The organism is Mesorhizobium sp. NBSH29 (assembly GCF_015500055.1).
Classification (GTDB): Bacteria; Pseudomonadota; Alphaproteobacteria; order Rhizobiales; family Rhizobiaceae; genus Neomesorhizobium.
In genome coordinates this window covers 493,992-608,561 of sequence record NZ_CP045492.1, presented here as the reverse complement: position 1 = coordinate 608,561, position 114,570 = coordinate 493,992, and the positions used below count along the sequence as shown (strand labels likewise).

Annotated in this window: 111 protein-coding genes and 1 tRNA gene (2 of these 112 running past the window's edge); 71 read left to right on the top strand and 41 right to left on the bottom strand. The window is 58.0% G+C overall.

What is annotated here, in order from left to right; genetic code table 11:
* A protein-coding gene (locus tag GA830_RS02950; protein WP_195163630.1) for an ABC transporter transmembrane domain-containing protein crosses the window boundary here: on the top strand, positions 1-1,353 show its 3' portion. It extends 447 nt beyond the left edge of the window; the window shows 1,353 of its 1,800 coding nt (coding positions 448-1,800); the start codon falls outside the window, past its left edge; its stop codon occupies positions 1,351-1,353.
* Between the two features lie 218 nt (positions 1,354-1,571).
* Here GA830_RS02950 and GA830_RS02945 read toward each other — a convergent pair whose 3' ends face one another.
* The 13 genes from GA830_RS02945 to GA830_RS02885 all read right to left on the bottom strand — a co-directional run bounded on the left by GA830_RS02945 (position 1,572) and on the right by GA830_RS02885 (position 13,282).
* Positions 1,572-2,342 carry an IclR family transcriptional regulator gene (locus GA830_RS02945; RefSeq protein WP_195163629.1) on the bottom strand — a complete coding sequence of 257 codons (771 nt, stop codon included), beginning with the start codon at positions 2,340-2,342 and terminating at the stop codon, positions 1,572-1,574.
* A gap of 49 nt (positions 2,343-2,391) precedes the next feature.
* Positions 2,392-2,781 (bottom strand): RidA family protein, encoded by a 390-nt coding sequence (locus GA830_RS02940; protein WP_195163628.1) that lies wholly within the window; start codon positions 2,779-2,781, stop codon positions 2,392-2,394.
* Between the two features lie 15 nt (positions 2,782-2,796).
* Positions 2,797-3,561, bottom strand: coding sequence for an amino acid ABC transporter ATP-binding protein (locus GA830_RS02935; protein ID WP_210330845.1), 765 nt, complete (start codon positions 3,559-3,561; stop codon positions 2,797-2,799).
* Positions 3,561-4,220: an amino acid ABC transporter permease gene (locus GA830_RS02930; protein WP_195163627.1), complete on the bottom strand. Its 660-nt coding sequence runs from the start codon at positions 4,218-4,220 to the stop codon at positions 3,561-3,563. The genes GA830_RS02935 and GA830_RS02930 overlap by 1 nt, the downstream gene beginning before the upstream one ends.
* A 2-nt stretch (positions 4,221-4,222) precedes the next feature.
* Complete coding sequence (locus GA830_RS02925; protein ID WP_195163626.1) at positions 4,223-4,882, bottom strand: amino acid ABC transporter permease; 660 nt, start codon at positions 4,880-4,882, stop codon at positions 4,223-4,225.
* Positions 4,883-4,927: 45 nt separating this feature from the next.
* On the bottom strand, positions 4,928-5,770 hold the full coding sequence (locus GA830_RS02920; protein WP_195164736.1) for a transporter substrate-binding domain-containing protein: 843 nt from the start codon (positions 5,768-5,770) through the stop codon (positions 4,928-4,930).
* Between the two features lie 679 nt (positions 5,771-6,449).
* Positions 6,450-7,934 (bottom strand): carboxypeptidase M32, encoded by a 1,485-nt coding sequence (locus GA830_RS02915; protein WP_195163625.1) that lies wholly within the window; start codon positions 7,932-7,934, stop codon positions 6,450-6,452.
* A gap of 33 nt (positions 7,935-7,967) precedes the next feature.
* Positions 7,968-8,999, bottom strand: coding sequence for a peptidoglycan -binding protein (locus GA830_RS02910; protein WP_195163624.1), 1,032 nt, complete (start codon positions 8,997-8,999; stop codon positions 7,968-7,970).
* A complete protein-coding gene (locus GA830_RS02905; protein ID WP_195163623.1) occupies positions 8,999-10,018 on the bottom strand; it encodes a MotA/TolQ/ExbB proton channel family protein in 1,020 nt (339 codons plus the stop codon). The genes GA830_RS02910 and GA830_RS02905 overlap by 1 nt, the downstream gene beginning before the upstream one ends.
* A 111-nt stretch (positions 10,019-10,129) precedes the next feature.
* Positions 10,130-10,930: an inositol monophosphatase family protein gene (locus tag GA830_RS02900; protein WP_195163622.1), complete on the bottom strand. Its 801-nt coding sequence runs from the start codon at positions 10,928-10,930 to the stop codon at positions 10,130-10,132.
* Between the two features lie 58 nt (positions 10,931-10,988).
* Positions 10,989-11,555 carry an elongation factor P gene (efp, locus tag GA830_RS02895; protein WP_195163621.1) on the bottom strand — a complete coding sequence of 189 codons (567 nt, stop codon included), beginning with the start codon at positions 11,553-11,555 and terminating at the stop codon, positions 10,989-10,991.
* Positions 11,556-11,647: 92 nt separating this feature from the next.
* Positions 11,648-12,616: a tetratricopeptide repeat protein gene (locus GA830_RS02890; protein ID WP_374939304.1), complete on the bottom strand. Its 969-nt coding sequence runs from the start codon at positions 12,614-12,616 to the stop codon at positions 11,648-11,650.
* A 6-nt stretch (positions 12,617-12,622) separates the two neighbouring features.
* On the bottom strand, positions 12,623-13,282 hold the full coding sequence (locus GA830_RS02885; protein ID WP_195163620.1) for a thiamine phosphate synthase: 660 nt from the start codon (positions 13,280-13,282) through the stop codon (positions 12,623-12,625).
* Positions 13,283-13,429: 147 nt separating this feature from the next.
* Here GA830_RS02885 and GA830_RS02880 point away from each other — a divergent pair, with 147 nt between their 5' ends.
* From GA830_RS02880 to ruvB, 7 genes are all read left to right on the top strand, one after another.
* Positions 13,430-14,203 carry a sulfite exporter TauE/SafE family protein gene (locus tag GA830_RS02880; protein ID WP_195163619.1) on the top strand — a complete coding sequence of 258 codons (774 nt, stop codon included), beginning with the start codon at positions 13,430-13,432 and terminating at the stop codon, positions 14,201-14,203.
* A gap of 100 nt (positions 14,204-14,303) precedes the next feature.
* A complete protein-coding gene (locus GA830_RS02875) occupies positions 14,304-15,473 on the top strand; it encodes an OpgC family protein (RefSeq protein WP_374939287.1) in 1,170 nt (389 codons plus the stop codon).
* A 90-nt stretch (positions 15,474-15,563) separates the two neighbouring features.
* The gene (locus tag GA830_RS02870) at positions 15,564-17,195 is read left to right on the top strand and encodes an acyl-CoA synthetase (protein WP_374939303.1); all 1,632 of its coding nucleotides are present in this window, start codon (positions 15,564-15,566) and stop codon (positions 17,193-17,195) included.
* A gap of 509 nt (positions 17,196-17,704) precedes the next feature.
* On the top strand, positions 17,705-18,235 hold the full coding sequence (gene rcdA, locus GA830_RS02865) for a protease adaptor protein RcdA (protein ID WP_195163617.1): 531 nt from the start codon (positions 17,705-17,707) through the stop codon (positions 18,233-18,235).
* A gap of 71 nt (positions 18,236-18,306) precedes the next feature.
* Positions 18,307-18,819, top strand: a complete 513-nt coding sequence (ruvC, locus tag GA830_RS02860) for a crossover junction endodeoxyribonuclease RuvC (RefSeq protein ID WP_195163616.1) — start codon at positions 18,307-18,309, stop codon at positions 18,817-18,819.
* 20 nt (positions 18,820-18,839) lie between these two features.
* Positions 18,840-19,460 (top strand): Holliday junction branch migration protein RuvA, encoded by a 621-nt coding sequence (gene ruvA / locus GA830_RS02855; protein ID WP_195163615.1) that lies wholly within the window; start codon positions 18,840-18,842, stop codon positions 19,458-19,460.
* 74 nt (positions 19,461-19,534) lie between these two features.
* Positions 19,535-20,572 (top strand): Holliday junction branch migration DNA helicase RuvB, encoded by a 1,038-nt coding sequence (gene ruvB, locus GA830_RS02850; RefSeq protein WP_195163614.1) that lies wholly within the window; start codon positions 19,535-19,537, stop codon positions 20,570-20,572.
* Positions 20,573-20,614: 42 nt separating this feature from the next.
* Here the strand turns inward: ruvB and GA830_RS02845 are convergent, their stop codons facing one another.
* On the bottom strand, positions 20,615-21,874 hold the full coding sequence (locus tag GA830_RS02845; protein WP_195164733.1) for a glycoside hydrolase family 5 protein: 1,260 nt from the start codon (positions 21,872-21,874) through the stop codon (positions 20,615-20,617).
* Between the two features lie 60 nt (positions 21,875-21,934).
* Here GA830_RS02845 and ybgC point away from each other — a divergent pair, with 60 nt between their 5' ends.
* The 9 genes from ybgC (at position 21,935) to ftsH (ending at position 31,635) form a co-directional block, all read left to right on the top strand.
* Positions 21,935-22,408: a tol-pal system-associated acyl-CoA thioesterase gene (gene ybgC, locus GA830_RS02840; RefSeq protein ID WP_195163613.1), complete on the top strand. Its 474-nt coding sequence runs from the start codon at positions 21,935-21,937 to the stop codon at positions 22,406-22,408.
* 258 nt (positions 22,409-22,666) lie between these two features.
* Positions 22,667-23,377: a protein TolQ gene (tolQ, locus tag GA830_RS02835; protein ID WP_195163612.1), complete on the top strand. Its 711-nt coding sequence runs from the start codon at positions 22,667-22,669 to the stop codon at positions 23,375-23,377.
* A gap of 9 nt (positions 23,378-23,386) precedes the next feature.
* On the top strand, positions 23,387-23,842 hold the full coding sequence (tolR, locus tag GA830_RS02830; protein WP_195163611.1) for a protein TolR: 456 nt from the start codon (positions 23,387-23,389) through the stop codon (positions 23,840-23,842).
* Between the two features lie 4 nt (positions 23,843-23,846).
* Positions 23,847-24,908 (top strand): hypothetical protein, encoded by a 1,062-nt coding sequence (locus GA830_RS02825; protein ID WP_195163610.1) that lies wholly within the window; start codon positions 23,847-23,849, stop codon positions 24,906-24,908.
* Positions 24,909-24,965: 57 nt separating this feature from the next.
* Entirely contained in the window at positions 24,966-26,252 is a 1,287-nt protein-coding gene (tolB, locus tag GA830_RS02820; protein ID WP_258045632.1) for a Tol-Pal system beta propeller repeat protein TolB, read from the top strand.
* A gap of 246 nt (positions 26,253-26,498) precedes the next feature.
* On the top strand, positions 26,499-27,011 hold the full coding sequence (gene pal, locus GA830_RS02815) for a peptidoglycan-associated lipoprotein Pal (protein ID WP_195163608.1): 513 nt from the start codon (positions 26,499-26,501) through the stop codon (positions 27,009-27,011).
* A 159-nt stretch (positions 27,012-27,170) separates the two neighbouring features.
* On the top strand, positions 27,171-28,211 hold the full coding sequence (gene ybgF, locus GA830_RS02810) for a tol-pal system protein YbgF (RefSeq protein ID WP_195163607.1): 1,041 nt from the start codon (positions 27,171-27,173) through the stop codon (positions 28,209-28,211).
* Positions 28,198-29,586, top strand: a complete 1,389-nt coding sequence (gene tilS, locus GA830_RS02805; protein ID WP_258045540.1) for a tRNA lysidine(34) synthetase TilS — start codon at positions 28,198-28,200, stop codon at positions 29,584-29,586. Before ybgF ends, tilS begins: the two co-directional genes overlap by 14 nt.
* Before the next feature lie 108 nt (positions 29,587-29,694).
* Positions 29,695-31,635 (top strand): ATP-dependent zinc metalloprotease FtsH, encoded by a 1,941-nt coding sequence (gene ftsH / locus GA830_RS02800; protein WP_195163605.1) that lies wholly within the window; start codon positions 29,695-29,697, stop codon positions 31,633-31,635.
* 56 nt (positions 31,636-31,691) lie between these two features.
* On the opposite strand, the gene GA830_RS02795 is transcribed toward ftsH, so the two are convergent.
* On the bottom strand, positions 31,692-32,036 hold the full coding sequence (locus GA830_RS02795; protein WP_195163604.1) for a cupin domain-containing protein: 345 nt from the start codon (positions 32,034-32,036) through the stop codon (positions 31,692-31,694).
* An 86-nt stretch (positions 32,037-32,122) separates the two neighbouring features.
* On the opposite strand from GA830_RS02795, the gene GA830_RS02790 reads away from it, so the two are divergent.
* The 4 genes from GA830_RS02790 (at position 32,123) to GA830_RS02775 (ending at position 36,191) form a co-directional block, all read left to right on the top strand.
* Entirely contained in the window at positions 32,123-32,674 is a 552-nt protein-coding gene (locus GA830_RS02790) for a MarR family winged helix-turn-helix transcriptional regulator (protein WP_258045539.1), read from the top strand.
* Positions 32,675-32,879: 205 nt separating this feature from the next.
* Positions 32,880-34,235 (top strand): phosphoglucosamine mutase, encoded by a 1,356-nt coding sequence (gene glmM / locus GA830_RS02785; protein WP_195163602.1) that lies wholly within the window; start codon positions 32,880-32,882, stop codon positions 34,233-34,235.
* Positions 34,236-34,423: 188 nt separating this feature from the next.
* Positions 34,424-35,260, top strand: a complete 837-nt coding sequence (locus tag GA830_RS02780) for an outer membrane protein (RefSeq protein ID WP_195163601.1) — start codon at positions 34,424-34,426, stop codon at positions 35,258-35,260.
* 190 nt (positions 35,261-35,450) lie between these two features.
* Complete coding sequence (locus GA830_RS02775) at positions 35,451-36,191, top strand: outer membrane protein (RefSeq protein WP_195163600.1); 741 nt, start codon at positions 35,451-35,453, stop codon at positions 36,189-36,191.
* Positions 36,192-36,327: 136 nt separating this feature from the next.
* Here GA830_RS02775 and GA830_RS02770 read toward each other — a convergent pair whose 3' ends face one another.
* Complete coding sequence (locus GA830_RS02770) at positions 36,328-37,221, bottom strand: LysR family transcriptional regulator (protein ID WP_195163599.1); 894 nt, start codon at positions 37,219-37,221, stop codon at positions 36,328-36,330.
* A 126-nt stretch (positions 37,222-37,347) separates the two neighbouring features.
* Here GA830_RS02770 and GA830_RS02765 point away from each other — a divergent pair, with 126 nt between their 5' ends.
* A complete protein-coding gene (locus GA830_RS02765; RefSeq protein WP_195163598.1) occupies positions 37,348-38,571 on the top strand; it encodes an aminopeptidase P family protein in 1,224 nt (407 codons plus the stop codon).
* A 164-nt stretch (positions 38,572-38,735) separates the two neighbouring features.
* On the opposite strand, the gene GA830_RS02760 is transcribed toward GA830_RS02765, so the two are convergent.
* The 6 genes from GA830_RS02760 to GA830_RS02735 form a co-directional block, all read right to left on the bottom strand.
* Positions 38,736-40,139 (bottom strand): L-serine ammonia-lyase, encoded by a 1,404-nt coding sequence (locus GA830_RS02760; RefSeq protein WP_195164732.1) that lies wholly within the window; start codon positions 40,137-40,139, stop codon positions 38,736-38,738.
* A 4-nt stretch (positions 40,140-40,143) separates the two neighbouring features.
* Positions 40,144-41,418, bottom strand: coding sequence for a serine hydroxymethyltransferase (glyA, locus tag GA830_RS02755; protein ID WP_195163597.1), 1,275 nt, complete (start codon positions 41,416-41,418; stop codon positions 40,144-40,146).
* 79 nt (positions 41,419-41,497) lie between these two features.
* The gene (locus GA830_RS02750) at positions 41,498-42,028 is read right to left on the bottom strand and encodes a sarcosine oxidase subunit gamma (protein WP_195163596.1); all 531 of its coding nucleotides are present in this window, start codon (positions 42,026-42,028) and stop codon (positions 41,498-41,500) included.
* 13 nt (positions 42,029-42,041) lie between these two features.
* Positions 42,042-44,117, bottom strand: coding sequence for a 2Fe-2S iron-sulfur cluster-binding protein (locus tag GA830_RS02745; RefSeq protein WP_441338660.1), 2,076 nt, complete (start codon positions 44,115-44,117; stop codon positions 42,042-42,044).
* Between the two features lie 77 nt (positions 44,118-44,194).
* Positions 44,195-44,497 carry a sarcosine oxidase subunit delta gene (locus tag GA830_RS02740; RefSeq protein ID WP_195163595.1) on the bottom strand — a complete coding sequence of 101 codons (303 nt, stop codon included), beginning with the start codon at positions 44,495-44,497 and terminating at the stop codon, positions 44,195-44,197.
* 10 nt (positions 44,498-44,507) lie between these two features.
* Entirely contained in the window at positions 44,508-45,761 is a 1,254-nt protein-coding gene (locus GA830_RS02735; RefSeq protein ID WP_195163594.1) for a sarcosine oxidase subunit beta family protein, read from the bottom strand.
* Between the two features lie 74 nt (positions 45,762-45,835).
* Here GA830_RS02735 and GA830_RS02730 point away from each other — a divergent pair, with 74 nt between their 5' ends.
* Both GA830_RS02730 and GA830_RS02725 read left to right on the top strand, forming a co-directional pair.
* Complete coding sequence (locus tag GA830_RS02730; RefSeq protein WP_308460465.1) at positions 45,836-46,912, top strand: GlxA family transcriptional regulator; 1,077 nt, start codon at positions 45,836-45,838, stop codon at positions 46,910-46,912.
* A gap of 126 nt (positions 46,913-47,038) precedes the next feature.
* Positions 47,039-48,298, top strand: a complete 1,260-nt coding sequence (locus GA830_RS02725; protein ID WP_195163592.1) for an aminopeptidase P family protein — start codon at positions 47,039-47,041, stop codon at positions 48,296-48,298.
* Between the two features lie 33 nt (positions 48,299-48,331).
* Here GA830_RS02725 and GA830_RS02720 read toward each other — a convergent pair whose 3' ends face one another.
* On the bottom strand, positions 48,332-49,129 hold the full coding sequence (locus GA830_RS02720) for a creatininase (protein ID WP_195163591.1): 798 nt from the start codon (positions 49,127-49,129) through the stop codon (positions 48,332-48,334).
* A gap of 147 nt (positions 49,130-49,276) precedes the next feature.
* On the opposite strand from GA830_RS02720, the gene GA830_RS02715 reads away from it, so the two are divergent.
* The 7 genes from GA830_RS02715 to serA all read left to right on the top strand — a co-directional run bounded on the left by GA830_RS02715 (position 49,277) and on the right by serA (position 57,482).
* Positions 49,277-50,140, top strand: coding sequence for a LysR substrate-binding domain-containing protein (locus tag GA830_RS02715; protein WP_258045538.1), 864 nt, complete (start codon positions 49,277-49,279; stop codon positions 50,138-50,140).
* Between the two features lie 124 nt (positions 50,141-50,264).
* Entirely contained in the window at positions 50,265-51,389 is a 1,125-nt protein-coding gene (locus GA830_RS02710) for a polyamine ABC transporter substrate-binding protein (protein WP_195163589.1), read from the top strand.
* A 155-nt stretch (positions 51,390-51,544) separates the two neighbouring features.
* Entirely contained in the window at positions 51,545-52,327 is a 783-nt protein-coding gene (locus GA830_RS02705; RefSeq protein WP_258045537.1) for an ABC transporter permease, read from the top strand.
* Positions 52,324-53,139: an ABC transporter permease gene (locus GA830_RS02700; RefSeq protein ID WP_195163587.1), complete on the top strand. Its 816-nt coding sequence runs from the start codon at positions 52,324-52,326 to the stop codon at positions 53,137-53,139. The genes GA830_RS02705 and GA830_RS02700 overlap by 4 nt, the downstream gene beginning before the upstream one ends.
* 12 nt (positions 53,140-53,151) lie before the next feature.
* Entirely contained in the window at positions 53,152-54,231 is a 1,080-nt protein-coding gene (locus GA830_RS02695; RefSeq protein WP_195163586.1) for an ABC transporter ATP-binding protein, read from the top strand.
* A 363-nt stretch (positions 54,232-54,594) separates the two neighbouring features.
* On the top strand, positions 54,595-55,770 hold the full coding sequence (locus GA830_RS02690) for a phosphoserine transaminase (RefSeq protein ID WP_195163585.1): 1,176 nt from the start codon (positions 54,595-54,597) through the stop codon (positions 55,768-55,770).
* A 113-nt stretch (positions 55,771-55,883) separates the two neighbouring features.
* Positions 55,884-57,482, top strand: a complete 1,599-nt coding sequence (gene serA, locus GA830_RS02685) for a phosphoglycerate dehydrogenase (protein ID WP_195163584.1) — start codon at positions 55,884-55,886, stop codon at positions 57,480-57,482.
* Positions 57,483-57,539: 57 nt separating this feature from the next.
* On the opposite strand, the gene GA830_RS02680 is transcribed toward serA, so the two are convergent.
* The 5 genes from GA830_RS02680 to GA830_RS02660 all read right to left on the bottom strand — a co-directional run bounded on the left by GA830_RS02680 (position 57,540) and on the right by GA830_RS02660 (position 62,759).
* Positions 57,540-58,610 carry a sn-glycerol-3-phosphate import ATP-binding protein UgpC gene (locus GA830_RS02680; RefSeq protein WP_195163583.1) on the bottom strand — a complete coding sequence of 357 codons (1,071 nt, stop codon included), beginning with the start codon at positions 58,608-58,610 and terminating at the stop codon, positions 57,540-57,542.
* Complete coding sequence (ugpE, locus tag GA830_RS02675) at positions 58,610-59,458, bottom strand: sn-glycerol-3-phosphate ABC transporter permease UgpE (RefSeq protein ID WP_195163582.1); 849 nt, start codon at positions 59,456-59,458, stop codon at positions 58,610-58,612. The genes GA830_RS02680 and ugpE overlap by 1 nt, the downstream gene beginning before the upstream one ends.
* A 6-nt stretch (positions 59,459-59,464) precedes the next feature.
* Positions 59,465-60,361, bottom strand: coding sequence for a sn-glycerol-3-phosphate ABC transporter permease UgpA (gene ugpA, locus GA830_RS02670; protein ID WP_195163581.1), 897 nt, complete (start codon positions 60,359-60,361; stop codon positions 59,465-59,467).
* Positions 60,362-60,421: 60 nt separating this feature from the next.
* Positions 60,422-61,732 (bottom strand): sn-glycerol-3-phosphate ABC transporter substrate-binding protein UgpB, encoded by a 1,311-nt coding sequence (gene ugpB, locus GA830_RS02665; RefSeq protein WP_195163580.1) that lies wholly within the window; start codon positions 61,730-61,732, stop codon positions 60,422-60,424.
* 148 nt (positions 61,733-61,880) lie between these two features.
* The gene (locus GA830_RS02660) at positions 61,881-62,759 is read right to left on the bottom strand and encodes a DMT family transporter (protein WP_195163579.1); all 879 of its coding nucleotides are present in this window, start codon (positions 62,757-62,759) and stop codon (positions 61,881-61,883) included.
* A gap of 199 nt (positions 62,760-62,958) precedes the next feature.
* Between GA830_RS02660 and GA830_RS02655 the strand changes: the two genes are divergently transcribed.
* Together GA830_RS02655 and GA830_RS02650 are read left to right on the top strand one after the other, a co-directional pair.
* Positions 62,959-64,257: an adenylosuccinate synthase gene (locus GA830_RS02655; RefSeq protein ID WP_195163578.1), complete on the top strand. Its 1,299-nt coding sequence runs from the start codon at positions 62,959-62,961 to the stop codon at positions 64,255-64,257.
* Positions 64,258-64,361: 104 nt separating this feature from the next.
* A complete protein-coding gene (locus GA830_RS02650; RefSeq protein WP_195163577.1) occupies positions 64,362-65,825 on the top strand; it encodes a hypothetical protein in 1,464 nt (487 codons plus the stop codon).
* Between the two features lie 73 nt (positions 65,826-65,898).
* Here GA830_RS02650 and rpoH read toward each other — a convergent pair whose 3' ends face one another.
* Both rpoH and GA830_RS02640 read right to left on the bottom strand, forming a co-directional pair.
* Positions 65,899-66,804: an RNA polymerase sigma factor RpoH gene (rpoH, locus tag GA830_RS02645; protein WP_195163576.1), complete on the bottom strand. Its 906-nt coding sequence runs from the start codon at positions 66,802-66,804 to the stop codon at positions 65,899-65,901.
* Between the two features lie 185 nt (positions 66,805-66,989).
* Complete coding sequence (locus GA830_RS02640; RefSeq protein WP_195163575.1) at positions 66,990-68,018, bottom strand: RluA family pseudouridine synthase; 1,029 nt, start codon at positions 68,016-68,018, stop codon at positions 66,990-66,992.
* A gap of 25 nt (positions 68,019-68,043) precedes the next feature.
* Here GA830_RS02640 and GA830_RS02635 point away from each other — a divergent pair, with 25 nt between their 5' ends.
* From GA830_RS02635 to GA830_RS02625, 3 genes are all read left to right on the top strand, one after another.
* On the top strand, positions 68,044-68,427 hold the full coding sequence (locus tag GA830_RS02635; RefSeq protein WP_195163574.1) for a fimbrial protein: 384 nt from the start codon (positions 68,044-68,046) through the stop codon (positions 68,425-68,427).
* Entirely contained in the window at positions 68,424-68,822 is a 399-nt protein-coding gene (locus GA830_RS02630; protein ID WP_195163573.1) for a VOC family protein, read from the top strand. Before GA830_RS02635 ends, GA830_RS02630 begins: the two co-directional genes overlap by 4 nt.
* Before the next feature lie 68 nt (positions 68,823-68,890).
* Positions 68,891-68,965 (top strand) — tRNA-Glu (locus tag GA830_RS02625).
* 197 nt (positions 68,966-69,162) lie between these two features.
* Here the strand turns inward: GA830_RS02625 and GA830_RS02620 are convergent.
* Positions 69,163-70,290, bottom strand: coding sequence for an aminotransferase class I/II-fold pyridoxal phosphate-dependent enzyme (locus GA830_RS02620; RefSeq protein ID WP_195163572.1), 1,128 nt, complete (start codon positions 70,288-70,290; stop codon positions 69,163-69,165).
* Positions 70,291-70,325: 35 nt separating this feature from the next.
* Between GA830_RS02620 and GA830_RS02615 the strand changes: the two genes are divergently transcribed.
* Complete coding sequence (locus GA830_RS02615; protein WP_258045631.1) at positions 70,326-71,084, top strand: N-acyl homoserine lactonase family protein; 759 nt, start codon at positions 70,326-70,328, stop codon at positions 71,082-71,084.
* A 15-nt stretch (positions 71,085-71,099) separates the two neighbouring features.
* Here GA830_RS02615 and GA830_RS02610 read toward each other — a convergent pair whose 3' ends face one another.
* Entirely contained in the window at positions 71,100-71,840 is a 741-nt protein-coding gene (locus GA830_RS02610; protein WP_195163571.1) for an SDR family NAD(P)-dependent oxidoreductase, read from the bottom strand.
* 102 nt (positions 71,841-71,942) lie between these two features.
* On the opposite strand from GA830_RS02610, the gene GA830_RS02605 reads away from it, so the two are divergent.
* The 3 genes from GA830_RS02605 (at position 71,943) to GA830_RS02595 (ending at position 74,267) form a co-directional block, all read left to right on the top strand.
* Entirely contained in the window at positions 71,943-72,716 is a 774-nt protein-coding gene (locus GA830_RS02605) for a GntR family transcriptional regulator (protein WP_195163570.1), read from the top strand.
* Positions 72,717-72,744: 28 nt separating this feature from the next.
* Positions 72,745-73,530, top strand: a complete 786-nt coding sequence (locus GA830_RS02600; protein WP_258045536.1) for an ABC transporter substrate-binding protein — start codon at positions 72,745-72,747, stop codon at positions 73,528-73,530.
* Positions 73,531-73,592: 62 nt separating this feature from the next.
* Positions 73,593-74,267 (top strand): amino acid ABC transporter permease, encoded by a 675-nt coding sequence (locus GA830_RS02595; RefSeq protein ID WP_195163568.1) that lies wholly within the window; start codon positions 73,593-73,595, stop codon positions 74,265-74,267.
* A gap of 43 nt (positions 74,268-74,310) precedes the next feature.
* On the opposite strand, the gene GA830_RS02590 is transcribed toward GA830_RS02595, so the two are convergent.
* Complete coding sequence (locus GA830_RS02590) at positions 74,311-75,153, bottom strand: alpha/beta hydrolase (RefSeq protein ID WP_195163567.1); 843 nt, start codon at positions 75,151-75,153, stop codon at positions 74,311-74,313.
* Between the two features lie 152 nt (positions 75,154-75,305).
* Between GA830_RS02590 and GA830_RS02585 the strand changes: the two genes are divergently transcribed.
* From GA830_RS02585 to phoB, 21 genes are all read left to right on the top strand, one after another.
* Complete coding sequence (locus GA830_RS02585; protein ID WP_195163566.1) at positions 75,306-77,597, top strand: bifunctional salicylyl-CoA 5-hydroxylase/oxidoreductase; 2,292 nt, start codon at positions 75,306-75,308, stop codon at positions 77,595-77,597.
* Positions 77,597-78,355, top strand: coding sequence for an SDR family NAD(P)-dependent oxidoreductase (locus GA830_RS02580; protein WP_195163565.1), 759 nt, complete (start codon positions 77,597-77,599; stop codon positions 78,353-78,355). Before GA830_RS02585 ends, GA830_RS02580 begins: the two co-directional genes overlap by 1 nt.
* On the top strand, positions 78,349-78,825 hold the full coding sequence (locus tag GA830_RS02575; RefSeq protein ID WP_195163564.1) for a MarR family winged helix-turn-helix transcriptional regulator: 477 nt from the start codon (positions 78,349-78,351) through the stop codon (positions 78,823-78,825). The genes GA830_RS02580 and GA830_RS02575 overlap by 7 nt, the downstream gene beginning before the upstream one ends.
* 11 nt (positions 78,826-78,836) lie before the next feature.
* A complete protein-coding gene (locus tag GA830_RS02570; RefSeq protein WP_195164729.1) occupies positions 78,837-79,640 on the top strand; it encodes an enoyl-CoA hydratase family protein in 804 nt (267 codons plus the stop codon).
* Positions 79,640-80,788, top strand: a complete 1,149-nt coding sequence (locus tag GA830_RS02565) for an acyl-CoA dehydrogenase family protein (protein ID WP_195163563.1) — start codon at positions 79,640-79,642, stop codon at positions 80,786-80,788. The genes GA830_RS02570 and GA830_RS02565 overlap by 1 nt, the downstream gene beginning before the upstream one ends.
* Positions 80,789-80,790: 2 nt before the next feature.
* Complete coding sequence (locus tag GA830_RS02560) at positions 80,791-82,413, top strand: AMP-binding protein (protein WP_195163562.1); 1,623 nt, start codon at positions 80,791-80,793, stop codon at positions 82,411-82,413.
* The gene (gene kynU, locus GA830_RS02555; RefSeq protein ID WP_195163561.1) at positions 82,413-83,606 is read left to right on the top strand and encodes a kynureninase; all 1,194 of its coding nucleotides are present in this window, start codon (positions 82,413-82,415) and stop codon (positions 83,604-83,606) included. Before GA830_RS02560 ends, kynU begins: the two co-directional genes overlap by 1 nt.
* Positions 83,607-83,644: 38 nt before the next feature.
* Positions 83,645-84,436 carry a tryptophan 2,3-dioxygenase gene (gene kynA, locus GA830_RS02550; protein ID WP_195164728.1) on the top strand — a complete coding sequence of 264 codons (792 nt, stop codon included), beginning with the start codon at positions 83,645-83,647 and terminating at the stop codon, positions 84,434-84,436.
* A gap of 66 nt (positions 84,437-84,502) precedes the next feature.
* Positions 84,503-85,642 carry an ABC transporter substrate-binding protein gene (locus GA830_RS02545; RefSeq protein WP_195163560.1) on the top strand — a complete coding sequence of 380 codons (1,140 nt, stop codon included), beginning with the start codon at positions 84,503-84,505 and terminating at the stop codon, positions 85,640-85,642.
* Positions 85,643-85,756: 114 nt separating this feature from the next.
* The gene (locus GA830_RS02540; RefSeq protein ID WP_195163559.1) at positions 85,757-86,677 is read left to right on the top strand and encodes a branched-chain amino acid ABC transporter permease; all 921 of its coding nucleotides are present in this window, start codon (positions 85,757-85,759) and stop codon (positions 86,675-86,677) included.
* Positions 86,674-87,663, top strand: coding sequence for a branched-chain amino acid ABC transporter permease (locus GA830_RS02535; protein WP_258045534.1), 990 nt, complete (start codon positions 86,674-86,676; stop codon positions 87,661-87,663). The genes GA830_RS02540 and GA830_RS02535 overlap by 4 nt, the downstream gene beginning before the upstream one ends.
* The gene (locus tag GA830_RS02530) at positions 87,656-88,405 is read left to right on the top strand and encodes an ABC transporter ATP-binding protein (RefSeq protein WP_195163558.1); all 750 of its coding nucleotides are present in this window, start codon (positions 87,656-87,658) and stop codon (positions 88,403-88,405) included. Before GA830_RS02535 ends, GA830_RS02530 begins: the two co-directional genes overlap by 8 nt.
* Positions 88,406-89,089, top strand: coding sequence for an ABC transporter ATP-binding protein (locus tag GA830_RS02525; protein WP_195163557.1), 684 nt, complete (start codon positions 88,406-88,408; stop codon positions 89,087-89,089).
* 32 nt (positions 89,090-89,121) lie between these two features.
* A complete protein-coding gene (locus GA830_RS02520) occupies positions 89,122-89,529 on the top strand; it encodes a RidA family protein (RefSeq protein ID WP_195163556.1) in 408 nt (135 codons plus the stop codon).
* Positions 89,530-89,862: 333 nt separating this feature from the next.
* Positions 89,863-94,386, top strand: coding sequence for a PAS domain-containing hybrid sensor histidine kinase/response regulator (locus GA830_RS02515; RefSeq protein ID WP_258045533.1), 4,524 nt, complete (start codon positions 89,863-89,865; stop codon positions 94,384-94,386).
* A gap of 252 nt (positions 94,387-94,638) precedes the next feature.
* On the top strand, positions 94,639-95,667 hold the full coding sequence (locus GA830_RS02510; RefSeq protein WP_195163555.1) for a substrate-binding domain-containing protein: 1,029 nt from the start codon (positions 94,639-94,641) through the stop codon (positions 95,665-95,667).
* Between the two features lie 90 nt (positions 95,668-95,757).
* Entirely contained in the window at positions 95,758-97,224 is a 1,467-nt protein-coding gene (gene pstC / locus GA830_RS02505) for a phosphate ABC transporter permease subunit PstC (RefSeq protein WP_195163554.1), read from the top strand.
* Positions 97,221-98,537 (top strand): phosphate ABC transporter permease PstA, encoded by a 1,317-nt coding sequence (pstA, locus tag GA830_RS02500; RefSeq protein ID WP_195163553.1) that lies wholly within the window; start codon positions 97,221-97,223, stop codon positions 98,535-98,537. The genes pstC and pstA overlap by 4 nt, the downstream gene beginning before the upstream one ends.
* A gap of 21 nt (positions 98,538-98,558) precedes the next feature.
* A complete protein-coding gene (gene pstB / locus GA830_RS02495) occupies positions 98,559-99,383 on the top strand; it encodes a phosphate ABC transporter ATP-binding protein PstB (protein WP_195163552.1) in 825 nt (274 codons plus the stop codon).
* A 37-nt stretch (positions 99,384-99,420) separates the two neighbouring features.
* A complete protein-coding gene (phoU, locus tag GA830_RS02490; RefSeq protein ID WP_195164725.1) occupies positions 99,421-100,125 on the top strand; it encodes a phosphate signaling complex protein PhoU in 705 nt (234 codons plus the stop codon).
* Positions 100,126-100,147: 22 nt separating this feature from the next.
* Positions 100,148-100,837: a phosphate regulon transcriptional regulator PhoB gene (gene phoB, locus GA830_RS02485; RefSeq protein ID WP_195163551.1), complete on the top strand. Its 690-nt coding sequence runs from the start codon at positions 100,148-100,150 to the stop codon at positions 100,835-100,837.
* Between the two features lie 75 nt (positions 100,838-100,912).
* Here phoB and GA830_RS02480 read toward each other — a convergent pair whose 3' ends face one another.
* Positions 100,913-102,151: an ROK family protein gene (locus GA830_RS02480; RefSeq protein WP_195163550.1), complete on the bottom strand. Its 1,239-nt coding sequence runs from the start codon at positions 102,149-102,151 to the stop codon at positions 100,913-100,915.
* Positions 102,152-102,335: 184 nt separating this feature from the next.
* Here GA830_RS02480 and xylF point away from each other — a divergent pair, with 184 nt between their 5' ends.
* The 4 genes from xylF to GA830_RS02460 all read left to right on the top strand — a co-directional run bounded on the left by xylF (position 102,336) and on the right by GA830_RS02460 (position 107,289).
* Positions 102,336-103,376 (top strand): D-xylose ABC transporter substrate-binding protein, encoded by a 1,041-nt coding sequence (xylF, locus tag GA830_RS02475; protein WP_195163549.1) that lies wholly within the window; start codon positions 102,336-102,338, stop codon positions 103,374-103,376.
* A gap of 91 nt (positions 103,377-103,467) precedes the next feature.
* On the top strand, positions 103,468-104,790 hold the full coding sequence (locus GA830_RS02470; protein ID WP_195163548.1) for a sugar ABC transporter permease: 1,323 nt from the start codon (positions 103,468-103,470) through the stop codon (positions 104,788-104,790).
* 12 nt (positions 104,791-104,802) lie between these two features.
* A complete protein-coding gene (locus GA830_RS02465; protein WP_195163547.1) occupies positions 104,803-105,579 on the top strand; it encodes an ATP-binding cassette domain-containing protein in 777 nt (258 codons plus the stop codon).
* A gap of 81 nt (positions 105,580-105,660) precedes the next feature.
* The gene (locus GA830_RS02460; protein WP_195163546.1) at positions 105,661-107,289 is read left to right on the top strand and encodes a CHASE domain-containing protein; all 1,629 of its coding nucleotides are present in this window, start codon (positions 105,661-105,663) and stop codon (positions 107,287-107,289) included.
* A gap of 61 nt (positions 107,290-107,350) precedes the next feature.
* Here the strand turns inward: GA830_RS02460 and GA830_RS02455 are convergent, their stop codons facing one another.
* The 5 genes from GA830_RS02455 to GA830_RS02435 all read right to left on the bottom strand — a co-directional run bounded on the left by GA830_RS02455 (position 107,351) and on the right by GA830_RS02435 (position 110,506).
* Positions 107,351-107,605 (bottom strand): glycine zipper domain-containing protein, encoded by a 255-nt coding sequence (locus tag GA830_RS02455; protein ID WP_195163545.1) that lies wholly within the window; start codon positions 107,603-107,605, stop codon positions 107,351-107,353.
* An 81-nt stretch (positions 107,606-107,686) separates the two neighbouring features.
* Positions 107,687-108,001: a hypothetical protein gene (locus GA830_RS02450; RefSeq protein WP_195163544.1), complete on the bottom strand. Its 315-nt coding sequence runs from the start codon at positions 107,999-108,001 to the stop codon at positions 107,687-107,689.
* A 268-nt stretch (positions 108,002-108,269) separates the two neighbouring features.
* Positions 108,270-109,229 carry a sensor histidine kinase gene (locus tag GA830_RS02445; protein ID WP_195163543.1) on the bottom strand — a complete coding sequence of 320 codons (960 nt, stop codon included), beginning with the start codon at positions 109,227-109,229 and terminating at the stop codon, positions 108,270-108,272.
* A gap of 194 nt (positions 109,230-109,423) precedes the next feature.
* Positions 109,424-109,591: a DUF1328 domain-containing protein gene (locus tag GA830_RS02440; RefSeq protein ID WP_195163542.1), complete on the bottom strand. Its 168-nt coding sequence runs from the start codon at positions 109,589-109,591 to the stop codon at positions 109,424-109,426.
* Positions 109,592-109,711: 120 nt separating this feature from the next.
* Positions 109,712-110,506, bottom strand: a complete 795-nt coding sequence (locus GA830_RS02435) for a response regulator (RefSeq protein WP_195163541.1) — start codon at positions 110,504-110,506, stop codon at positions 109,712-109,714.
* 217 nt (positions 110,507-110,723) lie between these two features.
* Here GA830_RS02435 and GA830_RS02430 point away from each other — a divergent pair, with 217 nt between their 5' ends.
* Both GA830_RS02430 and GA830_RS02425 read left to right on the top strand, forming a co-directional pair.
* A complete protein-coding gene (locus GA830_RS02430; RefSeq protein WP_195163540.1) occupies positions 110,724-110,918 on the top strand; it encodes a NepR family anti-sigma factor in 195 nt (64 codons plus the stop codon).
* 5 nt (positions 110,919-110,923) lie between these two features.
* Positions 110,924-111,472, top strand: coding sequence for a sigma-70 family RNA polymerase sigma factor (locus GA830_RS02425; RefSeq protein ID WP_195163539.1), 549 nt, complete (start codon positions 110,924-110,926; stop codon positions 111,470-111,472).
* Here GA830_RS02425 and GA830_RS02420 read toward each other — a convergent pair.
* Entirely contained in the window at positions 111,461-111,871 is a 411-nt protein-coding gene (locus GA830_RS02420) for a response regulator (protein WP_195163538.1), read from the bottom strand. The two genes, GA830_RS02425 and GA830_RS02420, sit on opposite strands and share 12 nt — an antisense overlap.
* Before the next feature lie 168 nt (positions 111,872-112,039).
* Here GA830_RS02420 and GA830_RS02415 point away from each other — a divergent pair, with 168 nt between their 5' ends.
* The 4 genes from GA830_RS02415 (at position 112,040) to GA830_RS02400 (ending at position 113,857) form a co-directional block, all read left to right on the top strand.
* On the top strand, positions 112,040-112,750 hold the full coding sequence (locus GA830_RS02415) for a Crp/Fnr family transcriptional regulator (RefSeq protein WP_195164724.1): 711 nt from the start codon (positions 112,040-112,042) through the stop codon (positions 112,748-112,750).
* An 84-nt stretch (positions 112,751-112,834) separates the two neighbouring features.
* A complete protein-coding gene (locus GA830_RS02410) occupies positions 112,835-113,185 on the top strand; it encodes a DUF883 family protein (RefSeq protein WP_195163537.1) in 351 nt (116 codons plus the stop codon).
* A 9-nt stretch (positions 113,186-113,194) separates the two neighbouring features.
* Positions 113,195-113,635 (top strand): phage holin family protein, encoded by a 441-nt coding sequence (locus GA830_RS02405; RefSeq protein ID WP_195163536.1) that lies wholly within the window; start codon positions 113,195-113,197, stop codon positions 113,633-113,635.
* A 27-nt stretch (positions 113,636-113,662) separates the two neighbouring features.
* Positions 113,663-113,857, top strand: a complete 195-nt coding sequence (locus GA830_RS02400; RefSeq protein ID WP_195163535.1) for a hypothetical protein — start codon at positions 113,663-113,665, stop codon at positions 113,855-113,857.
* A 74-nt stretch (positions 113,858-113,931) separates the two neighbouring features.
* Here GA830_RS02400 and GA830_RS02395 read toward each other — a convergent pair whose 3' ends face one another.
* Positions 113,932-114,570, bottom strand: the 3' portion of a protein-coding gene (locus GA830_RS02395) for a diacylglycerol/lipid kinase family protein (protein WP_195163534.1). It continues 270 nt past the right edge of the window; 639 of the gene's 909 nt are visible here — the last part of the coding sequence; the start codon falls outside the window, past its right edge — the gene reads right to left on this strand; its stop codon occupies positions 113,932-113,934.

The window sequence follows — 114,570 nt, the reverse complement described above, 5'->3', positions numbered from 1 at the left end:
GCGCTGCGCAATATCATTCTGGGGTTTGGCGCCGTTGGCATGATGGTGGTGACCAGCCCTAAACTGTCAGGTCTGGTGATTGCTGCCATTCCGGTCATCATCCTGCCACTGGTGGCTTTCGGGCGCTCGGTGCGCAAGCGCTCGCGGGCCGCGCAGGATACTCTAGCGCAAGCAGCTGCCTATGCCAGCGAGCAGATCGGTTCGGTGCGCACGCTACAGGCCTTTACCAACGAAAAGATGGTGACTGCCCGCTTTGGCGCTGCTGTTGACGATGCCTTTGAGGCGGCGCGCCAGTCGGTTTTCGCTCGGTCCTTTCTTACTTTCTTTGCAATCTTCACCATTTTTTCCTCAGTCGTGGCGGTGCTCTGGTTCGGGTCGCGGGATGTGCTGGCTGGTACGCTGTCGCCGGGAACACTGGGCCAGTTCCTGCTCTATTCGGTGTTTGCGGCCGGGGCGCTCGGCGCGCTGTCCGAGGTTTGGGGTGAGCTTAGCCAGGCGGCGGGTGCCGCCGAGCGGCTGAGTGAATTGCTGCAGGAGGAACCGGCGATTGCCGCTCCGGTCCATCCCGTTGCGCTGCCCGAGCCCGCCCGCGGTGCGGTCGCGTTTGAAAACGTCTCATTCTCCTATCCAGTCAGGCCGGACCGGGCGGCGGTCGAGGGGCTGAGTTTTTCAGTCAATCCGGGCGAAACGGTTGCCATCGTCGGACCCTCGGGTGCCGGCAAGAGCACGATCTTCTCGCTTCTTCTGCGCTACTACGATCCAGAGTCGGGCAAGGTCATGCTCGATGGCGTGGATATTCGAAAAGCCGACCCGGAAGCGGTGCGCGGACGGATCGCGATCGTGCCGCAGGATGTCACCATCTTTGCCGCCACCGCTGCCGAAAATATCGGCTTCGGTCGTCCGGGCGCGACGCAGGCCGAGATCGAGACGGCGGCGAGGGACGCGCTCGCCGACGAGTTCATTCTGCGACTGAGCGACGGCTACGCCACTCAGGTCGGCGAGAAGGGGGTTACCCTCTCCGGCGGCCAGCGCCAGCGCGTTGCCATTGCGCGGGCTATCCTGCGCAATGCGCCACTGCTGCTTCTGGATGAGGCGACTTCCGCGCTCGACGCCGAAAGCGAGACACTGGTGCAAAAGGCGCTCGAACGGCTGATGGGCGCGCGCACTACCATCGTCATCGCCCACAGGCTTGCGACGGTGCTTAAGGCTGACCGGATACTGGTGCTGGACGATGGCCGCATTGTCGAGGAAGGCACGCATGCGAGCCTCGTCAAAAAGGGTGGCACCTACGCGCGCCTCGCCAAGCTGCAATTTCATTCCGGTGCTGAAGCGTTTCGCGGCGCAGCCGAGTAGTCAGGCGACTTGTCTTGAAATCTCACTGAGGCACTTCAAAGCTCCGATGTCATTTCGATCGTTTTTCCTTCGCGAAAAACATAGCTGGAGAGTGAGCGTTCGTAAGTCGAGCCAAGTATCTCGAACCTAGCCATATCAATCAGGGCTCTGACCGGCGCGATAGGAAGGCCCAATCGGCCCAGATCGCGGCACGGTGTCAAACCTTTGTGAAAGTGGCGCTAGAGTATATCGGCATGCCGCGAAAGCGTTGCTGCAGCGCTGACCAAGGCAGAAACGTAGGCCGCGTGGTTTTTGACCCCGTCCCCTTCGGGTGCAACGAGGCAGAGCGTCGCAAAGCAGCGTCCATCGGGTCGCCGCACCGGCGCTGCGAAACAATGGGTGAAGGTATCGGTGACGCTTGGCTGGGAAAAGTAGCCACTTTTCGCGCTTGCATGCACCTGGTTCAGAAACGTCGTGGTATCCAGAAGCGTTCCGTCGGGCATGATGAAGTCATCGGCCGGTATGAAGTCGATGATTTCATCATTGCTCATGTGCTCCACAAGCAGGCGGCCAGAGGCGGTCCACGGAATTGGCAGTCGTTCCCTGATGTTTGAGGAGATACGAAACGGTCTCGCGCCTTCAACCATTTGCGCAACCGTATATTTATTGCCATCGAGCATACACAGCTGTGCAGTCTCACGCGTTTCGGTGGCCAGCGCGTTGAGCAGCTTTTTAGCTTCGCTTCCGATGTCGAAATGCTCGGCATAGGCGTTGCCGAGAAAGTAGAGTCGGCGCCCAAGGTAAACCTCGCCTGCTGTGGCCCGTTCGAGCAAGCCGTTTTCCAGCAGTATGCTGACCAACTCATAAACGGTCGAACGAGGAGCACCGATCGCCACGGCTATTTCGTTGGGGTTGGCCGGTCGGAGCGACAACCTGAGGAACTCAAGAATGTCGACAGCGCGATCAAGACCACGCGCGCGACTTCCCTTTTCTGTATTCTTAGTGAGCATTGGTCCACCCTACACAGCAGGGGTGAATATTACACCTGCCAAAACGGCATCATCCCTCGGCGCGCTTATAGGCCACGCAATCGATCTCAACTTTACAGTCGATCATCATATGCGACTGGACACACGCGCGGGCCGGGGGGGCGGCGCCGAAGTACTCAGCGTAAATCTTGTTAAACGTCCAGAAGTCGCGTGGGTCGTCGAGCCAGACGCCGCAACGTACGACATGCTCGAGGCCGTAGCCCGCTTCCTCAAGAATGGCGATCACGTTCTGGATGGTCTTGTGGATCTCGGGAATCAATCCGCCGGATATGACCTCGCCGTTCTCCATCCCCACCTGTCCGGACACGAACAGCCAGCCGTCAGCTGCAACCGCGCGTGCGAAGGGAAGCGGTTGCCCGCCTGCGCCTTTGCCACCAGTGCCATATCTTATAATGCTCATGATGTTCCTACCGTCTTAGCGGAATGTGGATGATTTCAAAAATTCGGCGAGTCGCTCGGTCTTCGGGTTGTTAAACATTTCGCGGGGATTGCCCTGTTCGCCGATCCGTCCACCATTCATAAAGATTACCCGGCCTGCCACCTCATATGCAAAGCGCATTTCGTGCGTGACGAGCAGCATTGTCATGCCTTCGTTCGCCAAATCCTTGATGACCTGGAGCACCTCGTTGACCAGTTCGGGATCGAGCGCCGATGTCACCTCGTCGAACAGCATCAAGCGCGGCTGCATGGCGATAGCGCGGGCGATGGCGACGCGCTGCTGCTGGCCACCCGAAAGCTGCGCCGGATAGTGACCCTTACGGTCGAGCATACCGACGCGATCGAGCCATTTCTCAGCGATCGCCACCGCATCAGCGCGCGCAAGCCTTTTTACCTTGATTAATCCCAGCGTCACGTTGTCAAGCGCGGTCAAATGAGGGAACAGGTTGAACTGCTGGAACACCATGCCGGTGAGCGCGCGCTGCCGCGATATCTCCCGCTCTGACCGCCTCCGCCGTTGGCCAGCTACTTCATTGTAGCCGATGAACTCTCCGCCGAGTTCAATGGTGCCAGAGTGGAACTCCTCCAACATATTGATGCACCGCAGCAAGGTGGTCTTGCCGGACCCCGACGACCCGACGATGCAAACGACGTCGCCCTGCTCCATCTCAACATCGACACCCTTTAGTACCTCGGTATTGCCGTAGCTTTTGTGGAGGGCCGCAATCGAAAGCAAGGACATTAACGCACACCCATGGCGAGGCGCTTCTCGGCGAGTTTTCCAACTCGTTCGATAGCGAAATTGACAAGGAAATAGATAAAGCCGGCAAGGAAATAGAACGGCAGGCCCATCTGGCTGCGCGCTATGACCTCCTGCGTCGACAGAAGCAATTCGGCGACGCCGATGATGGAAAGCAACGTCGAGGCCTTGACGATCTCGACCGCAGTGTTAACCCACGCAGGGAGCGCTATACGCGCGGCCTGCGGCAAGAGCACATAAGTAAAGCTCTGACCGAACGTCAAACCAACAGCCTTGGCTGCTTCCGTCTGGCCGCGCGGGATCGCCGAGAGCGCGCCGCGAATGATCTCTCCCACATGGCTCGAGCAAAACACAGCAAGCGCGAGTATGCCCGCCTGGAAAGCGTCGAGCTTCCAGCCCAGCGAACCCAGGATATAAAAACTCGCTAGGATCAGGACGAGCACCGGCGTGCCGCGGACAAAGTCTACGTACATACGAACCAGCCAGTTGAGCGGCCCGCGCGCATAACTCAGCACGAGCCCAACAAAAACTCCTATGACCGATCCAGCTAGCACTGCCAGCGCCGAAATAAACACGGTCATAGCGAGGCCGCCGAGCAAGGCGTAACGTGCGGTCCAGAGGATGGTGAGGAAAGTATCCATGGCTATTTCGGTATCGCCAGTCGTTTCTCAGCCAGCCGCAACAGCGAGACGAGCAGAACACAGGTCGCGACATAGAAGATGCTCGCGATCAACCAAGTCTCGATGACGCGGAAGCTCTCATTGTTGATTTTTCTCGCGTAGTAGGTCAGCTCCGGCACCGCGATCGCCGCAGCGAGCGAGGTGTCCTTGAACAGAGAGATGAAGGTACTCGAAAGCGACGGGAGAGCCGTTCTGAGCATAACAGGGATAACGATGTTGAGCCGGATCTGAGATCGCGTCAGACCAATGGCCAATCCGGCTTCGCTCAATCCCGGCGGCACAGCCGACAACGCGCCACGAAAAACTTCGGCGAGATAAGCGCCAGCATAAAGCGACAATGCCGCGATGAAGCTTTCAAGCTTGCCAAGGCGGATGCCGAGCTGGGGCATCGCGAAATAGGTGAAAAGGATCAACACAAGGAGCGGCGTGTTGCGAAAGATGCTTACATAACTTGCTGCAAGCGGCCGTGCCGGCGATCTCGACGTCAACACAAAGGCCATCACGAGGCCTATGGCGACGCCGATAAGGATCGATGCGAGGGCCAGCAGCAGGCCCATACCCAATCCCGCCCAGAGCAGGTCGATGTCACGCCAGACAGCTGCGAAATTGAGTGTGTAGCCCAAGGCCCGCCCCCAGTTGTCAGAGCATCGCTCCGACAAATGCTCTAATTATTGAAATTCGACCGGGAAACCGATCTTCGGCGGCGCAACGTCGACACCAAACCACTTTTTGAACGAAGCTGCATAAGTGTTGAACTCGACGCCGGTCATGGCTTCATGAAGTGCGGTGTTCACAAAGTTCAGCCACTCTTGGTCTCCGCGCTTGACCGCGCAGGCATAGGTCTGAGGGCTCCAGCCATGACCGCCATCCTTGTATTTGCCCTGCTGCTGCAGCAGCAGCCAAGCAATTGAGGACTGGTCGGTGGCAACGGCATCGGCCCGGCCGGCATCGAGCGCTTGGTAGAGCAGGTCCTGCGCATCATATTGGTCAACCTTGGCTTCGGGCAGTGCCTGATGGACGAGGTCCTCGGCATAAACATTCTGCAACACGGCGATGGTGACCGCCGATCCGGCAGCCTTCAATGCAGCATAATCGGCATAAGATGAACCTGCTTGCAGCATGAGACCAACCCCTTCGCGATAGTAGGGGATGCTCACGGCGACCTGCTGTGCGCGGGCGGCAGTAACCGTCATAAACTGGCAGGTGATGTCGACTTTGTCGGTCAACACGTTCGGGATACGGGCGTCTGACGCCTGCAGCACAAATTCAATTTTCTCAGCGTCATCGAAGAGGCCTTTGGCGACGATCTTAGCGATGTCGATGTCAAAGCCTTGAAGGACATCCGCCTCGGATTTGAAGTGCCACGGCGCGTTTGTGGACCCGGTACCTACGATCAGATGGCCGCGCGCCAGAACCTCATCCAGCTTACTTTGCGCGTGTGCGATAGCCGGTATGGCGGACAGCAGCAGCGCCACCCCTAAAGATCTCGAGATGATTGATGAAAATTTCATTCCTCTAAACCCCCTAAAAAGTGATGTCCGGTATTTGGTACATGTGTATAATATACCGGATTGCCTGGCCATAGACTGTCATCGCTGCAATGTTGTCAAGACCGAAAACAACTTCGCCTTGTTGCGCCGATAAAGGTTTCCGCCCGGCGGCATGATCGCCATCTACTTGGTATTGGCCGGGAAAATGCTGAGGAAATTGAGCGAATTCAATCGGTTGCGAGAGCCCATTTCGGGCGACATGAGAGCAACCGGTCACAATGGCTGCGGCATGATTTGAGTTCGCTTCGATATTTTTTCGGCCCATCGGGGTAGCCTGAATAGGTGCCCCGCAGGCCAATTCATCGCCACCCCCGCTGCGGACCGTCGATCCGTCAGTTGATTTACAGGCGGAATTTGCCGTGCTGCGCCCTGCGAACCCAACGGTAATTTACTCGCAAATTCCAGGCAGATTGGATGCGACCAATTGGCAATTTAGCTTCCAGATCCTATCATTCAAGCAGTGCCGGCGCGGAATCAGCTGTCGCTGAAATCAGCAAGGCTGGCGGAAAAGCTTCGCCCTCCAGGGTGGCCTGGCAAATCCTGCTGATGGCAAAGCGCTGGTCGCCGAAACGGTTCGCCGCGTATGCTGTTCACGCAAGCTTGCGGAGCGGCTCGCCCGCGTTGTAGCAGGTGACGAAGGTTAAGCGCCGTAGCGGGCTCTTAGATGGTTGGTGAAGTAGATCGCGTTCAGGCTTTCGCCGGTGGCGCTTTCAAGTAATGCCGGTGTTGAGGCAGATGAGCCCTTGGCCCAGATGTTTTGCCGGCGCCAAGTGTTGATAGGTTCGAAATTTCCGGCGGCGAGATCGGTGTTGGCAGTCGGGTGCTGGCGTTCAAAAGCTGCCCATTGCTGGGCTGCCATCATGGCGCCGAGCGTGTAGGACGGAAAATAGCCGAACGCTCCGCTTGGCCAGTGCACGTCTTGCATCGGCCCGTCAGCCGGGTTGTCGATGGTCGACAGGCCAAAATAGTCGCGCATCCTGGCATCCCATGCTTCAGGAATGTCGGAGACTGAAAGCGTTCCCGCAATCAGTTCGCGTTCGAGTTCGAAGCGCAGGATGACGTGAAGTGGATAGGTGACCTCATCAGCATCGACGCGGATAAGCCCGGGCTCGACCTGATGAAGATGCGGCAGAAGTTCGGCCATCGACCATGTCTGGCCGAGATATTGGCCAAGGTGCGGAAGCGCGAATTCCCAGAAGGAAGGGTTGCGGCCGATCTGCTTTTCCACGAACAGGCTCTGGCTCTCATGCATGGACATGCCGCGCGCTTTGCCCAGCGGCCAGTGAGACCATTCCTTGGGCAGATTCTGCTCATAAAGCGCATGGCCGGTTTCGTGCAGCACGCCCATCAGCGATGAAAGGAAATCGTTGGTCTTGTAGCGCGTGGTGATGCGCACGTCGCTCGGCACGCCCCCGCAGAAGGGGTGATGCGAAACCGACAGGCTGCCATGGGTGATGTCAAAACCCACCGCAGTCATCAATGCAAGTCCAAGCTCGCGCTGCTTCTCGATCGCATAGGGGCCAGAAAGCGGGCGGGGCGGCGTCTTTGCGCGACGCTCCTCCTGCACCGCAAGCGCTTCGGGGACAAAGTCCCTGAGGAAAGATTTGAGGTCGTCAAATACCGGCGCCACCATATCGGCGCGGTTGCCGGGATCATACTGCTCCATCATCGCGTCATAGGGCGACAGGCCCAGAACCGAGGCGCGCATGGCCGCTTCCTCGCGCACCAGGGAGATGACGTTTTCCAGCGCCGGCACGAAATTCGTCCAGTCGTTCTTGGCGCGCAGGTCCCGCCAGAGCTGTTCGCAGCGCATACGCGCGCCGGTCTGGCGTTCGACGAACTCGCTCGGCAGGCAGGTCAGGTTGGTGTAGTCGCGCTTCAACTCGATCAGCGCGATCTTTTTCGTCTCGTCCAGATCCTCGTTTTCTGCATCGGCGATCCAGTCGGCGATCTCGGGCGTAGAAGCCTGGCGATGGTGCAGGCCGGCGAGCGAAGCCATGGCCTCGGCGCGCTTTTCGCCACCGCCGATTGCCATATGGGTTGCCTCGTCAGCTCCGAGGATAGCCAGCGCATGTTCCAGCGCTTCCAGTTTATGCAAATGCACATCGAGCTTGGCAAAGGACATGGTTGCTCCGTCAGGCAATCTTGTATCGGGGAGTTAGCGTTCGGTGAGCTTCAGTTCGATGCGGCGGTTCTTGTCGCGCGCTTCGGGTGTGTCGGCTTCGTCCAGCGGCTGGAACTCGCCAAAGCCAGCCGCCACCAACCGGTTGGCAGGTACGCCATTGGCGATCAGGAATTTGACCACTGCCGTGGCGCGGGCACTCGACAGCTCCCAATTGTCACGGAAGCGGCCTGTGCCCGAGAGTGGCACGTTGTCCGTATGACCATCGACGCGCAGAACCCAGTTGATCTCCGGCGGAATTTCCTTTTGCAACTCGACAATGGCGCCGGCGAGCTTTTTCATCTCTTCCTGGCCGACCGGGTTGATGTCTTCGGCGCCCACCGGAAACAGCACTTCCGACTGGAACACAAAACGGTCGCCAACGATGCGGATGTTTTCGCGATCCGATAATATCTCGCGCAGGCGACCGAAGAAATCGGAACGGTAGCGGTTCAATTCCTGCACTCGTTGCGCCAGCGCGACATTCAGCCGGCGTCCCAGATCGGCAATCTTGGTATTGGATTCACGGTCGCGCGATTCCGAAGCGTCAAGTGCCTGTTCAAGCGCGCCGATCTGGTTGCGCAGGGCGGCGATCTGCTGGTTCAACAGTTCGACCTGTGACATGGCGCGCTGGCTGAGCTGCTTTTGCTGATCCAGTTCGCCGGAAAGCGCGCCTATCTGATTTTTGGCCTGCTCGTCTGCGCCGCTGCCCTGCGACAGCAATTGCTCCAGCCGGGATCGTTCCGACTGCGCCGCCGACAGCGATGCCTGCAGATTGGCCAGCGAGTCTTCCATGTCCTGGCTGTTGGATTGTTCCAGCGACAGCAGTTGGGTCAGTTCATTGATCTGGGCATTCAGGCGAGTCAGAACGGCATCCTTGCCGCTGATCTCGCGGCTCAGCAGAAACTGGGCCAGCACAAACACGGAGAGCAGGAACATGATGGCCAGAAGCAAGGTCGACAAAGCGTCGACGAAGCCCGGCCAGTAGTCGATCCGGCGGTCAGTGCGCCGGCTGCGGGCGAGGCCCATCAGCGGGCGTCCTTGCTTTTCAGCGCGGTCGCGATTTTTTCGAGTGTTACGCGCATGGCCTTCTGCTCCTCGGATTGAGCCTCCACCCAGTCGCGCATCATCTGCTGCTCGCTGCGCATGTTCTTCACCAGTCCGGAAATGCCATCGGCCAGATTGGCCATGGAGTTCGCCACGCGCTGGTTGGAGCCGCCATTTTCCTGCAGGCCGCGCAAGCGTTCAGAGAGCTGCCGGATCTCGTCTGCGGTGCCCTGCTTGGCGCCTTCGGCCACCGGCATGTCAGATGAGAGGTCGGTGACGGAAGAGAGCCAGTTTTCAAGTTCTGTATAAAACCGCGTCTGGGCGCGGCCGGCCTGGAGGTCGAGGAAGCCCAGAACCAGCGAGCCGGCGAGGCCGAACAGCGAGGACGAAAATGCCGTGCCCATCCCGGCCAGGGGAGCGGCAAGGCCGGCCTTGAGCGATTCCAGCACATCATTTGTGTCGCCCGAACCGGGGTCAAGCGTGCGAATCGTATCGCCGATCGAGCCAATGGTGCCCAACAGACCCCAGAAGGTGCCGAGCAGTCCGAGAAAGACCAGCAAGCCTATGAGGTAGCGAGAAATGTCGCGACTTTCATCAAGGCGTGTAGCGATTGAGTCGAGGATCGTGCGCATGGAAAGCGTCGATAGCGCGGTGGTGGAAGAGCGGCTCAGAAGCGCTTTCATCGGCGCCAGCAGAACGGGATCGGTTTCGTCAGTCCCAGCACGGAACGAATTGATCCACCGCACTTCTCGAAACAGCCGCACTACCTGCATGAAGGCCAGCAGCACGCCGATGGCCAGAACGCCGACGATCAGGCCGTTCAACCCGGGATTGGTGACGAATGCAGACGATATCTGGCGATAGAGAATAGCGGCGATAAAGCCAACAATGGCGAGAAATACCAGCATCGACAGCAGAAAGATCTGCGGGCTGGACAGCTTGTGCGGATCATAGTCGCCACGGCCGAGAACGTCCGACCCGAAATTTTTGAACAATGCCATCCGAATCCGCCCTGTATGCGCCGCTCAACCCTCGCAGCGGACTCTAAGCGGAATTGTGACGAAATTGGAAGGCTTTGACCAGATTTGCAGTGAGAAAGACCTCTGCCGTGCTCAGCGTTTTGCCAGTGGCGTCTTCAAGGTCTTGAGCAGCGCGCGATGGATGGTCTCATTGCCGGCGACAACGCTGCCGCTTTCCAGCATGGTCTGGCCGCCGTCCATGTCGCTGATAAAGCCTCCAGCTTCACGGATGAGCAGGACGCCCGCCGCAATGTCCCATGGCGACAGCCCGATTTCCCAAAAGCCGTCGAGCCTTCCGGCTGCCACATAAGCCAAATCGAGTGCAGCCGAGCCCATCCGGCGCACGCCCGCGGTCTCGGCCATCACATTGCGCAGTTCGACCAGATAGTTGCCGTGGTGGCCGCGACCCATATGCGGGATGCCGGTGCCGATAACTGTGTCGGACAGCTTGCTGCGGCCCGCCACGCGCAGGCGACGGTCATTCTGGAAGGCACCGCCTCCGCGTTCGGCGGTGTAAAGCTCGTCCATCGCGGGATTGTAGATCACCGCCGCGACGATCTGGCCCTGACGTTCAAGGGCAATCGAGATCGAGAAGATTGGAAGGCCGTGCAAGAAGTTGGTGGTGCCATCGAGCGGATCAACGATCCAGCGATGCTGGTCATCCTCACCATCGACCACGCCACGCTCTTCCATCAGGAAGGCATAGCCGGGCCGCGCCTTGGACAGCTCGGCGAAAATAATTTCCTCAGCCTTGCGGTCAGCCTGGCTTACATAGTCGCCAGGGCCCTTCAGCGAAACCTGAAGGTTCTGTACTTCGCCAAAATCGCGTGACAGCGAGCGGCCGGCTTTCATGGCGGCTTGCACCATGACATTGATGATCGCGGAACGCGCCATGTCTTATCGGACTCCCGTCAGTGCGAATTCAGCAGCCCTCGGCGGGCCGGGTATGAAATCAATCCGCGCGGCGGACGTAGGTGATCTCGTTGGTGTCGACGATAATGCGTTCACCCGAGGAGATGAAAGGCGGCACCAAAACGCGAATGCCGTTTTCCAGCATTGCCGGCTTGTAGGATGAAGCGGCCGTCTGGCCCTTTACGACCGGATCAGCCTCGGTGATGGTAAGGGTCACCGTATCAGGCAGCGAAATGCCGATGGGGCGTTCGTCGTAAAGCTCCACCGTCACCATCATGCCGTCCTGCAGGAAGGCAGCGCGATCGCCGACAAATTCCTTGTTGAGCTCAAGCTGCTCGTAGCTCTGGGTATCCATGAAAACCAGCGCTTCTCCCTGTTCGTACAGAAAGGAAAAATCCTTCTGTTCGAGACGCACTTTTTCCACCGTTTCGGCGGCGCGGAAGCGTTCATTGAGCTTGGTACCGTTGATCAGGTTTTTCAGCTCGACCTGGTTGTAGGCGCCGCCCTTGCCTGGCTTCACCGCGTTGGTCTTGACTGCAACCCAGAGGCCGCCATCATGCTCGATGACATTGCCGGGCCGAATTTCATTGCCGTTGATCTTGGCCATTATGTGCAATTCCGGAAGTGTGGTCCGCCGCAGCGGCGGGCTTTCGCGGTTTCCATGACCACAAAATACCCCGGGTGGCAAGACTTGGACGCTCAGCGCAGTCGGTTTGCCCGGCCAAGCGCGGTTTTGATTTCGTCGGCGGTCAGGCCGTTCATGAAATCTTCCATGACCGGGTCGGACAGGCCTGCGCGGCGGGCGAGGATGTACCATGCAGCAGCGAAAATAGAATCTGGCTCGGTGCCTATGCCCTGCCAATAGAGCTTGGCCAGACGGTTCTGGGCGGCGACGTTGCCGCCTTCAGCGGCGCGTTTCAGCCAGGAGAAGCCGGTCTTCAGGTCACGCTCGCCACCTCGGCCGGAAATCATCCAGCTACCGAGATCAAGCTGGGCGGTATCGAAATTTTTGCGGGCCGCACGAGCCAGCCATTTGCGTGCCTCAGTTTCATCGGGCTTGGCGGCTGCGATGCCACGCGCCAATAATTGCGACAGGGCATATTGCGCATCCGGCAAGTCTGCCTTGGCAGCGCGCTCGTAATAGGGAAATGCCAGTTGCAGACCCTTGTCACCGGGGTGCTGATCGATCAGCATTTGCGCCAGATTGAACTGCGCCAGAACGTTGCCGGCTTCTGCTGACGCCTGCATCAGCGCGAAGGCAGCCTTCTTGTCCTGGCTCACGAACTTGCCGTCGATCAACATCAAGGCGTATTGAAACTGCGCCTCCGGGACGCCCTGTTCGGCGGCTTTCTCATACCATTTGGCGGCCTCAGCCGGGTCGCGCTTGACGCCGAGGCCGCGCGACAGGATTTCGGCCACGAGGGTCTGTGCCGCCGGTTCGCCGGCATTGGCGCGTGGCAGCGCCAGGTTCAACGCCGTCTTGTAGAGACCGCGCTGGAATGCGCCATAGGCTTCGTCGGGCTTTTTTGCGCCAAACCGCATCGGGTCGACGGATTGCGTCGGCGCCTGCGGGACGGGCGCGACTTCGCCTGCGGCGCGCGCCGTGCCGGCAATTGCGGCAAGGGCGACCACAAGGCCGGCAAAGATGAGCGTTCGACTGGACACGATCTGTGTTTAACTTTCGAAACGCGGCGCTTTTTGGTCAAGCAACTCATTGACGCGCGAAACCTGCTCGCGCGGGTCTAAGCCTTCACTGAAGACAGCGGCAGAAAGCGCTACGTACTCTGCTCCCGTTTCAGCTGCCGTCACCACCGAATCGACCTGCGAGCCGCCGAGAAGGATACAGGGGATTTCAATCATTTCCGCCCACCATTCAGCAAGCCCAAGATTGCGCGGATGTGGTTCCGGTGTGTTGTCATAGTTGAACCGGCCAAAGAAAATGTAGTCGGGCCGAGCTTCGCCAAGATCAAGCGCTTCGTCGCGGGTCTTGATGCCGCCCGCGCCGACATTCATCTTGTCTTGCAACCTGTCGATAGCGTCCGCCAGGGCAGCCTTGCCGGCTTCCATGTGAACGCCGTCTGCCTTTACCCTTGCGGCGATGCGGGTGTCGCCGGAGATGATGACAGCCACGCCTTTTGCGTGGGCGATTGCCACAATGCGTCCGCACAGCGACTGGAATTCGGCCTCATGAAGGTCGAAAATCGGTACGATAAGGGATGCGACATCTCCGCCTTCCAGTGCGGCGCCAATCTTCTGTTCCAGATCATCGGCGCTATGGTTTGCCGGCGTGATCAGAACGAGGCGGCAGCGCTTCGGAGGTTTTTGGTCGGCCATGGTGCCTATCCAGCTTTTGCAGGTTGTCGCTCAGGGCGAAGGCCTTGCGCTTAGAACAAAGCGGGCGCGTTGAACAGATGCAAGTGCATGGGAGGGCCCTCGCCAACGCGGTGTAACCCGGTTAAGCGAAGGCGCGAGGGAGCCTTCATGAACACGTTGCTGAGTGATCCGGTATTCTACGCGGCAGCCCTGCCAGCGGTGTTTCTGGTCGGCTTGTCGAAGGGTGGCTTTGGCGGCGCGATGGGCTTTGTCGGCGTACCTTTGATGGCGCTGGTCATGTCGCCGGTGCAAGCGGCGGCGATCCTTCTGCCGATCCTCATCCTCATGGATGCGGCGGCCTTGTGGAGCTGGCGTGGCGTCTACGACCGCAGCATTCTTGTGCAGATGTTGCCGGGGTCTTTGCTCGGCATCGGCTTGGGCTGGCTTCTAGCGGCTGTGGTCACGGCCGACATGGTGCGCTTTATTGTCGGTGCGGTGGCGATTATTTTCGTTGGTCGCTGGATTTATCTGCAATACCGTCATGGTTCGGATCACGCGACGAGGCCCAACCGGATTGCCGCCGCATTCTGGGGCACGGTGGCTGGCTTCACCAGCTTTATTGCTCATGTCGGCGGGCCGCCCTTCCAGGTCTATGCGCTGCCGCTGAAGCTCGATCCAAAGGTCATCACGGGGACGAGCGCGATCTTTTTTGCTATCACCAATGCGGTAAAGCTGGTGCCCTATTTCGCGCTGGGCCAATTCGACGCCACCAATCTTATGGCCTCTGCCGTGCTGATGCCGCTGGCGCCGGTTGCCACGCTTGCCGGCGCATGGCTGGTGCGGCGGATGCGGCCAGAAGTGTTTTATCCATTCACGTATCTCACCGTCGCCATCGTGGCGTTGAAGCTTGTGTGGGATGGGGCAACGGAGCTGCTGTATTAAGAATCTGATTTAATTTGTGACGGGATTGGATGGTTGTCCGACCATCTTTTGCCTTGGGTTGCGCGTTATGGGCCATGCCGGTTCACATCAGAATCAGCACATGTTCCCTGAAATGCACGGCCTTGAAATGAAAAGCATACCCTCCCAGCGCGATACCCGTATTGATGTTTTTCGTGCCCTTGCCCTTCTGACGATCTTTATCAACCATGTACCCGGCACTGTGTTTGAAAACTTCACGCACAAGAATTTCGGCTTTTCTGATGCGGCCGAGGCATTTGTCATGATCTCGGGCATCGCCATGGGCTTGGCCTATGGCATGAAGTTCCAGCCTGGAGGCCAGTTGCTGGTGGCGGTGAAGTTGTGGCGGCGTGCCGGTGTGTTATACGTCACGCACATCATGACGACGCTGGCCACGCTTGGTATTTTTTCGGCGGCGGCACTCTATCTCGCGCGACCCGACCTGTTAAAGCTGATCAACATCGACAGCATCATCAACGACACGCCGGCTGCTGCGGTCGGCATTGTCACGCTGGGCCACCAGGTCGGTTACAATAACATTTTGTCGATGTATGCGGCCGTGCTGGTGCTGATGCCGCTGTTCCTGTTGCTTGGTCGTCACAGCCTGAAGCTGATGGTTGCGGCATCTTGCCTGCTGTGGCTCGTCGCGGGCATCTGGCAGATCGCGCCACGAAATTTTCCAACGAGTGGTGTCTGGTTTCTCAATCCGCTGTCGTGGCAGTTCCTGTTCGTGATCGGTATGGCTGGCATGATGCATGTGCGGCGCGGCGGCCAAATCCTGTTCAAGTGGCCGATGGCGCTGGGAGCCGCCTTCTACCTGATCGGCGCGTTGCTCTGGGTTAAAATTCCACTCTGGGGTATTGAGACGGCGTCGGGCCTGCCAACTGTGCTGACCGGATTTGACAAGACATTTCTGTCGGCATCGCGGCTGCTGCATATTCTGGCGATCACCTATCTTGTCGTATCGATCCCGGCGCTTTCCAACCTTGCGCGGACCGGTGCCGAGCATCCTCTGGCGCTCATGGGCAGGCATGCGCTGCCGGTCTTTATCGCTGGCACACTGCTTGCGATGGCAGCGCAGGTCATCAAGACGGTCAGCTCAGGCGGGTTTGCGATGGACAGCGTGATAATCGCGACCGGCATCGCACTGCAATTTGCGCTCGCCTACTATCTGGAATGGCTGTCGGTGCTCAAATCGGGACGCGGCTCGGCGCACCCTGCCTCATCGGTCGGCGTCCTGAAGCCAGCCTGATTGCAGGTGTCGAAGACCGGGTGCTTTTCCAGCGCCTGGCTTCGTGCTTAAACTTGTTCCCGACTGGAGTGGGGGACGCGGTTGACCAGCATGTATGAGACGGGCCTGGATCGAAATCCGGCCAATCATCAGCCTTTGACGCCGATCACGCTTCTGGAGCGGGCGGCAAAGACCTATCCCGATCATGTAGCAATCCTTCATGGTCCGCAGCGCGTCAGCTACCGGGAATTCTGGCAGCGTTCGCGGCAATTGGCATCAGCACTTTCGGAGTGCGGTGTAGGCAAGGGCGATACGGTCAGCGTGATGCTCTCCAACACGCCACCGATGCTGGAGGCACATTTCGGCGTGCCGATGGTGCGGGCGGTGCTGCACTCACTGAACACCCGCCTGGATGCGGCGGTGATCGCCTTTCAGCTTGATCATGCTGAATGCAAAGTCGTGATCGTCGACCGCGAGTTTTCTGGCGTGATGAAGGAAGCGCTGTCGCTGGCGCAGGTTTCGCCGCTGGTGATTGATTTTGATGATCCCCATTATGGCGGTGACGCACCCTATCCAAAGGGCGAGCGGATTGGCACGCAGGACTACGAGGCTTTTGTCGCCGGCGGTTCAGCAGATTTCGCCTGGTCGATGCCTGACGATGAATGGGATGCGATCTCGCTGAATTATACATCGGGCACTACGGGCAACCCGAAAGGCGTTGTCTACCACCATCGCGGTGCTGCGCTGATGGCGTATGCCAATACCGTTCATGCGGGACTGGGCAAGCATGCCGTCTATCTTTGGACGCTGCCAATGTTTCACTGCAATGGCTGGTGTTTCCCGTGGACGCTTGCCTTGCAAGTGGGAACGCATGTGTGCTTGCGCTGGGTGCGGGCGGGGGCGATGTATGATGCGATTGCCGACCATGGCGTGACGCATCTGTGCGGTGCGCCGGTAGTGATGGGCGCACTGATCAATGCGCGGGTAGAACAGAAGCGCGATTTTGATCACACAGTCACGTTTAACACCGCCGCTGCCCCGCCACCTGAATCGGTGCTGACAGACATGGCTGATGCAGGCTTTGCCGTCACCCATCTCTATGGGCTGACCGAAACCTATGGTCCGGCAGTCGTCAATGAATGGCATTGCGACTGGGACCAGCTCGACGCCGGCGGACGGGCGGCTAGGAAAGCGCGTCAGGGGGTGAGGTATGCAGCACTGGAAGGCCTGTGTGTCCTTGACCCTGAAACGATGTCAGAGACGCCAGCCGATGGCAGCACCATTGGCGAAGTGATGTTTCGCGGAAATATCGTGATGAAAGGCTATCTGAAGAACCCGAACGCGACCAACGAGGCCTTTGCCGGTGGCTGGTTTCATTCCGGTGATCTCGGCGTCATGCATCCTGACGGGTATATCCAGCTGAAAGACCGCTCCAAGGACATCATCATTTCGGGTGGCGAGAACATTTCCTCGATCGAGGTCGAGGAGGCGCTCTACAAACACAATGCCATCGCTTCCTGCGGGGTGGTGGCGCGGGCCGACGAAAAATGGGGCGAGGTACCTGTCGCCTTTGTGGAACTCAAACCTGGCCAGAGCGCGAGCGCGGACGAGATCATCACGCATTGCCGGCAGCTTCTGGCGCGCTTCAAATGCCCCAAACAGATTATCTTCGCCGAAGTGCCCAAAACCTCGACCGGCAAGATCCAGAAATTTGTCCTGAGACAAATGGCGGGAGCGCTTTGATCGCTGCCCGTCGGGCGGTTTCGCGCTGAACAATTGCTGATGCGGCTGTTGCCAAGTGACATACCCGGCGCGCCAGGGGTGCGCTGGAATGGCCAGAGGAGGCCCGATTATGCACCGCGTTGCACCGACAGGTCGCCCTGCCTGTGGTCTGGGGCACGGCCTGAGATTGACCCCTTGGGTCGAGTTTGAGTTAAAGAAATCAGATGCGTTAACGCTTCGTTAAGCTTTACGGGCGTTTACTGTGTGTATCCAGTTATCTGGATTCTTACCGAGTGGTTGGAGCCACTTCGTTTGACGCCTCCCTGTTAAACTCTCTGAGAGCCGCTTTTGCGGCTCTTTTTTTACTTGGCTCAGCCACCGGTGGTTTCATTTTTCGCGGGTTTCGCTCATTAACCCTCCGTTAAACATATGCTTGCCTTGCGCGTTGAGACGGAGCATTTTCTTATCTCTGTCGTTTAGGGTCTTCGCAGGCTGCCGGGTGACATTGATCAGGGTGAGCAGGGGTATTTATGAGTGAGCCAGAAAAAGAGGTCGGGAAGACGATAAAGCTTGCCGAGAGGCGGGTGTTTTCCCAATCCTTCAAGCCACTCTACAATGATGGCATGCAGCTTGTTGAAGAAGCTGCCGAGTACCTGGATGGTCCCGGACGGACTGAAGCCAAGAAGCTGACGCGCGCCGCGGCAACGCTCTATGCGGCGGAATCAATGCGACTGACGACCCGCCTCATGCAGGTGGCATCGTGGCTGCTGCTGCAGCGCGCCGCCAATTCCGGAGAGATGACCCGCGATCAGGTTGCCTCGGAAAAATCCAAGGTTCGTCTCGATACCAATTCGGCACAGGACAACGGCACGGGTTGGAGTGAACTGCCCGACGCATTCCGCAGTCTGGTGCTGCGCTCACTCAGCCTGCAGGGCGTGGTGCGTCGCATGGACGACCAGATCTATGGCAAGGAGAGCAGTCCGGCGCAGGCTTCAAGCGCGGCAGGCAGCCCGGTTTTTGACCAAATCACGCTCCTGAATACTGCTTTCGCGCGCGGATAATCATCTCAACGTTTCTGTTTTGTTCACGATTCTTCTGGCATCAAAGGCCAGTGTGATGGAGAGTGGGCACAATGAGAGAAGCGATTCGCATTGTTGGCATCGATCCGGGGCTTCGGCGCACCGGCTGGGGCATCGTCGAGAGCCTTGGCAATGCGCTGCGCTTTGTCGCGTCGGGCACGGTGCGCTCCGATGACAAGGCGGATCTGGCGTCGCGGCTTTGCCAATTGCATGAGGGGCTAACCTCCATCCTCCATGTTCACATGCCTGCCGAGGCCGCTGTCGAGCAGACCTTCGTCAACAAGGATGCTGGCGCTACGCTCAAGCTTGGCCAGGCACGCGGTATTGCCATGCTGGTGCCGGCTCAAGCGGGGCTCAAGGTTGCCGAGTATGCGCCCAACGCGGTCAAGAAGGCGGTGATCGGCGTGGGGCATGGCGACAAGAAGCAGATCCACATGATGGTGAAAGTGCTGATGCCCAAAGCGACATTCGACAGCGACGATGCGGCCGATGCGCTGGCTATTGCCATCTGTCATGCCCATCACCGTCAGAGCGTCGCCTACCGCATCGCGGCCATGGCCGGCTAAGCGCAGGGACGAGCAAACAGATGATCGGCAAGCTGAAGGGCACGCTGGACGAAGTCGACGAGGACTTTTGCATCGTTGATGTGCATGGCGTTGGCTATGTTGCCTATTGCTCGGCGCGGACGCTGGCCAATTTGCCGGGGCAGGGCGAAGCGGTGACGCTTTTGATCGAAACCTATGTCCGCGAGGACATGATCCGGCTGTACGGGTTCCAGAGTGCACTGGAGCGGGAGTGGTTCCGGCTGCTTTTGCACAATGTGCAAGGGGTCGGTGCCAAGGTGGCGCTGGCGATCCTGTCGACGCTGTCCCCGTCTGATCTTGCCAGCGCAATTGCGCTGCGCGATATCGCCATGGTCAGCCGCGCACCCGGCGTCGGCAAGAAGGTGGCGGAGCGCATTGTTACCGAACTGCGCAACAAGGCGCCTGCCTATGCCGGTGAGGCGACGGGCACCATCGGGTTGAAGCAGGAGTTGGGAGAAGGCGTCGCGCCGGCGCCGATTTCCGATGCCGTTTCAGCGCTGACCAATCTCGGTTATTCACGCGACGTCGCGGCCAATGCCGTTTCCGCTGCGATGAGAACAGCCGGCGAGGGCGCGGATTCTGCACTTCTGATCCGTCTCGGCCTCAAGGAACTGGCACGATAGCGCTTTGTCCACGATCGCTTTAGCTGCTATCGGTAGGCGGATTTTTCTGCCCTGCCGTTCAGGATGTTTTGTTGATGAATCTTCCGACCCGTCTGGTCACGCCTGAAAAACGCGGTGAGGACACCGAGCAGAACCTGCGCCCGCAGGTGCTGGACGAGTTTGTCGGCCAGGCGGCTGCGCGCGCCAACCTGAAGGTCTTCATCGAGGCGGCCAAAGGGCGCGGCGAAGCGCTTGACCATGTGCTTTTCGTCGGGCCGCCGGGATTGGGTAAAACCACGCTGGCGCAGATCATGGCACGCGAACTGGGCGTCAATTTTCGTTCCACCTCCGGACCGGTCATCGCCAAGGCTGGGGATCTTGCTGCCCTGCTTACCAATCTTGAAGACCGGGACGTGTTGTTCATCGACGAGATTCACCGGCTTAACCCGGCGGTGGAGGAGATCCTCTATCCGGCGATGGAGGACTATCAGCTCGACCTGATCATCGGCGAGGGGCCGGCTGCGCGCTCGGTCAAGATTGATCTGGCCAAATTCACGCTGGTGGCGGCGACGACACGGCTGGGATTGCTGACCAATCCGCTGCGCGACCGGTTCGGCATTCCGGTCAGGCTCAATTTCTACTCGGTCGCGGAACTGGAGCTGATCGTGCGCCGTGGCGCGCGTATTCTGGGCATGCCGCTTGGTGATGATGGCGCTCTGGAGATCGCCAAGCGTGCCCGTGGCACTCCGCGCATCGCCGGACGGTTGTTGCGGCGCGTGCGCGATTTCGCCAGCGTCGCAGGTGCGGAGCATGTTGACCGTCGCATTGCCGACGAGGCTTTGTCTCGGCTGGAGGTTGATGCGCTCGGCCTCGATTCACTGGACCGGCGCTATCTGTCGATGATCGCGAATAATTTTGGCGGCGGGCCGGTGGGAATTGAAACCATCGCGGCGGGCCTGTCGGAACCGCGTGATGCGATCGAGGATATCATCGAGCCCTATCTCATCCAGCAGGGCTTTATCCAGCGCACGCCACGTGGACGCGTTCTGACTGCCAACGCGTGGAAACATCTTGGCCTCGATGCGCCCCAGGATCTGGCGCAGCAACAGATCAATTTGTTTCAGGAGGAATAGGGTGGTGAATGGTGAATGGTAGTGATTGACGGAAACCGGAACTCATTCCCCATTCCCCAGCCCCTTGATCACCTCCAGCACATCCGGCTCGGCCTTCTCACCGCCAAACGCTTCGACGACGCCGAATGCGCCGCCATAGGACCAAACCGACCACGCATAGCCGCGGTTTTCGGCACGGGCGATCATGTCTTTCACATAGGCCGCGCGTGAAGCTGCCGGCAGAATATAGTCATTGCCATATTCCTGGCGGATCATGCCGAACTCGCCGAGGTAGATCTCACTTGCCGACACCTCGTGCTTTTGCGCCCACGCCTCGACCAGCCGGAACGGCTCGCTTTCCAGTGCATCGAGTTTTTCTTCGGTGTCCATGGTGGCGATCTGCTCGTCCAGATAGGCCAGCATGCCATCGCGTCGGCTCCAGGAGGCGTCGGCCCTGATTTTGTCGCGGATGACGTCCAGCGCACGATCAAGTTCGGCGGGTGGCGCAGCGTGCGGCGGGTAGGGTAGGCCGGTCACATGCTGGATGAAATCGCCTGTCCATGTCGCGCCCTGATGCGTTAGCAGGAATGGCGCGTAGGAATGGAAGGTCCAGATGATGTTGTCGTCCGGATAATCGCGTGGGTTGATCTTTTCCAGCGCCTCGGCACCCGAATAGCAACCGCCGGTCAGGACCAGCGTCAGCTTCGTGGCTGAGGCGCGGGCCGCGGCAAAGAGCTTTTGCTGGCGTTCTGACCACAGGTTTGTGCCACTGTCGTCGCAATCGACCACCGGCTCGTTCATCGGTTCGAAAGCGACCTTTTGAGGATCTTCCTTCGCCAGCAAGCCGGCCATTTTGCGGACCAGTTCGACATAGCGCTCGAACATCGCCGGATCGTCCATCACCTCCGTCATGCCTATCGAGCGGTTGCCGCCGGCGGGGAAGAGGTGCAGGTCGACCACCGCCTTCAAACCGGCTTTATTGATCATGCGCACAGAGTCCAGCACCGAGGCAAAGAGCCGGTCGCGAAATCCTTCGGTCTTGGCGGACAGGAAGGGTGAGGGATCGACCGGCATCCGGACGAAATCAAAACCGTACTGCTTCAGCGCCTCAAGGTCCGCCCGGTCGATGTGCTGGCGCCATTCGGGGAATGGCAGCAGAACGTCCGGCTCGTTCCAGCGCGCCTCGTCCGGCCACGCCACCCAGATGTCGAGATTGATGCCCCGCTTCATCGAGAATGTCGCGGCTGCTACAGGTGTAGACCACGCCAGAGCCAAAGCCAGGGCCAGCAGACAATTCTTGATCCATGCCGTCATTAATGCCATCCGGTTCAGCCAAGGAACGCCGCTTCTGCCTGTCAGGTCGGCCGAGAAAAGGAAAGTCCGATGGCCGATCATGGTGAATCCGAGACATTGATGGCAGGCCTTTCGGGCATGCTCACATCCTTTGGTCACCGCATCATGGCACGGGTCTATTTTGCCGATACCGATTTTTCCGGGGTCGTCTACCATGCCCGCTATCTGGAATTTTTCGAGCGTGGCCGATCGGATTTTCTGCGTCTCGCAGGGGTTCACCACACTGAACTTGCCGAAGGCAAGCATGGCGGCGAGCGCCTGGTTTGGGTGGTACGGCGCATGGAGATCGATTTTCGCGCGCCGGCGCGCATCGACGATATTTTAACGGTAGACACGCGGACCATAAGCATTTCCGGCGCGCGGATATTCATGGCCCAGCAGCTTAAACGTGGCGATGACCTTCTGGTCGAGGCCAAGATCGAGGCGGCCATCATTGGCGACAATGGTCGGCCAAGGCGTTTTCCGACGGAATGGGTGGCGGCATTCCTTCCCAAGACAGGCTGAACTTGAGGAGAATTTCGACCTGCGGTGCACCGCGGCATCCTAACTGATCCTTAACCTTAACGGCCCATGAAGAAACCGGTGAAAGCTGGTGCGATTCAACGCGCCTTCGTTTCACCAAAATTGGCCCCGACAAGGCCCGCCAAGGCGCCTTTTCTGGGTTTCGCCAGCTTTCGAGCAGACAGACGAACCTTTTGAACACATGCGCATGGGCCAGCCAGAAGCCAAAGCCCGTATTTTTCCCTAAGGACGGTTACAACGATGGAAAATATTGCACTTGCCGAACCGGGAGCCCAGCTGTCGGTGTGGGCACTTTTCTGGCAGGCGGGCTGGGTGGTGAAGCTGGTCATGCTGGGGCTGCTTGGTGCCTCGGTCTGGACCTGGGCGATCATCGTCGACAAAATCATCGCCTATGGTCGCATGCGTGGCGCGCTCGACCGCTTCGAGCAGGTGTTCTGGTCCGGGCAATCGCTGGAAGAACTCTACCGCACGCTCGTCGACCGCAAGAATGCGGGCATGGGCGCCATCTTTGTCGCCGCCATGCGCGAATGGAAGAAGAGCTTTGAGAAAGGCGCCAAATCTCCGCTGGCCCTGCAGACCCGCATCGACAAGGCAATGGATCTGGCGCTGACGCGCGAGATGGAGCGGCTGGAGGGCAAGCTCGGTTTTCTCGCTACCATTGGATCGGCCGCACCTTTCATTGGGCTGTTCGGTACCGTTGTCGGTATCATGACCTCGTTCCAGGCTATAGCCGGATCGAAATCTACCAATCTCGCGGTGGTGGCGCCGGGCATCGCCGAGGCGCTTCTGGCGACCGCGATCGGTCTGCTGGCCGCTATTCCAGCCGTTATCGCCTACAACAAGCTGTCATCGGACGCGGGCAAGATCGCGATGCGCATGGAAGGGTTTGCGGATGAGTTCTCCGCCATACTCTCGCGCCAAATCGATGAAAAAGTCGCGCAGAAGGCGTGAGGTAGCAACATGGGAATGTCAGCAGGACAATCCGGCGGGCGCGGTGGTCGAGGCCACAGGCGGCGTGGTCGACATCATGGGTTGATTGCCGAGATCAACGTGACGCCGTTCGTCGACGTCATGCTGGTGCTGTTGATCATCTTCATGGTCGCCGCACCCCTGATGACGGTCGGCGTGCCGATCGATCTGCCGGAGACGCAGGCCAAGGCACTGAACTCGGATACCCAGCCGATTACCATTTCGATCAACGAGGCGGGCCAGATCCATCTGCAAGAAACCGAGATCCCGCTTGAGGAACTGGTGGCCAAGCTCGGCGCCATTGCCAAGGCAGGCTACGAGGAGCGCATCTATGTGCGCGGCGACAAGACTGCCGATTACGGCACGGTGATGCGCGTGATGGCGCGCATCCAGGCGGCTGGCTACAGCAAGATCGGCCTAGTCACTCTGCAGGATCAGGACGGCTGATCCGATGAGGGCAGGCATCACAACATCGGTCATTCTGCACGCTGCGGTGCTGGGCTTCGGCCTTGTCACCCTGTCGGCGCCGAAGGCGTTTGAGGTGATGGATGTTGAATCGCTGCCTGTCGATATCGTGCCGATTGAATCGCTGACGCAGATCCAGAAGGGCGACAAGAAGTCGCCGATGAAGGAAAAGCCGGCTCCCAAGCCGACGCAAAAGCCGGATGTGGTGCCTGACGCGCAGCAGATCGGTGAAAACAAGATCGATACCGAAAAGCCAGAGACACCAGAACCGACGCCACGCCCGGTTGAGGCGGCGGCGGCACCTGCTCCTTCACCGGAGCCGACACCAAAGCCTGTCGAACAGCCCAAGCCCGAGCCGGTCAAGCAGGCAGAGCCCAAGCCGACACCGGTGCCGGCTACCGAAGTGACGCCGCAGCCGCAGCCCAAGCAGGAGGTCAAGCCCGATCCCGTCGCAGAGACGATCGTGGCTGATAATGCCGAAGCCGAAAGCGTAAAGCTTCCGGAAAACGCGCCTTCACCGGATGCGCGCCCGCAACCGCCGAAGGCTGAAACGGCCAAGACGCCGGATCGCAAGGAAAGCGAGCAGGTGGCACAGAAGCAGGCATCAAAGCCGAAATCCGACGAGAAGGACTTTAACGCCGACGAGGTGGCAGCGCTTCTCAACAAGGACAAGGCTTCCGGCGGTGGCGCCAAGCGCTCGACGCAGGAGGCCTCGCTCGGCGGCCAGAAGACGAACAGCGCGGGTAAGCTGTCGCAAAGCGAGATGGACGCACTTCGCGGCCAAGTCCAGCGCTGCTGGAACATTCCCGCAGGGGCTGCCGATGGTGGCAATTTGAGGGTCTCGGTACAGTTCAAGCTCGATCGTTCGGGCGAACTCGACGGTAGCCCACAAATTATCTCTGGTGGTGGTTCAAGCGGCGTCGAGCGGGCAGCCGCAGAAGCCGCGCGCCGTGCCGTGGCACGCTGCGCGCCCTATAATTTGCCCGCGGAAAAATACGAATCCTGGGCAGACGTTATTGTCAATTTCGATCCAAGCGAGATGTTCTGACGGAAACCCGGACAGAAAAACGAGGCTGAACGCATGAAGAAATTTCTCACGACGCTTATGCTGGTGGCCGCTACGGCCCTCGGGCTGAGCGCCATGACCACACTGCCGGCGCGCGCGCTGGTGGAGATCGACGTCAACAAAGGCAATATCGAGCCGCTGCCGATTGCCATCACCGATTTTTTAGCAGCCGATGACATTGGTGCAAAAATTGCCGGCGTCGTGGCAGCTGATCTAAAGCGCTCAGGTCTTTTTGCACCGATCGACAAAGCCGCCTTCATCGAAAAAATTTCCAATCCCGATGTCGCGCCGCGCTTTGAGGACTGGAAGGTTATCAATGCACAGGCGCTGGTGACTGGCCGTGTGACAAAGGAAGCGGACGGCCGTCTGCGCGCCGAGTTCCGACTGTGGGACAGCTTCGCTGGGCAGCAGCTCTCGGGCGAGCAGTTCTTTGCGTCGAAAGACAACTGGCGTCGCGTCGCTCATATCATTGCTGACGCAATCTATGAGCGACTGACCGGCGAAAAGGGGTATTTTGATACCCGCATCGTTTATGTAGACGAGTCGGGTCCCAAGAATGCCCGGAAAAAGCGTCTCGCTATCATGGATCAGGACGGTGCCGGTCAGCGCTATCTGTCCGATGGCAAGTCGATTGTGCTGACGCCGCGCTTTTCTCCGAGCCGTCAGGAAATTACCTACATGTCCTACGAGGGTGGCCAGCCGAAGGTATACCTGCTGCAGATCGAGACCGGGCAGCGCGAAGTTGTTGGCGATTTTCCCGGCATGACCTTTGCACCACGGTTCTCACCGGACGGACAACGGGTGATTATGAGCCTGTTGCGCGATGACGGAAACTCCAACATCTTTGCGATGGATCTGCGCAGCCGCACCACGACGCGACTGACGAATTCCAGCGCCATCGATACCTCTCCATCCTATTCACCGGATGGCAGCAAGGTGGTGTTCACCTCGGATCGTGGCGGTCGCGCGCAGATTTATTCCATGGGAGCAGATGGTTCGGGGCAGGCCCGCATTTCGTTCGGAGACGGCACCTATTCGACGCCTGTCTGGTCACCACGCGGTGATCTGATTGCCTTTACCAAGCAGTCGGGGGGTGAGTTCCAGATCGGCGTGATGCGAACCGATGGCTCCGGCGAGCGTATCCTTTCCAGCGGCTTCCAGCAGGAAGGTCCCACCTGGGCGCCCAATGGTCGCGTACTGATGTTCTTCCGTGACAGTGCGGGCGGGCCGCGGCTGCACTCTATCGATCTCACCGGCCGCAACGAACAAGCTATTCCGACGCAGAATTTCGCGTCCGATCCCGCTTGGTCGCCGCTGCTGGAATAGTTCGCGTCCTTTGGGACACGATGAAGCGAAATCCGCTAGAAAAGGGGCCGTTTGCGCCCCTTTTTGATGGCAGAGCCGCGTTTCTGCCTCAATTCACCCTACGGTGCCGAGCAATCAGACGCGGGGCACCCTTTGCCGACTTTGATCCGGAAACGAATTATTAACCCTGTTTGTTGAGCGCCGGTTAACTGCGACGTGGTTACTAGTTGATCAACGAAATTACTCGAATGCGAAGGAGAGGCGGGCATGCGCCGCATCGCTAAACTTACAACGAACCCAATCGTCATTGCGCTTGTCGCAACACTTGCCATTGCCGGCTGTGCGTCGAAGAAGACGCCAAACAATGCTGCTGATTTGGGCCTCGGCTCGGGTGCAGGCGCGGCTACCCCGGGCTCGGCTCAGGACTTCACCGTTAATGTCGGTGACCGAATCTTCTTTGATACCGATTCAACTTCCATACGTGCTGACGCCCAGTCCACGCTTTCCAAGCAGGCGCAGTGGCTGAACCAGTATGGCAATTACAAGATTACCGTCGAAGGCCATGCCGATGAACGCGGCACGCGCGAATACAACCTCGCACTTGGTGCACGTCGCGCCGCGGCCACCCGCGACTATCTCGTGTCACGCGGTGTTGCTGGCAACCGGCTGAAGACGATCACCTATGGCAAGGAACGTCCAGTGGCCGTGTGTGATGATATTTCGTGCTGGAGTCAGAACCGTCGCGCTGTGACGGTGTTGAACGGTGCTGCCGGAAGCTAAGGTGCTTTAGCCAAACTTCGTGAAAAGGCGGCCGGTTTGGTCGCCTTTTTCGTTTTCTGGCTGGTAAACAAAATTTGGCCGAAGTCTCGGGCCCTGATAAACGACAGGAGCCCGCGTGTTTAAAGCGGATAAGATCAACCCATCCAGAGCAGGAAACCGATGAAATTTCGATCAGTTTTAGGCGGCATGATTGCGTTGCCGCTTCTTTACGGCGTCGCGTTCGCGAGCCCAAACGCATCCAACCAGCAAAATGGCATTCAGTTGCCGGGCGTGTTTTTGCCATTGCCGAAGGCGTGGACAGCAGAAAGAAAACCTGCAGGTGCGCCGGTGCAATTGGCGCAAGCGGGCGATCCACGCGTCCTCGAGCTAGAAGAGCAAATCCGCAACCTTACCGGCACTGTCGAGGAATTGAACTTCCAGGTTCTGCAGATGCAGGAACAAATCCGCAAAATTCAGGCAGACAACGAGTTCCGTTTCCAGGAGCTTGAGGGCAAGCGGACGGACGCCGGCGGTAAAACTCCACGCAAGGCGGCAGAAGCGCCGGCCACGGAAACCGCCGCGCCGGAATTGGGCGCGGTGGCGGCTGTCGAACCTGGCGCCGGTGCACCGCAACCCACGACGGGCGCGACGCTTGGGACACCGGAACAGACTTTTGGCACGATCGTCTTTGACGAGAGTGGCAATGTGACGGGCGGAAGCGTGGGAGACCAGGCAACGGTGGGATCTGCACCTATGGATGACCATGGGCCCGTTGCCGGAGGCGACGGGGTGATAACGCCGAGCGGTGATCTGCAGGTTGCGGCACTCCCTTCAACCAACGACCCGAAGGAGATTTACCGAAACTCCTATCAATTCATCATGTCGGGAGACTACGGAACTGCGGAAACCGGTTTTCGCGATCATATTGCCCGCTTCCCTTCTGACCCACAGGCGGCGGATGCGCATTTCTGGCTGGGCGAATCCTTGCTGGCACAGAAGAAATATCGCGATGCCGCCGAAATTTTCCTGGCTGCAAGCAAGCAGTATCCGAAAGCTAAAAAAGCTCCGGACATGATGTTCAAGCTTGGTGTTTCGCTGGCCGGACTGAATCAGAAAGATGTTGCCTGCGCCACCTTCAGCGAAGTGGGCAAGCGTTACCCTGGTATTTCTGCGGCTTTCAAAGAAAGCGTCAAGCAGGAGCAGGTGCGTGCGGCTTGCTGACGCTCAACACCCTGTGACGAATGCCGGAAGCAGGCTCGATTTCCCGGCACCTGAAGAACTGCTCCATTTTTTCCGATCGATTGACCTGACCGGACGCAGCGCGCTTGTCGCAGCCGTATCCGGAGGCAGCGATTCGGTTGCGTTGCTTATGCTGGCGCGTGCATGGTTGAAAACGGCGGCTCCTGAGGTCCGCCTTATCGCGGTAACCGTGGACCATGGGCTCAGGCCCGGATCGGCGCACGAGGCGCAGACGGTGCGTGAGCTTTGCGCACGACATGGCATTGTCCATCAGGTCCAGCACTGGCACGGCGACAAACCATCGACCGGCATTGCGGCTGCTGCGCGTGATGCGCGATACGGTCTGCTCGCCCAATCGGCCCGCACCGCAGGAACGGATATCGTACTCGCTGGCCATACTCTGGACGACCAGGTGGAAACTATTTCCATGCGCGGCACGCGGGGCGATGGCCGCGGGTTAGCCGGCATGGCGTCTGCTACGCTTTACGATCAAACCGTCTGGATAGTGCGGCCGTTGCTCCAGGTGCGCCGCACTGCACTGCGAAGCTGGCTCACTGAAGCTGGTATCGGCTGGGTTGACGATCCTACCAACAGCGATGTGCGCTATGAGCGCCCTCGCATGCGGCTAGCGTTGAACGAGAGCGCAGCGCCGATACCTGTTGAAGCTGCGCAAAGAGCGCGCATCAGCCTCGGTAAGCGCGCGGCCTGGCTCATCTCGCACCATGCGCAGCAGGTGGCGCCGGGCCTTATCTGCCTGGAGCCTGATTTTTTGTCTCATAGCGATGCGGATGCGGGAACCTATGCGCTGAGGATCATGCTTGCTGCGGTAGGCGGGGTGGAACATCTGCCCGAGGAGGCTCGGTCTGGCGCTCTTCACCACAAATTGCGCACGGGTGCTGCTCGCGCCACATTGTCGCGGTGCGTGGTGGAACGGCGACGCGGCGGCGTCTTCTTGCGACGTGAATTGCGAGGTTTGCCGGCTGCAGCTCCGGTGGTTCATGGCGCAGTTTGGGACGGACGTTTTATCGTCGACGCGAACCATGCGTCTACTGACCTGCGCGTCGCGCCGATGGGGGAGGGTGCACCCATCGCCCATCAGCGCCATGACTGTTCGATTGCGCAAAGCCTTGTGCGCGCGTCTCTTGCGGCGCAGCCTGCATTCTTTATCAACGACATTTTAGCCGGGCCGACGGTTGATGCTGGCAAGGCGCGCGCTCTGGCACGGTTTTCTCCGATGCTCACACCTTGGGCGCGATTTCTGCCCGCCTTTGATCTGGCGCCAGCGCGTTCGCTTGCGCGCTTGCTCGGGCATCCCGTTCCACCATCGTCGCCATTTACGGGCCACATTGAGGGATAAGCTTTAACCGACACACCGGGATTTGCTTGGCAAGCCGAAGCAGCGTCCCTATGTTACCTGCAACACCTCACACGGACTGTCCTAAGCAGGACGCCAACGGGAACTTCAATGAACCCTAATTATCGCAACCTCGCGCTCTGGGCGATTATCGCCGTCCTCCTGATCGCATTGTTCAATCTTTTCCAGGCACCGCAGCAGCGCGGCGCTACGCGGGATGTGGCCTATTCCGAGTTCCTTCAGGAACTTTCGGGTGGCCGCGTCAAAACTGTTACGATCGCGGGCAGCCGGATCTCCGGGACCTATGTCGACAGCGCCAGTGGCTTCCAGACCTATTCGCCGGGCGACCCGACGCTTGTGCAGCGTCTGGAAGACAAGGGCGTGACAATCACTGCCCGGCCTGAAAATGACGGCTCCGGATCGATCATTGGGATCCTGCTCTCGTGGCTTCCGATGATCCTCATCTTGGGTGTGTGGATATTCTTCATGCGTCAGATGCAGTCGGGTTCTGGGCGGGCGATGGGCTTTGGTAAATCGAAGGCCAAATTGCTCACGGAAGCACAGGGCCGCATCACGTTTGCCGACGTAGCTGGCGTCGACGAGGCCAAGGAAGACCTTGAGGAGATTGTGGAGTTCCTACGCGATCCGCAGAAATTCCAGCGCCTCGGCGGTAAGATTCCACGTGGTGTGCTGCTCGTTGGGCCTCCCGGCACGGGTAAGACGCTTCTCGCGCGCTCCGTCGCTGGTGAAGCCAATGTGCCGTTCTTCACAATTTCGGGTTCGGATTTCGTTGAAATGTTTGTCGGCGTCGGCGCGAGCCGCGTTCGTGACATGTTCGAACAGGCGAAGAAAAACTCGCCCTGCATCATCTTTATCGACGAAATTGATGCTGTTGGTCGTCATCGCGGTGCCGGTCTTGGCGGTGGCAATGATGAGCGCGAGCAGACACTTAACCAGCTGCTGGTCGAGATGGACGGCTTTGAAGCCAATGAAGGTGTTATCCTGATTGCAGCGACCAACCGTCCTGACGTTCTGGATCCCGCACTGCTGCGTCCGGGCCGTTTTGACCGTCAGGTGGTTGTGCCCAACCCAGACATTAATGGCCGTGAAAAGATCCTCAAGGTGCATGTGCGCAACGTACCACTGGCGCCCAATGTCGATCTCAAAGTCATTGCGCGTGGCACGCCGGGCTTTTCGGGTGCCGATCTTGCCAACCTCGTCAACGAATCAGCGCTGATGGCTGCACGTCGCAACAAGCGTCTGGTCACCATGGCAGAGTTCGAAGATGCCAAGGACAAGGTGATGATGGGCGCGGAACGTCGCTCGACAGCCATGACCCAGGCCGAAAAAGAACTGACCGCCTATCACGAAGCTGGCCATGCGATCATGGCGCTGAACGTTGCTTCGGCCGATCCTCTGCACAAGGCGACAATCATTCCGCGCGGTCGTGCGCTTGGCATGGTCATGCAGTTGCCTGAGGGTGACCGCTATTCGATGAGTTACAAATACATGATCTCGCGTCTGGGCATCATGATGGGTGGCCGCGTTGCCGAAGAGTTCAAGTTCGGCAAGGAAAACATTACCTCGGGCGCATCTTCTGACATTGAGCAGGCCACGAAGCTGGCTCGTGCCATGGTCACGCGATGGGGCTTTTCCGATAAGCTCGGTCATGTTGCCTATGGCGACAATCAGGAAGAAGTGTTCCTCGGCCATTCGGTTGCTCGTACGCAAAATGTGTCGGAAGAGACCGCACAGATCATCGACGCTGAGGTGCGCCGTCTGATTGATGAGGCCTATTCCAGTGCAAGGACGATCCTAACCAAAAAGAAGAAAGAATGGATCGCGATTGCCGAAGGGCTGTTGGAATATGAAACACTGTCTGGCGATGAAATCCGCCAGATCATTGCCGGGAAGAAACCTTCGCGGGATTTGGGCGATGATGCGCCTCCATCTCGTGGTTCGGCAGTGCCCAAGGCTGGCGCGGCCGGCAAGGGTCGCAAAAAACCGGGCGGTGAACCCGAGGGCGGTATGGAACCGCAGCCACAGGGCTGAGCCTTCGCTAGTTAAAGGAAAGCCGCTGGAGAAATCCGGCGGCTTTTTTGCGTTGTTTATCCCTCGTCCAGATTGGTCTGGATGATGCGGTCGCTGGCATGGATGCACATGGCTTCCAGTCGGCCTTTCCCGACATTTACAAATTTGTGGGGCACTCCAGGTGGTCCGACCACTACATCCCCTTTCCTGGCGCGCACCTTATTGGCGCCGACAGTGAACTCCGCCTCACCGCGGCGTACCGTCCAGGTCTCGCTATAGGGGTGGGCATGAAGGGGCGGCCCCTTGCCTGGATCGTAATCGACTAGAAAGAAGGAGATCGCCGATCCGTGCGTGGCACCCTCGAACCGAATGGTGCGGCTGCCCGGAGCCACTGGCGCAGGGTGGTGCAGAAAACTTTCCATTGAGGGTGCTCCAAGCCTAAGGTATCTTTATGTCGAGATAATTGGCTGAAACTATCTTTATGTCAAGATATTTTAAGGAGAACCGCTTGTCGCTGAAACGAGATCATGTCGAACTGCTTCGGCAGCAATGGGCTGCGGAACTGCCCGACCTCGACACGTCGCCGATGGCGGTACTCGGTCGCGCTTATCGGCTTGCCAACCTGGTGCGCCCTTCGATCGAACAGACCTTTGCCGGGTTTGGGTTGGATCGGGGCGAGTTTGATGTCATCTCGACGCTGCGCCGCTCCGGCCCACCATACCGGCTTACGCCAACGGAGCTCTACACGTCGCTTATGATCTCATCGGGCGGGCTCACCCACCGTCTGGGTCGGCTAGAGAAATCAGGTCTTATACGGCGCGAGAAAACCTCAAGCGATGGCCGTAGCCTGGCCGTGGCGCTTACGAGCGCCGGCATGGAGCGAGCCGAGGCCGCTTTCCGCGCCGACATGGCGAGCGAGAACCAGTTTCTATCTGGTTTGGACCCGGCCAAGCGCGGCCAGTTGGCCAGCCTTATGGAAGAGTTGCTGTTGCAAGTAGAGGCCAAGTCGGAGGAACTCCAATCTGACCACGAAACAATTTTCCCGGTTGGCGGGCGTTAGGAGCCGCTGCCGCGAACGATGTAGCCAGAGGCCATCTGCCAGTTCGCCAGTGTGCTACAGGTTCAGGATATTGGGGCTGATATGCCGCAGAAACGGTTTTCTAAGCTTTCATGACGGATAATCACCAAAAGTGATGTCCAGTTGTATCCAGCTTGTGGCAAAGCATTGCCGGAAGCGAAAAGCTTAAGACAGGTCAGAAAAAACCATGGCAGGACGCTATTTCGGCACCGACGGCATTCGCGGGCGCGCCAATACATTTCCGATGACCGCAGAAGTTGCGATGAAGGTCGGCATGGCCGCTGGCATGTCGTTCCAACGCGGCAGCCACCGCCACCGCGTGGTTTTGGGCAAGGATACCCGGCTTTCGGGCTACATGATCGAGAATGCCATGGTAGCGGGCTTTTGTGCCGCGGGCATGGATGTGCTGTTGCTTGGGCCTATCCCCACGCCGGCTGTCGCGATGCTGGCGCGCTCTCTGCGCGCTGATATCGGGGTGATGATCTCGGCGTCGCACAACGCCTATCATGACAACGGGATCAAGCTGTTCGGGCCGGATGGCTACAAGCTGTCGGATGAGATCGAGGGCCGCATCGAGGCGATGCTCGACGGCGAAATCGATGTGCGCCTGGCTGACCAGAATACGCTTGGACGCGCCAAGCGTATCGATGGGGCCAACGACCGCTACATTGAGTTTGCCAAGCGCACGCTCCCGCAAGGGTCGATGTCGCTGGCAGGGCTGCGGATCGTGATCGATTGCGCCAATGGCGCTGGCTATAAGGTAGCGCCTGCTGCCCTTTGGGAACTCGGCGCAGAAGTCATCACTATCCACAACGAGCCGAACGGCTTCAACATCAATGAGGATTGCGGCTCCACGCAGCCCATGAGCCTAGCCAAGAAGGTGCATGAGGTGCGCGCCGACATCGGCATTGCGCTCGATGGCGATGCGGACCGAATGCTCATCGTGGACGAAAACGGCACTGTGATTGATGGCGATCAGATCATGGCGCTGATCGCGGAGTCGTGGAACGAAAGTGGCAGGCTGGCGGGTGGCGGTGTGGTTGCGACGGTCATGTCCAATCTCGGGCTCGAACGGTTTCTCGCCGATGCCGGCATGCAGCTTCACCGAACCAAGGTGGGTGACCGCTACGTGGTAGAGCATATGCGCGCGCATGGTCTCAATGTCGGTGGCGAGCAATCCGGCCATATCGTGCTCTCGGATTTTTCCACAACGGGAGACGGGTTGGTCGCAGCACTGCAGGTTCTGGCCTGCGTGAAACGTGCGGATCGTCCGGTCAGCGAAGTCTGCAAAAAATTTGAAGCTGTGCCGCAACTTTTGAAGAATGTCCGTTTTTCAGGTGGCAAGCCGCTGGAGAATGCTGCCGTGAAAGCGGCGATAGACGATGCCCGCAGCCAGCTCGGCAAGACAGGTAGGCTTGTCATCCGCCCCTCCGGCACCGAGCCGCTAATCCGGGTGATGGCTGAAAGCGATGATTCCAGCTTGGTGGAAAAAGTCGTCAACGGTCTTGTCGATGTCATCGCGGATGCGCGCAACGCCGCTTAAGTTATCATTTATATTTTTGAAGGCCAGTCACCAATCGGCTGGTCTTTTGCTTTAAAACTGTTTGTTAACCAAGGTAAAACGTAGTTAAGGAGTAGGGTTAATCAGCCTTTAACCTTTAAGCTGCATGATCACCCCGAGTTCAATTATTGGGCCGGCTGTGATGCCGGTATGCGCAGGGGTGAAGGATTATGCTGAGAACCGCCAAGCGGACTTTATTTGCCGCATTGCTTGCCGGCGTCGCCATGCCGGCGATTGCGGCTGATATCATGGAGCCGCAGATCATCGAGGCACCGCTGCCTCAGCAGGTGAGCTATGCCGAGCCATCCTATGGCAGCTGGTACATTCGCGGCGATGTCGACTACCATTCGCCAAAAATGCGCGGCGCTGACTACACGCTCTACAATCCGCCCTTCGTCTCCAATTCCTTCGACTTCACCGATTTGCGTGGCGCGATGTCGCTCGGTGCCGGTATCGGCTACCAAGCCAACAAATATTTCCGCACCGACCTGACCGCTGATTACTGGTTCAAGTCGAAATTCGAGGGTCAGACTACGGGCTTCTGTGGAAACGGCCCTTGCCAGTCGGTTGATGAAAGCTCGATGACAGCGATGCTGCTGCTGGCCAATGCCTATGCCGATCTGGGTACCTATGGTGGCATTACGCCATACGTCGGTGCGGGTATCGGTGGCGCACATGTCAAGTGGGACAATCTGCGTAATACGATTGGCGGCACCACGACCGAGCACGAAGGCTCCAAGAACTGGCGCTTTGCCTATGCGGTCATGGCCGGTGCATCCTACTGCCTGACCAGCAATCTGCAGCTCGACGCCGGATACCGCTTCTCGCATATCAATGGCGGCAAGATGTTCGAATACGCCAACGGTGGCGGCCCCGGCTACGACAAGGGCTTCAACACCCACGAGGTCCGCGGTGGTCTGCGCTATTCATTTGGCGGTGCCAACCCGAACTGCTCCGAGTCTGTGGCGGCCTACGAGCCACCGGCAATCGAGCCAGTCTACAAATAATTCAAGACCCTCCGAACCATTTCGAAAACCGCCCGGTCCAGTGCCGGGCGGTTTTATTTTGGCCTGAATGCAAAAGGTGGGTAACCCTCCGTTAGCCTTAACCGCCACTTAACCACTATAGTTAACAATGCTTCTGGAGAGGGTGATCATGCTGAGCTGAGCAAGACACCGCATGTCAGGGGTTAGGGTCATGAAAGTGTTTTTACGTTTGGTCCTTCCGGTAGCGCTGTGTGCGGCGGCTCCGGTTCAGGCTGCGGATTACGATCCGCCTATCGTCGTTGACCAGGCACCCGAATATGTGCCGGTGGAGATCGGCTCTGGCTGGTACCTGCGCGGTGATGTTGGCTACAGCGTCAACAAGCCGTTTCGCGATGCCAGCTACGCGGTCGAGCCGATTGTCTATGAAGATGAAAAGTACAGCCCGATCTCCGGCACGATCGGCATGGGCTATCATTTTAACGATGTGTTCCGCAGTGAGCTGAACGTCGGGATTTTGCCAGGCAGCAAACAATCACTCGGCTATCTCACTCCGGACTCCAGTGTAACTCTCGAGGCCGAAAACGAGTTTTGGACCGGCATGGTCAATGCCTATGCTGACCTGGGTACAGTCGTAGGTATCACTCCCTATATCGGCGGCGGCGTCGGGTTTGTGTATAACAAACACATGTTCACCGGGTCGCAAAACTTCGCAGATCCGGCTTATGTCGATATCGCGTTTTCCGACGAGGCGAGGCGGTATGATTTTGCCTATTCGCTCGGCGCCGGCGTGAGCTACGCAGTCGCCAAAAACCTCTCTGTCAATCTTGGCTATGAATATCTGTCAGCGCCCAAAGCGCGGGTGGCCGAAATCACCGAGGCTGGCAATCCGGTCCTTAAGGAAGGACTCGATGTTCACCAGATCAAGCTCGGCCTGCGTTACGATCTCTGGTAGGCGTCAGCCGATCCAATTTGAAGAAGGCGGGCAAAGAGCCCGCCTTTTTGCTTTTCGCGTCCTTGACCGTTGGCTCGAGCAAACGTGGGGGCAAGAACCCATACGCTTGGCGATTGGAACATGCCGACAAGATCGGTCAAGCTTCGTCCCGTTCTGCCATTGCCCAATCACGAAACACCTGCGCATGACGGCTGATGCACGGTGGTGCAGCGGTGGAGCACAACAAATAATAATTGTAACCATCGTCCTGTATTCGCTGCGAAATCTGAACCAAGCCACCTGATTCGATATCTGGCTGGATCATCGCCTTAGGGCAGAGCGCCACACCCTGGCCCGACAGGGCGGCTGCCCGAAGCAGATTGAAATCTTCAAAAGTCGTGCCGTCCAAGGAAGCCGTGGCGGCCGGATCTGTTACCCCTGACAGCCAAGTTTTCCAGCCTGTCGGTGTACCATCATGCAGAAGACCCAAGGCCAAAAAATCGGCCACTGTTTCAGGCGTGTGCCCAAGATGAGCCAAACGTGAGGGGCTGCATACAGGGACGCTTTGCCCCGCCAGATAAAAATGCGTCTCGATTATCGGCCCAGACGGGGGCTGTTTCGCAAAGACAAAGGCCAGATGAACATCGTGGAAGTTTATCTCACGGCCATGCATGGCATAGACGATCCGGATTTCGATTTCCGGATGGGCGGTGAGAAAGCGGCTCAGGCGGGGGATTAACCAGCACATTGCGACTGAAGGAATTGCCGCGATAACAAGAGCCTGGCTGATATTACGCGCCCGATTGCAGGCGGCTTCGATCTCGGTCAGCGATCCTGCTAAACTGCGTGCCAGATCGGCGCCATGTGGCAATAATCTGGTTCGATTGCCCTCACGCTCAAACAACGGCCTGCCCAGCCACTCCTCAACATTTCGGATCTGATGGCTTACAGCGGATTGCGTGACGTACAGCGCCTCGGCGGCAGCGCGGAACGAGCCCAGGCGGGCGACTGCTTCAAAGGCGCGCAAAGCATTAAGCGGCGGTGTCGTCATGACTTACCATAGCATGAGAAAATTGATTGCTATCGTGAAAAATGGTCTTTTGACAAGATGCTTGGACGCAGGCCTGATCGGTACCAATCGGGTCAATATCGGCCCGCCGTGTCGTTGGAGGATTCGATGGAACGTGAGCGTTTGCAAGATTATGTAGACAATGGCGAAAAGGCCGTGCCTACCTTTTCAGATTCCGAGATGCAGCGGCGTCTCGACGCGATCCGGGGCCATATGGCACAAGCCGGAATCGACGCCGCGTTGTTCACCAGCTATCATTGCATCAACTACTACGCTGATTTCATGTACTGCTATTTCGGTCGCCGTTACGGCTTTTTGGTTGACCATGACATCGCCACCTCGATCAGCGCAGGTATCGACGGCGGCCAGCCTTGGCGCCGGACCTTTGGTGGCAAGAACGTGACCTACACTGATTGGCAGAAAGATAATTATTTTCATGCCATTCGTGGCCTGACGGGGGGCGTCAAGCGGCTGGGGATCGAATTTGACCATATCAATATCGACACGCTGAACCTGTTGAAATCCGAATTCCCGAACATGGAATTCGTAGATATCGGCGCGGCTTCCATGCGTCTGCGGATGATCAAATCGTCCGAGGAAATTGCCCATATCACGAAGATGACGCGCATTGCTGACATCGGCGGGGCCGCGTGTGTGGAGGCGATTGGCGTTGGGGTGCCCGAACATGAAGTGGCGCTTCATTCAACAGCAACCATGGTGCGCGAGATCGCCAAGGTCTGGCCGCATGGCGAACTGTTGGACACCTGGACATGGTTCCAATCGGGCATCAACACTGACGGCGCGCACAATCCGGTGACCAGCCGTAAGATCGAAAAGGGCGATATCCTTTCGTTAAACTGCTTCCCGATGGTGGCAGGTTATTATGTGGCGCTGGAACGGACGCTGTTTTCGGAAGAGGCATCGGAAGAGCATATCCGCCTGTGGAACATCAACTGTGCTGTGCATGATCGCGGCAAAGAACTGTTGGTTCCCGGTGCCAAGTGCAGCGATATCGCCAAGGAGTTGAACGAGATGTACGCGGCGGAAGACCTGCTGCAATATCGCAGCTTCGGCTATGGCCATTCGTTCGGCGTGCTGTGCCACTATTATGGCCGTGAAGCCGGTTTGGAACTGCGCGAAGATTGCGACACGGTTCTGGAAGAAGGCATGGTTGTTTCGATGGAGCCGATGATCACCGTTCCTAATCATCTGCCTGGTGCTGGTGGCTACCGTGAGCATGACATTCTGGTCATCACCAAGGAAAACAACAGTGGCAATGTCAACATCACTGGTTTTGCGTACGGCCCGGAACATCTGATCGTCAAGAACTGATGCTACAATCGATTTCCCCCCCCCTCGAGGGGGGGGATACCTGAAAGAACAATCAAGGTGCGCTGTAAAATGGTGCGCTTGGCGCCTTTTCTCATCGGGGACGCTTGTCTCAAGCAGTTGCGCTGGCACATAATGCCAACCCCAGTGGCGGATGCCACCAAGGCTCAGCACTCTGGCAAGTTAACGGCAAGGCCCCCGGTGGAGGTTTCCTTATACTTGACGTTCATGTCGATGCCGGTCTGGCGCATAGTCTCGATGCAATTGTCCAGTGGCATGAAATGCGTGCCGTCGCCGCGTAGGGCAAGGCTGGCGGCAGAGACAGCCTTGATTGCGCCCAGACCGTTGCGCTCGATGCAGGGGACCTGAACCAGGCCAGCTGCCGGGTCGCAGGTCATCCCCAAGTGATGCTCCAGCGCGATCTCGGCAGCGTTTTCTACTTGCTCGTTTGTGCCGCCAAGCGCCGCACACAACCCGGCCGCCGCCATCGCCGCCGCGCTGCCTACCTCACCCTGACAGCCGACTTCTGCCCCCGAGATACTAGCGTTGTGCTTGATCAGCCCGCCGATCGCGGCAGCGGTTAGCAGGAATGTTTGGATGCCGGCATGCGTGGCGCCGATGCAATGGTCGCGGTAATAGCGGATCACGGCAGGGACAACTCCCGCTGCTCCGTTGGTAGGTGAGGTGACAACCCGGCCCCCAGCAGCGTTTTCCTCATTCACCGCCATCGCATAGATCGACAACCAGTCGTTGATGACATGTGGGTGGTTTTGGTTGTTTCCGCGTTCGCCCAAAAGCTGTTCGTGGATCGCCTTGGCGCGGCGTTTGACCTTCAGGCCACCGGGCAAGATCCCCTCCTTGCACAGCCCGCGCGTGATGCAGGCATCCATCGCCTGCCACAACGTATCGAGGCGATCATCGAGTCCAGGGCCGGAATGCACCACCTCATTGGCCCTCTTCATCGCGGCGATGCTATGACCGGTGGTCTGGCCCATGGCGAGCATTTCCTTCGCCGTGCTAAAAGGGTGAGGATAGACGGTTGTCGCCTTCTGAGCGTGCGGAGTGCCAGATTTTGACTCCTCCAATTCCGCTGCTGTCAAAACAAACCCGCCGCCGACCGAGTAATAGGTTTGTGTCAGGTAGGGATTGCCGCTTTCGTCATAGGCGCGCAAGACCAGTCCATTGGGATGACCGGGCAGGGGAGGGCCGTAGTCGAACACCAGATCGCTGTCGGGATCAAAGGCCAGATCACCCAGACCGGGCGGCGCGATGCGTCCGCTACTGCGTACTCTGGCCTCCAGCGCCTCGGCGGCGTCGGGGTCTAGCGTATCAGGGCGGAACCCCAACAGGCCGAGCACCACCGCACGGTCTGTGGCGTGGCCCTTGCCGGTAAAGGCAAGGCTACCGTGCAGGCTGGCCCCAAGGCGTGACAATCGTCCCGCGCCGGGGATTTTTTCGGCCGCGCCGCGCAGATCATCCAGAAAGCGCGCCGCTGCCGTCATCGGCCCCATCGTATGCGACGATGACGGGCCGATGCCGAGTTTGAAGATATCAAATACCGACAGGAACATCGGATCACGCACCCATGTCATAGATCGGGTGCGCGGCACATAGCGCACGCACCTCGGCAAGGACGGCCGCTTCAACACCCGCGTCGCACTCGGCGTTCGATGACAGGGCGTCGATCACCCGTAAAACAAGACCTCCGACCTTACGGAATTCGGCCAGGCCAAAGCCGCGGGTTGTGCCTGCCGAGGTGCCGAGCCGGACACCCGAAGTGACAAATGGCTTTTCAGGATCGAACGGGATGGAGTTCTTATTGCAGGTCAACCCAGCCCGTTCCAGCGCTGCCTCCGCGGCCTTGCCGGTCACGCCCTTGGGACGCAGATCAACCAGAACCATGTGGCAGTCGGTGCCGCCTGATACGATGCCAAGGCCACCTTCTACCAGAACTGCAGACAGCGCCTGCGCATTGGCGATTACAGCCTTTGCATAGTCCATGAACGACGGTTCAAGCGCCTCGCCAAAGGCCACTGCCTTTGCGGCGATCACATGCATCAGAGGGCCTCCCTGATTGCCAGGGAAAACGGCCGAGTTGAACTTCTTGCCTAACGCCTCGTCATTGGTCAGAATCATGCCGCCACGCGGGCCTCGCAGGGTTTTGTGCGTGGTTGTCGTCACGACGTGGGCATGTGGCATGGGGTCGGGATACTGGCCCGCCGCGATCAGGCCTGCGTAATGGGCCATGTCCACCATGAGATAGGCACCCACCTCATCAGCAATTGCACGGAAGGCGGCAAAGTCGATGTGCCGCGGATAGGCTGATGCGCCAGCGATGATCAGCTTGGGCTTCTTCGCCAGCGCCACTTCGCGCACGTTGTCCATGTCGATCAGTTGGTTGTCAGCGCGCACTTCGTAGCTGACTACATCGAACCACTTGCCGGACATGGTGACTGGTGAGCCGTGGGTCAAATGTCCACCATGGGCAAGGTTCAGTCCCATGATCCGGTCGCCGGGCTGCAACAGTGCCAGAAATACCGCCTGATTTGCCTGCGCGCCAGAGTGCGGCTGCACGTTGACAAAGCCTGCGCCGAACAATTGCTTTGCCCGGTCGATAGCGATTTGTTCCACCACATCGACATGCTCGCAACCGCCATAGTAACGTTTCCCCGGATAACCCTCAGCATATTTGTTGGTGAGGACGGAGCCCTGGGCGCGCAGCACATCAAGGCTGACGATGTTTTCCGATGCGATCAATTCGATCTGGTTCATCTGGCGCGCAAGTTCATGACCGATGGCTTCTGCGACGTCGGTATCCTTGATCTGGTTGGCGTTCGGGGCTTTCAACATGATATGGGGCCTTTCAGGCAACAGGGTGGGAGCGGGCGCCGGAAAGGCGCCTCATAACTTCTGCCAAGCCGCGGCGCCGTCAGAGGCCGCAGGCAAACTCGCGCAGAGCAATGTCCAAAAGCTCTGACACATGCGGGAAGAACGACCGCCAAACTTCGAGCCTAAACGCATCATCGGCGTCGCGGATCAGCACCACCTGCGCGCTGTCAAACAGCGTACGCTTAGCGGTTCCTGGCGCCATGCGCGACAGATCCAGAGGGCAGCCGACAGAAAGCAGCTCTTGCGCGCGGGGCCCGGTGATGGCGATGGTACGCTCACGGTCCGAGATAACCGTCAGACTGTGGGGTGCCGTGGCGCGCGCTTCGGCAAAATCGGCCACTATGACTGCCTGTTCGGTCTCGGGAGCATGCAGCAACCACTCGTCTGGGCCAAGGCACCACGCAGCGCGGTCGCCTTTGAACACACCTTGCCCGATATCGCGCGGCAGGGGCAGTCCAAAAGCACTCGAGGCGGTGGCCAAATCGGCAGGCTCAATGCGCAGGTTCAACCGTGCCACCGGGGGCAAAACGGCAACCGATACGGCGGCAAAAGATGTCACGGGGGCGTTCATTCTGGCATCCTCCTCAATCAACTTTCAACCGGTCACCCGCGGGGTCGTAGAAAACGCACCCCGTGACCTTTGCCGCTTGCGATCCGCCATCCGCGGTGGGAATATGAAGCGTGTCGCCCATGCGGTCGAAGCCGCCTTCAACCACAGCCATGGCGATCGAGCGCCCCAGGGCCTCGGACCAATAGGAACTGGTCACGTGGCCGATCATCTTCATCGGTTTGGGCTGCTTTGGGTCGGCAACGATCTGTGCGCCTTCGACGAGCACATTGTTGGGGTTGTCGGTTAGCAAGCCGACCAGTTGTTTGCGCCCTTTGGCAACGATATCAGGCCGCGCCAAAGACCTCTTGCCGACAAAATCCGCTTTTGCCTTGCCAATCGCCCAGCCGATGCCCGCATCTTCGGGTGTCACAGTTCCATCGGTGTCTTGCCCGATGATGATATAGCCCTTTTCCGCACGCAACACGTGCATGGTTTCAGTGCCATAAGGGCATATATCGTACTGATTGCCTTCGGCCATCAGCTTTTCCCACAGCGCGCGACCATGACGGGCGGGGACGTTCACCTCAAACCCCAACTCGCCGGTAAAGCTGATGCGGAACAGGCGAGATGGAAAGCTCGCGACCGTGCATTCGGCCACCGACATATGGGGGAATGCCGCATCAGATATATCCTGTCCTACGACAAGCGGCGCAAGCAGCTTGCGCGCATTTGGGCCGTTGATCGCGATGGTTGCCCATTCTTCGGTAGTCGAGGTCAGCCAGACCTGGAGGTCGGGCCATTCGGTTTGCAGGTAATCTTCCATCATGTTCAGCACACGGGCTGCGCCGCCTGTGGTAGTGGTTACATGGAACAGATCATCGCGCATCCGGCCGATCACGCCATCGTCACGGATGAACCCGTCCTCGCCCAACAGCAGACCATAGCGGCATTTGCCGGGGGCCAGTTTGGCCCATGGATTGGTGTACATGCGGTTCATGAATTCCACCGCATCGGGACCGGACACCTCGATCTTGCCCAAGGTGGAGGCGTCGAAGATGCCAAGGCTGGCCCGTGTGGCACGGCATTCACGCGCCACTGCCTTGTGCATATCTTCGCCCGCCTGGGGGAAATACCACGCGCGCCGCCATAGAGCGACAGGCTCGAAAGCAGCGCCGTTCTCTGCGGCCCAGCTGTCAATCGGCGTTTTGCGCGTTAGCTCGAAATGGCTGCCTTTGTGATAGCCTGCCAGCGCGCCGAAGGTGGTGGGTGTGTAAGGTGGGCGAAAAGTCGTAAGACCAACCTGCGGGATTTCCTTGCCCAAAGCGTCCGACGCGATGGTAAGCCCGTTCATGTTGGACATCTTGCCCTGATCGGTGGCCATACCATTGGTGGTATAGCGTTTGACATGTTCAATTGACCGCATGCCTTCGCGCACCGCCAGCCTAATATCCTTGGCCGTCACGTCATTCTGGAAATCGACAAAGGCCCTTGCGCTGCCGGGGCTGCGGTCGGTCGGCAGTTCCTTTTGGGTTATGCCGGTGCCGGTGCGGTCGTCCGCCACGGCAGCAGCAGCAAGCCCCGCCGGTCCAGAGCCTACGATCAATACATCACAGTGCAGATAGCGGCTGGCATAGTGATCGGGGTCAAGTTCAGTTGGTGAGCGGCCAAGGCCTGCGGCACGGCGGATGAAGGGCTCATAGACCTTGTCCCAGAACGACTTGGGCCACATGAAAGTCTTGTAATAAAAACCTGCTGAAAACAGCATGTAGAGCCGGTCGTTGATCGCTCCCAAATCAAACTTCAGGCTCGGCCACTTGTTCTGGCTTTCGGTCGTCAGCCCCGACCAGATTTCCTGCATGGTGGCACGGGTATTGGGCTCAAATTGCCCGGGCCCGCGGCTGGTGCCGAGCAAGGCATTGGGTTCCTCCGATCCGGCAGTCACGACGCCGCGCGGGCGATGGTATTTGAACGACCTACCGACCAGATGCACCCCATTGGCCAAAAGTGCAGAAGCAACGGTATCACCTTGGAGACCCTCATAAGTTTTGCCGTCAAAGGTGAAGCGGACGGTACGAGCATAGTTCACCCGGCCGCGACCAGAAATGCGCATGTCGTCCATATCATCACCCAGCTGAATGTGTTGAAACTGATCTGTGGAGAGCGCCCCGGCCAGCACGCGACCCGAGTTCATTTTGACACCTTCACAGCTTTGATCAGATCGCTACGGGCTTCGCCTGCCTTGTAGGTCTGCATGAACTTGTCGCTTACTGTGTCTCGCACCGCGTTGAAGAATCGACCGCACCCGTGAAGGTGGCGCCAGCGTTCAGCGTGCATCCCGCGCGCGTTTGACCGGATGAACAAGAAGTCGCGCCATTCCTCATCGCTTAGCTTTGAAGGATCGGCGGGGCGGGTGATGTGGGCTTCACCCGCATAGGAGAATTCCAGCTCGGGCAATGTGTCATCGCAATAGGGGCAGTGGATCAAGAGCATGATTCTCTCCTTAGTGCGCAACGGCGGCGGCGGCGGCTTCATCAATCAGCCGTCCCGTGGTGAAACGCTCAAGCGTGAACGGCGCGTTGAGCTTGTGTGGCTCATCCTTGGCCACCGTCCAGGCAAGCAGATGCGCCGCGCCCGGTGTCGCCTTGAAGCCGCCTGTGCCCCAGCCGCAGTTAACGTACAGACCCTGGACGGGGGTCTTGCCCAAAATGGCGGACCGGTCGGGCGTTACATCTACAATGCCGCCCCATTTGCGCAGCATCCGCATGCGGTTGAAGATAGGGAACACTTCACAGATCGCGGCTACGGTGTGCTCGATGAGTGGCAGCCCGCCGCGTTGGGAATAGCTCACATACTGGTCTGTGCCGGACCCGATCACCAACTCGCCCTTGTCGGACTGGCTGATATAAGCGTGGACGGTGTTAGACATGACGACGCAGGGGAAGATCGGCTTGATCGGTTCGGAAACCAGCGCCTGTAGCGGGTAGCTTTCGAGCGGCATCTTCACGCCGGCCGACTGCATGATGACCGATGTATGTCCCGCCGCCGACACTGCGACCTTTTTTGCGCGGATGAAACCCTTGGCGGTTTCCACCCCTTCAACGGCTCCATCGGCGCCGCGGCGTATCGAGATCACCGGGCAGTTCTGGATGATATCGACGCCGCGCTTGGCCGCTGCCCGCGCATAACCCCAGGCGACCGCATCGTGCCGCGCGGTGCCTGCTCGCATCTGTAACGCCGCTCCCATCACCGGATAACGGGCATCGGCGGACACGTTCAACGGCGGGCAAAACGCCTTGGCCTCGGCTGTGGAAAGCCAGCGGTTGTCGACGCCGTTCAACCTGTTGGAATGGATGTGACGCTGGAACGACTGAACGTCGTGAACGTTATGGGCCAGCATCATCACGCCGCGTTTGGAATACATGATATTGTAGTTCAATTCGGTCGACAGGTTGTCCCACAGATCCAGCGCGTGATCGTAAAGCTTGGCGCTTTCGTCGTAGAGGTAATTGCTGCGGATGATCGTGGTATTGCGCCCGGTATTACCGCCGCCCAGCCAGCCCTTTTCGATCACAGCGACATTGGTGATGCCATGTTCCCTAGCCAGATAGTAGGCCGCGCCCAACCCATGCCCACCGGCGCCTACGATGATGACGTCATATTCTTTCTTGGGCTGCGCGTCAGGCCATTGCTCCGTCCAGTTCTTGTTGCCCGTCAGGGCATTTTTCAGCAACGACAGCGCGGAGAAATGGGTCATCGCGGGTCCTTTCGGAGAGATGATTTACGCAGGATGAAGCATCATGGCAGACAAGACGATTTTTCACTGTATGGATGCGTCAAAATGACGTTATAATTGCGCCACACCCGGAGATCCAAACTATGCAGGCTCCCTCCACCATCCCGTTGGCACCACGTTTGCGGGTCGGGTTCATCGTAACCCGGCGGTTTACACTGTGCGCGTTTGCAAATTTTGTTGATGTGCTGCGTCTTGCGGCAGATGAGGGGGATCGATCGCGCCCTATTTTGTGCGGCTGGCGGGTCCTTTCCACCACGAGTGAGCCTTTGGTCTCGAGCAGCGGTATTGCGGTTCAACCCGAGGAAAGGTTGGGTGACCCCGCCCGCTTTGATTACATAGTTGTCGTGGGGGGGCTGATGCAGGAGCTTGAATATCTCGACCCCGACCATGCCGGCTTTTTGCACCGGGCAGCGCAGGCAGGGGTGCCGTTGGTTGGCGTGTGTACGGGCGCGTTCGTTCTACATCGCGCCGGCTTGATGAACGGCTATCGCTGCTGCGTAAGCTGGTTCCACCACAATGATTTTCTGGAACAATTTGACGGCTTAACTCCGGTTTCGGATCAGATATTTGTTGTGGACCGTGATCGATTGACCTGTTCCGGGGGCACCAGTTCGGCGCATTTGGCTGCGCATCTGGTGGATCGGCATATCGGACGGGCGGCATCAAAGAAAAGCCTGGCGATCATGATGATCGACGAGGCAATGGCGGCTGAACGGCCGCAGCCTGGTCTGCCGCTGGAATTGACTACCTCTGACGCGCTGGTCAGAAAGGCTTTGCTGACCATTCAGCAGCGGCTGGAGACGCCGTTGACTGTCACAGCCTTGGCCGTCCATCTGAAAACGAGCCGCCGCAAACTGGAGCGACATTTTGCCGATGCTCTGAAGATGACGCCGTCGCGGGCGGGCATGGCTATCCGCATCGCCCATGCCGAACTTCTGCTCTCGCGCAGTGAGCGCACGGTGACGCAGGTGGCGCAAGACTGTGGTTTCGTCGACGTTTCGCATCTGATCCGGGTGTTCAAATCCCTGCATGGCACGACACCAGAGGTCTGGCGCCGAGCGCAGAGCAAAGCCATTTTGGGGACCAACACGCCGAAACGCTCACAGGACTAATACGAGGGAGCTGTACGACCAAATAATCAGCGCAAATAGAACCATTGGTTCATCAAATTTCCCTGGCCGCTTCAGCCCGCCTATCTTTGCAGCAATGTTAGATATTGCAGTAGGAGCAGCGGCCAAATGACCCATGACATGTTGCACGTCATGGAATGGCACAATGGCGAAAAGCCCCCTTCGCCATTCTCGGATCTAGAGATGTGGAGGCGGCACGATGATGTGCGGCAGTGGATGGCGGCGAATGATGTCGATGCCGGGCTGTTCACCTCGAGCCAGGCCATAGCGTATTATTCCGGGTGGTTCTGCGGTGGCTCCGGGCGCAAGTGCGGGATGGTCGTAAGCTCCACTGCGGCGACGACGATTTCACCCGCCATAGACGGTGGACAGCCGTGGCGGCAGGGTTTTCATGACAACATCAGCTACACGGACTGGCGGCGCGACAACTTTTTTTATGCGCTTCGGCAGTTAACCCAAAGGGTGGGGAGACTGGCGATCGAAATGGACCATGTGACGGTGAAGTTCCTCCAGCAGCTAGAATCTGCGCTGCCTGGGGTAGACTTCGTTGACGTAGGCCAGGCGTCGATGTGGATGCGGTCGATAAAATCTGTTGAGGAACATGACCTCTTGCGCGCGGGAGCCCGGATTGCCGCGCAGTCGGCGACGGCAGCGCTGGAACTGATAGTGCCGGGGGTTCTGGAATATGAGGTTGGATTGGCCGCCTCCGCCTCGATGTATAGGGCTATTGCTGCGACCTTTCCCGGGATCGCCTTGATGGGATGCAATGTCCTTTTCCAATCAGGCATTCACACCGATGGTTCGCACAACCCGACTACTGACAAGCGAGTACAGCCGGACGATGTGCTGTCATTGACATGCGCGCCGATGCTCTTTGGATATTCAAGTACATTACAGCGTACCTTGTTTTGCGAGCATGCCGACAATGCGAGCCTCGTCATCTGGCAAAAGAACCTGACGGTGCATCAGCGTGCACTGGATCTGATACGGCCAGGCGTCCTGTGCAGCGACATTGCGCGCGAGCTCAGCGATCTGGACCGGCAATGTGATTTGTTGAAATGTCGGCTTGGGGGCTATGGCCAGACTATCGGCCTGCAGTCAAACAGCCTTGGGGGTGAGCTGGAAGTGGCAATACGCGAAGATTGTTTCGCTGAGCTGCGGCCCGGAATGGTTATTTCCGTCGATCCGATGCTGATGGTGCCTGATGGCACGCCGGGTGCGGGAGGCTACCGTGACACCGACATCATGATTGTCACCGAGACCGGTGCAGAACGCATTACTGTTTTTTCGCAGGGGCCCAATGACAACATCATCTGCGCGCACACTGACCGAGAGAACGGGCGACAACAATTAAAAATGGGCCGGTGACCCTGGCCCATTTCCCTTGTCCACTCTTGATCATCACGCAGGCGGTGGTTCCGCGCTGTTGAATTCGCGCTGCAGCGCCGCCTTGATTCCTGCACTGCATACCTGCAGCAAAATTTCGCCCTTTTCGGCCGATGCCTCCTTGGGCGAGGACAGCGTGCCGCTCGCGGGGGTCCACTCAGGTTTGACCGGATAAACGTCATAGGGTGGAAAGACCGCCGGAGCGTGGTGTACGGCACAATCCATGCTGACGAGCTCGGGGAAAAGGGCGAGCATGAGCGACGTTTCAAGGACGCCACCATGTTCCATATCCCAGCCGGGGAATCCGGTTGGATAGAGTCGGGTGATCGTGTCCTTGTCGACAAAATCCCAATAAGACAGCACCACAATCTTTACGTCTTCGATCCGATCCCAACGCAATTCTCGCAAGGCAAGATCGATCGCTTCAATGATGAACCACGAGTTTTCAAAATGCCCGTTTACCAGGCAGATTTGCCGCGCGCCATGGCGGACAAACTCCTTGATCACATCGCGCAGTGCCGCGACTAAAGTTGCGCCGTCAAGACTGGCTGTGCCGGGCATATGATTGCCGCCGCCAGACTTCTGGTGCGACTTGTAACCATAGGTGAAGGCCGGTGCAACGAGACCGCCGATTTCAAGAGCAACCCGACGGGCAAATTCTGTGGGCAGCAAAACATCGACATGCATCGGCATGTGGTGACCGTGCTGCTCCATAGACCCCAATGGGATCAGAATGGGTGTGGTGCCGGATCGAACCACGGCATCATAGACCGGCCAGGTGAGCTCTGAGGCAAAGGCAGACTTCGGGGGCATTTTGGGCTCGCCTCTGTTGGATTCCGGGAAAACACCGGGCTGCCCTCAAATAGATTGGTATGCTACTATAAGGAAAATATATTCTCCTGATGCTTCTATTTGTAAGGCAAATACATGGCCGGAATAACCAATCTCCAGACGGACCTGTTGCGCACCTTCGTGTCGGTGGTGGAACTGGGCGGCCATTCCAAGGCCGGGGCCATGCTGGGGCGGAGCCAGCCTGCGGTCTCATTGCAGTTGGGTCGGTTGGAGGAGTTGGTTGGGGCACCCCTGTTGATCAAGAAGGGCAGGGCGATCCAGCCGACCGCAGATGGTGAAGTGCTGTTGACCTATGCCCGAGAGGTTGTGCGGATCAACGATGAAGCGATGAGTTACTTCCGGCGCCGAGTGATAACAGGAGTGTTGCGCATCGGGTTGCCCAGCGATTATGCCGTAGCCTTCCTGCAAAACGCCTTGGCTGACTTCACCCGCAATCACCCAGAGGTCAACCTTGAAGTACACTGCGATCTAAGTCGCGAGATCCTGCGTCGGCTTAGAGGGGACGAATTGGATATCATCGTCGCGATGATGCCTGCGGCGCGCATGCCCTATCTGTCGCGCTCCTGGATCGAACGCCCGATCTGGGTCGCGGCAGACTCCTTCGTTATTGATCCTGATCGCCCGATACCGCTTGTGGCGCATCCCGAGGGCTGCGACTACCGTGCACGGATGATCCAATCATTGGAAACCACAGGCCGGCGTTGGAGGTTTGTCTATACGGGTCCTGGTATATCGGGGCTGCAAAATGCTGTGTTGAATGGGCTTGGCGTCAGCGCACTGACTCGACCTACCTTATTGAAAGGAATGCGTATCCTTAATCAATCAGATGGGATGGCTCCTCTGGAGCCGCTGCGGGTAGGGCTGTTTTACAAACATCCGCGCCAGACCGAGGCGGGGATCAAACTAATCGGCGAACTGGTAGCCAATCTTGACACCATCAACGCCGGATATCAGCCTGCGGCGAGCGGCTAGCGCGGGGCGGGTATTTGCCAGGCAAATCGAAGTATTTTAAAAACCGATTTTGCAAATCCGCGGCTCTCACCTAGCGTCAACGGACACGTCACCAACAAGGTGCGATAAAACAGGGGAGAGTCTGATGACAGAAATTATCCGCCCGGGTGCAGGCTTCACACGCCGCACTTTGCTTGCTACCGGTGCCGCAGCGCTGGCAATGCCAATGCTTGGTCGGCGTGCCAATGCAGCAGCGACAGAGCTGACCATGCTGGCCTGGTATGGCCATGCCGAGCCCGATATGGTTGCCGAATTTGAGGCCGAAAATAACGTCAAGTTCGTGCCTAAATACTATACTGGTGGCGACAATATGCTGGGTCTGATCTCGCAATCCCCTGCCGGGACGTATGACGTAATTCTGTCCGACGCGGAATATGTGCAGCAGTTGAATGCCGCCGGTTACATAGAGCAACTTGATCCTGCGGACTATGCGTTTGACGAATTCTTCCCGGAATTCCAGAAGTTCCCTGGCCATTGGGTCAATGATGCGCTGTTCTCGGTTATCACGCGCTTTGGCTTTCTCGGTGTGGCGTACAACACCGATGCGTTGACCGAAAAAGAAGCGTCAACTTACAACGTTTATTGGGATGCAAAGGTCAAAGGGAAGGTTGGTCATTTCGACTGGCATCTGCCTAACCTTGGCCAGATCAGCCTGCTTTCGGGCAACAAAAGCCCCTATGACATCGACGCGGCGGCTTGGGAGGCAGTGAAAGCCAAAACCATGAGCCTGCGCCCGCAAGTCGGTGGTTTCTTCGATTATGGCGGTACTTTCTCGTCGCTGGAAAGCGGACAGATGCTCGCGTTTGCGGGCATCGGCGACTGGATCACTGGCGTTCTGGAAAAGAACGGTGCCAAGGTGAGATCAGTGATCCCAGAGGAGGGTGGTCTGCAATGGACGGAATCCTTCTCGATAGGCAAAGGTTCGGCCAAGGCTGATCTGGCAAAGAAATGGATCCAATACGTCACGTCGGCCAAGGGTCAGGCCAAGTCGGCGAACATGGCGGCATATCCTGCCATGGTTCCGAACCAGAAGGGTTGGGAAGTCCTGGCTGCCGAAAATCCTGGCGAGGCAAAGCGCCAGAACATGATCCTTGGTCAGCCAAACGCCATGGACATGATCCGCGAAGGCCGGATCCAATATCGCCAATTGCCCATTCAGCAGAGTTTGGAAGAATGGAACGATTTCTGGTCTGAATACAAGGGCGCGTAACTTGGATCGGCGGCGGCCATGCCGTCGCCAATCCTTCCTGAATTGATGATGTGCCTGATCTTCCCCCATTCAACCGACGGAGCAAATGGACGATGCGGAGATCAGTCTCTCTTTACGGCCTGACGTTTTCGCTGCCGATGCTAATCTGGCAGCTTTTGTTCTTTGTTGCCCCTCTGGTGTTCCTGGTCGCCCTCAGTTTCTGGACAGTCAAGAACTTCAAGATGGAGGCCGATTTCGACACGATAAACTGGGTCACCATGTATGGCCGGTCGGTGTTTTGGCAATCGTATGGTTTGACACTTGCGCTAGCGACCGCGGCCTCTGTTATTACCAGTGTTCTGGCCTTCCCCTGCTCCTTTGCAATCGCCTTCAAGCTTTCGGCACGGCAGCGCCAATGGGCGATCTTTATGATGGTGATCCCGTTCTTCACCAGCTATCTGGTGCGGGTCTACTCCTGGCAGATATTCCTGTCGGATAACGGCATCATCAACGGGTTGTTCAGCGCCATGGGTATGGGCCCGTTCCCGCTGTTGAACACGGTCTTTGCCACGATGATCGGCTATCTGACGCTGACCTTTCCATTGGTGGTCCTTCTCCAATTGTTCAGCCTTATGTTTATCGACCGCACCTTGATCGAGGCGGCGCACAACTTGCGTTGCGGGCGCATTCGTACGGTTTTTGCTGTGATTATTCCTTCGGCTCGAGTCGGATTGGTGATTGCAGCGCTGTTTTGTTTTATCCTCAGCTTTGGTGATTTTGTGAGCCCGGTTTATCTGGGGGGTGGTGACCCGACAACCTTGTCCATCCTCATCACCGACACGACCAAATCTGGCCAGCAATGGCCGCGTGCCGCTGTGATCGCTCTGACCATGATCGCAACATTGTTAGCAGTGGCGTTCGCTGCCGTGGGCTTTGCTTACAAAGGGCGGACGAAATGAGTGATTTCAATCGCAACAGATTTGTCGAGTGGGCGCTACGATTGTATGTTCTGCTCAGCTTTGCCTTTGTCTTTGCACCGATTGCGGCCAGCTTTGTGTTCTCATTCAACTCTGACCGTTTTCCCTCAATACCGCTTGGGTCGTTCTCGACCGAATGGTACGTTGCCGTTGCATCCGATCCGCTGGTCTGGTCCGGACTGGGCAATACACTGTTTGTCGGGTTGATCGTGGCGGTGATTTCAACCGCCTTGGGTTTTGGCGCGGCATATACCGACTTTCGGTACAGGTTTTTCGGCAAATCGGCCTATCTGGCGCTGGCCCTTTTGCCGCCGACCATTCCTGTGGTGATACTTGGCCTCGCAATGCTGGCGTTTCTGTCGCGGATCAATCTCTCAGGGCAGTCCATCTCGGTGATAATCGCGCACATCGTGATCTGCTCACCATTCGCTATGGCTATCACCCGGTTGCGGTTGTCGCAGATGGACCCTGATCTGGAAGCCGCAGCCTGGAACCTCGGGGCCTCTGAATGGTCGGCGATGCGGTATGTCATCGTTCCCTTTGCGGCACCTGCGATCTTTGGCGCACTGTTCATCACCATGGCCGTATCGTTCGACGAATTTGCCGTTGCCTGGTTTGTTTCTGGTTTGAATGAAACCTTGCCCGTCAAGGTTCTTGGTTTCCTGCAAGGACAGGTCAGCCCGCGGATCAATGCGATCGGGACCTTTGTTTTCGTCATTTCGATGACGTTGGTGATCTTTGCGCAACTTCTTCTGACTGGTCGGGCGAAAGATGCGCCCGCGTCAAACGACTAAGAAAGACTTTCGATGCAAGGCAATGCACTGGTCACATTCGACGGGGTTATCAAACGGTTCGGCAGTTTTGTCGCCGTGCAAAAGCTGGATCTTGAAATTCACAAAGGTGAGTTTCTGGCTATCATGGGGTCAAGCGGCTGTGGGAAAACGACAACCTTACGGATGTTGGCGGGGTTGGAGGCACCATGTGAGGGCGAAATTCGCTTGGGCGGAAACCCTATCAATGATTTGCCGACGTGGAAGCGCGACACCCCGATGGTCTGGCAAAGTCTCGCGCTGTTTCCGTTTTTGAATGTGATCGAGAACGTGGAATTCGCCCTCAAGATGCGCGGTATAGGGGCAACCGAGCGTCGCAAGCGCGCCGGCAACTGGCTGGAGCGCATGCAGATTTCGGAATTCGCTGAACGCGCCATATCCCAGCTATCCGGCGGACAACGGCAGCGGGTCGCACTGGCGCGGTCGTTGGTGGTGGAGCCCGAGATTTTGTTGCTCGACGAGCCGCTTTCGGCACTTGATGCGCATCTCAAGGTGCGGATGCAGTCGGTTCTGCAAAACCTGCAACGTGAACTCGGCATAACCTTTGTCTATGTGACTCACAGCCAGTCCGAAGCTTTCGCCATGGCTGACCGGGTTGTCATCATGAGCAAGGGCGTGGTGGAGCAAGTCGGGTCGGCGCAAGAAATCTATCGCGCCCCCCGGACCCGCTTTGTGGCGGAATTTCTGGGCTCGTCGAATATATTTTCGGGCACGGTCATGCCGACGGGGATTCTAGATACAGTAACCGGGCAGCACCGCCTGCCGCACGATGGGTCTGGGTCTGGGCCAAAGTCTCCTGCGACGCTGGTCGTCCTCGATACGAGGTCGTACCTGAGCGCGGTTGAACCTGGGCCGGAGTTCGACTGGGTTCGGGCCAAGGTTGTCGGTGAAGAATTTACCGGAGCTATGGCCAAAATCTATCTTGAGACAGCTGATGGTTCAGAACTTCGCGTTCAAAGTGGGTATGACGAACTGGCTGACATGACCTTGGAAACTGGCCAAGAACTGTTCGTTTACTGGCGACCGGAGGATGGCCATGTTCTTCCAAAAGCTTAGGCTGAACGCCGGGAGCCTGTGTCAGCCCTATAATCAACATCAGCGTATTCGGATTGCCGTGATACCAAGCCACGTATAGGGGTTGAGGCCTTGTGGCGCACTCGCCCTTGGGATTATGTGTGCGTATCCGACCATAGGGCCTGTGAGCGGGGCAACCTGTCCAGCCACCGGATCAAACCATATCCGTGACCATGAATTCGTGGCGATCTCTCGGATCTTGCGTCGTTCCGCTCAATGCGGCCTGAACCTGCAAGTGTGGAAAACGCGACCCCTTTTGTTTCTTGCGCTTTTCCGGGACTTCCGTTATTCCCGCCAGTGGGCCACCCCTCCCCAACGAGGGGCCACTATCTGGAAGGATAGACGATGACTGACCACCACACGCCCGGATTGCGTCCGGCAAACCCCCATTTTTCTTCAGGCCCTTGTGCCAAACGACCTGGCTGGTCGCTTGAGGCGCTTGGCGATGCTTCGCTTGGCCGTTCGCATCGCGCCAAGATTGGCAAGGCCAAGCTGGCCGAGGCCATCGACCTCACGCGTGAAGTCCTACAGGTGCCGGCGGATTATCGTATCGGCATCGTGCCCGCTTCCGACACTGGCGCTGTCGAGATGGCGCTGTGGTCGCTGCTTGGCGCGCGCGGCGTCGACATGGTGGCCTGGGAAAGCTTCGGTTCCGGCTGGGTAACCGATGTCGTCAAGCAGTTGAAGCTTGAGGATAGCCGATTGATCGGGGCCCCCTATGGGGTGCTGCCCGATCTCTCCAGCATCGATTTCGATCGCGATGTCGTGTTCACCTGGAACGGCACCACCTCGGGCGTCAGGGTGCCGAACGGAGATTTCATACCGGCAGACCGCAAGGGCCTCACAATCTGCGACGCCACCTCGGCTGCGTTCGCCCAGAAACTCGATTTCGAAAAGCTCGATGTGGTGACTTTCTCCTGGCAAAAGGTGCTGGGCGGCGAGGGTGCACATGGCATCCTGATCCTGTCGCCGCGCGCCGTCGAACGGCTGGAAAGCTACAAGCCGGCCTGGCCGTTGCCCAAGATCTTTCGCCTCACCTCCGGCGGCAAGCTGATCGAGGGCATTTTCAAGGGCGAGACGATCAACACGCCATCGATGCTGTGCGTGGAGGATTATCTTGACGCGCTCAAATGGGCCAAGTCGACTGGCGGACTCGATGGCCTGATGGCGCGAGCTGATGCCAATTTTGCGGTGCTCGACCGCTTTGTCGCCAGTTCCGACTGGGCCGGCCATCTGGCTGTCGATCCCGCAACGCGCTCCAACACTTCGGTCTGCCTGTCGATCATCGATCCGCAGTTCATCGCTCTCGACGACAAGGCGCAGGCCGCGTTTGCCAAAGCGATGGTCGATGCGCTGGATCGCGAGGGCGTTGCCTACGACATCGGTTCGTACCGTGATGCTCCCGCCGGTCTTCGGATCTGGGCCGGCGCGACTGTCGAGACCGGTGATCTCGAAGCGCTGATGCCGTGGCTCGACTGGGCGTTTGCTACCCGGAAGGCTGCACTCAAGGCTGCCGCCTGAACTAGCTGGTTCGCCTCCCCGCCGGGGAGGCTTTTCATCCCATTTCATCTGCTGTCAGCAAGCCGCGAGGCCCGCGCGCAGCTACGATCAAAACTATCGCGAAGGAAGAACCAATGCCCCGCGTTCTCGTCTCCGACAAGCTTTCTCCCACCGCCGTCCAGATATTCAAGGATCGCGGCGTCGAGGTCGACTATCTGCCCGATCTCGGCAAGGACAAGGATAAATTGCTCGAAATCATCCACCTGTATGACGGTCTTGCCATACGGTCGGCGACCAAGGTCACCGAAAAGCTGATCGCTGCGGCGACCAAACTCAAAGTGGTCGGTCGCGCCGGCATCGGCGTCGATAATGTTGATATACCTGCTGCCTCGCGCAAAGGTATCATCGTGATGAACACGCCTTTCGGCAATTCCATCACGACAGCCGAACACGCCATTGCGCTGATGTTTGCGGTGGCGCGCGAACTGCCTGCCGCCAATGCCTCTACCCATGCCGGCAAATGGGAAAAGAACCGCTTCATGGGTGTCGAGATTACCAGCAAGACGCTGGGCATCATCGGTTGTGGCAATATTGGAGCTATTGTCGCGCAACGCGCCGTAGGGCTGAAGATGCATGTGGTGGCGTTTGATCCGTTCCTTTCTGAAGATCGGGCCTCGGAACTCGGTGTCGAAAAGGTCGAACTGGAAGAGCTGTTCGGTCGTGCTGACTTCATCACGCTGCACACGCCGATGACAGACAAAACGCGCGGCATCATCAATGCCGAAGCCATAGCAAAGATGAAAGACGGAGTACGGATCATCAATTGCGCGCGCGGCGGGCTCGTTGTCGAGGCTGACCTGATAGACGGCTTAAAAAGCGGCAAGGTCGCCGGGGCAGGCATCGATGTGTTCGAGACAGAGCCGGCGACGGACAGCCCGCTGTTTGGAATGGACAATGTGGTGTGCACGCCCCATCTGGGTGCCTCAACCTCGGAAGCGCAGGAAAATGTTGCCTTGCAGGTGGCCGAGCAGATGTCGGACTATCTTATCAAGGGCGCGGTCTCCAACGCCATCAACATGCCCTCCATCACAGCCGAGGAAGCGCCACGGCTAAAACCATTCGTCAAGCTTGCGGAGGTACTCGGGGCGTTTGTCGGGCAGGTGACTGAAGATCCGATCAAGGAGGTTGAGATCCTGTTCGACGGCGTTACTGCGATGATGAACACCAAGGCACTGATTAGTGCCGCTCTTGCCGGCCTCATCCGCCCGCAAATGGCTGACGTCAATATGGTGTCGGCGCCGATCATGGTGAAGGAGCGCGGCATCATCGTTGCTGAAGTCAAGCGCGACAAATCCGGCGTTTTCGATGGCTATATCAAGCTGACTGTGAAGACGGAGAAGCAGACCCGCTCAATCGCCGGTACCTGCTTTTCAGATCACAAGCCACGCTTCATCCAGATCAAGGGTATCAATCTTGATGCCGAGGTGGGACAGCATATGCTCTACACCACCAACAATGATGCGCCGGGCATCATTGGACTTCTGGGCACGGTGTGCGGCGAGAACGGCGTGAACATCGCCAACTTCCAGCTCGGCCGAAACCGGCCCGGGGGCGATGCCATTGCGCTGCTCTATCTCGACAAGCCATTTCCAGAAAGCGTGCTGGAAAAGGTGCGCGCGCACCAATCGATACAGTCAGCCAAGCCGCTACAGTTTGACATAGGCGCGTTCTGAGTAGCTACCGGCGGAGCTTTCGCTGACCCTTCCGGTCTACGGCGCGGTCAGCATTGCTCAGCCGGTGCGTTTTCCGGCGAGATCAAACCAGTGGAGCTTTTCGGGCCGGACGATGACGCGTAACCGGTCTCCAGGCTTTGCCGATGCCCGACCGGCGACGCGCACAACGATGTGGGATCCGGCTGCGGCGCAATAGAGGAAGCTCTCGGCGCCGACTGGTTCGACGGCCTGAACTTCGGCACCAAGCGTCAGTGCGCCAGATGGCACGTCGTCGTCAAAGGCGACATCGGCATCCTCGGGACGGAAGCCGAAAGTGGCAGCGTCCTTGTAGCCCTGGGCCGCATCCACTGGCGAACCGTCGGTGAAGGAAAAGGCGCCGTCTTCTCCCCGTGTAACGGGCAGCAAGTTCATAGGTGGCGCGCCGATGAAGCTCGCCACAAATGTTGATGCAGGCTTTTCGTAGATATCGAGCGGGTCGCCGATCTGCTCGACCAGACCTGCATTCATCACCACCAGCAGATCGGCAAGTGTCATAGCCTCCAGTTGGTCATGAGTGACGTAGACGCTGGTGACGCCAAGCGAGCGCTGCAGGCTCTTGATCTCGATGCGCATCTGGCCGCGCAGCTTGGCGTCGAGATTGGAGAGCGGTTCGTCGAACAAAAATACTTTGGGATTGCGCACGATGGCGCGGCCCATGGCGACGCGCTGTCGCTGGCCGCCGGACAACTCACGCGGTCGCCGCTCAAGAAGTGGCGAGAGTTCCAGCGTCTCGGCAGTCGCCCGCACCCGTCGGTCAATCTCGTCCTTGGGCGTGCCACGGTTGCGCAGCCCATACGCCATGTTGTCATAGACCTTCATGTGCGGGTAGAGCGCGTAATTCTGGAACACCATAGCGATGTCGCGCTCGGTCGGGCCAATGGCATTGACGACCCTGTCGCCAATCGAGACCGTGCCGTCAGTGATCGATTCCAGGCCTGCGATCATGCGCAGCAGTGTGGACTTGCCACAGCCTGATGGACCGACCAGTACGCAGAGCGCCTTGTCGGGAATGGCAATGGAGACGCCTTTGACGGCTTCAACGCCGCCCGGATAGACTTTTTTGACGTCATTGAGTGTGACGGTTGCCATTATTTCTCCGTATCAACCAGACCGCGCACGAACCAGCGTTGCATCAACACGACCACCAGGATCGGTGGCACGATGGCGAGCATTGAGGTGACCATGACGAGGTGCCATTCAGTATCGGCATCGGCGAAGGAGATCATCTTCTTCAGGCCGATGACTATGGTGTTCATGTCGTTGGAATTAGTGACGAGAAGCGGCCACAGATATTGTGTCCAGCCGTAGATGAAGAGGATCACAAATAGGGCCGCGATGTTGGTCTTCGAGAGCGGCAGCAGGATGTCCTTGAAAAAGCGGAACGGGCCAGCGCCGTCGACGCGTGCAGCCTCCACCAGCTCGCCTGGAATGGTCAGGAAGAACTGCCGGAATAAAAGCGTTGCAGTCGCAGACGCGATGATCGGAATGATCAGACCGGCATAGGTGTCGATCAGGTTTAAGTCGACCATCACTTTGTAGGTCGGCAGGATGCGGACCTCTACAGGGAGCATCAGGGTGATGAAGATCATCCAGAAGAACGTCATCCGAAACGGGAAGCGGAAGAACACGATGGCGTAGGCCGAGAGAATAGAGATGATGATCTTGCCTATGGCGATACCGAGCGCCATGACCGTTGTATTCCACAGCATGGTGCCAACCGAAACGCCGCCGATGCGACCGATGCCGCCGAACAGCGCGGTGGAATAGTTCTCGATAAACTGGTCACCCGGCAACAGCGGAAGGGGCGGACGCAGGATGGTCTGCAGGGAGTGAGTCGACGCCACGAAGGTATAGTAGATTGGGAAGGCGACGATGAGGATGCCCAGCACCAGCAGGAAATGCGCGATAAACGTGCGGACGGGGGTGTTTTCGATCATGCCGGCTTACCCATAATGCACGCGCTTCTCGACGAAGCGGAACTGGAAGATGGCGAGGGCAACAACCATGGCCATCAGAATCACCGATTGGGCAGCGCTGTCGCCGAGGATGAGATTGACGAAGCCGTCATTGTAAAGCTTGTAAACCAGTGTTTCGGTGGCCTTGCCGGGACCGCCGCCGGTGACCGTATGGATGATGCCGAACGTGTCGATAAAGGCATAGGTGGTGTTGATGACCAGCAAGAAGAATGTCGTCGGCGCAAGCAGCGGGAAGACAATCGTCCAGAAGCGTTTGGTCGGCCCGGCGCCGTCGATGGCAGCAGCCTCGATCAGCGTTTTCGGGATGGCTTGAAGGCCGGCGACGAAGAACAGGAAATTGTAGCTGATCTGCTTCCATGATGCAGCCGCTACCACCAGGATCATTGCATCCGTGCCGTTGAGAAGCGGGTCCCAGGAAATGCCCATCCACCGCAACCCGTAGGCCAGCGTTCCGATGGAGGGATTGAACAGGAAGAGCCAGAGCATGCCGGCGATCGCCGGAGCTACGGCATAAGGCCAGATCAAAAGCGTACGATAGAGACCGCGGCCACGCACCACCTTGTCGGCCATGACGGCGAGCAGCAGTGCCACTGACATAGCAACAAAGGCGGTCGCCACCGAAAACACCGCCGTGACCTTGATCGAATTAAGGTAGGACGGATCGGACAGTACGCGCTTGAAGTTGTCGAACCAGACGAAGCTGGAGTTCAGCCCGAAGGGATCTTCGCGCAGCATCGACTGATAGAGCGCCTGACTGGCCGGCCAGTAGAAAAACACCAGCGTGATGGCGAGCTGTGGCGCGACCAGAAGATACGGCAACACCCTGTTGGGAAATACGACGCGTGGAGACAGGACTTCCTCCATTCAGGCAGGGATTGTCCCACGCAAATTGCGCAGGACAATCGCGTTGACATCGGCTCGAAACTAGTTGCCGATCGCCTGCTGGATCGCCGCGTTGCCGCGCGATACGATGTTGTCGAGTGCCTGCTGGGCAGTCTGATCACCAGCCAGCATCTTCTCGTACTCCTCGTTCTCGATGTCGCGAACCTGCGGCAGGTTGACGAGGCGAACACCCTTTGAATTGGCGGTTGGCTCTTTGCCGAGCATCTGGGTGATGGGAGTTTCGCGGCCAGGATTCTTCTCATAGAAACCGGACTTTTTGGTTTCCTCATAGGCGGCTAAAGTGACCGGCAGATAGCCCGAAACCTGATGCAAGCGCGCCTGAATCGAAGTCTGCGACAGGAAAGTGAAGAACGCCGCGACGCCCTTGTATTCCTCGTCCGATTTGCCGGCAAAGACCCACAGGCTCGCACCGCCTGGAATGGTGTTCTGCGGCGCATTCGGCGCTTCGGGATCATACGGCAACTGGCCGATGCCATAATTCATGCCAGACTTCACAATGTCGCCAAGGCCGCCCGACGATTCGGTGAAGATGCCGCATTCGCCGGCGAGGAAGATCTGCTTGGCTTCCGAGGTGCGGCCGCCATACTTGAATGTGCCGTCCTTGGCGAGGTCGGCCAGTTCCTGGAAATGCTTGACGAACACCGGAGAATTTACGGTCAGCTCGACATCAGTGCCGGCGAGGCCGTTTTCCATGGTACCGTACTGGAGGTCATTCCAGGCGGCGAAATTCTCGGTGTGGATCCAGGTGAGCCAGGTCGAGGTGTAGCCGCAAGGCGCCGCGCCGCTGGTCTTGATCTTTTTGGCGGCTTCCCACACTTCCGGCCAGGTTTTTGGCGGATTGTTGACGTCCAGGCCAGCCTTCTCAAAGATATCCTTGTTGAAATAAAGGATCGGCGAGGAGGAGTTGTAGGGGAAGGAGAGCATGGTGCCGTCCGGCTTGGAATAATAGGCCGCGATGCCCGGCAAGTACTGGCTCTTGTCGAAGGCTGTTCCGCCCATGGAGAGGATTTCGGCAACTGGCTTCACGGCGCCTTCGGCCGCCATCATGACGCCGGTGCCAACATCGAACACCTGCATGATGTGCGGTGGCTGCTTGGCGCGGAAGGCGGCTATGCCGGCGTTCAACGTCTCAGGATACGTGCCCTTGAACACAGGAACGACCTTGTAGTCGCTCTGACTTTCGTTGAATTCCTTGGATAGGGTTTCGACGACTTCGCTGTTGGCGCCAGTCATCGCGTGCCACCAAGAAATCTCCGTAACAGCAAAGGCGGAGGTCGACGACAGCAGGGTAAATGTGGCAGCCAAGCCGGCCGCAAAGCCTTGAAAAGACATGTTGTTCTCCCGTTTTAGTTGGCGAGATAGTGATATCTCGCGCTCAGGAGTATCTTTCAATTATGACAGGCCGACAATCGTTTTGTTACAGTTGGGCCAAACGAGGTTACGCAGGGTCGCAGTGTCGGTGCCGTCGCAGCCGGCGCTCCTAGCGCCTTCTGGATTCAGCCAAGCCGATACCGCCCAGCACCAGAACCAGCGCTACGGCGTGGTGGAGCTGGAAGGCCTCGCGCAGGATCAGGATCGACAGGAGTGTGCCGAAGATCGGCACCAGGTTGATGAACAGCCCGGCTCGGTTGGCGCCGATCAGTTCGACGCCGCGAATGTAGAAGATCTGCGCCAGGATCGAGGGGAACAGCACCGTGTAGGCCACAACGGCCCAGCCGCGCAGGTCTGGCACGATGCCGGCGCCGCTGTGAAACTCGATCATGGCAAAGGGCAGCGAGGCGATGAACGCGCAGCCGCACAGCATGATCATCAGGCTTTGCCAGTGGATCTGGGGCTTGAAGCGCAGCGCCACCGTGTAGGAGCTATAGACCAGCACTGCCACCAGCATCAGCGCATCACCAAAATTCAGATCGAGATCGAGCAACCGGGACAAGTCGCCATGGCTGGCGGTCAGCAATACGCCGGCAATCGCCAGTACCGAGCCGAAAATCTGCAAGGTCGAGACCCGGGTGCGGAACAAGACAAAGTTGGCCAGAAGGATCACCATTGGAATGCCGGCTTGCTCGATGCTGACATTGATCGCGCTGGTGTAATGGAGTGCCGAATAGAGCGCGACGTTGAAGAGTGTGAACCCCAGCGTTCCGAGTGTTGCGAGCAAGACCAGATGTTTGCGCACTATCGGCCAGTCGGCTTTGAGACGTGGCCAGCCGATGGCCAGAAGAAAAGCCAGCGCCCATCCCCACCGCATCGTTGTCAAAAGAAGTGGCGATATATGGCCGACCGACAGCTTGCCGGCGATGGCATTGCCGCCCCAAAACAGGGTCGTCAGCAGAAGCAGAGCATAGGCGTTGCGGTTCATGGGAGGTTTTCGGTTCGCTGTATTTGTTCGCGACCTATGGTCTGGGGTTGGCGAAGTAAATGACACGAGCACCAAAATTTATTGGGCCTCAGTGTTTCCGTCCACAAAGAATGGTCGCACTTGGCCAGCCGGGGCGCTATAGAGGCCTGTCTTTCGGGCGCCCGGTCGCGCCCGCGCATGTGCGTGAAAGGAATTTTGTATGGCCAATGTGGTGGTGATCGGTTCGCAATGGGGCGATGAGGGCAAGGGCAAGATCGTCGACTGGCTGTCGGAGCGTGCCGATGTCGTCGTGCGCTTCCAGGGGGGCCACAACGCCGGTCACACGCTGGTTGTCGACGGCAAGGTTTACAAGCTGTCGCTGCTGCCTTCCGGTGTCGTGCGTGAGGGCAAGCTCTCGGTCATTGGAAACGGCGTCGTATTCGACCCGCATGCTTTTGTCGCTGAGGCTGCCAAACTGCGCGACCAGGGTGTCGACATCTCGCCCGAACGGCTGAAGATCGCTGAAAACACTGCGCTTATCCTGTCATTGCACCGCGAACTGGACGGCTTCCGCGAAGACGCTGCTTCCAACTCCGGCACCAAGATTGGCACTACCCGCCGGGGCATCGGCCCCGCCTATGAAGACAAGGTCGGCCGGCGCGCCGTGCGTGTGATGGATCTTGCAAGCCTCGATACGCTGCCAGCCAAGGTGGATCGCCTGCTCACCCACCACAACGCACTGCGTCGCGGGCTTGGCCATTCCGAAGTGTCGCACGAAACAATCATGACAGAGCTCACCTCTGTCGCCGATCAGATACTGCCCTATATGGACCGTGTCTGGAAGATTCTGGACGACAAGCGCCGTGCCGGCGCGCGCATCCTGTTTGAAGGCGCGCAGGGCACGCTTCTGGATATCGACCATGGAACCTATCCGTTCGTGACTTCTTCCAACACCATTGCCGGGCAGGCTGCCACCGGATCGGGCGTCGGGCCGGGCGCGATCGGTTATGTGCTGGGCATCACCAAAGCCTATACAACAAGGGTAGGCGAGGGACCCTTCCCGACCGAGCAAACCAACGAGATTGGCGAGTTTCTCGGCACCAAGGGCCATGAATTCGGCGTCGTCACCGGGCGCAAACGTCGTTGCGGCTGGTTCGATGCGGTATTGGTGCGCCAGGCCGTCGCTGTCAACGGCATCAATGGCATTGCGCTGACCAAGCTTGATGTTCTGGACGGGTTGGATGAGATCAAGGTGTGCACCGGCTATAAGCTTGATGGCGAGACAATCGATTATTTGCCCGCCAGCCAAGGCGCGCAAGCACGTGTGGAACCGATCTATACGACGCTGGAAGGCTGGAAAGGTACGTCTGCTGGCGCCCGCAGCTGGAATGACCTTCCGGCACAGGCCGTGAAGTATGTGCGCTACATCGAAGAGCTTATCGGCGCGCCGGTTGCTCTTCTCTCGACTAGTCCTGAGCGCGACGACACCATACTTGTGACGGACCCATTTCAAGATTAGACCATTATTCAGTGACAACAGGTACAATACGATTGGAAAGCTGGTGTTGACCGGCTTCGGTTGCCGGAGATGCCGGCGCGCGAAACTTACAGGTTAGACGACGCATGGCAGATTTTGCTGCGGTTCTGAAGAAAACGATCGACGGCCTTGCGGATGCGACACCGCACATGCGTGAGCGCGTCTATGAAAAGGCACGCGCGACGGTTTCGGCCAAGCTCAAGGCCATCAACCCGCCACCCGCTGCTGCCGTTATCGAGCGTCAGACGAAATCGCTTGAAGACGCCATCAGCGAGATCGAAGCCGAATACCGCGCCGGAGAGTATGACGATGATCCGCTGGCTGGCCTGGATACTATGTTTTCAGAAATGGACGAGCCGGTGCGCGCTGAGGCTGTGCCAGCGTCCGAACCAGGCAGAAGTTTTGAAATCAAGCCGGCCGATGACTATGATCCAAAGCCATTCGCCGAAACACCGGTCGAGCCGTCGCCACAGATGGGTGATCGCGGCCAGTTTGATGACGCGGTTGCCGAGGGTCGGACTTATGTCGACGATTTCGAACCGGCGCCGCGCAAGCGCAACTTTGCTGGTATTATCGCGGCGCTGATTATTCTGGCACTGCTTGGCGGCGGAGCCTATGCAGCCTGGCTCAACAAAGAAGATCTTTCCGCGATGTTCGGGATCGGTGCGCCGGTTACGGCAACGGATACGCCCGCCGACGTGGCGGTGCCTGTTCCGGCGCCAACTGCTGGGGCAACCGAAACAGCCGCCACGCCGGAAAAATTCACCCAACGCCTGAACAGCGATGGCACGGAGATTGACGAGGGTCCGGCAGCCGGCGCGCAGACCATTGGCGAAGGTACGTCGGTTGCATCGGCAACTCAGTCATCAACGGAAGAAGGAACGCCGCCAGCGGTTGACCCGGAACAGCCGGAACCAGTTGCAGCGCCGACCGAAAGTGCGGAGGCTGCGGCAGCAGCGCCGGCAGCGCCTGCTACCGAGGTGCCTGCACTGGCTGTCGGCCAGAAGGCGATCTTCTACGAGGAGCGTACCAACCAGGCGCAAGGCTCGGCCGATACCGGCTCAATTGTCTGGTCAGTGGTGCAGGAGTCGCCCGGTGGTGATCTGCCACCTGAGCCGGCTATTCGCGCCGAGGCGACCATACCCGGCAAGGAGCTGCAGCTGCGCATGACGATCCGCCGCAACGGCGACACGACTTTGCCTGCAAGCCATATTATCGAGATGATCTTCCTGACTCCCGAGAATTTTGACGGCGGCGGGATCGAGAATATTCTCAGGGTTTCGCTGAAAGACTCAGAGCAATCCGCCGGCAATGCATTGCTTGGCATTCCAGCCAAGATCGCCGACGGCTTCTTTCTGGTTGCACTGACCGACACAAAGGCAGAGGTCAGCGCGAACCTGACCATGCTGGGCCGTGATCAATGGATCGATGTGCCGCTGGTCTACAAGAATGGCCGTCGGGCGCTCATCACTATGGAAAAAGGCATTCCCGGTGACAAGGCGTTCGATGAAGTGATCAAAAGTTGGCAAGCGAAAGCTTCGGCCGGCTAGCATTGCCCGCATGCGCGCAAAAAAACCCGCCGATGGCGGGTTTTTTAATCTACAATGGTTTGCTGGCGAAGGTCTAAAGCGCGGCCTCAATCGGGCGCAGCGCTTGGGCCTGCCGTCTGGCGGCGGCCTTGACGGCATCCTGGACCTTCTCAAAAGCACGCACCTCAATCTGGCGCACGCGTTCGCGACTGATGTCGAATTCGCCGGACAGTTCCTCAAGCGTCAGTGGATCCTCGGAGAGCCTGCGGGCTTCGAAGATGCGCTTCTCGCGATCGTTGAGGACAGAGATCGCGCCGGCGAGCATGCCGCGGCGATTTTCCAGTTCGTCCTGCTCGATCAGCATGTCTTCCTGGCTTTCGTGGTCGTCGACCAGCCAGTCCTGCCATTCACCGGATTCGCCTTCGCTGGCCCGGATTGGCGCGTTGAGCGAGGCATCACCCGAAAGACGGCGGTTCATCGAGACCACTTCGGCCTCGCTGACATTCAGCCTCGTGGCAATCTCGGTGATGTGCTCAGGCTTCAGATCGCCATCGTCGAGTGCCTGAATCTTGCCCTTGACCTTGCGCAGGTTAAAGAACAGCCGCTTCTGGTTGGCGGTGGTCCCCATCTTGACCAGGCTCCATGAGCGCAGAACATACTCCTGGATCGAAGCCTTGATCCACCACATGGCATAGGTTGCCAGACGGAAACCGCGCTCTGGCTCGAATTTTTTGACGGCCTGCATCAGCCCGACATTACCCTCGGAAATCACCTCACCAATCGGCAGTCCGTAGCCGCGATAGCCCATAGCAATCTTGGCGACGAGACGCAGATGGCTGGTGACAAGTTTGTGAGCCGCCCCTGTATCCTCGTGCTCCTGATACCGCTTGGCGAGCATATACTCTTCCTGCGGCTGCAGCATGGGGAAGCGGCGGATTTCTTCCAGATAGCGGGACAGGCCGCCTTCGCCGGAAACAACACTGGGTAGTGACTGGGCCATAAAGCACCCTCCTCTTTAAATTTGCCCCCTGAACAAGGCGGGCTTAAGGCGCGACCAGCGACGATGCTGCGCCGCACACAAGGGAATTATACAGGAACAAAACGAGAAGCACAGGCTTTTGTTCACCCGAAAACAGACTGTCACGGCAAAGTGACCAATGCCAGTCAACTTTAATCAACAAAGGTTCAGAGATTTCGAAGGCCATCGAGAATGGCCTGCATGTCGGCAGGAAGCGGTGCCTCAAAACTCATTTTGATTTGGGTGACAGGGTGCAAGAATGCGAGAAGTCCTGCATGCAGTGCCTGGCGTGGAAAGGATTTTACCAACGTTTGGACAGGCTCTGGCAGTCGGTTGGCTTTGGTGCGGAGGGCTTGGCCGTAGTCGGGATCGCCGATCACCGGATGACCGATATGGGCCATGTGGACGCGGATCTGGTGGGTGCGACCGGTTTCGAGCCGGCATTCTACACTGGCAGCGTGCACGCCTTTGAGATCCTGTTCTCCAAATTTCTCCAGAACCGTGAAATGCGTCACGGCATGGCGAGCATCGTCGCGGCCCTCTGGCACCACAGCGCGGCGCACGCGGTCGGCCGCGCGTCCCAGATGCGCATCGACCTTTCCGGTCATGCGCGGCGGAATACCCCAGACCAGCGCCTGATAGGCGCGCTCCAGTTCGCCGCTGGCGCCATGGTCGGCGAAGGCTTCCGAAAGCGCGCGATGGGCGATGTCGCTCTTGGCTACCACCATCACACCGGTGGTTTCCTTGTCGAGGCGGTGAACAATGCCGGGGCGGCGTACGCCACCAATGCCGGACAGGCTGTCGCCGCAATGGTGGATCAGTGCGTTGACCAGCGTGCCGGTCCAGTTACCGGCGCCGGGGTGCACCACCAGGCCGGCGGGCTTGTTGATAACGATCAGGCTGTCGTCTTCATAGAGGACATCTAGCGGAATGTTTTCGCCCTGCGGCTCGGCGGGTTCCGGCTCCGGGAGGTCGATCCGGGCGATGTCGCCATCGGCCATCTTGCGCTTGGGCTGGTCAGAAACCACACCGCCGATACTGACCGCTCCCTGACGGATCAGGGTCTGGACGCGGTTGCGGGAGAAATCCGCCCCGAGGGCAGCGGCAAGCCATTGATCAAGCCGCTGACCTGCGGCATCGGCATCCGCCTGCAGCACTTTCAATCCGGTATCGGCTTCGCTATCAGGAGCGTTCATTCAAATCCCGCTGGAAATTTTGCATATGGCACAACTCAAGGCCGACCAAGAAGACGAGCCGCTTGATCCTGCGGTGGAGAAGGTGCGCCGCAAGCTTGTCCGCTTCGTGGGCATCAATCTCGGCCTGTTGTTCCTCGCCCTTATGGCGGTGGTGGGAGCAATTGTCTACAAAAGCGGTCGCGATACGGCAAAGCCCGAAGCATCTGTTGGGCTCGTGCCGGCACCGGCCGAGGGTGGTATGCTGGAAGGCGAGATTATTTTGCCGGCCGGAGCGCGGATCATATCCCAGAGCCTGTCGGGCAACCGTATCGCACTGAATATCATGCTGTCCGACGGACAGCTCGCGATCCTTGTCTACGACATCGCCGAGAAACGCATCATCGGAAAGTTTGCGGTAACGGCGCAATGACCACACCTTCGCGCCGCCTGGCAACGGTTGCGCTGGTTGTTGGCGACTATGATGAAGCCGTGTCCTGGTACACACAGAAACTCGGATTCCAGCTTGTCGAGGATGTCGCGCTCGGCGAGGGCAAGCGCTGGATAATTGTCCAGCCGGGGCAGGGTGGCGCCCGGCTTTTACTGGCGCAGGCCGACAATGAGGCGCAGCGCGCGGCCATTGGAAACCAAACCGGCGGTCGTGTCTTTCTGTTTCTTGAGACTGCTGATTTCTACCGCGATTACGCTGCCATGCTGGCCAACTGTGTGATTTTTCAGGAAACGCCGCGGCACGAGGCCTACGGAACGGTCGCTGTCTTTGCCGATCTCTACGGTAATCGTTGGGATCTGATCCAGCCGCGCGGTTGAGCTTGCTGACCATGGCGGAATGCAGTTGCCTTTTTCTGGCCTCTCGCCTATATCGCCACAGATCTTCCGCGCCCATCGTCTAGCGGTCAGGACACCGCCCTCTCACGGCGGGAACAGGGGTTCGATTCCCCTTGGGCGTACCACCATTTTTCTTTTGAAATCGGTTCTTATGTCCCGTCTACCTTTGGTCGGTGTTTCCCTGCGCACCACCAGTCCGCGTGACCGGCTAAGCATCGAGGTTTTGCCGCAGGATAGCCGATTCCACATGGCCCTGCCGTCGGTCGGCTCGGTGCTGGTGGGCCTAAGCCAGCAATGGCGATGTCGCGCTGCTGCGCTTTGCTTACCCTTGCAATTCTTCCAGCAACGCCGCAAGACGGCTCAATCCTTCTTCCAGATTGACCGCAGCGCCGCCGCCAACGCCCAGTCTTATATGGTTGGGTTGGTCATAGGCATCGCCGGGGATCAGGAATGTCTTGTAGGGCGGTGCCAGTAATTTGCGGGCAAACGCTTCGCCGCCCATATCGAGATGCAGGCGCGCAAGGCCAATCAGGCCTGCCTGCGGACGCACCCATGACAGAAGCGGCTGTTCTTCAATGAAGCGGTCGAGCATCTCAAGGTTTGTTTCCCCCTCGCTGCGCGCCTTGGTCATGGCTGCGTGGTAGCGGTCGGGGCGCAGGGCGATTTCGGCAATTACTTCACCCATGATGTTCATGATCTCGCTGGAGTTTTCGCGCAGGATGATCGCGTCAAACACCAGTTCGCGGTCGCGGCAGATCAACCATCCTGTGCGCAGGCCCTGAAGGCCAAGCGCCTTGGAGACGCTGCCGGTGGTGATGCCGCGCTCATAGATGCCAGCAATGGAGGGCCGTCGCTCGCCGTCCCATTCCAGTCCGGCATAGACCTCATCGACAAGCACATAGGTGCCATGCTGGCGGGCTATGTCGGCGATCTCTGAAAGCTCCTCAGTGCTGAACAAGCGCCCTGTCGGGTTGTTGGGATTGGTCAGGAAAATAAGTTTCGTGCGCGCGTTGACCGCAGCCCGCAGCGCCCCCATCGGGAAAGCCCAGCCATCCGCTTCTTCCCGGCGGATCAGCCTTGCTTGGGCTTCAAGCGCCTTGGCCATGACACCGGCCTGTGGCCAGCCCGGCGTTTCGAGAACGAACTCATCGCCCGGCTGAAGCAATTGGCGCATGACCAGATAATTGGCTTCGGCAGCACCCGCCGTGATCAGAACATCATCAGGCGAACAGGTCTTTTCGAGATTTGCCTGGCGCAGCACATGGCCACGCAGCGCTGGCAGGCCCTGAAAGGACTGGCAGTTCCAGTCCAGAGACAGGTTAGGATCGAGATCACTCAGAAATGCGCCCAAGGTGGGGGAGCTGGAGAGCGAGAAGCCCAGAACGGCATCTGGCTTTTCAGTGGTCGTATCCAGAAGGTAATCGAATAGCTTGTGTATCTCGACTTTCATGATAACAGTACATTTCCTTGTTCTGGAGATTGGTTGTGTTGATTGAAAGATTTGCGAATGACTTCGCGGCAAAGTTGTTTATTATGGACTATGGTTTATTTACGGTCCACGAGAATGGTCGGGTTATTGGTATTTGCGGTTATCTGATACAGACGCAAAATGGCAAGAACATACTTGTTGATACCGGATTCCCGAAGAAATATGCCTACGACATGGCGAAGGCCTCCGAGGAGGATAGGCTGTATGAATTTGGCGAAGTGATCCATTTGGACGCAGATAATCTGCCGGCGGGACAGCTCGCCCGGATTGGGCTTGAGATGACAGATATTGACTGTCTGGTCATGTCGCACACCCATATCGACCATGTTGGCGGGATAGGGGATTTTGGCCATGCGCCTATGGTCATCGGCGCTGCGGAACGTGCACTGCCCAAGCCATTATATTGGCGGGGCGCGCAGCCGTTTGACTGGCCGGATGTCGAAACAATCACGGTCGATGCCGATGTCGATCTTTGTGGTGGCGTACGCCTTTTGGTGACGCCCGGACACAGCCCAGGACATTTGTCGCTTCTGGTCGAGTTGCCCGAAACCGGTTGCGTGCTTTTGACCGCAGATGCCATTTCGCGTCCAGCCGAGGTGGATGAGCGCTTTGCCGGTTCGTGGAATGAGGAGATGGCGATTGCGAGCGCGGATCGCATTCTCTCTTTGGCCAGTGCGCGCGATGCATTTGTCATTTACGGCCACTCCCCAGAGCAGTGGCCGACGCTTCGCAAGGCACCAGATTTCTACAGATGAGTGCTCGCGGCGGCTTCACCGCACGTCGCGTCCCTGATTGAGAATGATGACATTCCCGCTGGCAATATCGCCAGCCGGGGAGGCCAGAAAAGCAACCCATGCGGCGACTTCTTGGGGCTGCATGGCGCGTCCATGCGGCATGGCGCTGATTGCCTTGTTGAGAACCTCTGCCGTTAAAACGTTGAACAGCGGGGTCTCTGTCATGGCGGGGGCGATTGAGTTCACGCTGATCTTGTCACGTGCAAAACGCCGCGCCAGATCCTTGGTCAAATTATCGAGAGCTGCCTTGCTGGCGCGGTAATGGGGTGGGTCGAACACATCGAAATTATAGGCGCCGTTGGAAGATATGTTGATGATCTTCTTCACACCATCGCGCTTGAGCATGCGCTGCACGGCCTGCTGGCAGCAATGGAAAGCGCTGGAAAAATTGATCGACATTTGCAGATCAAACTCGCTGGCCGGAATATTCGGGAAATCGCTCATGAAGCAGGTGCCCGCATTGTTCACGAGGACATCGACTGCGCCAAAGCGCTGATCAATTGCGGCAAACGCGTTCTCGATGGCGCTCGCATCCGTCAGGTCGCAGGTGAGCGGCTGGAATTCGGCCTGGGGATCTAGAAGTGCGCCCAGCTCTGCAAGGCCCGCTTCATTGACGTCGAGACCCACAATGTCATGCCCGCTTTGCGAAAGCGCGCGGGCGATGGCTCGTCCCATCCCCCCTGCTGCGCCGGTTATCACTGCTATTTTTCGGCTCATATTCTCTGTCCCCTGCTTCGGCTTCTCGATTGGCCGCGTATTCGAAGAATTGTAACAACATTCTACTGGATTTCAAGAATTATATATAATACTGACTATCCTATGAAATTGGTTGAGCCCGCCATCCCCAAGTCAGAAAGCGCTTTTGAAGCGATGCGCCGCGATATTGTGAGCGGTGTTCTGGCGCCGGGGCAGCCCTTGCGCATGGCCTATCTGCAAAAGCTCTACGGGCTGGGGGCTACGCCCATTCGTGAAGCGCTTTCGCGGCTGGAAGAAAAGCGCATGGCGGTGCTGGTTCCGAACCGGGGTTATACGGTTGCGCCGGTGTCGCTGGCGGAGCTGGAAGATCTCGAACTGGCACGCGAGACGGTTGAATGCGCATTGCTGGAGGATGCGATTGCGCATGGGGACACCCAATGGGAGGCCGAGATCGTTGCTGCCCATTACAGCCTATCGCGCTGCGCCATGCCGATTGGCAGCAATGATGCGGGGGTGCGGCTTCACTGGGTTGATATTCATGATGGGTTTCACCGGCGTCTTGTCGCTGCGGCCCGTTCCTCATGGCTAAAATCCTTTCAGGACCAGACGCTGGAGCAGTTGCAGCGCCACCATCAGGCGCTTCTGTTTCATCCGGATGCGGTCAATCCCGAACGCCCGTCTGCGCATGATCCAGCGATGGAAGCCATGCTGCGCGACGTACTGGCGCTGGAGCCGCATACGCGCCTCATGCAGGCGACGCTCGACCGCGACACTGCGGCTGCATCCACTCTTTTGCGCGCGCATATCAGGCTGGCGCTTGATCTGCACCGCGCGATCTCGGGCACCAAAGCCGGGACAGGAACTGCGCCCTCTCCGCTGAAGAGGGTCGCGGGCTAGGCTAAAATCTATAATGGGAGGAATACTCGTGAAATCACTTCTGACTGCTGCCTTCGCCGCCATGCTCGCGGCTGCATCTGGAACTGCCTTTGCCGATACGCTTCAGGTGGGCGCATACCCATCCAATCCACCTTGGGAGTTCAAGAACGAGCAGAGCATGTTTGAGGGTTTCGAGGTTGATCTCGTCAATGAGATCGGCAAGCGTCTCGGCGCAGAGATCGTTTATCAGGATCTTGGTTTCCAGGCGCTGTTTGCTGCCACAAGCTCTGGCCGTATCGACATGGCCATTTCCACAATCACCATCACCGATGAGCGCCTGCAGAGCCAGTCGTTCACGCAAGGCTATTATGACAGCGATCTGGCGCTGATTGCCACCAAGGATGGTGAGGTCAAGTCGATGGCTGACATGAAGGGCAAGACGGTCGGTGTTCTGTCCTCGTCGATTGCCGAAAAATGGGCCAATGAGAATAAGGATAAGGCCGGATTTGAAGAAATTCGCGGCTATCCGGAACAGCAGAACCTGCTTCTCGATGTTCAGTCTGGCCGCCTTGCCGGTGCTGTTGGCGATATTGCGGGCTATCAATATGCGTTCAAGAACATGCCAACTATGCAGGTTCTCGACCGTATTGCCACGGGCGACCGCTTTGCAATCATGATGCCGAAGGGCTCGAAGAACCTAGAGCGCGTGAACGAAGCTGTCAGCGCGATCAAGAATGACGGAACACTGGCCAAGATACATGAAAAATGGCTAGGCGCGCCTGCTGACCCGGAAACCTCCACCGTCAAGGTGGTGGATATGCCGGTCGCCAAGTAGGCCATTGCGGGAGGCGTATGCTCAGGCATCGCCTCCCACTTTCATTCAGTCAGGATCATGCAATGCCGGGGTTTGTCGATACATTCCTGAACATAGATGTTTTTATCCGTATTTTGCCCATGCTTCTCAAGGGCGTCACCAACACTGTCCTGCTGGCACTCACGACGATTATTTTCGGCGGCATTGTTGGTGTTATCCTGTGCCTGATGCGGCTTTACGGGCCGCGCTGGCTGCGGCTTCTGGCGGTCATGTATGTCGATATATTCCGGGCACTGCCGATCCTGGTGGTGCTGGTGCTCATCTATTATGCGCTGCCGTTTCTGGGTATCCGCCTCAACGCGTTTGTATCGGCCACCATGGCTCTCGGGCTGGTCTTTTCGTCCTTTACGGCGGAAGTGCTGCGGGCCGGCATCCAGTCCATACCCATTGGCCAGTTCGAAGCGTCACAGGCGCTTGGCATGCCGTTCTGGGTCACGATCTACAAGGTTATCCTGCCACAGGCTTTCCGTGTCGCTATTCCACCCCATACCAGCAATTCGGTGGCTATTGCGAAGGACACATCGCTGGCTTCGGTCGTGGCGATGCCAGATCTCTTGAAGCAGGCAACGGATGCGCAGGCGCTGACGGCCAATCCGACCCCGCTGATTGCGGCGGCGCTGATGTATCTCATCGTGCTGTGGCCCCTCGTGCGGATGGTTTCTTATCTGGAACATCGCTACCGGCCGGTTGGCCGCTGAGCCCCAATATCACCCGCACGGGCCGTCGATTTGGTCATAAAGCTTACCGTGACGCATGCAGGCCAAGCAGGTTTCTCGTGAGCGGATGATCTGCATTGGCGAGACCGTCGATCACGTCAAAATGGTGGCGATCGGGCTCCACAACGGTCGATGTACTGGCACCAAGGCCGGTCCAGATATTGGCCAGAAGCGCATTCTGGCGCACAAACTCCGAACGCTCTGATGATCCGACCCAGCAGGTAATGCGTGCGTCTTCCATCGGATGCAGCAAGGCGGGGCTTTCTGCTGCCGCTTCAGCCTCGTCGATCCGCAAGTCCTTGTTCAATGCGGTCTTCATCAGGGGCCGCAGGTCGTGGACGCCGGATATGGATACTGTATTGCGCACCCGCCGCTTTAGTGTGTCGGCAAGAGGCGTGGTCTGGCTCACCAAGCGGGAAACGAGGTGACCGCCTGCAGAATGCCCTGTGAGCATGATTGGCCCCTCGACCATTTCTGCAACGCGAGTGACTGCGGTACCGATCTCCTTGGTGATATCAGCGATCCTTGCGTCGGGGCAAAGGGTGTAAGATGGCATCGCCACCGCATAGCCGTTTGCCAGACTGCCCGCTGCCAGGTGGGACCAGAAACTTTTGTCGAGAGCCTTCCAGAACCCTCCGTGAACAAAAACGACGAGCCCTAATGGTGCGCTGGTAGGCAGGAACAGATCGAGCCGATTGCGCGCACCGGTACCGTATTCGATATCCAGCCGTGCTCTGCCATCATCTACGAGCGTCTCGCGAAAAAGCCTTGCTGGCTTGACCCACAAATCGGGCCAGCGATCGCCGCCGGGAATGTTGGCTCCATTGGCGTAAGCGTTGTCCCAATCCATGATGCTGTGCTCGATCATATGTGCCCCCGTCTCTGTTCGGTGCAGGCGACATTAAGTTCTGCGACCTGTCAATTCCTGCGCAAAATTATTTTAAACATAAAATTTATATGCTTGAAATGTTGGATGTGCGGTGCAATGCTTCAGGAAATGGGAAGAGGAGGCGATTGCGCATGAAAGTTGCAGTCCTTGGTGGTGGTCCGGCTGGCCTCTATTTCGCGATATCTATGAAGCTGCGCGATGCTGGCCATCAGGTCACTGTAATCGAGCGCAACAAGCCTGATGATACATTCGGCTGGGGTGTCGTGCTTTCCGATGAAACGCTCGACAATCTGGCCGCTAATGATGCTGTCAGCGCAGACTGGATCCGTGAAGAGTTTGCCTATTGGGACGACATTGCTGTTGTCCACAAGGATGTGCGCACTGTTTCAACGGGGCACGGCTTTTGTGGCATTGGCCGCAAGAAGCTTTTGGTTCTCCTGCAGAAGCGGGCGCGTGAACTGGGCGTTGAGCTGTGCTTCGAGACTGAGGCGCGCGACCCCGATTTTTACATGGATGCCTATGATCTGGTCGTGGCTTCGGACGGCGTCAATTCGCGCACACGCACGGCGCTGGAGCATATTTTCAAGCCTGACATTGATATGCGCCGCTGCAAGTTTGTCTGGCTTGGCACGCATCAGAAATTCGACGACGCTTTCAGCTTCATCTTCGAGGAAACCGAACATGGCTGGCTGTGGGCACATGCCTATCAGTTCGATGCGGACACGGCGACTTTCATCGTGGAATGTTCGCAGGAGACGTGGGAAAAGTTCGGCTTCGGTGACATGTCGCAGCAAGAATCCGTTGCCATTTGTGAACGGATTTTCGAAAAGCATCTTGGCGGCCATGCGTTGATTTCCAACGCAGCGCATGTGCGTGGATCAGCCTGGATCAATTTCCCGCGGGTTCTGTGCGAACGCTGGTCCTATCGCAATCTCGCATTGATGGGCGATGCGGCGGCGAGTGCGCATTTTTCCATCGGTTCCGGTACCAAGCTGGCGCTGGAAAGTGCTGTTGCGCTGGCCGAATATGTGCACACCGAAAAGAGCCTCGATGCGGCATTTGCCAAATATGAAGATGCACGTCGCACCGAGGTGTTGCGCCTCCAATCAGCCGCGCGCAATTCGCTGGAATGGTTTGAGGATGTGGAGCGCTATTTAGGTCTCGATCCGGTTCAGTTCAATTATTCCCTTCTCACGCGCTCGCAGCGCATCGGTCATGAGAATTTGCGCCTGCGCGACCCTGAATGGATGAAGCGTGCAGAGGGCTGGTTTCAGGAGCAGGCGGGAGGCGTGACGGATGAGGCGCGTGCGCCGATGTTTGCGCCTTTTAAATTGCGCGAGATGGATTTGAAGAACCGCATCGTCGTCTCCCCGATGGCGCAGTATAAGGCGGTTGATGGCTGCCCAACGGACTGGCACTTTGCCCATTATGCCGAACGTGCCAAGGGCGGGGCAGGGCTCGTCTATATTGAGATGACCTGTGTTTCGCCGGAAGGGCGTATCACGCCGGGTTGTCCCGGTTTTTATGCGCCTGAACATGAGATCGCCTGGAAGCGGCTGGTTGGTTTTGTTCATGCAGAGACTGACGCAAAACTTTGCGCACAGATTGGCCACTCCGGCCCCAAAGGTTCTACTCGGCTTGGCTGGGAAGGGACGGACGTTCCGCTTGCAGAGGGCAATTGGCCTATTCTTTCTGCATCTGCCATGGCCTGGTCACCACAGAACCAGACGCCCAAGGCAATGGACCGCGCAGATATGGACGCGGTGCGCGATGCATTTACAGAGGCCGCAAAGATGGCCGACAGATGCGGCTTCGACATGATCGAAATCCACGCAGCGCATGGCTATCTTCTGTCCAGTTTCATCACGCCGCTGAGCAATCATCGCACGGATGAATATGGTGGCTCTCTGGAAAACCGGATGCGCTATCCGCTGGAGATATTCCATGCGGTTCGCAAAGTGTGGTCTTCGTCCAAGCCTATCTCCGTGCGCATTTCGGCAAATGACTGGGTTGGTCCTGAGGGCGTGGAACCGGAAGAAGCCGTTGCCATTGCACAGATGTTGAAAGATGCTGGCGTTGATATTTGCGATGTGTCCGCAGGGCAGACGTCGCAGCGGGCAAAACCCGTTTATGGCCGCATGTTCCAGACACCTTTCTCGGACCGTATCCGCAATGATACCGGCATCGCGACCATGGCGGTGGGCAATATTTATGAACCGGATCACGTGAATTCTATCCTGATGGCAGGGCGCGCGGATCTGGTTTGCCTTGCACGACCGCATCTGGCTGATCCTTATTGGACACTTCACGCTGCGGCGCAGCTTGGTGAAAAAAATGTTCGCTGGCCTGATCCCTATCTGCCTGGACGCGATCAGCTTTACCGGCTGGCGGAACGGCAGGACGCGATGACGGGAAAAGTCTGATGGCGAGCAAGCGACACGCCCTTGTGACTGGCGGAGGCTCTGGCGTTGGCAGAGCTATCGCGCTGGCGCTGGCGGGTGTGGGTATCCCGGTCACCATTTGCGGCCGGGGACAGGATGCGTTGGATGCGGTCTGCGCCGAGAACAATTTGATTTTCGGGGTCACGGCGGATGTGACCGATGAGGCTTCGCTTGTCGCGCTTTATGAAACAGCACAGGCGGCACGTGGACCGTTTGATATAATTGTGGCCAATGCCGGCATGGCAGGAAGTTCGGCTGCGCACAAAACCAGTCTTGCCGATTGGCAGCGCACCATTGACGTCAATCTGACAGGTTCTTTCCTGACGGTGAAGCCAGCCCTTTCATCCATGGCGAAGGCGAAGGGTGGGCGCATCATTTTCGTGGCGTCTGTCGCGGGGCTCAAAGGGTATAGTTACGTGGCGCCCTATGTTGCTGCCAAGCATGGCGTCATCGGTTTGATGCGGGCATTGGCGGTGGAAATGGCGAAGACTGGCGTGACCGTCAATGCCGTGTGCCCGGGCTTTGTGGAAACGGAAATGCTGGAAGAATCCGTTGCGCGGATCGTGGCGACTACCGGGCGCAGCGATGAAGAGGCGCGCGCCAGCCTGATGGTGACCAACCCGCAGGGCCGGTTCATTCAACCCGAAGAAGTGGCTGCGGCGGTATTGTGGTTGTGCTCGGAACGCTCCGGCTCGATAACCGGCCAGTCGATCTCTGTATCAGGAGGTGAGACGTGGTAAGCGCGCCGCTCTCCGCTGTTGAATCCAGTGCTGGAAGCAAGGAGCGTCTGCGCTTGTGGATCCGACTGCTGCGCGTTTCGCGGGTGGTTGAAAGTGAATTGCGCGAGAGATTGAAGCGCGACTTCAACTCGACACTGCCGCGCTTCGATGTGATGGCGGCACTCTATCGTGCGCCCGACGGCATGTTGATGAGTGATCTGTCACGCTTTCTGCTCGTCTCGAACGGCAATGTGACCGGTATCATTGATCGGCTTGTCACGGATGGGTTTGTGGTTCGGGCGCAAAGAGAAGGTGACAGGCGCACCTCTATCGTGCGGTTGACTGCGCAGGGCGAAGCCGAGTTCGGACGTATGGCTGCCGTTCATGAAGCATGGATTGGGGAACTTCTCGGCGATGTCGGGGAGACTGATGCGCACCGCCTGTCGGGCATGCTCAAGGCATTCCGCAGCAATTGGGAGGGCGAGGTATGAACGGCATCAAGATGGCTTCACGCGCGCCGAAGCATTTTATCTTGTCGGTTGAAGACCGTGTTGCGCGGGTGAGGCTTGATCGACCCGAACGCAAGAACCCGCTGACATTCGAATCTTATGCAGAATTGCGCGATTTCTTCCGAGATCTCGTTTACGCCGATGATGTGGATGCGGTGGTGTTTTTGCCCAATGGCGGCAATTTCTGCTCCGGCGGTGATGTTCATGACATTATTGGTCCGCTGGTTGGAATGGACATGAAGGGGCTTTTGGCCTTCACCCGCATGACCGGCGATCTGGTCAAGGCGATGCTCAATTGCGGCAAGCCTATTATTGCTGCCGTTGACGGTGTTGCGGTTGGTGCGGGCGCCATCATTACCATGGCATCAGACATAAGACTGGCGACGCCTGAGGCAAAGACTGCGTTCCTGTTCACCAGAGTGGGTCTTGCTGGTTGCGACATGGGGGCGTGCGCTATCCTGCCTCGCCTGATTGGGCAGGGCCGTGCCGCCGAACTTCTCTATACGGGGCGTTCGATGAGCGCTGCCGAAGGCGAACGCTGGGGCTATTTCAACCGGCTTGTCGCGCAGGACCAGTTGGAAGCCGATGCGTTGGAGCTGGCAGGCCGGATCGTTGCGGGGCCGACATTTGCCCATGGCATCACCAAAACCCAGCTCAATCAGGAATGGTCGATGGGCCTTGATCAGGCCATTGAGGCGGAAGCGCAGGCGCAGGCTATCTGCATGAAGACCGCGGATTTTGAACGCGCCTATCATGCGTTTGTTGCAAAACAAAAACCTGTTTTCGAGGGCAATTGATGGCTGACACCAGCTTCCTCAACTGGCCGTTTTTTGAAGATCACCACCGCGCTTATGCCGCGCGTTTGGAGGCATGGTGCGTGGCAAATCTGCCGGTAGACCATGCCGATGTTGATGAGGCGTGCCGCAAGCTCGTGGCCGTGCTTGGTCGGGATGGCTGGTTGAAGGCTACAGCAATCGACCCTGCCAATCCCGGGCCGCTTGATGTGCGCACCTTGTGCATTACCCGCGAGACATTGGCACGCCATGATGGGCTTGCAGATTTCGCCTTCGCCATGCAGGGGCTCGGCACGGGTGCAATCAGTCTATTCGGAAGCGATGCGCAGAAAGAATGGCTGTACCGTACACGAAGCGGCGAAGCACTTGCGGCGTTCGCGCTTTCAGAGCCGCGTTCGGGATCGGACGTTGCCAATATGGACATGCAGGCGCGCCGTGATGGTGACGACTATATTCTCGATGGCGAGAAGACCTGGATTTCCAATGGCGGTATCGCCGACTTTTACGTGACTTTTGCGCGAACCGGTGAAGCGCCTGGAGCAAAAGGGCTTTCAGCCTTTCTGGTTCCTGCGGACACAGCGGGACTTTCGGTTGCTGAGCGTATTGAGGTGATTGCGCCGCACCCTCTTGCGCGGCTTTCCTATCAGGGAGTTCGCGTGCCGACCACGGCCATGATCGGCAGACCGGGCGAGGGGTTTCGCCTTGCCATGTCGGTGTTGGATGTTTTCCGTTCAACAGTTGGCGCAGCCGCTTTGGGCTTTGCTCGGCGCGCACTTGACGAGACAATTGCACGGGCGCGGGAACGCCAGCTTTTTGGCGCACCGATGAGCGAATTGCAGATGGTGCAGGGCCACATTGCCGATATGGCGCTTGATGTCGATGCAGCAGCGCTGCTCGTCTACCGGGCAGGGTGGACCAAGGATCAAGGTGCTGCGCGCGTGACGCGTGAAGCGGCGATGGCAAAGCTCTATGCTACCGATCGCGCGCAAAGCGTGATCGACAAGGCGGTGCAATTGCATGGTGGTGATGGTGTGCGCAGGGGGCACATTGTCGAAAGCCTGTATCGGGAAATTCGCGCATTGCGCATCTATGAGGGCGCATCAGACGTCCAGAAGGTGGTGATTTCGCGTCAGGTCATGGGAGGGGGATGAGGATGCTTGGACCGTCGGGTCATGTGGATACATTTGCGCGGGACAACCTTCCGCCGCCGGAACAGTGGCCGGAATTTCTGCTCGATGGATTTGATTATCCTGAGTATCTGAATGCTGGTGTTGAGCTGACCGATCGTCTGGTCGAACAGGGCTATGGTGATAACACCGCTCTGATCGGCAATGGTCGCCGCCGCACCTACAAGGAATTGTCTGACTGGACCAACCGGCTGGCACATGCGCTTGTCGAGAATTTTGGTGTTCAGCCCGGTGATCGGGTGCTGATCCGTTCAGCCAATAATCCAGCGATGGTGGCGTGCTGGCTTGCTGCCACGAAGGCCGGTGCTGTTGTGGTCAACACCATGCCGATGCTGCGCGCTGGCGAGCTTTCAAAGATTATAGACAAGGCCGAGATCAAGCTCGCGCTATGCGATACGCGCATCAAGGATGAACTGATCGCGGCGGCAAAAGACAGCCGGTTTCTCCAGCAGGTGATCGGGTTTGACGGAACGGCCAATCATGATGCCGAACTTGATCGCGTTGCGCTCGATAAATCTGTGCGATTTGAAGCGGTAAAAACGGGTCGCGATGATGTCGCGTTGCTGGGCTTTACATCGGGCACCACGGGCGTGCCCAAAGCGACGATGCATTTCCACCGTGATCTTCTGATCATCGCCGATGGCTATGCCAGGGAAGTGTTGCAGGTAACCTCTGACGATGTGTTTGTGGGGTCGCCACCCCTGGCCTTTACGTTCGGACTTGGCGGGCTGGCAATTTTTCCATTGCGGTTTGGTGCGGCTGCAACGCTGCTCGAAAACGCGACCCCGCCCAATATGGTGGAGATTATCGAGACCTATAGAGCGACCATCAGCTTTACCGCGCCAACGGCCTATCGTGCGATGATGGCCGCAATGGATGAAGGGGCGGATCTCTCGTCCTTGCGTATCGCTGTTTCTGCCGGCGAAACATTGCCTGCGCCGGTGTTCGAACAATGGACAGCCAAGACCGGCAAGCCGATCCTTGATGGGATTGGTGCGACAGAAATGCTTCATATCTTCATTTCCAACCGGCTTTCAGATCGTGCGCCAGGTTGCACCGGAAAACCCGTTGGCGGGTATGAGGGCAAGATCGTCGATGATGAGATGCGTGAAATGCCGCGCGGGGAGATTGGCCGGCTTGCAGTGCGCGGGCCAACCGGATGCCGGTATATGGCCGATGAGCGCCAACTGGATTATGTGCGCGATGGTTGGAATTTGACCGGCGATTCCTTCTTCCAGGATGAGGAAGGAGGGTTCCATTTTGCGGCTCGCTCGGACGATATGATTGTGTCTGCGGGATATAATATCGCTGGACCCGAAGTAGAGGCAGCGCTGCTCTCTCACACCGATGTGCAGGAATGTGCTGTCATCGGTGCATCGGACCCTGAGCGTGGCGAGATCGTTGAAGCATATGTGGTTCTGGTGGAAAATGTGGCTGGGGACGATCTTTGCCGCAAACGCCTTCAAGACCATGTGAAGGCGACGATTGCGCCTTATAAATATCCGCGTTCCGTCAAGTTCGTGGATGCACTGCCAAAAACCCAGACTGGCAAGATACAGAGGTTCCGCCTGCGCGCGGAGAATGCTTGATGACCGATTTTAACAAAACCCGCTCCCAGTTCCATATGCCTGAGGGGGTAGTCTATCTGGATGGCAATTCGCTTGGGCCTCTTCCTGTCTCGGCCAAAGCACGCGTTTCTGCGATGATTGCAGATGAGTGGGGCGAGATGCTGATCAAGGGCTGGAATGGCGCTGGATGGATGAAGCAGCCGCGCAGCGTTGGCGACCGTATTGCGCGCTTGATCGGCGCGGAAAAGGACACGGTAGTCATGGGGGACACGCTGTCGCTCAAGGTGCATCAGGCTTTGGCATCGGCGCTGGAACTGAAGCCCGCACGCCGGGTCGTTCTTTCCGATAATGGCAATTTTCCTTCCGATTTGTATATCGCGCAGGGCCTGCTCAAATCGCTCGACCGGGGCTATGTGCTCAAAGTCGTTGATCCTGAAGAGGTTGAAGACGCGATCGACGATCAGGTTGCTGTTTTAATGCTGACCGAGGTGGATTACCGCACCGGGCGCCTGCACGACATGAAGGCGCTGACAGCTAAGGCACATGCAAAAGGTGCGATCACCGTTTGGGATCTGGCCCATTCGGCCGGAGCGCTGCCTGTCGATCTGGCAGGGGCGGGAGCAGATTTCGCGGTGGGCTGTACATATAAATATCTGAATGGTGGCCCCGGCTCGCCAGCCTTCATCTATGTCGCTCCCCAACATCTTGAGACAACGCGCCCGACATTGTCAGGCTGGCTTGGGCATGAAGCGCCTTTCGAGTTTGATCTGGAATACCGCCCTGGTGCTGGTATCGACCGGATGCGGGTTGGCACACCTCCGATCATCGCATTGGCTGCGCTGGATGCAGCCCTTGATGCATGGGATGGCGTGGAGATGGAAGATGTACGCAAACGCTCCATGGAGCTGACCGATCTTTTCATCGCCGAGATAGAGAAGCGTTGCCCGTCGCTGGTTTTGAATTCACCACGCGATGCCATGAAACGCGGCAGCCAGGTCTCATTCCGGCACGCTCAGGGCTATGCCATCATGCAGGCGCTGATTGCACGTGGTGTGATTGGGGATTTTCGCGCACCGGATTCCATACGCTTTGGTTTCACACCGCTCTACATTGGCGAGGCGGAAGTCATGGCAGCAGTGGCCATGATCGAGAAAGTGTTGAATGAACGGCTCTGGGATGCACCCGCCTATTTGAAAAAGGCAGAAGTGACGTGACAGACGCACCCTACAATCCGGCCAAGGAAGGCGCGCAGATGTCGTTTGATGGACGCATGTCCTATGGCGATTATCTTCAGCTGGAGAAAGTGCTGGATGCGCAGGCGCCGCTTTCTACCGCACATGATGAGATGCTGTTCATCATCCAGCATCAAACTTCTGAGCTATGGATGAAACTTGCTCTGCACGAAATGCGCTCTGCTAGTCAGGCACTGCGAGAAGACAGGCTGCAACCTGCCTTCAAAATGCTGAGCCGGGTTGCACGTATCTTCGAGCAGTTGAATAGCGCGTGGGACGTGCTGCGAACAATGACGCCCAGCGAATATACGGACTTTCGCGATAGCCTTGGACAGTCGTCCGGCTTCCAGTCGTACCAGTACCGCGCTGTCGAGTTCCTGGCAGGAAACCGCAATGAAGCTATGCTGAAACCGCACGCACATCTCCCAGAAACCTTGGCAAAGCTGGATGCCATTCTTGATGCACCGAGCCTTTATGACGAGGCTATTCTTCTTCTCTCGCGACGTGGTTTTGAAACGGGCCCATCACGTGAAGCCTGGCGCACGCAACGCGCCTATAGCGACGCTGTCTGCGAGGTCTGGAAATCCATTTATCAGCAACCGGAGAGATACTGGGAACTGTACGAACTGGCAGAGAAGCTGGTTGATTTTGAGGATTACTTCCGGCGTTGGAGGTTCAACCACGTGACGACTGTAGAGCGCATCATCGGTTTGAAGCGCGGCACGGGCGGCACTGGCGGCGTCTCATATCTGCGACGGATGCTGGAGGTGGAACTGTTTCCTGAGCTCTGGAGATTAAGGACTGAGCTTTAAGGAGAGACGTGGCGCGTAAATGCAGCCATGGTGGATAATAACGTAGCAACTGGGAGGAGTAAAAATATGAAAAAGATGATTGCAGCGAGCCTTATGAGCCTTGCACTTGGTGTGAGCTCTCAGGCATTTGCCGAACCTGTCAAGGTTGGCATGATCACGACACTTTCAGGTGGGGGTGCTGGTCTTGGTATCGACCAGAGAGATGGCTTTGAGCTGGCGCTCAAACTGTCGGGCAGCAAGGATGTCGAACTCGTCATCGAAGACGATTCTATGAAGCCTGAAATTGCCGTTCAGATTGCTGACAAGATGATCCAGAGCGACAAGGTGGATGTTCTCACCGGTATCATCTGGTCAAACCTTGCAATGGCTGTTGTTCCAAACGCTGTTGCGCAGGGCAAATTCTATCTATCGCCAAATGCTGGCCCGTCGCCGCTGGCGGGTGCAAAATGTGACAAGAACTATTTCAACGTTGCCTATCAGAATGACAATTTCCATGAAGCCATGGGCAGCTATGCCGAGCAGCAGGGCATCAAAAAGATGTTCATTCTGGCGCCTAATTATCCAGCAGGCACGGATTCCCTGAAAGGCTTCAAGCGCTTCTACAAGGGTGAACTGCTCGGTGAAGTGTACACCAAGCTCGGCCAGACCGACTATGCGGTTGAAATCGCACAGATCCGCGATTCTGGTGCAGATTCAGTATTCTTCTTCTTGCCGGGCGGCATGGGTATCTCGTTTGTGAAGCAGTACGCCCAGTCTGGCGTGGACCTGCCGCTGATGGGACCGGGCTTCTCGTTCAGCCAGGATGTTCTCGGCGCTATCGGGGACGCAGCAATTGGTGCGAAGAACTCGGCCTCATGGTCAAAGGATCTCGATAATGAAACGAACAAGGTGTTCGTGGAAGAGTTCCAGAAGGCGTATAATCGCCTGCCATCCATCTATGCTGCGCAGGGCTTTGATACAGCCAACCTCATTGTTTCAGCAGCAGCCAAGGCTGATGTGAAGGACGCGGATGCATTTCGTGCGGCGTTAAAAGCTGCCGATTTCAAATCGGTGCGCGGCAAGTTCAAGTTCAACACGAACAACCATCCAATTCAGGATCTGTACGTGCGTGAGGTTGTGAAGGAAGGTGATGTGTTGACCAACAAGATTGTTGGAACGGCATTCACTGACCATGAAGATGCCTATGCCAGCGAGTGCAAGATGTAATCTGAAACCGGGAATTTCGGTTTATTCACTCCAGATATGGTGACGCGTTTATGCGTTGCCATATCTGGCTCATCATCTGACCGGCCATATCGGTCCAAACCTGGCGATGCAGATTTGTCTTCCGCGCTTATCATTGAACAACTGCTCAACGGCATTCAGTTCGGGGTGATGCTGTTTCTCATGGCAGCCGGGCTGACACTTATTTTCGGTGTCATGGGCCTGATCAATCTGGCGCATGGATCGTTCTATATGATCGGCGCTTTCGCCTGTGCTGCAGCTGCTGCTGCCACCGGCTCATTCTGGGTGGGGCTGGTTGCCAGCCTTGCTGCCGCAGCTTCTGCGGGAGCAATCGTAGAATTGCTGGTCATTCGAAGATTGTATAATCGCGATCATCTCGATCAGGTTCTCGCTACTTTCGCGCTGATATTGATCTTCTCCGAAGGCACGCGGTGGGTATTTGGCTCATTTCCGCTCTATCTCGATATTCCGCCGGCACTTTCAGGCGCGGTCGCGCTGCCGGGCGGGGCGCATTACCAGCTTTACCGGCTGGCCATTATTGGTGTCGGAATTGCGGTTGCGGTTGGGTTGTATCTTCTGATTTCAAAGACCCGGCTTGGAATGCGCATTCGGGCAGGCCAGACCGACCGTGAGATGATCGCGGCGCTTGGGATAGATATTCGCACGCTCTATACGGTTGTTTTTGCGCTCGGTGCTTCGCTTGCCGGGCTTGCCGGCGCGATGGTTGGTGCGCTGCAGTCGGTTCAGGTGGGCATGGGTGAGCCCGTACTCATTCTCGCCTTCGTCGTGATCGTGATCGGTGGTATCGGGTCGATCAAAGGTGCGCTGGTTGGTGCGCTCCTTGTTGGCATGACGGATACTTTGGGCAAACTGTTCCTGCCCAAGATTTTTGCTCTGGTGCTTGGTCCATCACAGGGGGCCACTGTCGGCGCGGCGTTGGCATCCATGCTTATTTATGTGGTGATGGCGCTGGTTCTGGCGGTGCGGCCGCAGGGCCTTTTTGCGGCGGGCAAATGATGACCAATAATCGCGAAACATACACCAATTTCGGTATCGCATTCTTGTTGCTCGCGCTGCCCTTCATTGCGCTGGCAATGGATGAGCCGTTTTACGTGACGCTGGCGACGCGCATGGCCATTCTGGCGCTTGCGGCGGTTGGGCTTAATGTTGCTTTGGGGCTGGGTGGCCTAGTCTCATTCGGCCATGCTGCCTTCTTTGGAATCGGCGGTTATGCCGCTGCCATTCTATCAACCCACGCGCTCAACATGGAGCCGCTTTTAACGTGGCCCATTGTCATAAACGGCTCGGAATCCATGCTTGTAGCGTGGGGCTTGGGTGCGGTGGTTGCGGGCGTCGTTGCAGCCGCAATAGGTGCAATCAGCCTGCGCACATCCGGCGTCTACTTCATCATGATCACGCTGGCATTTGCGCAGATGGTCTATTATTTCGGCATCTCATGGCCCGCTTATGGAGGGGATGATGGTCTGTCCATTCCAATCCGTGGAAGTTTCCCCGGCCTCAACACGCTTCTACCGCTGTCGTTCTTTCTCGTCTGCTACGGTCTCCTTCTGGCCGTGATCATTCTGGTCGGCGTGCTGGCCAGTTCTCGTTTCGGCACCGCCCTTCAGGCAGCCCGCCAGAATGAAACGCGGGTCGCGGCTGTGGGGATAGGTGTGTTCCGTGTGCGGCTGGTGGCGTTCATCATATCGGCCATGATCACTGCCTTGGCGGGGGCTTTGTTTGCTGATCTCAATCGCTTCGCCAGCCCTTCGATGATGTCTTGGCAAATGTCGGGCGAATTGATCGTTCTCATCATTCTTGGCGGAACTGGCCGGCTTTTTGGGCCTGTCGCTGGGGCGATGGTTTTTGTGCTGATTGAGTCTGTTCTCGGGGGGCTGACAGAACGCTGGCAATTCTTTCTCGGGCTCATCCTGCTTGGCGTCGTCCTTTTCGCGCGTGGCGGCATTGTTGGGCTGATTGCCGGGAGGGCGCGCCATGACTGAGATCGTGCTCAATGTGGCTCATTTGCGCAAAAGCTTCGGCGCGCTGAAGGCCACAGATGATGTGAGCCTTGATTTGCGGGCAGGCGAAATCCATGCGTTGATCGGGCCCAATGGGGCCGGCAAATCCACGCTGATCCATCAGATATCTGGAACATTTCCACCGGATTCGGGCACGATCCACTTTCGCGGTGAAGAGGTGAGCCAGTTGAACATGGCTGCACGGGCCAGAAGAGGGCTTGGGCGCTCGTTCCAGATTTCGTCATTGGCGCCGGAGTTTTCTGCATTGCGCAATGTTATGCTGGCTGTGCAGGCCAAGCAGGGAAGCAGCTTCCGCTTCTTTCGCAGTGTGACCAATGATCCAACTTTGCGTGAACCGGCGATGGCTGCACTTGAGCGGGTTGGGTTGGCTGAGCGCGCGGATGTGCGTGCAGCTGAGTTATCGCATGGTGAGCGCCGCAAGCTTGAAATTGCAACAGCATTGGCGATGGGGCCGCAAGTCTTCCTGCTCGACGAACCGATGGCCGGCATGGACCCAGAGGGGGCGAAAGACCTTACGGCGGTTCTCGACGGGTTGCGGGCTGAAGCTCCTATCTTGCTGGTCGAGCACGATATGAATGCGGTGTTTGCCTTGGCGGACCGTATTTCCGTGCTTGTGTATGGCCAGGTAATTGCCAGCGGAACGGTGGATGATATTCGCAGCAACGCTGATGTGCGGCGCGCCTATCTCGGCGAGGAGGGCTAGATGCTGCTGGAAATCGAAGGTCTGGAAACATTTTACGGCGCCTCGCAAGCCCTGTTCGGCGTTGACCTCCATGTGGCTTCTGGCGAAGTTGTAGCCCTGATGGGCCGCAATGGCATGGGCAAGACAACCACGATCAGCTCCATGATCGGCATGGTGCGTGCGCGCAAGGGCTCGGTGCGGTTTGATGGACGGTCCATCTCACTCTTGCCTTCACACAAGATCGCCCGTCTGGGGATTGGTCTGGTGCCGGAAGGCCGGCGCTGCTTTCCCAACCTTACGGTTCGGGAGAACATGATCGCTGCAGCGCGCTCGGGGCGATGGGATCTGGATGCTGTTGTGGCGCTTTTCCCGCGTCTGGGGGAGCGCATTGGACAATATGCCAATTCGCTTTCGGGCGGAGAGCAGCAGATGCTTGCGATAGGTCGCGCATTGATGACCAACCCGAAACTGCTCGTGCTGGACGAGGCGACTGAGGGGCTGGCGCCCGTGATCCGGCATGACATCTGGCACGTCATTCGCACGTTAAAGAACGAAGGCCAATCCATTCTGGTTGTCGACAAGACGCTGTCAGAGCTTTTGCCGGTAGCAGACCGTGCCGTCATACTGGAAAAAGGAACGACCGTCTGGAACGGTCCTCCCACAAATCTGACTTTGGACGTGCAAGACCGGTATCTCGGCGTCTGATGCGAAAACGACAAGATTGAATGGAGATCAAGATGACCCAACCTCAGCACGAGGTGCTTCATCCCGCAAACTGGAAAGCTGCAAGAGGCTATTCCAACGGGATAGCGGCCACGGGCCGCACTATCTATATGGGCGGACAGATTGGCTGGAATGCCGATCAAATCTTCGAGACCGATGATTTTGTCGAGCAGACACGCCAGACCCTCGCCAATATTGTCGCCATATTGGCGGAGGCCGGTGGCAGGCCGGAGCATATCGTTCGCCTCACCTGGTTCGTGACCAGCAAACAGGAGTATCTGGCGCGCCTGCGCGATCTCGGTGCAGCCTATAAGAGCGTAATGGGAAAACACTATCCGACCATGAGCGCGGTTCAGGTGGTTTCTCTTATGGAAGATGCCGCCAAGGTGGAGATAGAAGCCACAGCGGTAATCCCGGAGTGATTTCTGCGGCTAGAGATCATGTATTTGCTGATAGGCGTTCTCCGTTCGCACCGATGGCCCAGATTTGAGGTCGCGCTTAGGAGAGTTTTGGTCTCGCCGCAGCAAATAGTGGTGGATATGCGCCGGGCAACCGAGCGGATTTTTCTCGGGGGTAGACAAGACCCGGACGGTCCCGGATGGCGTGCGGTGAGAGCATTACTGAGCTTTGGCGCCGCGAGCCCGATATATCGAAATGTTTCCTTATGGTTAGCGGATCGTTAACGCATTTTCGGCAATCTCGGATTGTAACGGTGCCAGGCAGGGGGATTGCCTGGGCGTTGGAGGTGCGCGAGAATGACAGGCAACATCGCCGATGGGATCGACAGCCCATACGAGGCCCGGTTCGAGGGTGCCGCTTCCTGTGGCGCACGTACGCTGCCTATGGCTCAGTTGCTTGAACTAACTAGAGCTTCCTCCGACTGGATCTGGGAAACGGACAGCGAACTGAGATTTTCCTGGTTGTCGGAGAACTATGAAGCGATGACCGGTATAGCGCCGGCAAAGGTTCTTGGGCGCTATCGCTTTGATTTTCTGAAAGGTTCAGCACACGCCGACGATACCGCCATCACGCACCTGGCCGATCTGGAGGCGCGTCGGCAGTTTCGTGATTTCGTGTTCCAGGTCTCCGAGGCACGGCCGGAGTGCCGTTGGGTGTCGATCTCAGGCTATCCGATGTTTGACGAAAACGGCGACTTTATTGGCTACAGGGGAGCTGGCCGCAATGTGACGGCATTGATGAGCTCGCTTGCGAAAGCCCAAGAGCGTGAGTTGGCCAAGCCAAAGCTGGTCAAGCCGATTGGTGAAACCGATGCAGAGCGTCTGATCGGCGCGCTCAACGCGATGGAAGACGCTTTCTGCTATTACGACAGCGACGACCGGCTGGTGCTTTTCAATGCTGCGATGGTCGAGATGTATCGCGGCATGGAAGACGTTGTGAAGCCCGGGGTCCTCTATAGCGAACTGATCGAAACGGGCATCGCGCGTGGAATCTGGAATGTCAGCGATTCCAGCTTTGCAGACTGGCAGCAAAATCTTGTCAACAAGCGCCGGGTACAGATGCAGGCGCAGTCAACACTCAAATTTGCTGATGGCCGTACGATCATGCATCGCGAGATGCGCACCGATGATGGTGGGTCGATTGGCATCTGCACCGACATTTCTGAACTGACTTCGCGCGAGGCAGATCTTGCCCATGCCAATGCGGGCAGCGGGCAATTGCGTTCGGATCTGGCGCGCGTGCTCGATTCGTTGCCGACCGGGGTTGTGCTGGTCGATGCCGATTTGGACGCCGAGATTATCAACCAGGCATTCTACGACATCTGGAAGGTGACACCCGAGGAAGTTGCGGTCGGTGCGCCATTCCGGGCGCTGATGGACGTCAACCGCCACAATGGCGTCTACGATGTGAAAGACGAGCAGTGGGAGGATTATGTCCATTCACGGCTTGATGAAATCCGCACTGGCGACATTGCCCCGCGCGAATTTCAACGCGCTGATGGCTGCACCATGGTCTATTCGGTTACTGCCCTTTCAGATGGCAAGCGGCTGGTCTCCTATTTCGACATTACCGAGATGAAGGAGCGCGAAGCGCGCATCGCGGATGCGCTTGAACGCTCACAACTGGCAGAAGCGGTGATCAACGGGGTCAACGACCCCATCTTCGTTAAGGATAGCGAACTCAATTTCGTGTTCGTCAATGAGGCGTTTGCAGCGCTCTTTGATGTGAGGCCCGAGCTTATGCTTGGGCGCAAGGGCGGGGACTATCTGAAGGCTGGTGAGGCCGCTGGCTTCGAACAAACGGAACGGGAGGTATTGGAAACCGGTAAGCCATACGAAGTCGAGGAGAACTTTGCGTTCTCAGGGATCGGCCATTCGCGTATTGTACGCAAGAACAAGGTAGCCATGCCGAGCGGCAAGGACTATGTCGCCTGCTTCATTTTCGACATCACCGAAATGAAGCAACGCGAGGTTGCCGCTGACGAAGCGCATGACAGGCTTGCTGTGGTGCTGGAATCACTTCCGGCCGGCGTCATCATCTATGACCGCGACGACAATTTCCTGCTTGCCAACCGTCAGCTGCAGAGCTCGCTCCCAGGTATGGAACCAGTGTGGGTGGTCGGCTGCCCGTTCCGCGAGGCCGTCCAGCGTGCGCATGAACTGGGCTATTTCCGTCAAAGCGGCGTGCCCGAGATTGACACGCTCTACGATGTCGATCCCGCAGCTTGGGTGGAGCGCTACATGCTCCAACACCACGCCGCCGGTGCTACCTATGAACGCCGCAACCCGGACGGACGCTGGTTCCAGGTGTACGACACGCGGACCGCGGATGGTTCTTTCGTGGGCGTACGCGTCGATATTTCCGAACTGAAAGAACGCGAGCAGGCACTGCGCGAGACGATGCGCCAAATTGATCTCTATCGCCACGTTCTGGATGAACTGCCGGTCGCCGCCAACATCAAGGACAAGGAGCTGCGGATCGAATACGTCAACAAGACGTGGTGCGCGTTTACGGGGATCTCCAAGGAAGAAGCTTTCGGAAAGCGCGATGGCGAGCTTTTTGGAACGAGCGATACGGCAGGCTTTACTTCTGCCGACACAGTGGTGGGCACTAATGGTCACGCCATCGAGATCGAGGAGGCGCTTGCCCATCGCGACGGCAGCATGCGCCAGTTGATGACGCGTAAGGGTCGTTTGGTGGCCAATGACGGGTCAGTGCATGTTTTTGGTACCAGCACCGACATTACCGATATCAAGATCAGGGAAAGCGAACTCACCCAGAGCCTGACTGAGAACGAACTCTTCCGCAGCCTTATCGATAATGTTCCCGTGGCAATCTACGCCAAGCACAAGGATCTGCGTCTGTTCTACGTCAACAAAGGCTGGTGCGACCTGACAGGACTTTCCAAGGAAGAGGCGGTCGGACGCACTGACGGCGATATTTTCGGCGATGACGGCAAGGCGTTCATGGAAGGCGACCTTGCCGTTCTACGCTCTGGGGCGCGCCTGGAGCTGGAAGAGACTGTCATCAGTCCTGATGGGACCAGCCGCTTTCAGATGGCGCGCAAGAGCGTCATGGAAGCATCAGACGGAAGCCAATATCTGATCGGCTCTACCACCGACATTACCGAACTCAAGCTGCGTGAGCAGGAACTGCTCAGCGCCCAGCAGCGTGCTGTTTTGGCGGACCGTGCCAAGTCCGAATTCCTGGCCAATATGAGCCATGAAATTCGAACACCGATGAACGGGGTACTTGGCATGGCAGAGCTTCTGGCGAAATCAAATCTCGACAGCAAACAGCGCACGTTCACCGACATCATCGTCAAATCGGGCAATGCTCTGTTGACGATCATCAATGATATTCTCGACTTCTCCAAAATCGATGCAGGCCAGATGGTGCTAGACCCGGCGCCGTTTAATCTGGGCGAGGCGATCGAGGATGTCGCGACACTTTTGTCGACGCGGGCCAAGGAAAAGGATCTCGAGCTTGTTGTCCGGGTGCAGCCGCATCTGCCGCAACTGCATGTCGGCGATGTCGGGCGCATACGGCAGATCGTTACCAACCTCGTCGGCAACGCCGTGAAGTTCACTGACTCCGGCCATGTGCTGGTGAATGTGGACGGAGATATTGGCGACGGCGAAACCAAGCTGACGGTCAGCGTCAAGGATACTGGCATCGGCATTCCGACCGACAAGCTCGGTCACGTGTTCGAAAAGTTCAGTCAGGTGGATGCATCGTCGACCCGGCGTCATGAAGGCACAGGCCTTGGCCTTGCCATTACGTCGAGGCTGGTTGCGCTGATGGATGGCAAGATCGGCGTCGACAGCGCCGAGGGCGCAGGGTCGACTTTCTGGTTCACAGTCAATCTGCCTCATGCCGAGGTGCAGACAAGCCGCAAGGTCACGCCGCATGACGTGACCGGTTCGCGTATCCTCATTATAGATGACAATGCGGTCAACCGGGCGATCCTTACCGAACAAATGCTGTCGTGGACATTTGATTCCTGTGCAGTGGAAAGTGGGTCGGAGGGGATCAGCGTACTAAAGGCAGCAGCGCAATTCGGGCTACCGGTCGAGTGCGTAGTCCTTGATTATCAGATGCCGGGGATGAGTGGCACCGAAGTTGCCCGTCTCATACGGGAGACACCTGGTATCGCGGATACGCCGATTGTATTGCTGACTTCGGTCGATCAGTCGCTCTCCAACCTCAATTACCGAGATCTCGGGATCGATGCCCAGCTTACCAAGCCGGCGCGGTCCTCCATCCTGCTTGAAACGCTGGTGTCGACCCTGCAGCGCCACCGAGGCGATGAGCCATTTGCAGAAAGCGCGGAACCGAGAGAGGTGGTGACGCCACCGTCGCTGACGCCAGTTTCACTTCCCCGACCGGCAGAAATCGAAGCCGTGCCCCGGCCAATCTCGGATGGCAGTCTCGATATCCTTGTCGCCGAGGATAACGAGGTGAACCAGATGGTGTTCACACAAATCCTTTGTGAAACCGAACTCAGTTTCGAGATCGTCGCCAATGGACGGCTGGCGGTCGAGGCCTTTAAGGCTAAAAAGCCGCGGATGATCCTGATGGATGTTTCCATGCCGGAAATGAACGGTCTGGAAGCGACAGGCCAGATCAGATCCCTCGAAAACGGCGATGGCCGGGTGCCTATCATCGGGGTAACCGCGCATGCGCTGAAGGGCGATCGCGAGCGCTGCATCGAGGCGGGCATGGATGACTACCTTCCCAAGCCCATCAGTCCACGGGCACTGCTGGAAAAGGTTGAGCGCTGGGCCAATGCACAGAGCGACGCCGCCCGCAGCGCGTGATCGACGCAGGAATCGTGAATAATCGTCCTTCGCCACGTTGGCGTCGTCGTTTTCCCATCAGTCTGCCAACGTCATGATTCCACGGGATGAATGCGCACAGCTCGCGGAGCGGAACCCACGCAGCCTGACACGGCCACGCAATCCTTAATCGAGCCGACACAAATGCGTCATCGAACTGTTACATACGACCGTTATGGCCACTGCGGACGCACAAAAAGGCGTCGCTAGATACTTTCCGGACAGGAGTAGGCCATGCAGAAAATTCTTCTCACGACGTCGGTTGCGGCGCTCGCCCTCACCGCGTCGGTCGGCTTCGCAGCCGCACGCGACCAGATCCAGGTTGCCGGTTCGTCGACCGTTCTTCCCTATGCCAAGATCGTTGCCGAGCAGTTCGGCGAGACCTTCAAGAACTTTAAGACCCCAGTAGTCGAGTCCGGTGGTTCGGGTGCCGGCATCAAGGAATTCTGCAAGGGTGTTGGCGAAGATACCATCGACATTGCCAACTCCTCGCGCAAGATCAAGGAAGACGAAGTGAAGTCGTGCGTTGAGGCCGGCGTCAAGGAAATCGAAGAAATCAAGATTGGCTACGACGGCATCGTGTTCGCCACCGATATCAAGGGTGACGACTGGGCGCTTGAGCCAAAGGACATCTACCTAGCGCTCGCAGCCAAGGTAGTAAAGGACGGCCAGATGGTCGACAATCCATACTCCAAGTGGAGCGAAGTGAACGACAAGTTGCCAGCTTGGGACATCGCTGCCTACATTCCGGGTGAAAAGCACGGCACCCGCGAAGTGTTCGAAGTGAAGCTGATGGAAGAAGGCTGCGACAAGGACGCCATCAAGGCTTCTGGCATCGAAGACAAGAAAGAAATCGAAAAGGCCTGCATTGCCGTTCGCAAGGACGGCAAGGCTGTCGACATCGATGGCGATTACACCGAGACGCTGTCGCGCATTGACAGCAACAAGACCGGCGTTGGCGTGTTCGGTCTGGCATTCTACGAAAACAACGCCGACAAGCTGAAGGTTGCGACGGTTGGTGGGATTGCACCTTCGACCGAGACAATCGCCAGCGGTGAGTATCCAGTATCGCGCCCGCTCTACTTCTACGTCAAGAAGGCGCATCTGGGCGTTGTTCCTGGCCTGAAGGAATATGTTGAGTTCTTCCTCGACGACCAGATGGTCGGCCCGGAAAGCCCGCTCGCCGAGTATGGCCTGGTGGCAGCTCCCGATGCCGAGCGCGATGCTCAGCGTGCAGCGTTCGCTGACGGGAAGACCATGTAATCATCTCAGCCTGGATGGGTGCGGGTAAGTCCCGCGCCCATCCATTGCGCCGTCCTACCGGCGGTTGCCAAAATTCTGAGGGGTGGGTTCATGTCGTCTACGCTCGTACTAGCCATAGTCTTTGCCATCGGTCTGGTCGCGTTCTTCGTTGGCCGGCAGCGCGCGGGCACATACGATAAGAACAAGGTGAAGCCGCATTCGCGGGCGCACTATCACGGCTGGTGGGCGTTTCTCCTCGCCGTGCTGCCTGCATTGTTTTTCTTCGCCGTGTGGACCATCGGCGATTCTGTTTATATGGACCGCCACATTCATTCGGCGCTGCCCGAGCGGACCGCCGAAAGCAGGGTCTCGAGCGAGGCGCTCGCGGCCAGCCTGGTGCGCAGTCTGGCGCGCGGTATCGAGCGTCTCGATCCTGAGACAGCGCAGTCGATGCCAACGACATTTGCCGAGCTGCAGCCCCTGCTGGCAGCCAAGGGCGTGGCCCTGGCGTCCGACACACAGGACTACATGATCCCGATTGCCGTCGAAGCCAATTCGCGTGAAAAATGGATCGGGATTACGGGTGCGATTCTTACTTTCATACTTGCGATTGCTGGCGCGCTCTACGCGCTAAGTCGCATCGCGCCTCGCTCCCGGGCACGCAACAATGTTGAAAACGTCATGCTCTGGGCGCTGCTTGCGGCTTCGACAATCGCCATTTTGACGACAGTCGGCATCGTGATGTCCATGCTGTTCCAGACGATCAGCTTCTTTGGCAGCGTTTCGCCGATGAACTTCTTCTTCGGCACGGTCTGGGATCCACGCTTTTCGGCGGCTGGCTCAGGCGGTAGCGAGGGTCAGTTTGGTCTCATCCCGCTGCTTGCCGGGACGATGTACATTGCGCTGGTTGCACTGCTTGTTGCTGTACCGGTCGGGTTGATGTCGGCAGTGTACATGGCTGAATATGCGGCGCCCAAGGTGCGCGCCGTGGTCAAGCCGGCGCTGGAGTTGCTGGCTGGTATCCCCACCATTGTGTACGGGATTTTCGCAGTGGTGACGCTTGGACCCTTCCTGCGCGATCTCAGCGCAGTGCTTGCTGGCGGCAATCCATTCATCCAGGGACAAAGCATCCTGACCGCCGGTCTGGTGATGGGCATCATGCTGATCCCGGTCGTGTCGTCGCTCTCCGACGACATCATTACGGCAGTGCCAAGGGCGATGCGGGACGGATCGCTCGGGTTGGGTGCAACGCGCTCGGAAACCATCAAGCGGGTGATTCTGCCAGCGGCACTTCCCGGCATTGTAGGCGCCATTCTGCTGACGGCTTCACGCGCTATCGGCGAGACCATGATCGTGGTGCTGGCTGCCGGTGTGGCAGCGCGGCTCACCATCAATCCGTTCGAGGCAATGACCACCATTACCGTGAAGATCGTCAATCAGCTGACAGGCGATCTCGAGTTCAATTCGCCCCAGACCCTGGTGGCATTTGCGCTCGGCATCACTCTGTTCTTTCTAACGCTGGTGATGAATATCGGCGCGCTCTACATCGTGCGCAAATATCGGGAGCAGTACGAATGACCGACATTTCGATGAATTCGATCACGCCGGTAGCGACGCCAAAGCGCCGTGATATTGGCCTGAAAGGCCGCTACGCTTCCGAACGTCGATTCCGCATCTATGGGATGCTGGCGATCTCGGTCGGCCTGGCTTTTCTGGCCATCATGTTGGTGACCATTGTCTCCAAGGGCTACACGGCGTTCTGGCAAACGACGGTGACGCTGCCCGTCACCTTTGATGAAAAGGTCATCGATCCGGGCAACAAGCGCGAGACCGACCCGAATGTGCTGGTGCGGGCAAACTATCCAAAGCTTGCCGAAAACGCGCTGATCGAAAAGCTTGGTATCGACCCAGCCAATAAGCCACTGGTGCGCGAGCTCAAGGGTTTCCTGTCCGACGGATCACGGGTGCAACTGCGCCAGATCCTGGAGAGCGATCCTTCGGTGCTGGGACAGACACGTAATGTGGAGATTCTTGTCGCCGCCAATCTGGACTCTGCCTTCAAGGGCCAGATCGATCTTGATGTCGACGAGAGCCGCCGCAAGGTTTCGGACCAGCAGGTCGAATGGATGAACAAGCTTCGTGCAGAAGGTACGATGGCGGAGCATTTCAACAAGGGCCTGTTCACTTTCGGGGCATCGAGCCGGCCGGAAACCTCAGGCATGGGCGTCGCCATCATCGGCTCCTTCTATATGATGATCATCGTCCTTATTCTGGCGTTACCGATTGGTGTTGCAGCATCTATCTATCTGGAAGAGTTCGCCAAGAAGAACCGGCTGACTGACCTGATCGAGGTGAACATCAATAATCTGGCTGCGGTGCCGTCGATTGTGTACGGCCTGCTCGGGCTTGCGGTGTTCATCAACTTCTTTGGCATGCCGCGCTCGGCCTCCTTTGTCGGTGGCCTGGTGCTGACCCTGATGACGCTGCCTACCATCATCATCGCCACGCGCGCGGCGTTAGCGGCAGTGCCGCCATCGATCCGCTCGGCGGCGCTCGGACTTGGTGCATCGAAGATGCAAATGGTGTTCCAGCACATTCTGCCGCTCGCCGCACCCGGCATCCTGACCGGCACCATCATCGGGCTGGCACGTGCGCTGGGTGAGACCGCGCCGCTGCTTTTGATCGGCATGGTGGCTTTCGTTGCCGATTATCCCGCAACGCCGTTTGATCCTGCAACAGCATTGCCGGTGCAGATCTACATGTGGGCCAATGAGGCGGAGCGCGCCTTCGTGGAACGCCTGTCTGGCGCTATCATCATTCTTCTCATGTTTCTCATGGCCATGAACATCACCGCTATTGTTTTGCGGCGGCGGTTCGAGCGGCGCTGGTAGTCTGGTAAAAGGAATCCCGTCATGAATATCCTGACCGAACAGTCTCTCGAAACCGCAGTAGGCAAGTCCATGAATTCCAAAGCCAACGAGATCATCAAGATGCGCGGCCAAAAGGTCGACGTGTTTTACGGCGACAAGCAGGCCCTGTTCGGTGTGGACCTTGACGTGCGGCAAAACCAGGTCACAGCGCTAATCGGACCATCCGGCTGCGGCAAGTCCACCTTTCTGCGCTGCCTTAACCGGATGAACGACACCATTGATTCAGCGCGGGTCGCCGGCAAGATCACTCTCGACGATGAAGACATCTACGATTCCAAGATCGACGTGGTGGAGTTGCGTGCCCGTGTCGGCATGGTGTTCCAGAAGCCGAACCCGTTTCCAAAATCGATCTATGAAAACGTGGCCTATGGTCCGCGCATTCATGGTCTTGCCAAGACCAAGGCCGAGATGGACATCATCGTGGAGTCCAGCCTGCAGAAGGCAGCGATCTGGAATGAGGTAAAAGACCGCCTGCAGGAGCCGGGCACCGGCCTGTCCGGAGGCCAGCAGCAGCGCCTGTGCATTGCGCGCGCGATTGCAGTGAGCCCTGAAGTTATCCTGATGGACGAACCATGTTCGGCGCTTGATCCGATCGCCACAGCCAAGGTCGAGGAGTTGATCGATGAGTTGCGCGAGAATTATACGATCGTGATCGTCACCCACTCGATGCAGCAGGCGGCACGTGTGTCGCAGCGCACGGCAATGTTCCACATCGGCTATCTGGTCGAGGAGGGCGCGACGGAAAAAATGTTTACCAGCCCCGATGACAAGCGCACCCAGGACTACATCACCGGCCGGTTCGGCTAAGTCGACCAGCCCGCCAACCGATGACGAGGAGAACATGATGCGCGAACACACAGTGGCGTCGTTTGACGAAGAACTCGAAAACATCGACCGACTGATCCGCGATATGGGCGACCATGCGGGAAAGATGGTTCAATCGGCGACGCTGTCGTTACTGAGCACTGACAATGGTATGGCACAGCGGGTGATCTCCGACGATGCAATCATGGACGCCATGCAGCGTGAACTTGATGACAGCGCCATCACGCTGATCGCCAAGCGCCAGCCGATGGCGCAGGATCTGCGGGCGGTTCTCGGAGCAATCCGCATGGCCTCGGACCTCGAGCGGATCGGTGATCTCGCCAAGAATGTCGCCAAACGGGTCGGTGCGGTGGGCAAGGGCGTACCGCGCTCGCTGACGCATTCGATAGATTCGATGGCAAAAATGGTATTGCAGCAGGTGTTAAGTGTGGTCGACCGCTATGTCGCACGTGACGCTGAAGGCCTGAAGCCGATCCGGGCCGAGGACGAGAAGATTGACATCCAGTACACCTCGGTGTTCCGCGAACTGCTTACTTATATGATGGAAGACCCTCGCAATATCACCGCGTGCACGCATCTCCTTTTTTGCGCCAAGAACCTCGAGCGTATCGGCGATCATGTTACCAACATTGCCGAGAACGCGTATTATGTGATGACGGGCACCCAGTTGCCGCCGCATCGTCCGAAGCTGGACGAGACGTCGATGACGGTGGTTGCTGAATAACGTTCACAGGAACAGCCCGCATATGATTGCGCCGAAGATCATGGTCGTGGAGGACGAGGAGCCCCTCGGTGTGCTCCTGCGCTACAACCTCGAAGCCGAAGGATATCAGGTCGAGGTCGTCACCCGCGGTGACGAGGCGGAAATCCGGTTGCAGGAGAATGTTCCTGATCTGCTGGTGCTCGACTGGATGGTGCCCGCCGTATCGGGCATTGAGCTGTGCCGGCGCTTGAGGATGCGGCCTGAGACCGAGCGGCTGCCGATCATCATGCTCACCGCGCGCGGTGAAGAGAGCGACAGGGTGCGCGGGCTTTCAACCGGCGCTGACGACTACCTTGTCAAACCCTTCTCGACGCCGGAGTTTATCGCCCGCGTGCGTGCGTTGCTGCGTCGAGCCAAGCCGGAGGTGCTTTCCAGCGTGCTCAAGGTCGGCGACATCGTGCTCGACCGTGAATCGCACCGGGTATACCGCAAGAAGAGCGAGATTCGGCTTGGGCCGACCGAGTTCCGACTGCTCGAATTCATGATGCAGCATCCTGGCCGCGTTTTCTCGCGCAGCCAGTTGCTCGACAATGTCTGGGGTGAGACGATTTATATCGACGAGCGCACAGTCGACGTCCATGTCGGCCGGCTGCGTAAGGCGGTCAACAATGGCCGTATGCCGGATGTTATCCGCACCATCCGTGGCGCCGGCTACGCTATCCGCGAGGCATAATTTTCTGGAGAGGTTCTGAGCCCCAGACCTCTCCAGCTTTTTGCGTGTCCAACGCTTTTGGCCAGCGCACCTCTGTCACTCTCGCGAACCCTCGGCTGACTTCTGGTCAAGGCCCGGCGCGAAAATGTTCTGGTCGACGAATGTCAGAGCCCGCATCGCGCAACCTTCCCGAATAAGCGGCATCTCGTCGGGCTCGGTGTCGAACGAGATGGCTTTTGAGTGCTGGCCGCCGGCGGTGCGCGCGAGTGCTTCTCGGAGTGCGGGTTCAACAAGATCGAAAGCCAGCGCACCATGGCCAACAATAGCCACAGGCGCCGGATCGATCAGAGCAAACAGGCTGCCAAGCCCAAACCCAAGTGCTTCCCCGGCGCGGCGAAAGGCTTCGCGTTCGGCTCCGCCGCCGGCCCGGGCACGAGCGGCCAGCGCAATCATGTCGCTGTCTTTGATGTCGACCGGCAGTTCGTCTTCGCTTTGTTCGCAGGCTTTTCGCCAGATCGCATAATTGCCGGCATAGGCCTCGACGCAGCCGCGTCTGCCGCAGCGGCACAGAGCGCCATCCGGGCGGTGGACGAGATGGCCGAATTCGCCGCCGGAACTTTGCGTGCCGGTGAACAACTCGCCTTTCAACACCATACCCATGCCGATGCCATGCGACAGCAGGATCGCGATAAAGTCGTCGCGGTAGCGCTCGGGCTTGTGCCAGCGCAGGGCGACCGCGATCATGTTGCAGTCGTTCTCAACAGTTGCTGGGATGCCAAAGGCATCTTCAAGAATATCTGCGAAGGCGATACCGCTATGCGGGGTGATCGGCGACCATAGCATGGCGCGCGCGGCCGCATCGGTGGTACCTTGCACCGCAAGGGCAATGCGCGCAGCAGGCTTCACGCCGAATGGTCGTCCCGCAATCAGCCGCTGCACCATCGCCACCATATCGGCCACAAGGTCGGAACGCGACAGGGTCAGCGTCGGCAACCGTCGGGTCTCCTGCGCGATCACCTCGCCCGAATAATCAATTAGCGAGGCCGATAGCGCGTTCAGCGACAGCACTAAGGCAATCACCGAGGCGGCGTCGGGAGATAGCCCCAGCGCCACCTGCGGGCGGCCACGCCGTATCGTGCGCGGGTCGCTGGCCTTGGTCTCTATCAGTATCCCTTCGTCGATGAGATCAGCCGAAATTGCAGAAATTGTTGAATGGCTAAGGCCGGTTGCTGCGGCGATCTCGGTGCGCGACGGGGTGCGTTGCCGGCGAACGGACGCCATCACCATTGCCCGGTTGCGGCGCCGCAGATCGTCGTGACGGATTGCGACCGTCATGTTCCGGTATCCCTCCCATGTGTGTTGTCTCGGCTCTTCCACGCATTGTGGCATGGCGTCAACATTTTGCGTCCTGGAAATATCATTGACTCACATGCGGGGTTGAGTCATTTATTTTTTCGGAGCTCGAAAAAAAGTGCTCCGAACATCGTTGCAGCGCCTTACCGGCGCAGGGAGGAATTTCATGAACAAGTTCGCAGCCGCCATTCTGGCGGGCGTTGCCATGTCGCTTACGCTGCCCATCGCCGCGTCGGCAAAAGACAAGATTATCGGCGTATCCTGGTCTAACTTCCAGGAAGAGCGCTGGAAGACTGACGAAGCCGCAATCAAGGCGGCGCTTGAAGCAACCGGCGACAAATATATTTCCGCCGATGCACAATCTAGCCCCGGCAAGCAGCTGACGGATGTCGAGAGCCTGATTGCGCAGGGCGCAAACGCGCTGATCATTCTGTCGCAGGATGCATCGGCTATCGGCCCGGCTATTGAAAAGGCGCTTGCGGAAGGCATTCCCGTCGTCGGCTATGATCGCCTGATCGAAAACAAGGACGTCTTCTACCTGACCTTCGACAACAAGGAAGTGGGCCGGATGCAGGCGCGCGAAGTGCTTAAGGTCAAGCCGGAAGGCAACTACGTCTTCATCAAGGGCTCGGGCACCGATCCGAACGCTGACTTTCTTTTCGCCGGCTCGATGGAAGTCCTGAAAGACGCCATGGACGGCGGCAAGATCAAAAATGTAGGTGAGGCATACACCGATGGCTGGCTACCAGCCAACGCGCAGAAGAATATGGAGCAGTTCCTCACCGCCAACGATAACAAGGTCGACGCTGTGGTTGCCGCCAATGACGGCACCGCGGGCGGCGTCGTTGCCGCGCTTACCGCTCAGGGCCTCGCCGGCTCGGTGCCGGTCTCCGGACAAGATGGCGACCATGCCGCGCTGAACCGCGTTGCGCTTGGTACCCAGACTGTCTCAGTCTGGAAGGATGCCCGCGAACTGGGCAAGGCAGCTGCTGAAATCGCCGCCAGCCTTGCTGATGGCAAGAAGATGGAAGAGATCGCCAACGTGACCGATTTCACCACGCCTGGTGGCAATGTCACCAAGTCGGTGTTCCTCACGCCGGTCGCCGTCACCAAGGAAAACCTCAGCACCGTTATTGACGCGGGCTGGGTTTCCAAGGAAGTGGTCTGCCAGGGTGTTGCAGCCGGTTCTACGGCTGCCTGCGACTAACCAGACATGTCAAACGCCGCGGGAGAGACGTTCCCGCGGCGTTTTGTTATGATCACGGCCCGGCCCGTTGCGGTCCCGGCGGGAGACACTGATGTCCGAAGTGAGCACTACAAGCGTGACGCCTGACCGCCCGCGTGCCACCGAGCTTGGGCCGGTCGCGCGGTTCCTGCGCGCCACCGAGATCGATACGCGCATGCTGGGCATGGTTGCGGCGCTGCTCTTGGTGTGGGTTGGCTTCGACTTTTTCTCCGGTGGCCTGTTTCTGACACCACGCAACCTGTGGAATCTTTCGGTGCAGTCCTCCTCGATTGCCGTCATGGCCACCGGGATGGTGCTGGTCATTGTGACGCGCAACATCGATCTTTCGGTCGGTTCGCTGCTCGGCTTTTGCGGCATGATCATGGGTGTCACCCAGGCGGAACTGTTGCCGCGTATGTTCGGCATGACGCTTGGCGATCCGATGATCTGGGTCATCGGATTGGTTGCAGGGCTGGCCGTAGGTGTTCTCATTGGCGCTTTTCAGGGCTATCTCATCGCCTATCTCAAGATACCGGCGTTTATCGTTACGCTTGGCGGACTGCTGGTCTGGCGCGGCGGGGCCTGGTGGGTCACCAGCGGACGTACCGTTGCGCCGATGGACCCGACATTCCGCCTGATGGGCGGCGGGCCGGAAGGGGCTATCGGTGCCACCGCCAGTTGGGTTGCCGGGCTTGTTGCCTGCGCAGCACTTCTTGTCATGCTGGCCAATGGCCGCCGTCAGCGGTTGCGCTTTTCCTTCCCGCTGCGGCCTTTGTGGGCGGAAGCGTTCCTCGCCACCGTCGGCTGCGGGCTGGTGATGGGTGCGGTCTGGGTTGCCAATTCCTACCCGTGGCCGATCGGGATCGTTCGCCGCTACGCCGAAGACAACAACATCACGTTGCCGGAAGGCGGGCTCTATATCGCGCATGGCATCGCCGTGCCGGTTCTGATGGCGCTAGCGGCCGGCATCATCATGACGTTTATCGCCAACCGCACTCGGTTCGGTCGCTATGTCTATGCCATCGGTGGAAATCCAGAGGCGGCAGAACTTGCCGGCATCAACACCCGCTGGGTGACGATGAAAATCTTCATGCTGATGGGCCTGCTTGCGGCGTTCGGCGCGGCGATCTCGACAGCACGGCTGAATGCCGCCACCAATTCGCAAGGCACGCTCGACGAACTTCTGGTCATTGCAGCTGCAGTGATCGGAGGCACCTCGCTTGCCGGCGGCGCCGGCACCGTGGTGGGCGCGATGCTTGGTGCGGTACTGATGCAATCACTTCAGTCTGGCATGGTGCTTTTAGGCGTCGATACGCCGCTTCAAAACATCGTTGTCGGACTGGTGCTTGTCGTCGCCGTTTGGCTCGACACGCTTTACCGCAGACATTTCCAGTAGAGAGGCACACACATGGCAGCCACCCCACTGGTTGAAATGAAGAACATATCGATCGCCTTTGGCGGCATTCGGGCGGTTGATGATGCATCCGTTGATCTGTATCCGGGCGAGGTGATGGCGTTGTTGGGACATAATGGTGCCGGCAAATCGACGTTGATCAAGGCGCTCTCAGGTGCCTACCGACGCGATGCCGGCGCAATCTTCGTCAATGGGGCTGAAGTCGCCATCGCCAACCCGCGGGATGCCAAAAAATTCGGGATCGAGACGATCTACCAGACGCTTGCGCTGGCCGACAATGTCGATGCCGCCGCCAATCTCTTCCTCGGTCGCGAGTTGCGTACCGCCTGGGGTACGCTGGACGATGTTGGCATGGAGGCTGAGGCGCGCAAGGTGATGGGGCGTCTCAATCCGCGCTTCCAGCGCTTCAAGGAGCCCGTGATCAAGCTGTCGGGCGGCCAGCGGCAGTCGGTAGCGATTGCGCGTGCTATCCTGTTCAATGCGCGCATCCTGATCATGGACGAGCCGACCGCAGCGCTTGGACCGCAGGAAACCGCGCAGGTTGGCGAACTGGTCAAGCAGCTGAAATCTGACGGGATCGGCATCTTTCTGATCAGCCACGACATCCATGATGTCTTTGATCTTGCCGACCGGGTTTGTGTCATGAAGAACGGTCAGGTCGTCGGCACCGCACGGACCAACGATGTCACCAAGGACGAGGTGCTGGGCATGATCATTCTCGGCAAATGTCCCCCGGGTGCAACGCCGGGGCCCGGAGCTGTGGCGCATTGACACATACGACCAACTCCTTGCCTAAGTTGGATAGCAATCGCTAAAATGGCTGTGGCTGGTTGTCAGCCTGAGCCTGTTGCATTGAAAAAGCTGTTTCCGATCATCGTCTTTCTTTCTGTTGCGCTGGCTAGCATGGTGATGGCCGGTTATGCCTATTTTGCCAGCCAGGAAGCAGGGCGTATCAAGTTCGAGGCCGCCGCCGATGACGCGTTGGCGCGCATTGACGGGCGTATCGGTCTTCATCTTTCGCTGCTGCGGGCGACGCATGCCTTCATGAAGGCAAGGATCGGCGCGCCAAGCTACGACGAATTCCGTACTTTCGTGAACGGCCTCGATTTCGATAGCACCTATACCGGCATGCGCGGCATAGGTATCGTGCGGCCGCTCCCGCCTGGCACGGAAGCCGTGGCGGTCGATGAAATTCGTCAAAACTATGGGTTCTTGCGCAAGATCTGGCCGTCGAGCGAGGCTGAATGGCTGGCACCCCTTACTGCTTTCGAGCCGACTACAGACGTTGCGACAGCGACGCTGGGATACGACATGTTCAGCGATGCCAGCCGAAAACCGGCGATTGAGGCAGCGATGAAAACTCCAGGCGCCCATGCAACTGGGATCGTTGAACTCGGTAAAACCACAGGCGGGCCGGTCTATCCAGGCTTTCTGGTGTTCCTGCGCATCGACCCCGGCGCGGCCGAAACTGCTGCCATCGAGACCGCGCCAGCCGGCCTGCTTTATGCCGTGTTCCGTGCCAATGAGCTTTTTGGTGCCGCACTCGGACAAACTCCGCTGCTTCCCGTCAATGTTGAGGTCTATGACGGGGAGCCGGCCGATGGGCACCTGCTGTTCAGATCGCAGGCAATCCCGGCAAAGGGCTTCGAATCCAGCCATCTGGTGACGCGGCACCTCGAGGTCGCGGACCAGACATGGACAGTGTTGATGAGGCCGACCAATGGGTTTGCGGCACCCTCCTCGCCGCTGATCCCGTTATCTCTGGGGCTTTTCGGATTATTTCTGGCGATTGCCATCGCTATGATTGCCCACTGGCAGGGGCGGGCATACGAAGCTATCGAGACACTGCAGAGTGCTACCGAAAAAAGTCTTTCTGAGCGCGATCTCATGCTTCAGGAGATGAAGCACCGGATCAAGAATTCGCTGACACGCGTGCTCGCAATGGCGCGCCATACCGCCACGCACTCGAAAAATATCGACGACTTCTCCAAATCCTTCTCCGCCCGCGTACAGGCAATGGCTGCCTCCCAGGATATGTTGACTCGGTCGTTGTGGCAGAAAGCTGATCTTGAGGCGCTCTTGAAGACTGAACTCGAGCAGGTATTCGGACAAGATCTGAAGCCGGGATTGCTGAGCGGTCCGGCAGTGGCGCTTGATGAAGCGACCACGCAAGCTCTCGGCCTGACGATTCACGAGCTGGCCACCAATGCCATGAAATACGGCAAGGCCGGCAAGGGTGCAGCAGCGCTTGAGGTGAAATGGCTGGTGTCAGGCGATCCCAGAACGCTTAAGCTAACCTGGTCAGAGCGCGGAACCAAGGTCGCCAAGCCGAACAAGGTGGGATTTGGAACCAAGCTCATAGATATGAGCATTTGCCGCGAACTTGGCGGCGAGATCGAACGCCACTATGGCAATGGTGGATTAAAGGTCACCATCAAGATCCCGGTCGACAGCCACGAGGCTGCCCACCGGAAGAGTTAGACACCTCCGGGGTGTGATACCCCGAAGGTGTCAGAGAGCAGCCTGATCTCAGGCGTCCAGACTAGCAGCGTTCCACGTAGACACGACCATTGTAGCGGTCGCGGTAACGGCAGTAGCCGGGACGATCAGCAGCGCGGCCGAGAAGATAACCGCCTACGCCGCCTACTGCAGCGCCAACTGCAGCGCCTTCAAGATTACCCGTCGCAATACCACCAATGGCAGCGCCAACAGCGGCACCACCTACGGCGGTCTTTTCAGCAGTCGTGCAACCCGCAACTGCAAGCGTCGCAGCGAGCGCAAAAATCATATTCCTCATGGTCTACTCTCCTTGGGTGGTGTGGTTGTCCCTGCCGTCATATCATGGCGCAAGGCATCTGCTTCAACAAGCAAATTACTGCTACCGGCTGACAGGCTGCGTGCTCTCAGCATTTGACGCAACCAAGACTGGAGTTTCCAGGTTGGCGATCAACACGCCCTCCTTGGTCACATCCCATGTCAACTCGGCATATTCCTCCTCCATCGCGGGATCGACATCAATGCAGCGTGCGATGACGCGCGGATGACGACCGGCGTAGGTCGCAATTCCCTCAGGCAAGGCCTCCATACATTCCCCCGCAGTCTCGAAGATCGGTGCTGGGGCCGGCAACTCCTTGCATTCCCCAAGATCATTCGAGCATCCAATTATAAGAAGCAATGCTGCGATGTGTTCCATGGCCGAGTTCCTTTCGCCATGGAAACGGTCCAACCCGCAATCTGGTTCCGAAGTGCGCATAAATGCAAGAATCGAAACTAGTTTAGCGAGAAGCGGAACTTTTCTTTCAGATGTGCGTTTGAGATGACATAGCCCTGACCCACTATGGGTCATGGTTGCCCCGCCGAAGAATTGTCCCCCTCAACATTCGGCATCTGCACGAAAGCCGACCTCGCCCCCCCGAGGTCGGCTTTTTTCTTGCCTTATCGTATCCGACGCAACGTCGGCGCTACTCGATTTCGAAGTTTCCCTTGGGAATGACCAGGCGATACTCCAACCGGCCTTCGTCAAGCGTTAGTTGCGCTTTTCCGTTGAGCGAAGCTGGAACCACGCGCTCCAATGCCACGCTGCCAAAGCGCTTGACCTTGGGTTCTTCAAGGTCGTTTATCAGTGGTTCGTGCCAGGTTAGTGTCAGCGCGTCGGGCGTATTTTCCATTTCCGAAAGCTCGGTGGTGATTTCCACCCAGCCATCAGACCGCGCAAGCGCGCCGTAGCTGACGGAATTGACCGACAGTTCGTGAAGCGCCAGGCCGATATGCAATGCAGCGTTGGGGTTTAGATATGGATTGAGGCCGCTCAGGCGAATATTGCGCTGAGGGTCCGCACAATAGCGCCCGACCTGGCCCATGACCAGCTCATGCAGGTCGGCGCCGCGCCAGTTCGACATAGTGACCAGATCCTGCGAGGATGCCAGCGATTGAAGGCGGCCGCGGAAGCGGGTGAGAAACCCGTCCAGCGTGCCGGAATACCTCCCCGTCTGGGTTGCGATGCTCTGTATGATCGCGAGGAGATTCTTTGAACGATGCGACAGCTCTCGCAGAAGCGCTCGAAGGGTCTGTTCCCGGCGCTTCTGCTCGGTGGTTTCCACGATCGTTGTGACGACGCCGACAATGGCGCCCGTTTCGCCGCGATCGGCGTCCACCCACACGTCGAACCAGCGTACACCGTCGTCGTCGGGGACACGGATCTCTGCGCTTTCCATCTTACCGGAAGTGAGAGTGTTTCTTTTAAAATCCGACAGCCGATTTGCTTCGGGGAGGGGTAAAAAATCGCTGTCTGTTTTGCCAATGAGGTCGTCGCGGGACCATGATCCGGGTACGTTTTCGCACCAGCTGGCGCGCAGGTCGACATCTTGGTAGATGACCGAAATCCCGGTGTTGCGCAACGCCCGCGCCAGACTGCGCTCCATATCCCTGTTCGGTCCTACCGCAGACATGATATCACTACCGTCCGTATCGCTCTTTAATTTGCGTGGCCGGACAGGCAAACGCCTGCATCAGGCCGTCCCGAGTCAAGCTCCGCCGGACCATGATCCGAAGACCGCAATCCGGCGGATACTGAAAACCGCTTGAGGGGATCGGCTTTCAGGTTCGGCGACTGAATCTAGCGGGCGCGGCGGAAAAGCCCTGCCAGCAAAGAAATGACCAGAAACGCAAGGAATATGAAAAACAAAATCTGCGCGATGCCGGCTGACGTACCGGCAATGCCACCAAAGCCAAGTGCACCGGCTATAATGGCGACGACGAGAAAGACCAAAGCCCAGTAAAGCATCGTTTCAACTCCTGTATTCCTGTCTTCACAACGCGTGACTTGTGCGATCGTTCCGCTAAACGAAGAGAGCGGCATTGAAGTAATGCCGCTCTCTCGTGACTGGGTGCTAACCAATAAGCTCTACGCTGCTGCTTTGGCCTGGCGGTCGAAGAAAAGCGCTTGGCTGATTAGCGCCTTCACCATGTCCGGGTTGAACGGCTTGGTGACAAGGAAGGCCGGCTCCGGGCGTTCACCGGTAAGCAAACGTTCAGGGAACGCGGTGATGAAAATCACTGGAACGGACGTTGTGGCGATGATTTCATTGACAGCATCAATGCCGGAGCTGCCATCGGCAAGCTGAATGTCCGCCAACACCATCTTTGGTCGGGTTTTCTCAAACAGCTCCGTCGCTTCCGCGTGGGTGCGGGCGGTACCGACGACCCTGTGACCGAGGCTCTCCACCATCTCCTCGATATCCATTGCGATCAGTGGCTCATCCTCGATGATGAGGATGTCGGTTGCCACCTGCTGGGAGATGTCGTTGCTGGCCTGACGCAGCAGGACTGTGAAATCGTCGGCGCTGACATCGAGAATTTCCGCAGCTTCCTCTTCGCTGAAACCCTCAACGGCGACCAGCAGGAATGCCTGACGCGGAAGCGGGGACAGGGATGAAAGATTGGCTGATGCACGCTGCTCCCAGGCCGAGGCCGGTGCCTCATGTGGGATTTTCACAGATACTGATGTGAAGAGCTTGGCAAACAGGCTGTAGAGTGCAATCCGCTCGCTGGAGGCCTCGGGAAATATCGATACATCCTGAATGATTGCCTCAAGCATCGCTGCCACAACGGCATCGCCGCTTGTCTGGGAGCCTGAAACAGCGCGCGCATAGCGGCGCAGGAAAGGCAAATGCGGGGCAATCTTTGCAGATAGACTCATGGTAGGGCGTCTCCCTCAAATCGACGTCGAAGATGATAGTTTTGGAACTATCGGCGTTAAACGTCCAGACTGCAAAAAAGTTCCGGAGGCGTGGAACGAATTTCTATCCGGTGCGTTTCTGCCTCATTCCAGAGCCTTGGAAGCCTGACGTTTGCCTAAAACAGTCTCGAGATGGCATGGTTGGGGTTCAGAAAGACCGTCAGGACGAATGTACAGTATGAGCAAAGACCAGCAAGGCGCTTCTGGCGCAAAAACCCGGGAAGCCGGGGCAGACGCTCTCGGATCCAATTCCGAGATAGGGCGCAAGCTGAAGCAGTATTATGATGAACTGGTCTCGGATGAAGTCCCCGACCGTTTTGCCCAATTGCTAAGCCAGCTCGAGCACGCTGCACCATCCCAGAAGAAGGACTAGCCTGAATGGCAGTGTCAGCCGGTTTTCGGGACGGCCTTCTCGGTGCGATCCCCAGCTTGCGCGCGTTTGCGGTTTCGCTCTCGCAAAACGCCGACAAGGCAGACGATCTCGTGCAGGAAACGCTGGTGAAGGCGTGGGACAAGCAGTCAAGCTTCCAGCCTGGGACAAACCTCAAGGCATGGTTATTCACAATCTTGCGTAACGAGTTCTATTCGCAGATGCGCAAGCGGGGACGCGAAGTGCAAGATAGCGACGGCATTATGACCGAGCGCCTGGCCGTCCATCCGAGCCAGCACGGTTTACTTGACCTCAAGGATTTCCGTGCGGCTCTCGAGCTTTTGCCGGAAGATCAGAGGGAAGCCATCATCCTCATCGGCGCGTCCGGATTTTCCTATGAAGAAGCAGCCGACATCTGCGATTGCGCAGTCGGAACGATCAAGAGCAGGGTTAGCCGGGCACGAACGCGGCTTCAGGAGATATTGAAAATCGAAGGCGAAGGAGATTTCGGCCCGGACGCTATAGCCACCCAGGTTATGGGATCCTCATTCGCTTGATTGTAAGATACTGGATTTAGCGATTGACCTGACCAGAGCAGATATCAGGTCATCGCCGGCGTAAGGTTTCCCGACGAGGTCGACATCGGGGAAATCGCGGCTCACCTCTTCAGAGTTACTGTATCCGGAAGCGAAAACAAAGGGCACGCCCTCTTGCCTTAGCTGAGCGGCAAATTCGAGTGTGGAATTTCCGGATAACATCAGGTCGACGATAGCAGCGTCAAAGGTTTCCGTTGCTTCAGGCAGCCGGCTAAGATCTTCCAGATCACGGACAATCGTAACATCCCTCGCCCCACTGTCACGGCAAAGCTGCTCGACATCCATCGCGATCAAAAATTCATCTTCGAGGACAAGAATATGCAGGCCGTTTAGCGGGTTTGACAAAGGGTCCTCCAACATGGGGTGCTCCATTCTGCCGTACATGGCCGTGTTTTAGCATTCTGTCATTTAAAAAAGACATAGGCTTTGGAATCAGCCAAACTCGGGTTAAGCAACGAAAACTCGGCACCGAGGGGCTGTCCGTTGACCAGTACATCAGCAAAGGCTGCAATTCGATATCCATGCGAGATGTGTCCCATTCGCAAACTGCCGGTGTTTCGCGCGTTTGAAAAGCAAGAACTTGCTTTTATGCATCGCTTCAAGCGTGGCGAGCTTGCAGTCGACAAGGGCGCAACCGTTTTGGTTGAGGGCGCGCATAGTGCCCATCTCTATACAGTTTTGTCTGGATGGGGGTTCCGCTACAAACTGCTGGCCGACGGACGGCGACAAATACTCAATTATCTGATGCCGGGAGACCTGATCGGGTTGCAGGGCAGTCTGATGGGCGAAATGCGGCATTCGGTCGAGGCGCTTGCGCCGATGCTGTTGTGCGTGTTTGAGCGCGACAAGCTGGCTGAGCTTTACCGCGACCATCCGGGTCTTGCCTTCGACATTACGTGGATCGCATCGCGCGAGGAGTTGATCCTCGATGAGAACCTTTTAAGCATAGGCCGCCGCAGTGCGATGGAACGGGTTGCGTATCTGATCGCATTCATCGCCGCGCGTGCCGATCTCGTCGGGCTGAACGGTCGGGAGAAACCCGAGTTCTCGCTGACCCAGCAACATATTGCCGACACGCTGGGCCTTTCTCTGGTCCACACCAACAAGACGATTCGCCGTCTCGTCGAACGCAAGCTTGTGCGCTGGGCCGACCGGGCTTGTTCAGTGGTGGATTTTCAGGGCTTGCTGGCCATCGCCCGCTGGGAGGGGATTACCAAGGAACAACGACCGCTGCTTTGAAAACAATCCTGCCGCAGATGCCAAATCTAGGGAACCGGTATCCGCTTCGTACGTTAGTTTGTATCCCAAGCAAGGAGCGTATTCATGGCTATGGCCTCGACCTCGACCACAAACAAGGCATTGACATCCGAGAGCGATGTTCGCGCCTCGACCCAGGATTTGGAAAACGACATCAAGCTATTAAAGAGTGACATCGCCAAGCTCGCCAAGCAGTTGGCTGCCACAGGCGAGCATTCAATTGGTACAGCGCGTCGCGCTGCCAGCGAGGGCGCCGACCGTCTCCGCGTCGAGGGCGAAGCTGCGATTGACCAGATTCGCACCAATGCTCGCGACCTTGAGCAGCAGGTTACCGCCAGTGTTCGAGAAAAACCCATCACTGCGTTGGCGATGGCCGCCGGTGTCGGTTTCCTTTTCGCTCTTATCGCACGTCGTTAAGGCGCGCGCATGCTTGCGACCCTTCTCGCTTCGCTCGCATCCGGTGAAACCGTGGCAGCAGTCCGGCGCCTGCGCCGGACTGCTGTTGCCTATGCGGTGGCCGGAGTTTTGCTTCTTATATGCGGAGGCTTTCTCGTAGGAGCAGGCTACATCTGGCTTGCCCAGCGATATGGGCTGATCGAAGCCGCCTTGATTATTGCCGGCGGATTTTTCGTGTTGGCCATGCTGGTATTGCTCGTCAACAAGGTCAGCAGCGGCGTTCGCCGGCGCTATGCCAAGAGGCGTCGCAAGAGCGAATTGGCAACGATCGGAACAGCGGCAGCGCTGGCAGCTCTGCCGTCCTTGTTGCGCGGCGGAAAAGCCAGTTTCCTTGTGCCTCCGGCAGCGCTGATCGCTTACCTGATCTACCGCGAAAATAGTTCTCCGTCTCGGGATCGTGATGATGCGTAAAATGCCATTTAGAAGCGGATCACACTGATGGCAAAGACCGTCTCCACGGAAAAAGCACGCCAGGCGAGAACTGGCAAGCCAGTACTAATGGTTCTCGTCGCCGCCCTCGGTCTCGCAGCAATCGCCTGGGGCGCGGCGGAGCTCTACGGCGAAACCATCGACCCGCAGGTGCCTGATCAAACCGAGCCGAACGAAGAACCTGCGCCGCGTCCTGCGGGGTAATTTCAGAGCCGGCTAACCTCTAGTTTCGAAGCGAAGACGGCCACTGGCTAATGCTGAATGACGGCCACTCTCGCTTATTGCGGCGTCTCCATAGGCACCAGCACCCGCAGCGCGGCGGGATGTATCACAACCACAGTTTCGCGTTCCAACTTGATCAGTTCGCCATCGAGTACACAGCGCTGCCGACGGCGCGACGAGAGAAGGCGAAGCACCACTTTTTGCGCTTGGTGTACTGTCACCTGTTCATTGTCGCGCCATTTTCCCCGCGCCAGGTTCATCACGAATGACAACAGCTCGCCGTTAGTTCGCGCCTTTGTGAGGTAGACGCCAAGCGTGCCACCATCGGGATGATCCGCATAGGGCAAATGCCCCTCGCCGAATAGATTGTTGCTTATACCGATGCCCGTTGCTCGCGCCTCGATCTCGGCCTTGTCGACCAACAACGACACTTTCATCGGCGTGGGATTTTTCAGCACCGTCCACGCGGCGCGGGCTGAGGCGCCAATTTTCCCGAACCGCGACCCGAATTCCATGCGCTCGCGCAAATGCACCATACGGGCGTGCATGCCAACTGAAAGTTGGTGGACAAAGGGGCGGTCGTTGGCGGTGCCTATATCGACGTTGCGAATCTCGCCGGTGGCGAAAGCTTTCACCGCCTGCTCAAGATCGAGGGGGATTTTCAGGCTGCGCGCAAACAAGTTCATCGTGCCGGC

Excerpts from the sequence above, each read along its gene's own strand:
- rpoH (WP_195163576.1), bottom strand. The coding sequence starts at position 66,804 with ATGGCCCAGTCACTACCCAGTGTTGTTTCCGGCGAAGGCGGCCTGTCC.
- GA830_RS02885 (WP_195163620.1), bottom strand. The coding sequence starts at position 13,282 with ATGGCCGACCAAAAACCTCCGAAGCGCTGCCGCCTCGTTCTGATCACG.
- GA830_RS02880 (WP_195163619.1), top strand. The coding sequence starts at position 13,430 with ATGAACACGTTGCTGAGTGATCCGGTATTCTACGCGGCAGCCCTGCCA.
- GA830_RS02430 (WP_195163540.1), top strand. The coding sequence starts at position 110,724 with ATGAGCAAAGACCAGCAAGGCGCTTCTGGCGCAAAAACCCGGGAAGCC.
- GA830_RS02570 (WP_195164729.1), top strand. The coding sequence starts at position 78,837 with ATGGCTTCACGCGCGCCGAAGCATTTTATCTTGTCGGTTGAAGACCGT.
- GA830_RS02420 (WP_195163538.1), bottom strand. The coding sequence starts at position 111,871 with ATGTTGGAGGACCCTTTGTCAAACCCGCTAAACGGCCTGCATATTCTT.
- GA830_RS02720 (WP_195163591.1), bottom strand. The coding sequence starts at position 49,129 with ATGCCCCCGAAGTCTGCCTTTGCCTCAGAGCTCACCTGGCCGGTCTAT.
- ybgF (WP_195163607.1), top strand. The coding sequence starts at position 27,171 with ATGAAATTTCGATCAGTTTTAGGCGGCATGATTGCGTTGCCGCTTCTT.
- GA830_RS02730 (WP_308460465.1), top strand. The coding sequence starts at position 45,836 with ATGCGTCAAAATGACGTTATAATTGCGCCACACCCGGAGATCCAAACT.
- GA830_RS02870 (WP_374939303.1), top strand. The coding sequence starts at position 15,564 with ATGTATGAGACGGGCCTGGATCGAAATCCGGCCAATCATCAGCCTTTG.
- GA830_RS02700 (WP_195163587.1), top strand. The coding sequence starts at position 52,324 with ATGAGTGATTTCAATCGCAACAGATTTGTCGAGTGGGCGCTACGATTG.
- GA830_RS02400 (WP_195163535.1), top strand. The coding sequence starts at position 113,663 with ATGGCAAAGACCGTCTCCACGGAAAAAGCACGCCAGGCGAGAACTGGC.
- GA830_RS02425 (WP_195163539.1), top strand. The coding sequence starts at position 110,924 with ATGGCAGTGTCAGCCGGTTTTCGGGACGGCCTTCTCGGTGCGATCCCC.
- GA830_RS02445 (WP_195163543.1), bottom strand. The coding sequence starts at position 109,229 with ATGGAGCGCAGTCTGGCGCGGGCGTTGCGCAACACCGGGATTTCGGTC.
- GA830_RS02620 (WP_195163572.1), bottom strand. The coding sequence starts at position 70,290 with ATGAAAGTCGAGATACACAAGCTATTCGATTACCTTCTGGATACGACC.
- GA830_RS02655 (WP_195163578.1), top strand. The coding sequence starts at position 62,959 with ATGGCCAATGTGGTGGTGATCGGTTCGCAATGGGGCGATGAGGGCAAG.
- pstB (WP_195163552.1), top strand. The coding sequence starts at position 98,559 with ATGAATATCCTGACCGAACAGTCTCTCGAAACCGCAGTAGGCAAGTCC.
- GA830_RS02765 (WP_195163598.1), top strand. The coding sequence starts at position 37,348 with ATGGAACGTGAGCGTTTGCAAGATTATGTAGACAATGGCGAAAAGGCC.
- ybgC (WP_195163613.1), top strand. The coding sequence starts at position 21,935 with ATGGCCGATCATGGTGAATCCGAGACATTGATGGCAGGCCTTTCGGGC.
- glyA (WP_195163597.1), bottom strand. The coding sequence starts at position 41,418 with ATGTTGAAAGCCCCGAACGCCAACCAGATCAAGGATACCGACGTCGCA.
- GA830_RS02455 (WP_195163545.1), bottom strand. The coding sequence starts at position 107,605 with ATGAGGAATATGATTTTTGCGCTCGCTGCGACGCTTGCAGTTGCGGGT.
- GA830_RS02520 (WP_195163556.1), top strand. The coding sequence starts at position 89,122 with ATGACCCAACCTCAGCACGAGGTGCTTCATCCCGCAAACTGGAAAGCT.
- GA830_RS02900 (WP_195163622.1), bottom strand. The coding sequence starts at position 10,930 with ATGGCGCGTTCCGCGATCATCAATGTCATGGTGCAAGCCGCCATGAAA.
- GA830_RS02630 (WP_195163573.1), top strand. The coding sequence starts at position 68,424 with ATGACCACACCTTCGCGCCGCCTGGCAACGGTTGCGCTGGTTGTTGGC.
- GA830_RS02795 (WP_195163604.1), bottom strand. The coding sequence starts at position 32,036 with ATGGAAAGTTTTCTGCACCACCCTGCGCCAGTGGCTCCGGGCAGCCGC.
- phoB (WP_195163551.1), top strand. The coding sequence starts at position 100,148 with ATGATTGCGCCGAAGATCATGGTCGTGGAGGACGAGGAGCCCCTCGGT.
- GA830_RS02535 (WP_258045534.1), top strand. The coding sequence starts at position 86,674 with ATGATGACCAATAATCGCGAAACATACACCAATTTCGGTATCGCATTC.
- pstA (WP_195163553.1), top strand. The coding sequence starts at position 97,221 with ATGACCGACATTTCGATGAATTCGATCACGCCGGTAGCGACGCCAAAG.
- GA830_RS02560 (WP_195163562.1), top strand. The coding sequence starts at position 80,791 with ATGCTTGGACCGTCGGGTCATGTGGATACATTTGCGCGGGACAACCTT.
- GA830_RS02640 (WP_195163575.1), bottom strand. The coding sequence starts at position 68,018 with ATGAACGCTCCTGATAGCGAAGCCGATACCGGATTGAAAGTGCTGCAG.
- ugpE (WP_195163582.1), bottom strand. The coding sequence starts at position 59,458 with ATGATCGAAAACACCCCCGTCCGCACGTTTATCGCGCATTTCCTGCTG.
- kynU (WP_195163561.1), top strand. The coding sequence starts at position 82,413 with ATGACCGATTTTAACAAAACCCGCTCCCAGTTCCATATGCCTGAGGGG.
- GA830_RS02410 (WP_195163537.1), top strand. The coding sequence starts at position 112,835 with ATGGCTATGGCCTCGACCTCGACCACAAACAAGGCATTGACATCCGAG.
- GA830_RS02610 (WP_195163571.1), bottom strand. The coding sequence starts at position 71,840 with ATGAGCCGAAAAATAGCAGTGATAACCGGCGCAGCAGGGGGGATGGGA.
- GA830_RS02940 (WP_195163628.1), bottom strand. The coding sequence starts at position 2,781 with ATGAGCATTATAAGATATGGCACTGGTGGCAAAGGCGCAGGCGGGCAA.
- GA830_RS02760 (WP_195164732.1), bottom strand. The coding sequence starts at position 40,139 with ATGTTCCTGTCGGTATTTGATATCTTCAAACTCGGCATCGGCCCGTCA.
- GA830_RS02905 (WP_195163623.1), bottom strand. The coding sequence starts at position 10,018 with ATGGCATTGTTCAAAAATTTCGGGTCGGACGTTCTCGGCCGTGGCGAC.
- GA830_RS02545 (WP_195163560.1), top strand. The coding sequence starts at position 84,503 with ATGAAAAAGATGATTGCAGCGAGCCTTATGAGCCTTGCACTTGGTGTG.
- xylF (WP_195163549.1), top strand. The coding sequence starts at position 102,336 with ATGAACAAGTTCGCAGCCGCCATTCTGGCGGGCGTTGCCATGTCGCTT.
- ruvC (WP_195163616.1), top strand. The coding sequence starts at position 18,307 with ATGAGAGAAGCGATTCGCATTGTTGGCATCGATCCGGGGCTTCGGCGC.
- GA830_RS02450 (WP_195163544.1), bottom strand. The coding sequence starts at position 108,001 with ATGGAACACATCGCAGCATTGCTTCTTATAATTGGATGCTCGAATGAT.
- GA830_RS02660 (WP_195163579.1), bottom strand. The coding sequence starts at position 62,759 with ATGAACCGCAACGCCTATGCTCTGCTTCTGCTGACGACCCTGTTTTGG.
- GA830_RS02650 (WP_195163577.1), top strand. The coding sequence starts at position 64,362 with ATGGCAGATTTTGCTGCGGTTCTGAAGAAAACGATCGACGGCCTTGCG.
- GA830_RS02910 (WP_195163624.1), bottom strand. The coding sequence starts at position 8,999 with ATGGGCCTCGCCCGCAGCCGGCGCACTGACCGCCGGATCGACTACTGG.
- GA830_RS02595 (WP_195163568.1), top strand. The coding sequence starts at position 73,593 with ATGCCGGGGTTTGTCGATACATTCCTGAACATAGATGTTTTTATCCGT.
- GA830_RS02740 (WP_195163595.1), bottom strand. The coding sequence starts at position 44,497 with ATGCTCTTGATCCACTGCCCCTATTGCGATGACACATTGCCCGAGCTG.
- GA830_RS02480 (WP_195163550.1), bottom strand. The coding sequence starts at position 102,151 with ATGACGGTCGCAATCCGTCACGACGATCTGCGGCGCCGCAACCGGGCA.
- GA830_RS02590 (WP_195163567.1), bottom strand. The coding sequence starts at position 75,153 with ATGATCGAGCACAGCATCATGGATTGGGACAACGCTTACGCCAATGGA.
- GA830_RS02735 (WP_195163594.1), bottom strand. The coding sequence starts at position 45,761 with ATGACCCATTTCTCCGCGCTGTCGTTGCTGAAAAATGCCCTGACGGGC.
- serA (WP_195163584.1), top strand. The coding sequence starts at position 55,884 with ATGCCCCGCGTTCTCGTCTCCGACAAGCTTTCTCCCACCGCCGTCCAG.
- GA830_RS02710 (WP_195163589.1), top strand. The coding sequence starts at position 50,265 with ATGACAGAAATTATCCGCCCGGGTGCAGGCTTCACACGCCGCACTTTG.
- GA830_RS02935 (WP_210330845.1), bottom strand. The coding sequence starts at position 3,561 with ATGTCCTTGCTTTCGATTGCGGCCCTCCACAAAAGCTACGGCAATACC.
- pstC (WP_195163554.1), top strand. The coding sequence starts at position 95,758 with ATGTCGTCTACGCTCGTACTAGCCATAGTCTTTGCCATCGGTCTGGTC.
- rcdA (WP_195163617.1), top strand. The coding sequence starts at position 17,705 with ATGAGTGAGCCAGAAAAAGAGGTCGGGAAGACGATAAAGCTTGCCGAG.
- GA830_RS02920 (WP_195164736.1), bottom strand. The coding sequence starts at position 5,770 with ATGAAATTTTCATCAATCATCTCGAGATCTTTAGGGGTGGCGCTGCTG.
- GA830_RS02770 (WP_195163599.1), bottom strand. The coding sequence starts at position 37,221 with ATGACGACACCGCCGCTTAATGCTTTGCGCGCCTTTGAAGCAGTCGCC.
- GA830_RS02825 (WP_195163610.1), top strand. The coding sequence starts at position 23,847 with ATGAGGGCAGGCATCACAACATCGGTCATTCTGCACGCTGCGGTGCTG.
- pal (WP_195163608.1), top strand. The coding sequence starts at position 26,499 with ATGCGCCGCATCGCTAAACTTACAACGAACCCAATCGTCATTGCGCTT.
- GA830_RS02725 (WP_195163592.1), top strand. The coding sequence starts at position 47,039 with ATGACCCATGACATGTTGCACGTCATGGAATGGCACAATGGCGAAAAG.
- GA830_RS02435 (WP_195163541.1), bottom strand. The coding sequence starts at position 110,506 with ATGAGTCTATCTGCAAAGATTGCCCCGCATTTGCCTTTCCTGCGCCGC.
- GA830_RS02680 (WP_195163583.1), bottom strand. The coding sequence starts at position 58,610 with ATGGCAACCGTCACACTCAATGACGTCAAAAAAGTCTATCCGGGCGGC.
- kynA (WP_195164728.1), top strand. The coding sequence starts at position 83,645 with ATGTCGTTTGATGGACGCATGTCCTATGGCGATTATCTTCAGCTGGAG.
- GA830_RS02440 (WP_195163542.1), bottom strand. The coding sequence starts at position 109,591 with ATGCTTTACTGGGCTTTGGTCTTTCTCGTCGTCGCCATTATAGCCGGT.
- GA830_RS02405 (WP_195163536.1), top strand. The coding sequence starts at position 113,195 with ATGCTTGCGACCCTTCTCGCTTCGCTCGCATCCGGTGAAACCGTGGCA.
- GA830_RS02875 (WP_374939287.1), top strand. The coding sequence starts at position 14,304 with ATGTTCCCTGAAATGCACGGCCTTGAAATGAAAAGCATACCCTCCCAG.
- GA830_RS02530 (WP_195163558.1), top strand. The coding sequence starts at position 87,656 with ATGACTGAGATCGTGCTCAATGTGGCTCATTTGCGCAAAAGCTTCGGC.
- GA830_RS02585 (WP_195163566.1), top strand. The coding sequence starts at position 75,306 with ATGAAAGTTGCAGTCCTTGGTGGTGGTCCGGCTGGCCTCTATTTCGCG.
- GA830_RS02775 (WP_195163600.1), top strand. The coding sequence starts at position 35,451 with ATGAAAGTGTTTTTACGTTTGGTCCTTCCGGTAGCGCTGTGTGCGGCG.
- GA830_RS02470 (WP_195163548.1), top strand. The coding sequence starts at position 103,468 with ATGTCCGAAGTGAGCACTACAAGCGTGACGCCTGACCGCCCGCGTGCC.
- phoU (WP_195164725.1), top strand. The coding sequence starts at position 99,421 with ATGCGCGAACACACAGTGGCGTCGTTTGACGAAGAACTCGAAAACATC.
- GA830_RS02780 (WP_195163601.1), top strand. The coding sequence starts at position 34,424 with ATGCTGAGAACCGCCAAGCGGACTTTATTTGCCGCATTGCTTGCCGGC.
- GA830_RS02695 (WP_195163586.1), top strand. The coding sequence starts at position 53,152 with ATGCAAGGCAATGCACTGGTCACATTCGACGGGGTTATCAAACGGTTC.
- GA830_RS02690 (WP_195163585.1), top strand. The coding sequence starts at position 54,595 with ATGACTGACCACCACACGCCCGGATTGCGTCCGGCAAACCCCCATTTT.
- efp (WP_195163621.1), bottom strand. The coding sequence starts at position 11,555 with ATGGCCAAGATCAACGGCAATGAAATTCGGCCCGGCAATGTCATCGAG.
- GA830_RS02635 (WP_195163574.1), top strand. The coding sequence starts at position 68,044 with ATGGCACAACTCAAGGCCGACCAAGAAGACGAGCCGCTTGATCCTGCG.
- GA830_RS02580 (WP_195163565.1), top strand. The coding sequence starts at position 77,597 with ATGGCGAGCAAGCGACACGCCCTTGTGACTGGCGGAGGCTCTGGCGTT.
- GA830_RS02515 (WP_258045533.1), top strand. The coding sequence starts at position 89,863 with ATGACAGGCAACATCGCCGATGGGATCGACAGCCCATACGAGGCCCGG.
- GA830_RS02750 (WP_195163596.1), bottom strand. The coding sequence starts at position 42,028 with ATGAACGCCCCCGTGACATCTTTTGCCGCCGTATCGGTTGCCGTTTTG.
- ugpA (WP_195163581.1), bottom strand. The coding sequence starts at position 60,361 with ATGGAGGAAGTCCTGTCTCCACGCGTCGTATTTCCCAACAGGGTGTTG.
- GA830_RS02605 (WP_195163570.1), top strand. The coding sequence starts at position 71,943 with ATGAAATTGGTTGAGCCCGCCATCCCCAAGTCAGAAAGCGCTTTTGAA.
- ftsH (WP_195163605.1), top strand. The coding sequence starts at position 29,695 with ATGAACCCTAATTATCGCAACCTCGCGCTCTGGGCGATTATCGCCGTC.
- tolQ (WP_195163612.1), top strand. The coding sequence starts at position 22,667 with ATGGAAAATATTGCACTTGCCGAACCGGGAGCCCAGCTGTCGGTGTGG.
- tolR (WP_195163611.1), top strand. The coding sequence starts at position 23,387 with ATGGGAATGTCAGCAGGACAATCCGGCGGGCGCGGTGGTCGAGGCCAC.
- GA830_RS02525 (WP_195163557.1), top strand. The coding sequence starts at position 88,406 with ATGCTGCTGGAAATCGAAGGTCTGGAAACATTTTACGGCGCCTCGCAA.
- GA830_RS02510 (WP_195163555.1), top strand. The coding sequence starts at position 94,639 with ATGCAGAAAATTCTTCTCACGACGTCGGTTGCGGCGCTCGCCCTCACC.
- GA830_RS02845 (WP_195164733.1), bottom strand. The coding sequence starts at position 21,874 with ATGGCATTAATGACGGCATGGATCAAGAATTGTCTGCTGGCCCTGGCT.
- GA830_RS02465 (WP_195163547.1), top strand. The coding sequence starts at position 104,803 with ATGGCAGCCACCCCACTGGTTGAAATGAAGAACATATCGATCGCCTTT.
- GA830_RS02745 (WP_441338660.1), bottom strand. The coding sequence starts at position 44,117 with ATGCGCATTTCTGGTCGCGGCCGGGTGAACTATGCTCGTACCGTCCGC.
- GA830_RS02915 (WP_195163625.1), bottom strand. The coding sequence starts at position 7,934 with ATGTCCTTTGCCAAGCTCGATGTGCATTTGCATAAACTGGAAGCGCTG.
- ruvB (WP_195163614.1), top strand. The coding sequence starts at position 19,535 with ATGAATCTTCCGACCCGTCTGGTCACGCCTGAAAAACGCGGTGAGGAC.
- ugpB (WP_195163580.1), bottom strand. The coding sequence starts at position 61,732 with ATGTCTTTTCAAGGCTTTGCGGCCGGCTTGGCTGCCACATTTACCCTG.
- tolB (WP_258045632.1), top strand. The coding sequence starts at position 24,966 with ATGCTGGTGGCCGCTACGGCCCTCGGGCTGAGCGCCATGACCACACTG.
- GA830_RS02930 (WP_195163627.1), bottom strand. The coding sequence starts at position 4,220 with ATGGATACTTTCCTCACCATCCTCTGGACCGCACGTTACGCCTTGCTC.
- glmM (WP_195163602.1), top strand. The coding sequence starts at position 32,880 with ATGGCAGGACGCTATTTCGGCACCGACGGCATTCGCGGGCGCGCCAAT.
- GA830_RS02565 (WP_195163563.1), top strand. The coding sequence starts at position 79,640 with ATGGCTGACACCAGCTTCCTCAACTGGCCGTTTTTTGAAGATCACCAC.
- GA830_RS02945 (WP_195163629.1), bottom strand. The coding sequence starts at position 2,342 with ATGCTCACTAAGAATACAGAAAAGGGAAGTCGCGCGCGTGGTCTTGAT.
- GA830_RS02415 (WP_195164724.1), top strand. The coding sequence starts at position 112,040 with ATGTGTCCCATTCGCAAACTGCCGGTGTTTCGCGCGTTTGAAAAGCAA.
- ruvA (WP_195163615.1), top strand. The coding sequence starts at position 18,840 with ATGATCGGCAAGCTGAAGGGCACGCTGGACGAAGTCGACGAGGACTTT.